The organism is Mesorhizobium sp. WSM1343, assembly GCF_055901535.1.
On the sequence record NZ_CM148370.1, the window covers coordinates 4,788,445 to 4,898,424 of the forward strand.

Annotated in this window: 122 protein-coding genes and 2 tRNA genes (2 of these 124 cut by a window edge); 58 read left to right on the top strand and 66 right to left on the bottom strand. The window is 62.3% G+C overall.

Going from position 1 to position 109,980, the window contains the following annotated elements; all coding sequences use genetic code 11:
• Together ppx and AC0NIL_RS23480 are read right to left on the bottom strand one after the other, a co-directional pair.
• Positions 1-275: the 5' end (the start) of an exopolyphosphatase gene (gene ppx, locus AC0NIL_RS23475; protein ID WP_024505005.1), read on the bottom strand. Its footprint begins 1,261 nt before the window's first position; the window shows 275 of its 1,536 coding nt (coding positions 1-275); the start codon lies at positions 273-275; its stop codon lies off the left edge, out of view.
• Positions 275-2,476 carry an RNA degradosome polyphosphate kinase gene (locus tag AC0NIL_RS23480; protein ID WP_024505006.1) on the bottom strand — a complete coding sequence of 734 codons (2,202 nt, stop codon included), beginning with the start codon at positions 2,474-2,476 and terminating at the stop codon, positions 275-277. Before AC0NIL_RS23480 ends, ppx begins: the two co-directional genes overlap by 1 nt.
• 211 nt (positions 2,477-2,687) lie before the next feature.
• Here AC0NIL_RS23480 and AC0NIL_RS23485 point away from each other — a divergent pair, with 211 nt between their 5' ends.
• Both AC0NIL_RS23485 and AC0NIL_RS23490 read left to right on the top strand, forming a co-directional pair.
• On the top strand, positions 2,688-2,933 hold the full coding sequence (locus AC0NIL_RS23485) for a zinc-finger domain-containing protein (RefSeq protein WP_013532417.1): 246 nt from the start codon (positions 2,688-2,690) through the stop codon (positions 2,931-2,933).
• A gap of 19 nt (positions 2,934-2,952) precedes the next feature.
• Entirely contained in the window at positions 2,953-4,194 is a 1,242-nt protein-coding gene (locus AC0NIL_RS23490) for an FAD-dependent monooxygenase (protein WP_473573742.1), read from the top strand.
• A gap of 74 nt (positions 4,195-4,268) precedes the next feature.
• Here the strand turns inward: AC0NIL_RS23490 and AC0NIL_RS23495 are convergent, their stop codons facing one another.
• From AC0NIL_RS23495 to AC0NIL_RS23525, 7 genes are all read right to left on the bottom strand, one after another.
• Complete coding sequence (locus AC0NIL_RS23495) at positions 4,269-4,937, bottom strand: TIGR02117 family protein (protein WP_275953547.1); 669 nt, start codon at positions 4,935-4,937, stop codon at positions 4,269-4,271.
• 112 nt (positions 4,938-5,049) lie between these two features.
• Positions 5,050-5,799, bottom strand: coding sequence for an amino acid ABC transporter ATP-binding protein (locus AC0NIL_RS23500; RefSeq protein ID WP_031213892.1), 750 nt, complete (start codon positions 5,797-5,799; stop codon positions 5,050-5,052).
• 139 nt (positions 5,800-5,938) lie between these two features.
• Positions 5,939-7,096, bottom strand: coding sequence for an amino acid ABC transporter permease (locus AC0NIL_RS23505; protein WP_013532421.1), 1,158 nt, complete (start codon positions 7,094-7,096; stop codon positions 5,939-5,941).
• 9 nt (positions 7,097-7,105) lie between these two features.
• Positions 7,106-8,293, bottom strand: coding sequence for an amino acid ABC transporter permease (locus AC0NIL_RS23510; protein WP_013532422.1), 1,188 nt, complete (start codon positions 8,291-8,293; stop codon positions 7,106-7,108).
• Positions 8,294-8,356: 63 nt separating this feature from the next.
• Positions 8,357-9,385: an amino acid ABC transporter substrate-binding protein gene (locus AC0NIL_RS23515; RefSeq protein WP_473573743.1), complete on the bottom strand. Its 1,029-nt coding sequence runs from the start codon at positions 9,383-9,385 to the stop codon at positions 8,357-8,359.
• A 442-nt stretch (positions 9,386-9,827) separates the two neighbouring features.
• A complete protein-coding gene (locus AC0NIL_RS23520) occupies positions 9,828-10,703 on the bottom strand; it encodes a DUF2182 domain-containing protein (RefSeq protein ID WP_275953548.1) in 876 nt (291 codons plus the stop codon).
• Positions 10,704-10,712: 9 nt separating this feature from the next.
• The gene (locus AC0NIL_RS23525; protein ID WP_013532425.1) at positions 10,713-11,348 is read right to left on the bottom strand and encodes a DUF1326 domain-containing protein; all 636 of its coding nucleotides are present in this window, start codon (positions 11,346-11,348) and stop codon (positions 10,713-10,715) included.
• A 455-nt stretch (positions 11,349-11,803) separates the two neighbouring features.
• On the opposite strand from AC0NIL_RS23525, the gene AC0NIL_RS23530 reads away from it, so the two are divergent.
• The 5 genes from AC0NIL_RS23530 to AC0NIL_RS23550 all read left to right on the top strand — a co-directional run bounded on the left by AC0NIL_RS23530 (position 11,804) and on the right by AC0NIL_RS23550 (position 15,943).
• The gene (locus AC0NIL_RS23530; RefSeq protein ID WP_275953549.1) at positions 11,804-12,982 is read left to right on the top strand and encodes a cystathionine beta-lyase; all 1,179 of its coding nucleotides are present in this window, start codon (positions 11,804-11,806) and stop codon (positions 12,980-12,982) included.
• 130 nt (positions 12,983-13,112) lie between these two features.
• Entirely contained in the window at positions 13,113-14,174 is a 1,062-nt protein-coding gene (locus AC0NIL_RS23535) for an HPP family protein (protein WP_013532427.1), read from the top strand.
• Between the two features lie 132 nt (positions 14,175-14,306).
• Positions 14,307-14,981: an RNA polymerase sigma factor gene (locus tag AC0NIL_RS23540; RefSeq protein WP_275953550.1), complete on the top strand. Its 675-nt coding sequence runs from the start codon at positions 14,307-14,309 to the stop codon at positions 14,979-14,981.
• 117 nt (positions 14,982-15,098) lie between these two features.
• Positions 15,099-15,623, top strand: a complete 525-nt coding sequence (locus AC0NIL_RS23545) for a DUF4142 domain-containing protein (RefSeq protein ID WP_013532429.1) — start codon at positions 15,099-15,101, stop codon at positions 15,621-15,623.
• A gap of 11 nt (positions 15,624-15,634) precedes the next feature.
• A complete protein-coding gene (locus AC0NIL_RS23550; protein WP_027163334.1) occupies positions 15,635-15,943 on the top strand; it encodes a cupredoxin domain-containing protein in 309 nt (102 codons plus the stop codon).
• A gap of 111 nt (positions 15,944-16,054) precedes the next feature.
• On the opposite strand, the gene AC0NIL_RS23555 is transcribed toward AC0NIL_RS23550, so the two are convergent.
• Positions 16,055-16,885 (bottom strand): crotonase/enoyl-CoA hydratase family protein, encoded by an 831-nt coding sequence (locus tag AC0NIL_RS23555; RefSeq protein ID WP_275953551.1) that lies wholly within the window; start codon positions 16,883-16,885, stop codon positions 16,055-16,057.
• Between the two features lie 88 nt (positions 16,886-16,973).
• On the opposite strand from AC0NIL_RS23555, the gene AC0NIL_RS23560 reads away from it, so the two are divergent.
• Positions 16,974-17,561 (top strand): TetR/AcrR family transcriptional regulator, encoded by a 588-nt coding sequence (locus AC0NIL_RS23560; protein ID WP_275953552.1) that lies wholly within the window; start codon positions 16,974-16,976, stop codon positions 17,559-17,561.
• 80 nt (positions 17,562-17,641) lie between these two features.
• Here AC0NIL_RS23560 and AC0NIL_RS23565 read toward each other — a convergent pair whose 3' ends face one another.
• Both AC0NIL_RS23565 and AC0NIL_RS23570 read right to left on the bottom strand, forming a co-directional pair.
• The gene (locus AC0NIL_RS23565; RefSeq protein ID WP_275953553.1) at positions 17,642-18,868 is read right to left on the bottom strand and encodes an anion transporter; all 1,227 of its coding nucleotides are present in this window, start codon (positions 18,866-18,868) and stop codon (positions 17,642-17,644) included.
• A gap of 152 nt (positions 18,869-19,020) precedes the next feature.
• Complete coding sequence (locus tag AC0NIL_RS23570; RefSeq protein WP_473573744.1) at positions 19,021-19,983, bottom strand: glycosyltransferase family 4 protein; 963 nt, start codon at positions 19,981-19,983, stop codon at positions 19,021-19,023.
• Between the two features lie 374 nt (positions 19,984-20,357).
• Between AC0NIL_RS23570 and AC0NIL_RS23575 the strand changes: the two genes are divergently transcribed.
• The gene (locus AC0NIL_RS23575) at positions 20,358-20,693 is read left to right on the top strand and encodes a glycosyltransferase family 25 protein (protein ID WP_473573745.1); all 336 of its coding nucleotides are present in this window, start codon (positions 20,358-20,360) and stop codon (positions 20,691-20,693) included.
• 17 nt (positions 20,694-20,710) lie between these two features.
• Entirely contained in the window at positions 20,711-21,115 is a 405-nt protein-coding gene (locus AC0NIL_RS23580; protein ID WP_473573746.1) for a hypothetical protein, read from the top strand.
• 66 nt (positions 21,116-21,181) lie between these two features.
• Here the strand turns inward: AC0NIL_RS23580 and AC0NIL_RS23585 are convergent, their stop codons facing one another.
• Positions 21,182-21,970 (bottom strand): GGDEF domain-containing protein, encoded by a 789-nt coding sequence (locus tag AC0NIL_RS23585; protein ID WP_027163337.1) that lies wholly within the window; start codon positions 21,968-21,970, stop codon positions 21,182-21,184.
• Between the two features lie 258 nt (positions 21,971-22,228).
• Positions 22,229-22,450, bottom strand: a complete 222-nt coding sequence (locus AC0NIL_RS23590) for a hypothetical protein (protein WP_013532436.1) — start codon at positions 22,448-22,450, stop codon at positions 22,229-22,231.
• Between the two features lie 179 nt (positions 22,451-22,629).
• On the opposite strand from AC0NIL_RS23590, the gene AC0NIL_RS23595 reads away from it, so the two are divergent.
• From AC0NIL_RS23595 to AC0NIL_RS23675, 17 genes are all read left to right on the top strand, one after another.
• Entirely contained in the window at positions 22,630-22,944 is a 315-nt protein-coding gene (locus AC0NIL_RS23595; RefSeq protein ID WP_337122511.1) for a hypothetical protein, read from the top strand.
• Positions 22,945-23,030: 86 nt separating this feature from the next.
• Complete coding sequence (locus AC0NIL_RS23600) at positions 23,031-23,222, top strand: helix-turn-helix domain-containing protein (RefSeq protein ID WP_474048222.1); 192 nt, start codon at positions 23,031-23,033, stop codon at positions 23,220-23,222.
• A gap of 39 nt (positions 23,223-23,261) precedes the next feature.
• Positions 23,262-23,546 carry a hypothetical protein gene (locus tag AC0NIL_RS23605; protein WP_063171820.1) on the top strand — a complete coding sequence of 95 codons (285 nt, stop codon included), beginning with the start codon at positions 23,262-23,264 and terminating at the stop codon, positions 23,544-23,546.
• 317 nt (positions 23,547-23,863) lie between these two features.
• A complete protein-coding gene (locus tag AC0NIL_RS23610; RefSeq protein WP_473573747.1) occupies positions 23,864-25,150 on the top strand; it encodes a tyrosine-type recombinase/integrase in 1,287 nt (428 codons plus the stop codon).
• Positions 25,151-25,254: 104 nt separating this feature from the next.
• Positions 25,255-25,842, top strand: a complete 588-nt coding sequence (locus tag AC0NIL_RS23615) for a hypothetical protein (RefSeq protein WP_473573748.1) — start codon at positions 25,255-25,257, stop codon at positions 25,840-25,842.
• A gap of 100 nt (positions 25,843-25,942) precedes the next feature.
• Positions 25,943-26,164 carry a helix-turn-helix transcriptional regulator gene (locus AC0NIL_RS23620; protein ID WP_473573749.1) on the top strand — a complete coding sequence of 74 codons (222 nt, stop codon included), beginning with the start codon at positions 25,943-25,945 and terminating at the stop codon, positions 26,162-26,164.
• A complete protein-coding gene (locus AC0NIL_RS23625; protein WP_473573750.1) occupies positions 26,164-26,355 on the top strand; it encodes a hypothetical protein in 192 nt (63 codons plus the stop codon). The genes AC0NIL_RS23620 and AC0NIL_RS23625 overlap by 1 nt, the downstream gene beginning before the upstream one ends.
• Entirely contained in the window at positions 26,356-27,237 is an 882-nt protein-coding gene (locus AC0NIL_RS23630) for a hypothetical protein (protein ID WP_473573751.1), read from the top strand.
• Complete coding sequence (locus AC0NIL_RS23635) at positions 27,234-27,890, top strand: hypothetical protein (protein WP_473573752.1); 657 nt, start codon at positions 27,234-27,236, stop codon at positions 27,888-27,890. Before AC0NIL_RS23630 ends, AC0NIL_RS23635 begins: the two co-directional genes overlap by 4 nt.
• A gap of 4 nt (positions 27,891-27,894) precedes the next feature.
• Positions 27,895-28,299 (top strand): hypothetical protein, encoded by a 405-nt coding sequence (locus tag AC0NIL_RS23640; protein ID WP_473573753.1) that lies wholly within the window; start codon positions 27,895-27,897, stop codon positions 28,297-28,299.
• Positions 28,289-28,774: a hypothetical protein gene (locus AC0NIL_RS23645; RefSeq protein WP_473573754.1), complete on the top strand. Its 486-nt coding sequence runs from the start codon at positions 28,289-28,291 to the stop codon at positions 28,772-28,774. Before AC0NIL_RS23640 ends, AC0NIL_RS23645 begins: the two co-directional genes overlap by 11 nt.
• 7 nt (positions 28,775-28,781) lie before the next feature.
• Entirely contained in the window at positions 28,782-29,918 is a 1,137-nt protein-coding gene (locus AC0NIL_RS23650; protein WP_473573755.1) for an ATP-dependent Clp protease proteolytic subunit, read from the top strand.
• Between the two features lie 187 nt (positions 29,919-30,105).
• Positions 30,106-30,471, top strand: coding sequence for an HNH endonuclease (locus AC0NIL_RS23655; RefSeq protein WP_473573756.1), 366 nt, complete (start codon positions 30,106-30,108; stop codon positions 30,469-30,471).
• An 11-nt stretch (positions 30,472-30,482) separates the two neighbouring features.
• Complete coding sequence (locus AC0NIL_RS23660; RefSeq protein ID WP_473573757.1) at positions 30,483-30,878, top strand: P27 family phage terminase small subunit; 396 nt, start codon at positions 30,483-30,485, stop codon at positions 30,876-30,878.
• Entirely contained in the window at positions 30,847-32,556 is a 1,710-nt protein-coding gene (locus AC0NIL_RS23665) for a terminase large subunit (protein WP_473573758.1), read from the top strand. The genes AC0NIL_RS23660 and AC0NIL_RS23665 overlap by 32 nt, the downstream gene beginning before the upstream one ends.
• Positions 32,557-32,637: 81 nt before the next feature.
• Positions 32,638-33,828, top strand: coding sequence for a phage portal protein (locus AC0NIL_RS23670; RefSeq protein WP_473573759.1), 1,191 nt, complete (start codon positions 32,638-32,640; stop codon positions 33,826-33,828).
• Between the two features lie 178 nt (positions 33,829-34,006).
• A complete protein-coding gene (locus tag AC0NIL_RS23675) occupies positions 34,007-35,326 on the top strand; it encodes a hypothetical protein (protein WP_474048224.1) in 1,320 nt (439 codons plus the stop codon).
• Between the two features lie 14 nt (positions 35,327-35,340).
• Here AC0NIL_RS23675 and AC0NIL_RS23680 read toward each other — a convergent pair whose 3' ends face one another.
• Positions 35,341-35,841, bottom strand: a complete 501-nt coding sequence (locus AC0NIL_RS23680; protein ID WP_473573761.1) for a hypothetical protein — start codon at positions 35,839-35,841, stop codon at positions 35,341-35,343.
• Between the two features lie 136 nt (positions 35,842-35,977).
• On the opposite strand from AC0NIL_RS23680, the gene AC0NIL_RS23685 reads away from it, so the two are divergent.
• The gene (locus tag AC0NIL_RS23685; RefSeq protein WP_473573762.1) at positions 35,978-36,334 is read left to right on the top strand and encodes a hypothetical protein; all 357 of its coding nucleotides are present in this window, start codon (positions 35,978-35,980) and stop codon (positions 36,332-36,334) included.
• Positions 36,335-36,367: 33 nt separating this feature from the next.
• Here the strand turns inward: AC0NIL_RS23685 and AC0NIL_RS23690 are convergent, their stop codons facing one another.
• Positions 36,368-36,844 (bottom strand): hypothetical protein, encoded by a 477-nt coding sequence (locus tag AC0NIL_RS23690; protein ID WP_473573763.1) that lies wholly within the window; start codon positions 36,842-36,844, stop codon positions 36,368-36,370.
• 135 nt (positions 36,845-36,979) lie between these two features.
• The gene (locus tag AC0NIL_RS23695; protein WP_473573764.1) at positions 36,980-37,204 is read right to left on the bottom strand and encodes a hypothetical protein; all 225 of its coding nucleotides are present in this window, start codon (positions 37,202-37,204) and stop codon (positions 36,980-36,982) included.
• A gap of 432 nt (positions 37,205-37,636) precedes the next feature.
• Between AC0NIL_RS23695 and AC0NIL_RS23700 the strand changes: the two genes are divergently transcribed.
• Genes AC0NIL_RS23700 through AC0NIL_RS23710 form a run of 3 tightly spaced genes read left to right on the top strand, consistent with a single transcriptional unit; the run spans position 37,637 to position 38,492 of the window.
• Positions 37,637-37,975: a hypothetical protein gene (locus tag AC0NIL_RS23700; RefSeq protein ID WP_473573765.1), complete on the top strand. Its 339-nt coding sequence runs from the start codon at positions 37,637-37,639 to the stop codon at positions 37,973-37,975.
• Positions 37,972-38,307 (top strand): hypothetical protein, encoded by a 336-nt coding sequence (locus AC0NIL_RS23705; RefSeq protein WP_473573766.1) that lies wholly within the window; start codon positions 37,972-37,974, stop codon positions 38,305-38,307. Before AC0NIL_RS23700 ends, AC0NIL_RS23705 begins: the two co-directional genes overlap by 4 nt.
• A complete protein-coding gene (locus AC0NIL_RS23710) occupies positions 38,304-38,492 on the top strand; it encodes a hypothetical protein (protein ID WP_473573767.1) in 189 nt (62 codons plus the stop codon). The genes AC0NIL_RS23705 and AC0NIL_RS23710 overlap by 4 nt, the downstream gene beginning before the upstream one ends.
• Positions 38,493-38,631: 139 nt before the next feature.
• Here AC0NIL_RS23710 and AC0NIL_RS23715 read toward each other — a convergent pair.
• Together AC0NIL_RS23715 and AC0NIL_RS23720 are read right to left on the bottom strand one after the other, a co-directional pair.
• Positions 38,632-38,708: transfer RNA gene (locus AC0NIL_RS23715), tRNA-Arg, on the bottom strand.
• 47 nt (positions 38,709-38,755) lie between these two features.
• Entirely contained in the window at positions 38,756-39,061 is a 306-nt protein-coding gene (locus tag AC0NIL_RS23720; protein WP_013532440.1) for an ETC complex I subunit, read from the bottom strand.
• 140 nt (positions 39,062-39,201) lie between these two features.
• On the opposite strand from AC0NIL_RS23720, the gene AC0NIL_RS23725 reads away from it, so the two are divergent.
• Positions 39,202-39,278: transfer RNA gene (locus AC0NIL_RS23725), tRNA-Pro, on the top strand.
• A gap of 97 nt (positions 39,279-39,375) precedes the next feature.
• Positions 39,376-39,657, top strand: a complete 282-nt coding sequence (locus tag AC0NIL_RS23730; protein ID WP_013532441.1) for a hypothetical protein — start codon at positions 39,376-39,378, stop codon at positions 39,655-39,657.
• Positions 39,658-39,672: 15 nt separating this feature from the next.
• Here the strand turns inward: AC0NIL_RS23730 and hdaA are convergent, their stop codons facing one another.
• The 3 genes from hdaA to AC0NIL_RS23745 are packed head-to-tail and all read right to left on the bottom strand — an operon-like array spanning position 39,673 to position 42,110.
• Entirely contained in the window at positions 39,673-40,377 is a 705-nt protein-coding gene (hdaA, locus tag AC0NIL_RS23735; RefSeq protein ID WP_013532442.1) for a DnaA regulatory inactivator HdaA, read from the bottom strand.
• Position 40,378: 1 nt separating this feature from the next.
• Positions 40,379-41,581, bottom strand: coding sequence for an AI-2E family transporter (locus AC0NIL_RS23740; RefSeq protein WP_013532443.1), 1,203 nt, complete (start codon positions 41,579-41,581; stop codon positions 40,379-40,381).
• Position 41,582: 1 nt separating this feature from the next.
• A complete protein-coding gene (locus AC0NIL_RS23745; protein ID WP_013532444.1) occupies positions 41,583-42,110 on the bottom strand; it encodes a CDP-alcohol phosphatidyltransferase family protein in 528 nt (175 codons plus the stop codon).
• A gap of 238 nt (positions 42,111-42,348) precedes the next feature.
• Here AC0NIL_RS23745 and purM point away from each other — a divergent pair, with 238 nt between their 5' ends.
• Genes purM through AC0NIL_RS23760 form a run of 3 tightly spaced genes read left to right on the top strand, consistent with a single transcriptional unit; the run spans position 42,349 to position 44,664 of the window.
• Positions 42,349-43,428 carry a phosphoribosylformylglycinamidine cyclo-ligase gene (gene purM, locus AC0NIL_RS23750; RefSeq protein WP_013532445.1) on the top strand — a complete coding sequence of 360 codons (1,080 nt, stop codon included), beginning with the start codon at positions 42,349-42,351 and terminating at the stop codon, positions 43,426-43,428.
• Positions 43,425-44,138 (top strand): phosphoribosylglycinamide formyltransferase, encoded by a 714-nt coding sequence (purN, locus tag AC0NIL_RS23755; protein ID WP_024505064.1) that lies wholly within the window; start codon positions 43,425-43,427, stop codon positions 44,136-44,138. The genes purM and purN overlap by 4 nt, the downstream gene beginning before the upstream one ends.
• 13 nt (positions 44,139-44,151) lie before the next feature.
• Entirely contained in the window at positions 44,152-44,664 is a 513-nt protein-coding gene (locus AC0NIL_RS23760) for a SixA phosphatase family protein (protein WP_063171819.1), read from the top strand.
• A 51-nt stretch (positions 44,665-44,715) separates the two neighbouring features.
• Here the strand turns inward: AC0NIL_RS23760 and AC0NIL_RS23765 are convergent, their stop codons facing one another.
• The 4 genes from AC0NIL_RS23765 to AC0NIL_RS23780 form a co-directional block, all read right to left on the bottom strand.
• Entirely contained in the window at positions 44,716-44,949 is a 234-nt protein-coding gene (locus AC0NIL_RS23765) for a DUF680 domain-containing protein (RefSeq protein ID WP_024504275.1), read from the bottom strand.
• 414 nt (positions 44,950-45,363) lie between these two features.
• Positions 45,364-45,591 carry a DUF680 domain-containing protein gene (locus AC0NIL_RS23770; RefSeq protein ID WP_013532449.1) on the bottom strand — a complete coding sequence of 76 codons (228 nt, stop codon included), beginning with the start codon at positions 45,589-45,591 and terminating at the stop codon, positions 45,364-45,366.
• A 47-nt stretch (positions 45,592-45,638) separates the two neighbouring features.
• Positions 45,639-45,842 carry a DUF680 domain-containing protein gene (locus AC0NIL_RS23775; RefSeq protein ID WP_013532450.1) on the bottom strand — a complete coding sequence of 68 codons (204 nt, stop codon included), beginning with the start codon at positions 45,840-45,842 and terminating at the stop codon, positions 45,639-45,641.
• 47 nt (positions 45,843-45,889) lie between these two features.
• Positions 45,890-46,093 carry a DUF680 domain-containing protein gene (locus tag AC0NIL_RS23780; RefSeq protein WP_013532451.1) on the bottom strand — a complete coding sequence of 68 codons (204 nt, stop codon included), beginning with the start codon at positions 46,091-46,093 and terminating at the stop codon, positions 45,890-45,892.
• A 464-nt stretch (positions 46,094-46,557) separates the two neighbouring features.
• On the opposite strand from AC0NIL_RS23780, the gene AC0NIL_RS23785 reads away from it, so the two are divergent.
• Entirely contained in the window at positions 46,558-47,235 is a 678-nt protein-coding gene (locus tag AC0NIL_RS23785; RefSeq protein ID WP_024504276.1) for a response regulator, read from the top strand.
• A 13-nt stretch (positions 47,236-47,248) separates the two neighbouring features.
• Positions 47,249-48,601, top strand: a complete 1,353-nt coding sequence (locus tag AC0NIL_RS23790) for a sensor histidine kinase (RefSeq protein ID WP_013532453.1) — start codon at positions 47,249-47,251, stop codon at positions 48,599-48,601.
• Positions 48,602-48,629: 28 nt separating this feature from the next.
• Here the strand turns inward: AC0NIL_RS23790 and AC0NIL_RS23795 are convergent, their stop codons facing one another.
• The 9 genes from AC0NIL_RS23795 to AC0NIL_RS23835 all read right to left on the bottom strand — a co-directional run bounded on the left by AC0NIL_RS23795 (position 48,630) and on the right by AC0NIL_RS23835 (position 58,894).
• Positions 48,630-49,508 (bottom strand): ABC transporter permease, encoded by an 879-nt coding sequence (locus tag AC0NIL_RS23795; RefSeq protein WP_013532454.1) that lies wholly within the window; start codon positions 49,506-49,508, stop codon positions 48,630-48,632.
• A gap of 13 nt (positions 49,509-49,521) precedes the next feature.
• A complete protein-coding gene (locus AC0NIL_RS23800; RefSeq protein ID WP_013532455.1) occupies positions 49,522-50,376 on the bottom strand; it encodes an ABC transporter ATP-binding protein in 855 nt (284 codons plus the stop codon).
• Between the two features lie 142 nt (positions 50,377-50,518).
• Complete coding sequence (locus tag AC0NIL_RS23805) at positions 50,519-51,505, bottom strand: ABC transporter substrate-binding protein (RefSeq protein WP_245487233.1); 987 nt, start codon at positions 51,503-51,505, stop codon at positions 50,519-50,521.
• A 203-nt stretch (positions 51,506-51,708) separates the two neighbouring features.
• Positions 51,709-52,488, bottom strand: a complete 780-nt coding sequence (gene dapB / locus AC0NIL_RS23810; protein WP_275953557.1) for a 4-hydroxy-tetrahydrodipicolinate reductase — start codon at positions 52,486-52,488, stop codon at positions 51,709-51,711.
• A gap of 17 nt (positions 52,489-52,505) precedes the next feature.
• Entirely contained in the window at positions 52,506-54,599 is a 2,094-nt protein-coding gene (locus tag AC0NIL_RS23815) for an ATP-dependent helicase (protein WP_275953558.1), read from the bottom strand.
• Between the two features lie 97 nt (positions 54,600-54,696).
• Positions 54,697-54,870, bottom strand: coding sequence for a hypothetical protein (locus AC0NIL_RS23820; protein WP_013532459.1), 174 nt, complete (start codon positions 54,868-54,870; stop codon positions 54,697-54,699).
• Between the two features lie 392 nt (positions 54,871-55,262).
• Complete coding sequence (locus tag AC0NIL_RS23825; RefSeq protein ID WP_473573768.1) at positions 55,263-56,429, bottom strand: M20 aminoacylase family protein; 1,167 nt, start codon at positions 56,427-56,429, stop codon at positions 55,263-55,265.
• Positions 56,430-56,462: 33 nt separating this feature from the next.
• Entirely contained in the window at positions 56,463-57,689 is a 1,227-nt protein-coding gene (locus tag AC0NIL_RS23830; RefSeq protein ID WP_275953560.1) for a Zn-dependent hydrolase, read from the bottom strand.
• Positions 57,686-58,894, bottom strand: a complete 1,209-nt coding sequence (locus AC0NIL_RS23835; protein ID WP_275953561.1) for a diaminopropionate ammonia-lyase — start codon at positions 58,892-58,894, stop codon at positions 57,686-57,688. Before AC0NIL_RS23835 ends, AC0NIL_RS23830 begins: the two co-directional genes overlap by 4 nt.
• A gap of 72 nt (positions 58,895-58,966) precedes the next feature.
• Here AC0NIL_RS23835 and AC0NIL_RS23840 point away from each other — a divergent pair, with 72 nt between their 5' ends.
• Together AC0NIL_RS23840 and AC0NIL_RS23845 are read left to right on the top strand one after the other, a co-directional pair.
• Positions 58,967-59,476, top strand: a complete 510-nt coding sequence (locus AC0NIL_RS23840; RefSeq protein WP_275953562.1) for an Lrp/AsnC family transcriptional regulator — start codon at positions 58,967-58,969, stop codon at positions 59,474-59,476.
• Positions 59,477-59,557: 81 nt separating this feature from the next.
• Positions 59,558-60,700: a flavin-containing monooxygenase gene (locus AC0NIL_RS23845; protein WP_275953563.1), complete on the top strand. Its 1,143-nt coding sequence runs from the start codon at positions 59,558-59,560 to the stop codon at positions 60,698-60,700.
• Between the two features lie 26 nt (positions 60,701-60,726).
• On the opposite strand, the gene AC0NIL_RS23850 is transcribed toward AC0NIL_RS23845, so the two are convergent.
• The 6 genes from AC0NIL_RS23850 to AC0NIL_RS23875 all read right to left on the bottom strand — a co-directional run bounded on the left by AC0NIL_RS23850 (position 60,727) and on the right by AC0NIL_RS23875 (position 67,686).
• Entirely contained in the window at positions 60,727-62,835 is a 2,109-nt protein-coding gene (locus AC0NIL_RS23850; RefSeq protein WP_275953564.1) for a molybdopterin-containing oxidoreductase family protein, read from the bottom strand.
• A gap of 214 nt (positions 62,836-63,049) precedes the next feature.
• Positions 63,050-64,927: an ABC-F family ATP-binding cassette domain-containing protein gene (locus AC0NIL_RS23855; RefSeq protein WP_027162727.1), complete on the bottom strand. Its 1,878-nt coding sequence runs from the start codon at positions 64,925-64,927 to the stop codon at positions 63,050-63,052.
• Positions 64,928-65,051: 124 nt separating this feature from the next.
• On the bottom strand, positions 65,052-65,501 hold the full coding sequence (locus AC0NIL_RS23860; protein WP_013532467.1) for a Ros/MucR family transcriptional regulator: 450 nt from the start codon (positions 65,499-65,501) through the stop codon (positions 65,052-65,054).
• 162 nt (positions 65,502-65,663) lie between these two features.
• A complete protein-coding gene (locus tag AC0NIL_RS23865; RefSeq protein WP_027162726.1) occupies positions 65,664-65,867 on the bottom strand; it encodes a hypothetical protein in 204 nt (67 codons plus the stop codon).
• Positions 65,860-66,807, bottom strand: coding sequence for a DMT family transporter (locus AC0NIL_RS23870; RefSeq protein ID WP_473573769.1), 948 nt, complete (start codon positions 66,805-66,807; stop codon positions 65,860-65,862). The genes AC0NIL_RS23865 and AC0NIL_RS23870 overlap by 8 nt, the downstream gene beginning before the upstream one ends.
• Positions 66,808-66,852: 45 nt before the next feature.
• Entirely contained in the window at positions 66,853-67,686 is an 834-nt protein-coding gene (locus AC0NIL_RS23875) for a hypothetical protein (RefSeq protein ID WP_024504290.1), read from the bottom strand.
• 110 nt (positions 67,687-67,796) lie between these two features.
• Between AC0NIL_RS23875 and AC0NIL_RS23880 the strand changes: the two genes are divergently transcribed.
• Positions 67,797-68,756 (top strand): LysR substrate-binding domain-containing protein, encoded by a 960-nt coding sequence (locus tag AC0NIL_RS23880; RefSeq protein ID WP_013532472.1) that lies wholly within the window; start codon positions 67,797-67,799, stop codon positions 68,754-68,756.
• Positions 68,757-68,853: 97 nt separating this feature from the next.
• Here the strand turns inward: AC0NIL_RS23880 and AC0NIL_RS23885 are convergent, their stop codons facing one another.
• Positions 68,854-69,366 carry a DinB family protein gene (locus tag AC0NIL_RS23885; protein ID WP_013532473.1) on the bottom strand — a complete coding sequence of 171 codons (513 nt, stop codon included), beginning with the start codon at positions 69,364-69,366 and terminating at the stop codon, positions 68,854-68,856.
• Positions 69,367-69,425: 59 nt separating this feature from the next.
• On the opposite strand from AC0NIL_RS23885, the gene AC0NIL_RS23890 reads away from it, so the two are divergent.
• Positions 69,426-70,118, top strand: coding sequence for a glutathione S-transferase family protein (locus tag AC0NIL_RS23890; RefSeq protein WP_013532474.1), 693 nt, complete (start codon positions 69,426-69,428; stop codon positions 70,116-70,118).
• A 17-nt stretch (positions 70,119-70,135) separates the two neighbouring features.
• Here the strand turns inward: AC0NIL_RS23890 and AC0NIL_RS23895 are convergent, their stop codons facing one another.
• Positions 70,136-70,393, bottom strand: a complete 258-nt coding sequence (locus AC0NIL_RS23895; RefSeq protein ID WP_013532475.1) for a DUF2934 domain-containing protein — start codon at positions 70,391-70,393, stop codon at positions 70,136-70,138.
• Between the two features lie 159 nt (positions 70,394-70,552).
• Between AC0NIL_RS23895 and ndk the strand changes: the two genes are divergently transcribed.
• Positions 70,553-70,975, top strand: a complete 423-nt coding sequence (ndk, locus tag AC0NIL_RS23900; RefSeq protein ID WP_013532476.1) for a nucleoside-diphosphate kinase — start codon at positions 70,553-70,555, stop codon at positions 70,973-70,975.
• 68 nt (positions 70,976-71,043) lie between these two features.
• Here ndk and AC0NIL_RS23905 read toward each other — a convergent pair whose 3' ends face one another.
• The 6 genes from AC0NIL_RS23905 to AC0NIL_RS23930 form a co-directional block, all read right to left on the bottom strand.
• On the bottom strand, positions 71,044-71,808 hold the full coding sequence (locus AC0NIL_RS23905) for a YbaY family lipoprotein (protein ID WP_013532477.1): 765 nt from the start codon (positions 71,806-71,808) through the stop codon (positions 71,044-71,046).
• Positions 71,809-71,934: 126 nt separating this feature from the next.
• On the bottom strand, positions 71,935-72,411 hold the full coding sequence (locus AC0NIL_RS23910) for a molybdenum cofactor biosynthesis protein MoaE (protein WP_013532478.1): 477 nt from the start codon (positions 72,409-72,411) through the stop codon (positions 71,935-71,937).
• 1 nt (position 72,412) lies between these two features.
• A complete protein-coding gene (gene moaD, locus AC0NIL_RS23915; RefSeq protein ID WP_013532479.1) occupies positions 72,413-72,670 on the bottom strand; it encodes a molybdopterin converting factor subunit 1 in 258 nt (85 codons plus the stop codon).
• 1 nt (position 72,671) lies between these two features.
• Entirely contained in the window at positions 72,672-73,268 is a 597-nt protein-coding gene (gene pgsA / locus AC0NIL_RS23920) for a CDP-diacylglycerol--glycerol-3-phosphate 3-phosphatidyltransferase (protein ID WP_013532480.1), read from the bottom strand.
• Positions 73,269-73,365: 97 nt separating this feature from the next.
• Positions 73,366-75,429 (bottom strand): excinuclease ABC subunit UvrC, encoded by a 2,064-nt coding sequence (gene uvrC, locus AC0NIL_RS23925; protein WP_473573770.1) that lies wholly within the window; start codon positions 75,427-75,429, stop codon positions 73,366-73,368.
• On the bottom strand, positions 75,426-76,190 hold the full coding sequence (locus tag AC0NIL_RS23930) for an SDR family oxidoreductase (protein WP_275953569.1): 765 nt from the start codon (positions 76,188-76,190) through the stop codon (positions 75,426-75,428). Before AC0NIL_RS23930 ends, uvrC begins: the two co-directional genes overlap by 4 nt.
• A gap of 413 nt (positions 76,191-76,603) precedes the next feature.
• Here AC0NIL_RS23930 and AC0NIL_RS23935 point away from each other — a divergent pair, with 413 nt between their 5' ends.
• Complete coding sequence (locus AC0NIL_RS23935) at positions 76,604-77,266, top strand: outer membrane protein (protein ID WP_013532483.1); 663 nt, start codon at positions 76,604-76,606, stop codon at positions 77,264-77,266.
• Between the two features lie 95 nt (positions 77,267-77,361).
• Here the strand turns inward: AC0NIL_RS23935 and AC0NIL_RS23940 are convergent, their stop codons facing one another.
• The gene (locus tag AC0NIL_RS23940) at positions 77,362-77,958 is read right to left on the bottom strand and encodes a glutathione S-transferase family protein (protein WP_473573771.1); all 597 of its coding nucleotides are present in this window, start codon (positions 77,956-77,958) and stop codon (positions 77,362-77,364) included.
• A 405-nt stretch (positions 77,959-78,363) separates the two neighbouring features.
• Complete coding sequence (locus AC0NIL_RS23945; RefSeq protein ID WP_024504297.1) at positions 78,364-78,828, bottom strand: hypothetical protein; 465 nt, start codon at positions 78,826-78,828, stop codon at positions 78,364-78,366.
• 574 nt (positions 78,829-79,402) lie between these two features.
• Between AC0NIL_RS23945 and AC0NIL_RS23950 the strand changes: the two genes are divergently transcribed.
• Complete coding sequence (locus AC0NIL_RS23950) at positions 79,403-79,714, top strand: transcriptional regulator (protein WP_013532486.1); 312 nt, start codon at positions 79,403-79,405, stop codon at positions 79,712-79,714.
• A 21-nt stretch (positions 79,715-79,735) separates the two neighbouring features.
• On the opposite strand, the gene AC0NIL_RS23955 is transcribed toward AC0NIL_RS23950, so the two are convergent.
• The 7 genes from AC0NIL_RS23955 to AC0NIL_RS23985 form a co-directional block, all read right to left on the bottom strand.
• Positions 79,736-80,350, bottom strand: a complete 615-nt coding sequence (locus tag AC0NIL_RS23955; RefSeq protein WP_275953570.1) for a LysE family translocator — start codon at positions 80,348-80,350, stop codon at positions 79,736-79,738.
• 101 nt (positions 80,351-80,451) lie between these two features.
• A complete protein-coding gene (locus AC0NIL_RS23960) occupies positions 80,452-81,288 on the bottom strand; it encodes an EamA family transporter (protein WP_473573772.1) in 837 nt (278 codons plus the stop codon).
• A complete protein-coding gene (locus tag AC0NIL_RS23965) occupies positions 81,285-81,866 on the bottom strand; it encodes a TetR/AcrR family transcriptional regulator (protein ID WP_024504299.1) in 582 nt (193 codons plus the stop codon). Before AC0NIL_RS23965 ends, AC0NIL_RS23960 begins: the two co-directional genes overlap by 4 nt.
• Positions 81,867-82,000: 134 nt before the next feature.
• Entirely contained in the window at positions 82,001-82,453 is a 453-nt protein-coding gene (locus tag AC0NIL_RS23970) for a hypothetical protein (protein WP_275953571.1), read from the bottom strand.
• Between the two features lie 194 nt (positions 82,454-82,647).
• Entirely contained in the window at positions 82,648-83,502 is an 855-nt protein-coding gene (locus AC0NIL_RS23975; RefSeq protein ID WP_013532491.1) for a 23S rRNA (adenine(2030)-N(6))-methyltransferase RlmJ, read from the bottom strand.
• 62 nt (positions 83,503-83,564) lie between these two features.
• Positions 83,565-84,170 (bottom strand): hypothetical protein, encoded by a 606-nt coding sequence (locus AC0NIL_RS23980; protein ID WP_473573773.1) that lies wholly within the window; start codon positions 84,168-84,170, stop codon positions 83,565-83,567.
• Between the two features lie 215 nt (positions 84,171-84,385).
• Complete coding sequence (locus AC0NIL_RS23985) at positions 84,386-84,514, bottom strand: hypothetical protein (protein WP_255337192.1); 129 nt, start codon at positions 84,512-84,514, stop codon at positions 84,386-84,388.
• Positions 84,515-84,880: 366 nt separating this feature from the next.
• Between AC0NIL_RS23985 and AC0NIL_RS23990 the strand changes: the two genes are divergently transcribed.
• Positions 84,881-85,918, top strand: coding sequence for a UDP-glucuronic acid decarboxylase family protein (locus tag AC0NIL_RS23990; protein WP_024504301.1), 1,038 nt, complete (start codon positions 84,881-84,883; stop codon positions 85,916-85,918).
• Entirely contained in the window at positions 85,915-86,994 is a 1,080-nt protein-coding gene (gene galE / locus AC0NIL_RS23995) for a UDP-glucose 4-epimerase GalE (RefSeq protein WP_063171800.1), read from the top strand. The genes AC0NIL_RS23990 and galE overlap by 4 nt, the downstream gene beginning before the upstream one ends.
• A gap of 678 nt (positions 86,995-87,672) precedes the next feature.
• On the opposite strand, the gene AC0NIL_RS24000 is transcribed toward galE, so the two are convergent.
• Complete coding sequence (locus tag AC0NIL_RS24000; RefSeq protein WP_275953573.1) at positions 87,673-88,275, bottom strand: DUF995 domain-containing protein; 603 nt, start codon at positions 88,273-88,275, stop codon at positions 87,673-87,675.
• 227 nt (positions 88,276-88,502) lie between these two features.
• Between AC0NIL_RS24000 and AC0NIL_RS24005 the strand changes: the two genes are divergently transcribed.
• From AC0NIL_RS24005 to AC0NIL_RS24015, 3 genes are all read left to right on the top strand, one after another.
• Positions 88,503-90,131, top strand: coding sequence for an ArnT family glycosyltransferase (locus tag AC0NIL_RS24005; protein ID WP_473573775.1), 1,629 nt, complete (start codon positions 88,503-88,505; stop codon positions 90,129-90,131).
• A gap of 184 nt (positions 90,132-90,315) precedes the next feature.
• Positions 90,316-91,242 carry a lysylphosphatidylglycerol synthase transmembrane domain-containing protein gene (locus AC0NIL_RS24010; RefSeq protein WP_337122537.1) on the top strand — a complete coding sequence of 309 codons (927 nt, stop codon included), beginning with the start codon at positions 90,316-90,318 and terminating at the stop codon, positions 91,240-91,242.
• Between the two features lie 44 nt (positions 91,243-91,286).
• Entirely contained in the window at positions 91,287-92,288 is a 1,002-nt protein-coding gene (locus AC0NIL_RS24015) for a glycosyltransferase family 2 protein (RefSeq protein ID WP_473573781.1), read from the top strand.
• 165 nt (positions 92,289-92,453) lie between these two features.
• On the opposite strand, the gene AC0NIL_RS24020 is transcribed toward AC0NIL_RS24015, so the two are convergent.
• Together AC0NIL_RS24020 and AC0NIL_RS24025 are read right to left on the bottom strand one after the other, a co-directional pair.
• Positions 92,454-92,861 carry a hypothetical protein gene (locus AC0NIL_RS24020; protein ID WP_013532500.1) on the bottom strand — a complete coding sequence of 136 codons (408 nt, stop codon included), beginning with the start codon at positions 92,859-92,861 and terminating at the stop codon, positions 92,454-92,456.
• A gap of 292 nt (positions 92,862-93,153) precedes the next feature.
• Positions 93,154-94,992: a glycosyltransferase family 2 protein gene (locus AC0NIL_RS24025; RefSeq protein WP_473573782.1), complete on the bottom strand. Its 1,839-nt coding sequence runs from the start codon at positions 94,990-94,992 to the stop codon at positions 93,154-93,156.
• A 643-nt stretch (positions 94,993-95,635) separates the two neighbouring features.
• On the opposite strand from AC0NIL_RS24025, the gene AC0NIL_RS24030 reads away from it, so the two are divergent.
• Both AC0NIL_RS24030 and AC0NIL_RS24035 read left to right on the top strand, forming a co-directional pair.
• On the top strand, positions 95,636-96,559 hold the full coding sequence (locus AC0NIL_RS24030) for a glycoside hydrolase family 26 protein (protein WP_013532502.1): 924 nt from the start codon (positions 95,636-95,638) through the stop codon (positions 96,557-96,559).
• Positions 96,560-96,692: 133 nt separating this feature from the next.
• Positions 96,693-97,178, top strand: coding sequence for a DUF995 domain-containing protein (locus AC0NIL_RS24035; RefSeq protein WP_013532503.1), 486 nt, complete (start codon positions 96,693-96,695; stop codon positions 97,176-97,178).
• A 29-nt stretch (positions 97,179-97,207) separates the two neighbouring features.
• Here the strand turns inward: AC0NIL_RS24035 and AC0NIL_RS24040 are convergent, their stop codons facing one another.
• Together AC0NIL_RS24040 and AC0NIL_RS24045 are read right to left on the bottom strand one after the other, a co-directional pair.
• Positions 97,208-97,657, bottom strand: a complete 450-nt coding sequence (locus AC0NIL_RS24040) for a DNA polymerase III subunit chi (protein ID WP_013532504.1) — start codon at positions 97,655-97,657, stop codon at positions 97,208-97,210.
• A gap of 28 nt (positions 97,658-97,685) precedes the next feature.
• On the bottom strand, positions 97,686-99,197 hold the full coding sequence (locus AC0NIL_RS24045) for a leucyl aminopeptidase (RefSeq protein WP_027162710.1): 1,512 nt from the start codon (positions 99,195-99,197) through the stop codon (positions 97,686-97,688).
• 351 nt (positions 99,198-99,548) lie between these two features.
• Between AC0NIL_RS24045 and lptF the strand changes: the two genes are divergently transcribed.
• The 6 genes from lptF to rsmA all read left to right on the top strand — a co-directional run bounded on the left by lptF (position 99,549) and on the right by rsmA (position 107,180).
• Positions 99,549-100,751, top strand: coding sequence for an LPS export ABC transporter permease LptF (gene lptF / locus AC0NIL_RS24050; RefSeq protein ID WP_473573776.1), 1,203 nt, complete (start codon positions 99,549-99,551; stop codon positions 100,749-100,751).
• Positions 100,748-101,833, top strand: coding sequence for an LPS export ABC transporter permease LptG (gene lptG, locus AC0NIL_RS24055; protein ID WP_174299091.1), 1,086 nt, complete (start codon positions 100,748-100,750; stop codon positions 101,831-101,833). Before lptF ends, lptG begins: the two co-directional genes overlap by 4 nt.
• Positions 101,833-104,271, top strand: coding sequence for an LPS-assembly protein LptD (locus tag AC0NIL_RS24060; RefSeq protein ID WP_024504312.1), 2,439 nt, complete (start codon positions 101,833-101,835; stop codon positions 104,269-104,271). The genes lptG and AC0NIL_RS24060 overlap by 1 nt, the downstream gene beginning before the upstream one ends.
• Before the next feature lie 90 nt (positions 104,272-104,361).
• Positions 104,362-105,300: a peptidylprolyl isomerase gene (locus AC0NIL_RS24065; protein WP_024504313.1), complete on the top strand. Its 939-nt coding sequence runs from the start codon at positions 104,362-104,364 to the stop codon at positions 105,298-105,300.
• Position 105,301: 1 nt separating this feature from the next.
• A complete protein-coding gene (gene pdxA, locus AC0NIL_RS24070; RefSeq protein ID WP_063171794.1) occupies positions 105,302-106,330 on the top strand; it encodes a 4-hydroxythreonine-4-phosphate dehydrogenase PdxA in 1,029 nt (342 codons plus the stop codon).
• A gap of 10 nt (positions 106,331-106,340) precedes the next feature.
• Complete coding sequence (gene rsmA, locus AC0NIL_RS24075) at positions 106,341-107,180, top strand: 16S rRNA (adenine(1518)-N(6)/adenine(1519)-N(6))-dimethyltransferase RsmA (protein ID WP_127370435.1); 840 nt, start codon at positions 106,341-106,343, stop codon at positions 107,178-107,180.
• 49 nt (positions 107,181-107,229) lie between these two features.
• Here rsmA and gmk read toward each other — a convergent pair whose 3' ends face one another.
• From gmk to mltG, 3 genes are all read right to left on the bottom strand, one after another.
• Entirely contained in the window at positions 107,230-107,886 is a 657-nt protein-coding gene (gmk, locus tag AC0NIL_RS24080) for a guanylate kinase (RefSeq protein ID WP_013532512.1), read from the bottom strand.
• A 3-nt stretch (positions 107,887-107,889) separates the two neighbouring features.
• Positions 107,890-108,780, bottom strand: a complete 891-nt coding sequence (locus tag AC0NIL_RS24085; protein ID WP_275953582.1) for a YicC/YloC family endoribonuclease — start codon at positions 108,778-108,780, stop codon at positions 107,890-107,892.
• A 156-nt stretch (positions 108,781-108,936) separates the two neighbouring features.
• A protein-coding gene (gene mltG, locus AC0NIL_RS24090) for an endolytic transglycosylase MltG (RefSeq protein WP_013532514.1) crosses the window boundary here: on the bottom strand, positions 108,937-109,980 show its 3' portion. It continues 222 nt past the right edge of the window; the window shows 1,044 of its 1,266 coding nt (coding positions 223-1,266); its start codon lies beyond the right edge, outside the window — the gene reads right to left on this strand; it ends in the stop codon at positions 108,937-108,939.

Here is a 109,980-nt window from a genome sequence, read left to right on the forward strand (position 1 = left end):
GCGGTCGCCAGCACATACATTTGCTCGGCGCCGGCCTGGTCGGAAAGCGCACGAAAGCGGCGGAACTCTTCCATCGAGCGCGTTACCGCCTCGGGGTCGAGCTTGCCGGTCGAAACGATGCCGCGGCCGAGACCGGCCAGCATCTTTTCGTTGAACAGCATGGTCGGCGAGCGCGCCAGCCCCTCATAGACGACGAGACGGATCGAGTTCGATCCGATGTCGATGATGGACAGCGGTCGGCGGTCCTGCAGCCGGCCCTGAGAATCAGACAGCATCAGCCGGACGCTGCGGCGTTCTTCTTGCGGCGCTTGAACTGCGCGATGCGCTTGGGCGCATGCGACTTCAGCGCGTCACCCCGTCCCGACAGGCTCGGATTGGTCATGAAATATTCCTGCGCGTTGAACGGTTCCTCGCCCTCCTCCAGCACGACGCGCCGGGAGGTTCCATCAGCCAATACGTCGAAACTTTGCTGATTGTCCATAATGTTGCCCAGCATGATCTGGCCAAGGATCTGTTCATGCACAGTTGGATTGGTGATCGGCACCATGGTTTCGACGCGGCGGTCGAGATTGCGCGGCATCAGGTCGGCCGAGGAGATGTAGACGATCGCCTCGTCCGACGGCAGGCCGTAACCGTTGCCGAAACAATAGATGCGGCTGTGCTCGAGAAAACGGCCGACGATCGATTTTACGCGGATGTTTTCCGACAGGCCCGGAACCTGCGGCCGCAGGCAGCAGATGCCGCGCACGACAAGGTCGATCTCGACGCCGGCGCGGCTGGCATCGTAGAGCGCGTCGATGATGATCGGATCGACGAGGGCGTTCATCTTCATCCAGATGCGCGCCGGTTTGCCTTGCACCGCGTAGGCAATCTCGTCGGCAATGTGCTTCAGGATGCGGCTTCTCAGCGTGAACGGAGAGATCGCCAACCGCATTTCGTCCGTCGGCTCGGCATAGCCGGTGATGAAATTGAACAGCTGGGCGACATCGCGGGCAATCGTCGGATCTGTGGTGAAGAAGGACAGGTCGGTGTAGATGCGTGCGGTGACCGGATGGTAGTTGCCGGTGCCGAGGTGCACGTAATTGCGCAGCTTGCCGTCCTCGCGCCGCACCACCAGCGACATTTTCGCATGTGTCTTCAGTTCGAGAAAGCCGAACACCACCTGCACGCCGGCCCGCTCCAGGTCGCGCGCCCAGCGGATGTTGGCTTCCTCGTCGAAACGCGCCTTGAGCTCGACCAGCGCGGTGACCGACTTGCCGGCCTCGGCCGCGTCGACCAGCGCGCGCACGATCGGGCTGTCGTTGGAGGTGCGGTAAAGCGTCTGCTTAATCGCCACCACCTCCGGATCGGCCATTGCCTGGCGCAGGAACTGCACCACCACATCGAAGGATTCGTAGGGGTGATGGACGACGATGTCCTTCTCGCGGATGGCGGCGAAACAATCGCCGCCATGTTCGCGGATGCGCTCGGGAAAACGCGGATTGTAGGGCGTGAATTTCAGGTCGTCGCGGGGAACGGCGACGATCTCGGAAATCTGGCTGAGCGCCAATGGACCGGTCAAGACGCTGATGCGGCTCGACGACACGCCAAGCTCGCCGGCGACGAAATCGCGCAATTCGCCAGGCATCAGCCTGTCGAATTCGATGCGGATCACCGATCCGCGCCGACGCCGCTTCAGCGCCGTTTCGAACAGGCGCACGAGGTCCTCGGACTCCTCCTCGACCTCGATATCGCTGTCACGGATGATGCGGAACGTGCCGGAGCCCTTGACCTCGTAGCCGGGGAAGAGCTTGCCGATATAGAGGCCGACCGCCTCTTCCAGCGGAATGAAGCGGACATGATGCTTGCGGTCCGGCAGACGGATGAAGCGCTTCAGCGCCACCGGCAGGCGCAGCAGCGCGCTCATCTCCTCGCCATTCTTGCGGTGGCGCAATTGCAGCGCCATCGAGAAGCCGAGATTGGGGATGAACGGGAACGGATGCGCCGGGTCGATCGACAGCGGGGTGAGCACCGGGAAAACCTGTTCCTGGAAATGATCTTCCAGCCAGATTTTCTCGTCCTTGGTCAGCGCATCGCGGGTGATGCTCTCGATGCCTTCCTTGTTGAGCAGCACGGTGAGCGCCGAAAGGCTCTTCTGCTGGTCTTCCTGCAGCCGCTCGACCTCACGCAGCAGTTGTTCGAGCTGCTGTTCGGGGGTGCGGCCGTCCGGGCTCTTCAGCGTGATGCCCTCGCGCACCTGGCCGGCAAGACCGGCAACACGGACCATGAAGAACTCGTCGAGATTGGCGGCCGAGATCGACAGGAAGCGGACGCGCTCCAGCAGCGGGTGATTGAGGTTCAGCGATTCCTCGAGAACGCGCCGGTTGAACTGCAGCCAGGAAAACTCGCGGTTGACAAACCGGTCAGGGTTGCCGCCTTCCGGGCGAGCCACCTCGACATCCACGAATTCGTTCTGCACCGGCTTCAGTTCGTTCATGATTCCCGCTCTTCCACACCCGCTCAAGCCGGCTAGCCAGTCACTCTAGCGACCCATGGTCCCTCCCGGAAACCGAAATCGGTTTTCGGGCCATGGGTTAACCGGCTTAACTTATCCTCTGACAGGCTTTTGCGACAGTTTGATTTCATCGAACTTGCAAAGAGGCCTGATATGATCCAGATGCAGACGAGACTGCGTTAAGGAGACGACGATGGCAGGCGGTTCCATTCCCCATTTTCAGAACGATGCGGGCTATCCGGCAATCGACATCGGCGTGAAGGAATTCATGTGCACGGGCGCCAATCCGCCTTTCGACCACCCGCATGTGTTTCTGGACATGGGCGACGACAATGAAAAAGTCTGTCCCTATTGCTCGACGCTCTACCGCTATTCGCCGAAGCTGAAGGCGACGGAAACGCTGCCGGCCGGATGCATCTACATCGAACAGGCCGCCTGAGACTTTCGCGACCAGCCCGATGAACGACACGCGTTCCCGGCAAATTGTCGTCGCCGGGGCCGGTGTCGCCGGATTGACCGCAGCCCTTGCATTCGCCTCGCGCGGCTACCCTGTTCGGGTGTTCGAACAGGCGCAGCGCCTGGAAGCTGCCGGCGCCGGCATCCAGCTCTCTCCAAACGCGACGCGCATCCTTCGCCAGCTCGGCGTGCTCGACCGGCTGCTGCCGGCAGCGGTGCGGCCGCAAGCCGTGGTGTTGAAGAAGGCCGCGACCTTGCGCGAACTGGCGCGCGTGCCGCTGTGGCAAGCCGCCGAAACCCGCTGGCAAGCACCCTATCTCGTCGCGCACAGGGCCGATCTGCAGAGCGCACTGACCGCGCGCGTTGCCGAGGTGCCGCATATCCATCTCACCACCGGCGCCCGCATCGGCGACGTTGCCTCCGGCCCGCATGGCATCACGGCGACGGCCGAGATCGACGGCAAGACCATCGCGGCGGAGGGCTTCCTGCTGGTCGGGGCCGATGGCGTCTGGTCGTCGGTGCGCGCACTTGTCGACTCAGCCAAGGGGTCGGCTTCGCCAAGAAACCATTTCTCCGGCGAACTGGCCTGGCGCGCGACCATCGCAGCTGATAGCGCCGCGGGGCAGAGCTTTGCCGCCATCGGCGCCAGGGACTGCGTCACCACCTTCCTGCATCCCGGCTTCCATATGGTGGCCTATCCCGTCAGCAAGGGTGCGGCCTTCAATCTCGCGGCCTTCACCAGGGGCGACCGCATTGCCGAAGGCTGGTCCGGCAACGCCGACGCCGGGATCCTGACCCGAGCTCTTGCCGGCACCGCGGCAGAACTTGCCCGTCTGGTCGAGCAGGCCGGCCCGTGGACCGCGTGGCCGATCCACACTGTCGACCCGCAACAGCCCTGGACAACACCGAACGGCATGGCGCTGATCGGCGACGCCGCGCATGCGATGACCCCATTCGCGGCGCAAGGTGCGGCCATGGCAATCGAGGATGCGGCGACGCTTGCCGACGCCGTCTATGCCTCCCCCGCGACCCCGCTGGCCGCGCTTGCGGTTTGGGAACAGTCACGGCGGCCGCGTGTCGCGCAGGTCGCCCGACGCGGCGCTGTCAACCGGCTGGCCTGGCATGCCGCAGGGCCGGTGGCGATTGCGCGCAACGTGTTCCTGAAAATGCGCTCGTCGGAAAAACTCGCGGCGGATTTGGACTGGCTCTATGGCTGGCGGGCACCGGAGGCTGACGAAAGCTGAAACCTGCGAAAGGTTGGCGGGACAGAGGGGGGTGTGAAGGAACGCGACACTCGCCAATTCGCGGAATGCCCACGCTAATTATACAGCCGCATCGATAGCCCGAGCGATACAGGCAGCGGGTTCCACCAGCCGGTGCGCAAGCCTGCGGTGCGCAAGGCGGCCGCCGTCCAGGTGTTGCAGCCGACCAGTGCGTTGAAATGGCCGTTGGCTTCGTAGAAGCCGTCGAACCTGGAATAGGCCGCGTCCGGAACGAGGATCGGGCCTTCCGGTCCGCGCTGGAAACTCGCATCGATGAAATCGAGCAACGCCGCGAACCGGTCCTCTGTGATGTCGAACCCCGCGATGTCAGGACGCGGTTCGAGGACGTCACCGGCGACATCGACATGCATGACCGACGCGTCGAGGGTCAGTGCCTTCATCACCGGTACCGCCTTCAGCTCGGACCATGTCGGCGTCTCCAGGTAGAAGGCGCGACCGCCCCAGCCGAAGACGATGTAGCGGACCTCCGGCCTGTCGGCCGGTATGCCGGCGTCGACCAGGAAGTGGAAACGCCGGCGCACGGCATCGTCGACCGGGATGGCGATATCGGTGTGGATCGGATTGTTCAGCACCAGGATGTGGCGCGTCGCTGCGGGCATGGCGGCGGCCGCCGGCCACAGCGGCCGCGGCACGAGGGTGCCCGTCGTCACGGCGAGAGCGACGACAATCAACAGAAGGCCTAGAAAACGTCCCAGTCTCTTCATGAAAAGCGGCTCTGCAAAAGCGCTCCAGCGCGACAGGAACGGTCGCCTGTTATCCCATACGCAAAAGAGCCCGGCAGTGTTTCAGCCGGGCTCCTCGCAAACATCGAAAGGCCTAGTGCAGGATCTGCGACAGGAACAGCTTCGTGCGCTCGTGGCGCGGGTGGTCGAAGAACTCGGCCGGCGTGTTCTGCTCGACGATCTGGCCCTGGTCCATGAAGATCACCCGGTTGGCGACCTTGCGGGCAAAACCCATCTCGTGGGTGACGCACAGCATGGTCATGCCTTCTTCGGCAAGGCCAACCATGGTCTCCAGCACTTCCTTGATCATCTCCGGATCGAGCGCCGAGGTCGGCTCGTCGAACAGCATGATGCGCGGGTTCATGCACAGCGAGCGGGCAATCGCCACACGCTGCTGCTGGCCGCCGGAAAGCTGGCCGGGATATTTGTTGGCCTGTTCCGGGATCTTGACGCGCTTGAGGAAATGCATGGCGATTTCCTCGGCCTGCTTCTTCGGCGTCTTGCGCACCCAGATCGGCGCCAGCGTGCAGTTCTCCAGGATGGTCAGATGCGGGAACAGGTTGAAGTGCTGGAACACCATGCCGACCTCGCGGCGCACCTCGTCGATCTTCTTGAGATCGTTGGTCAATTCCTTACCGTCGACGATGATCTTGCCCTTCTGGTGCTCCTCCAGGCGGTTGATGCAGCGGATCATGGTCGATTTGCCGGAGCCGGAGGGGCCGCAGATGACGATGCGCTCCCCGCGCATCACTTTCAGGTTGATGTCCTTCAGCACATGGAACTCGCCATACCATTTGTGCATGGCGATGATGTCGATGGCGACATCGGTCGTCGAAATCTGCATCTTGGCGGCGTTGACCTTGATCTCTTCTGCGCTGACGGCATTTTCGGTGGCCATGAGAGGGATCCCCTTGTTCTTTTGTTGTTGGTAATGATGCCTGTCGTTACCCCAAAACCGCTATACACTTTTGGGCGACATGCATTCAGCGTTTGTGGCCGGTGTCGAGCCGGCGTTCGGTGTACATTGAATAGCGCGACATGCCGAAGCAGAACAGCCAGAAGACGAAGGCCGCGAAGATCAGGCCAGACCTCGCCGTCTGCGCGGTTGCCCAGTTTGCATCGGAAAAATTCTGTTTGACGATGCCGAGCAGGTCGAACATCGAGATGATGATGACCAGGCTGGTATCCTTGAACATGCCGATGAAGGTGTTGACGATGCCCGGGATGACCAATTTGAGCGCCTGCGGCATGACGATGAAATACATCTTCTGCCAATAGCCGAGACCGAGCGAATCGGCACCTTCATACTGGCCCTTGGGGATCGCCTGCAGGCCGCCGCGCACCACTTCGGCCATATAGGCGGCGGCAAACAGCGACACGCCGATCAAAGCGCGCAGGAACTTGTCGAACGAAACGCCCTCCGGCAGGAACAGCGGCAGCATGACGCTGGCGAAGAACAGCACGGTGATCAGCGGGATGCCGCGCACCGTCTCGATGAAGACGACGCACAGCGTCTTGATGATCGGCATCTTGGAACGGCGGCCGAGCGCCAGCACGATGCCGAGCGGCAGCGACACGGCAATGCCGACGAAGGACAGGCTGAGCGTTACCAAGAGCCCGCCCCAAAGCGAGGTCTCGACATGCGGCAGGCCGAACATGCCGCCGACCAGCAGGACGAAGGCGACGATCGGCAGCACGAAGAACAGCAGAACCGCATTCAGCCCTTTGCGTGGCACCTTCGGCATCAGCATCGGCACCAGCAGCGCCACGAACAGGATGGCGACCAGGATCGGCCGCCAGCGCTCCTCGATGGGATAGCGGCCGAGCATGAACTGGCCGAACTTGGCATTGACGAAAGCCCAGCAGGCGCCGGTCCAGCCATCCGGCTGGATGCCGCCTTGCGCCACCGTGGCGCATACGGTCCGGTCCGGCCCCGTCCACACGGCGTTGATGAACGCCCAATTGATGATTTGCGGCAGGATCATCGCCACCAGGGCGATGCCGACGATTGTCAAAATGGTGTCGCCGGTAGACGCGATCAGGTTCTTGCGCACCCATGCGCCGAGGCCGGTGACGCTGGCGGGCGCCGGCTGCGCCAGCACCATTTCGGTGCGCACCCAGGACATATCATGTTCTTGCATGTCCTTACCTCACCTCTCCACCAGCGCCATCTTGGCGTTGAACCAGTTCATCACAAGCGAGGTCAGAAGGCTGATGGCGAGATAGATCACCATCATGATCACCACGCCCTCGACGGCCTGGCCGGTCTGGTTCAGCACTGTCCCGGCGGTCGCCGTCAGGTCCGGATAGCCGATGGCGATGGCCAGCGACGAGTTCTTGGTCAGGTTGAGATACTGGCTGGTCAGCGGCGGAATGACGATGCGCATGGCCTGCGGCACGACGACCAGCCGCAGGATCGATCCGGAACGCAATCCCAACGCTCCGGCGGCTTCCGTCTGGCCCGCGCTGACACCCCTGATGCCGGCACGCACGATCTCGGCGATGAAGGCGGCGGTATAGCAGGACAGCGCCAGATAAAGCGACAGAAACTCCGGCCGGACCTGAAAGCCGCCGGTCAGGTTGAAAGTCGACTGCTTGGGGTAGTCGAAGCTCAGGGGAAAGCCGCTCAGCGCATAGGCGAGCAGCGGCAGCCCGACGATCAGCGCCGCGGATGTCCAAAACACCGGAAATTGCTGGCCGGTCGCCATCTGCCGTTGCCGCGCCTTGCGCGCGACGAACCACGCCATGGCGATGCCGACGAGCAGGGCGACGAAGATCAGCCATGAACCGTCGCCCCATACGGCGCGTGGAAAATAGAAACCGCGCTGGTTGAGAAAGGAGCCGAACGGCAAATTGATGCTGTCGCGTGGCGCCGGCAGCACGGCCAGCACGCCGGAATACCAGAAGAAGATGACCAGCAGCGGCGGGATGTTGCGGAAGACCTCGACATAGACGGTGCAGATCTTCCTGATCAGCCAGTTCTTCGAGAGCCGGCCGATGCCGATGACGAAGCCGATGATTGTCGCGGTGATGATGCCGACGATGGCGACGATGACCGTGTTGAGGAGGCCGACCAGAATGGCGCGGCCATAGGTCGAATCCGACGAATAGGCGATCGCGCTCTCGCTGATATCGAAGCCGGCGCGGCCCTTGAGGAAGCCGAAGCCTGAAGCGATGCGCAACCGCGTCAGATTGTCGATGACGTTGTGGGCAATCCACCAGACGCCCGCCACCAGCAGCACGACGACCAGCACCTGGAAGAATATGCCCCGGATTTTCGGATCGTTGATGAAGGAGCCGCGGCTGGGCTCCTCGCGAAGTACGTCCTGCGATGCCATTCGACCGTCCCCTGGAAAGAGAAACCGGGAGGCAGATGATCTGCCTCCCGGATCACATTTCGATCAGCGGATCGGCGGCGCGTATTGCAGGCCGCCCTTGGACCACAGCGCGTTGATGCCGCGCGCGATCTTCAGCGGGCTGCCCGAGCCGACATTGCGCTCGAACATTTCGCCATAATTGCCGACGGCCTTGACGATGTTGACCACCCAGTCATTGGAAACGCCGAGATCGGTACCGATCTTGGTGTCCGCTTCCTGGCCGAGAACGCGCTTGATCTCGGGGCTGGCCGAGTTCTTCATCTCATCGACATTGGCCTTGGTGATGCCGAGCTCTTCAGCCTGCAGCAGCGCGAAATAGGTCCATTTGACGATGTGGTACCACTGGTCGTCGCCCTGGCGAACGGCAGGTCCGAGCGGCTCCTTGGAGATGATCTCGGGCAGCACGACATGGTCGGCCGGCGATCCCAGCGTCAGGCGGATGCCATAGAGGCCCGACTGATCGGTGGTGTAGACGTCGCAGCGGCCGGCATCATAGGCGGCGTTGACCTCTTCCAGCTTTTCGAAGACGACGGGATTGTACTCCATCTTGTTGGCCTTGAAGTAGTCGGCGAGGTTCAGCTCGGTGGTGGTGCCGCTCTGCACGCAGACGGCTGCGCCCGAAAGCTGCAATGCCGAATTGACGCCCGGCAGCTTCTTGGCGTTGATCATGAAACCCTGGCCGTCATAATAGGTGACGCCGATGAAATTCAGGCCGAGTGCCGTATCGCGGTTGATGGTCCAGGTGGTGTTGCGCGACAGGATGTCGATCTCGCCCGACTGCAGCGCGGTGAACCGCTCCTTGGCGCTGAGCGGCGTGAACTTGACCTTGGAGCCGTCACCGAAGACGGCGGCCGCGACAGCGCGGCAGAAATCCGCATCGATGCCTTGCCAGTCACCCTTGTCGTCCGGCGCCGAAAAGCCGGCCAGGCCGGTGGAGACGCCGCACTGGATGAAGCCCTTCGCCTTGACGGTGTCGAGCGTGGCCGCCGACGCGGCGGACGCCATCAATCCAAGCGTGGCGGCGCCTAGAATGCCGATAGCAATGTGTTTCATGACCCACAGACCCTTTTCTCTGTTTTTCAGGAGTAAATCCTGATTTTTTTCTCCCGTGTGAACGCGGCTTCATCCCGGCCCATCCCGAAACCCCGCATCGTAACCGACGCGCCGCCTCCCATTCACAAATGTCATCGAAGGCGATAATTCCTGTGAGGTCAAGGGAAATGACCCAAACCCGAAGAGTTTGAAAACCGATTGCCGTAAATGCCTGATTTACAGACAAACACGCCCGCGAATTAGTCAGCAGGGCCAATAAAGGCGGCAAAGCTGATGCAACGCCAACGCGGGGCCGATACCGGCCGCGGCAGCGAAATCCATCCCGGGCAAATACCTCGTGGTTGTTGACCTCCGCGTGGGGCGAACTACCATGTCCCAAGATTGTCTTCTGACGATTTACTGGCGGCTGCAGTCCAATACAGGTCGCAGACGAAGACTGTTCTCAAGAGGCTTGAAAGACGATCCAGGCCCCGATGCCAGCCATCAACGCGCCTGAAACGCGCGGAATCAGCTGCCCGGTCGGCACCGTCTTCTCCAGCAGGACTAGGATGGCGATGCCGGCGATCCACAGCACGTTCATGACGCCACCGACGAACAGCAGGGCCATCAGCGCCCAGCAGCACCCCAGACAGTAGGCGCCGTGATCGATGCCCAGCCGAAGCGCGCCGAGCGGAGCGGAGCGGAATCCGCCATGGCCGGCCAGGAACGCGATCGGGGCCTGACATTGGCGCAGGCAGACGCCCTTCATCGGCGTCCATTGATAGAGACCGGCGGCGATCAGGACGAGGCCGCCGAGGACCGCGCTGCCGGTCGCCATCGAGGGGTCGAGCAAGGCAAGACGGGCGAGAAGCCATTGCGCACCGGTCGCCACGAGGCTGAAGACGACCCAGACGGCGAGGTAGCCGGCAAAAAACCATCCCGTCGAAGCGATGGGCCTGCCATCCGCCCGCGCCTTGCGGCCGACGCCGGCATAGAGCAGCAACATCGGTGCGACCGAAGGCGTCATCATGCCGACCATCATCACCGCCCACATCGTGAAGGTGAAAGCGAAATCGGCCAATGCCCAGGCCCGGATGCCTGGCGCCACGGCGGCGCCCATATCCATGCCGCCCATACCCATGTTCGACCCGTCCATATTCGACATGTCCATTCCGGCCATGTCACCGCCTCCGCTGTCCGGCAAGGCGGAGCCGGGCATGACCATGTCGGTGGCGAGCCACAGCACATAGGCCCAGGCGAGCACGGCAATCACCACGAGCGCGGCCATCACGACCGCACGATCGCGCCGCAGCACCGCCTCGAGGGCCGTGTCGCCCATTGGATCAGGTCAATGCACGATGCCGCTCTGCGTGAGATGCAGATTGGCGAAATGGCTGTGCGTATCGGCCAGCTCGAACTTGATCGGGCCCGTCGCCTTTGTCCAGCCGCGCCCGACCTCGGCGATCGCGTATTCGAAGCCGTGCGGCAGGTCGATGCGCGCCTGGTGGGCAGCGCCGGTGACCGGATTCCGGATCGGCTCGCCACGACCGTCGGTTATACCCTCGACATGCAGCTGACTGGTTCGCGCGTCGACGTCGATGTTGAATTCGATCGGCGCAAAGATCGGGTCGTGGAACTTCTCCAGCGTGGTCGAAAAGACCTGGAATATCGTTGCACCCGGTTCGGTGTCCAGACCGCCCAATATGCGAAGCAGCGCGCCACGTTGGGCTTCCGTCGCCCTCTCGTCGATGATCACCGCGGCTTCGCCCCCGCCCTGGTGTATGGCGCCGGGCCAGCTGAAAATCCCGACGAACCGCAATCCGTCGAGCTTGGTGTCGCCGTGATGGCCGCTTTCGATTTCCATGCCGGCGACCGCCTGGCAGAACCCGTATGTCGGCATGGCGTTGAACTGGCACGGGCAGCCATAGGCGCAGTTGCAGTTGATGAATTCGCGCGCCTTCATGGCCCATTTGACGTCCGGCATGGCATTCCTCCCTTGCCGCGCTCACGCTTGGTGAGCGCGATCCGGATCGTGGAGGACCAGAGGTCAACCGGCAGCAACCATCCGGCAGCATCTGATCGAAGCAATCCGGCGATTAATATTAGCCGACAATCATATACCTTCCGCAGCCGCCCACAATAGCCGATCGGCGGAGATGAGGGCTCCGAACGCAGGTCAATCAAAGACCGCCTTTTCGCGATAGGAATTTTTTCTTGACACCCTGCCCTCAGCTATGATACATTTTTGTCCATGGTGCTGATTTGCGCCGATGACCCGCCGCACAGGCGGGTTTTTCGTTTTGATATCCTGTCCCCGCATCGCTGTTTTTGCCGCGACGAATTGGCATATTCGAAGTCCATCTCCTGGCGGACGGTGGCTGTTGCACGGTCCATGCCGCCGCACTATGGCTAGCGGCTTGTCAAACAAGGCGACGCAGAATGGCGAAAGACGGCGAGCACTTTAGCGGCGGGATGGGCATCAACACGCGGCTTGCCCATTCGGGCAACAATCCGCACGACTATTTCGGCTTCGTCAATCCGCCGGTGGTGCATGCCTCGACCGTGCTTTTTCGCGACGCGGCGTCAATGGCGGCTCGCACCCAGAAATACACTTACGGCACGCGCGGCACGCCGACGACCGATGCGCTCGCCCACGCCATAGACGCGCTGGAAGGTTCGGCAGGCACGATCCTGGTGCCGTCGGGCCTTGCGGCGGTGACGGTACCGCTGCTCGCCTTCGTGTCGGCCGGCGACCATCTGCTGATCGTCGATACCGTCTATCATCCGACCCGCAACTTCGCCGACACGATGCTGAAGCGGCTGGGCGTCGAGGTCGAGTACTACGCCCCCCATGTCGGCGCCGGCATCGCGGCGTTGATCAAGCCCAACACCAAGGTGGTGTTCACGGAATCACCGGCCTCCAACACCTTCGAGGTGCAGGACATCCCAGCCATCGCCAAGGCGGCGCACGCCGCGGGCGCCATCGTCATGATGGACAATACCTGGGCGACGCCACTGTATTTCCGCCCCCTCGACCACGGTGTCGACATCTCGATCCATGCGGCGACCAAATACCCGGCCGGCCATTCCGACGTGCTGCTTGGCACGGTGTCGGCCAAAGAGAGCTGCTGGACGCATCTTTATGAAAGCTTCTGCACGCTTGGCTGCTGCGCCGGGCCCGACGACGTCTACCAGGTGCTGCGCGGCCTGCGCAGCATGGGCGTGCGCCTCGAACACCATCAGCGCAGCACGCTTGCCATCGCCTCCTGGCTCGAAGGCCAGAAGGGCGTGGCGCGCGTGCTCCACCCGGCCCTGCCCAGCCATCCGGATCACGCTCTATGGAAGCGGGATTTCTCCGGCTCCAGCGGCATCTTTTCCATCGTGCTTGCCGGTGGCGGCCAGAAGCAGCAGCACGCCTTTCTCGACGCGCTGCAAATCTTCGGCCTCGGCTATTCCTGGGGCGGTTATGAGAGCCTTGCGGTACCGGTCTGGCTCGGCGACCGCGTTGTCGCGAAGGCCCCCTATGAGGGTCCATTGATCCGCCTGCAGATCGGCCTCGAGGACGTCGACGACCTGAAGGCCGACATTTCGCGCGGTCTGGCCGCAGCGGCTGCGTAGCGGAATTCTATTCCCTCAAATTGCAGTTTCCCGGATCAGTTTGGCTTTCAAATTCAGCGATGCCGCGTCATTGCGGTGCGATCAGCACATTTTCGACTTCCCCTGGAATATCGGCAGAGTTTTCGACCTCATGGCTTTCCGCCTTTTTGTTCCCATTCTTGCCGGCGCGACGCTGCGCGAGCGTCTCGTCGCCTGTATCGGCGCGACGATCGGCATTGCACTCACCGGTGTGATCGCCAGCCTTGTGCTCGGCAACGGCCCGCACGTGCCGCTGCTGGTGGCGCCGATGGGGGCGTCGGCGGTGCTGCTGTTCGCCGTGCCCGCCAGTCCGCTGGCACAGCCATGGTCGATCATCGGCGGCAACACGATATCGGCACTGGTCGGCGTGATCGTGGCGCATTTCATCCACGAAACCGCCCTTGCCAGCGGCATCGCGGTGGCACTGGCCATCGCCGCCATGTCGTTCACGCGCTGCCTGCATCCGCCGGGCGGAGCGGCCGCGCTGACCGCGGTGCTGGGAGGGCCTGCCGTGATCAGCGCCGGCTTCCTGTTTCCATTCGTGCCGGTGGCGCTGAACTCGATCCTGCTGGTGGCGCTCGGCTACGGCTTCCACAGGCTGGCCCGGCGCAATTATCCGCATGTGCCGGTTGCGGCGCCGGCAAACAGCCACGGCACCGGCGATCTGCCGGCGCAGCTGCGCGTGGGCTTTCGGTCGGAAGACATCGATGCCGCGCTTGGCGCACTCGACGAGACGTTCGATATCGATCGCAACGATCTCGACCGGCTGCTGCGGCAGGTCGAATTGCAGGCGATGGTGCGCGCGCACAAGACCCTTCTGTGCGAGGACATCATGTCGCGCGATGTGATCTCGGTCGATGCTCACACCTCCACCGAGGCGGCGCGCCAATTGCTGCTTGACCACAACATCCGCACCTTGCCGGTCGTCAATGCGGAAGCCAGGCTGGCAGGCACGGTGGGGTTGCGCGAACTCACCCAGGCCTCGGGGACGGTTGGATCCGTCTTAACGCCCGCGGCAACAGCCGCCGCCGGCGTCGCCGCCATGGGTCTGCTGCCCGTGCTCACCGACGGCCGCAGCCATGCGGTCATCATCGTCGACGACGACAAGCGGATTCTCGGGCTGATCACCCAGACCGATCTGTTGGCCGCCACGGCGCGCTTGCAGGCTGCCTGACAAGCCTTCGCTCGCACTGTAGTGTAGCGGCCGCCGGACCCGGCAGAAAATCTTCGGGAACCTTTTGCCGGCGACAGCGTCCAATCTCCCAATCGAGATCCTGGTTCGGAGATTGGGTTGAGGAAACTTGCCATGCCTGCTGTGTTGACGGCCGTGCCTTCCGCTGTGCCAGGCGAGATGCAGCTTGTGCACCGCGCGCTGGTGCGCGACGGCGACGCCTTCCGCACCATCATCAAGACACACAATCAGCGGCTTTACCGGATCGCGCGCGGCGTCGTGCGCAATGACAGCGAGGCCGAGGACATCGTGCAGGAGGCCTACGTCAAGGCTTTCGCCCATCTCGATGCGTTTCGCGGCGACTCCTCGCTCGCCACATGGCTATCGCGCATCGTCATCAACGAGGCGCTCGGCCGGCTGCGCAAAAGGCGCAAAACGGTGGCGCTGCCGGAAAATCCGCAAGCCGAGATCATCCGGTTTCCCCTCAATCCCAGCGACGATCCGGAACGGACAATGGCGCAACGGCAGATCCTCCAACTGGTCGAACAGGCCACCGACAGCCTTCCCGACGTCTACCGGACGGTGTTCGTGGCGCGGGTGATCGAGGGACTGAGCATCGAAGAGACCGCCGACCTCCTCGGCGTGCGGCCGCAAACCGTCAAGACAAGGCTGCACCGCGCCCGCGCCCTTGTCCGCAAGGCGCTGGACGACCAGATCGGGCCGGTGCTGCTCGACGCCTTCCCCTTCGCCGGCCGGCGTTGCGAACGACTGACCAGCGCCGTGATGCGACGGCTCGGGCTGGAAAGCTGAGCCTCAGCGGATTTCAGTTCATTTCAGCGGGAACGTTTGCCGCTGACCAGCATCCAATGACCGTCAACCGAAAAACACTGTCCGGGGCGATTTCAGCGTCCCGGCGAAGGAGATGCCATGTCTATCCGACACACTGCTGCGCTCGCCGCCCTGCTGCTGCTCGGCACCGCGCCGTTCGCACAAGCCGCCGACAAGCCGACCGATCCGCAGATCGCCCATATCGCCTACACGGCCGGGGTCATCGACATCGAAGCGGCCAAGCTGGCCATCGACAAATCGAAGAACAAGGAGGTTGTCGATTTCGCCAAGGACATGGTCCGCGATCACGAGGCTGTAAATGTTCAGGCGCTCGACCTGGTCAAGAAGCTCAAGGTCACCCCGGAAGACAACCCCACCAGCAAGGCGCTGACCAAAGCTGCGACGGAGGAGCGGGCCAAGCTCGCCAAACTCCACGGCGCTGCCTTCGACAAGGCCTATGTCGACAATGAGGTCGCCTATCACAAGCAGGTCAACGGCGCGCTCGAAACCCTTTTGATCCCGTCGGCGCAGAATGCCGAGCTGAAAAGCCTGCTGGAAACCGGCCTGAAGATATTCCAGGGCCATGAGCAGCACGCCGAACACGTCGCCGGCATGCTCAAGTAAGGACCGGGAGCATGCAGAACCGCCATCTGTGGATTGCGTTGACGCTCGCCGTCGGGATCGTGCCGGCGCAAGCCGAAACCATCCAGGTCACCATCGACAGGCTGGTGTTCTCTCCGGCCACCGTCGAGGCAAAGGTCGGCGACACGATCGAGTGGGTGAACAAGGATGTGTTCGCCCACACGGCCACCGTGAAAGGCGGCTGGGAAGTGATGATCCCGCCGAAGAAATCCGCAAGCCTGACTTTGAAGACGGCGGGACCGGTCGACTACTTCTGCCGCTTTCACCCCAACATGAAGGGCCGTTTGGTGGTGGCGCCCTGATCCAGCTCCGACGAGTGCATGTCTCCCAAAAGTAACCTCGGTTTTGGGAGAACGACACGCATGAAAACAAAGACCTGAAGCGGGTCGCCTGAGGAATTCCAGCGACCCGCTTCAGGCTCGCCTGGCCTCGTCGGGACGCGCGATATGTGTCCACGAGCCGTCATAGCCCGGCTCGCGGCGTGCAATCCAGGCATTCAGCCCTTCGCGCAGATCAGCGGTCGGGGCCATGCGGGCAAACTGCTCGGCCTCGACCAGCAAACCTTCGGCGATGCTCTGGTTGAGGCCGCGCGCCACTGCCGTGAGGATGCCGGCAATCGCCAGATCGGAGTGCCGCAGGATACGCCTGGCCAGATCAAATGCCGCCGGCATCAACTCGGCATGCGGCACAACCTCGTTGACGAGACCCAGTTCAAGCGCCCGCGGCGGCGCAAACCAGTCGCCGGTCAACAGCAGTTCGAGCGCCCGCTTGCGCCCCGCGAGCCTCGGCAAGCGCTGGGTTCCACCAAAGGTCGGCGGCATTGCGAGGTTGATTTCCGGCTTGGCGAACAAAGCGCGGTCACTGGCGATAGCGAGCGGTGCGGCCTCGGTGATTTCGCAGCCGCCACCAAAGGCAATGCCGTTGACGGCGGCGATGACGGGCTTGCGGTAGGCTTCCAGCCTCGCCGTCAGCCGCTGCCCGCGCATGACGAAATCCCGCATCGCGACACCGACGCCAAGCGCCACGCTGGCCGAGAACTCGTGAATGTCGCCCCCCGCCGAAAACGCCCGCTCCCCTGCTCCGGTCAGAATGACCGCTCGGACGCTGTCATCGACTTCCATGTCGTCAAGGACAGCAAGCAGGCGATCGATCAGGGCATAGTTCAGCGCGTTGAGTTTCTCCGGCCGGTTGAGGGTGAGGATGGCAATCCCATCCCGGGTTTCGCTAAGGACAAGATCTGTCATTTGGCTCTTCCTTCTCCATCATGCTGATGGAAGGAAGACTATGCCCTTTGTCGCTTGTGTATATTCACTAGTCGGTATACATAGGCTTATGCCCGACACGCAGAGCCCTACCCGCAAACGCATTGTCGATGCCGCGACCAGGCTCTTCTATGCAGAAGGAATCGGTCGTGTCAGCGTCGATGCCGTTGCCGAGGAAGCGGGTCTCACCAAGCGCACGCTCTACTACCATTTCAAGAGCAAGGACGACCTGATCGCGGCCTATCTCGACGGCCGCGACCAACCCAATCTGAAGCGGATGGCCGGCTGGTTCGAGGCTGCCGAAGGCGGCGCGGATCGCAAGGTCGAGGCGATCTTCACCAATCTGGCGAGGTCCGCTCGCCATCCGAAATGGAAGGGATGCGGCTTCCTGCGCACGGCCGCCGAACTCGCCTCGATGCCCGGACATCCGGCGGTCAAGGTGGGCGCGCGGCACAAGCTGAATTTCGAAACATGGCTGGCCGGCGCCCTGTCGGGCCACAGCATCGTGGAGCCGCTAACCCTGGCACGCGAGATCGTGCTTTTGATCGACGGCTGCTTTTCGATCATGCTGATCCACCGCAACCCCGATTACATCGAAGCGGCCGGACGCGCCGCGGCGACGCTGGTGCGGGCGCGACTTTCAGGCAGCCAGGTCTAAAGCGCGACGCGCTTTAAGCCTTTGGTTTTATGCATGTCGTTGCCCTAAAACCGGGGCCACTTTTGGGGCAACGACATGCATTAGAAACCGAAAGCCAGCCATGCGGTGCCGGCGGCCAGCGTTATCAGCGTCAAAGGCAAGCCGACCTTGAAAAAAGCGCCGAACGACAGCGTCGTGCCGGCGGCCCGCGCCTGTTCGGCGACGATCAGGTTGGCGACCGAACCCAGCAGCGTGAAATTGCCGGCCAGCGTCGAGCTCATGGCGACGACCAGCCAGGCGCGCTCGGGGCTTTCGAGGCCGGGTATGAAGGGCCGCAGCGCCAGCACGGCCGGAACATTGCTCATGATATTGGAAAGCACCGCAGTGAAGCCGGACAGCCGCCAGACGTCGTCCAGCCCGAGATTCCTGGCCGAAGCGATCATGTCTGGCGAAAGAAGCGTCTTTTCGGCGCCGGCGACGACCACGAACAGACCGGCGAACATGAACAGCAGCGGACCGTCTATCTCGCGGTAGATGCGCTCCGGCTTGATGGCCCGGGTGAGCAAGAGGATGGCGCCGCCGATGAGTGCGGCCTTGGCGACAGGCACGCCGGCGAAGAAGGCAATTGCCAGCCCGATGCAGACCACCACCGCCTTCAGCACCTGCCCCTTGTGCATGCGGCCCCGCGAGACCTCGGGCGTCAATTGGACGGTGCGGGCGAATTCGGCCCGGAAGACAATGCGGATGATGACAACGACCGCGACGAGGCTGAACAGGGCGACCGGAGCCAGCGCTGCCGAAAACGCCGGATAGGAAATGCCCGACAGCGCGCCGATGACCATGTTTTGCGGATTGCCGGTGATGGTTGCGACGCTGCCGCAATTCGACGCGGTGGCGGTGGCGATCAGATAGGGGATCGGGTTGCGCTTGATCACGCGGGTGACGTGAACGACGATCGGCGCCATGACGAGACAGATGGCGTCGTTGACCAGGAAGGCGGACAACACGCCGGTCAGCAGCGTCACCATCACCAAGAGCATGAAGGGCGCATGCGCGTGCTCGATGGCGACGGCGCCAAGGCCACGAAAGGCGCCCGACACTTTTAAATGCGCCACCACGATCATCATGCCGAGCAGAAGCGTGATGGTGTCGAAATTGATCGCCCGGTACGCATCCTCCATGCTGAGCGCGCCGATGGCGATCATCGCGGCCCCGCCGAGAAGCGCGATCCCTGCCCGGTCGAGGCGCAGGCCGGGGATGCGGCCAATGGCGACACCGGCGTAAGTCAGGATCAGGATCAGCAGTGCCGCCGCGCCCATCAATGTCATCGATAAGAAGTCCTGCCCAGTCTGTGGCACGCCGCTGGCTGTCGGCCCCATTCGTCCGCTTTGCGTGCCTGCTTTAGCGCGATGTCGAGATCGATGACAGCGGGCATGTTGTTGCGCCAAGGATGTCCCATGGCCCAAGGGATGACGTGCAGCTAGCGCAGGTAGAAATCCAGCCTCTGTCGCACAGCTTGGGAAGAATAGATCTGCTCGACGGTCTGCCGTGCCTTGAGGCCCACTGCCGCCCGCAGCGCCGGGTCGGCTTTGAGATCGGCCAGGATGCGCGCCGCCTGCTGCGTCGTTTCGAACAAGAAACCGTTTTCGCCATGCCTGATATGGTCGGAATAACCGCCATATGAATGGCAGACCACGGGCAACCCGCAGGCCATCGCCTCGAACACCACGCGACCGAAGGTTTCCATATGCCAACCGGTGCGATAATAAAACACGTCGAGCGTCTGCAGAAACTCTTCGGCGGAAAATTGGCCGGGTGGGAACAGTTCGAGTTGCGGATGCGGCATGAGGCTGTCCTTGAGCCCTATCCCTCCCTGAATCCGCAAGGCTGTACCTTCGGCCAGCAATGTCTCGTAGAGGGGTATGTCATCGGGATGATGTTTGCCCGGCCCATCGCGGCTCAAGCGTCCGACGGTGAAGGGACGATCCGAACCCAGATGCTGTGGTGAAAAACGTTCGATATCGATCGGAGACGGATGCACGGTGCCATCGACTTGGAGCATCCGTCTCTGAAAATCGGAAATCAGCACCAGTTCGGCGTCGGGCCAGTTCAGCATGCGGGGCATGCGTCTCGTCAGCGAGATGATTTTCGGGTGAAAGCTATTGAAGACATAGATCAGCCGGCGCGGCCGCGGGATCAGGTAAGGCCATATCTTGTTGCGCCAATGAGAGCCGAGAAAGACGTAGGTACCGCCATTCGGTACATCCCACTTCGACAGCGAGACGCGGCGAATCGGGAAATTCCGCATCAACTCGCCGGACACGCTGGAGGAGGTTGCCCACAGATGCACCTCGGAATCGACACTCAACAGCCGGTACAGTTCCAGAGCTTCAAGGTCACTGCCACCGAAGGGGTCCTGAAAGCCGTTGAACAAATGGATCATGGTCGCTGCGCTTTGTTAGCCTGGCCGGCTGTTTGCCGATAGTGAAAATCTGGCCGTTGCCGTGCTGCCCACATGGCGCTCGGAGGCGTTACTTGTCGCCGAGCAGAGCTAACGCAACTGTTACAAAATGGCTGTGAACAGAGATATCCACCTTCAGCTGATATTTAGCTGTCCGAGATATCGGTCGCCCATTAAGCAGGTTACGTCAATACGAGGCACTCGGTGAGTGCTAAGTCGTCCATCTATTGCTCAAAAATATCACTGGCAGCCCAAGCTGCGTCGCCTACCCCTTGCGGAGTCTCGCTATTTGGTTAAGCAAGTTATTTCAAGATCCAAGACAGTAATTATTGACAGATAGCCTGTGGGGGGCATCAATGAAATGTATGGTTATTAACCTCGATCGGTCTCCTGATCGACTTGCCCATGTCACGGCTGAATTCGCGAAGGTTGGTGTTTCGTTCGACCGGGTTCCTGCCGTGGACGCGTTGCGTCGACCGGAATTTGCTGCGACTTCACCAAGTTTGACCCCCACGGAAGCGGCTTGTCTTATGAGCCACAAGGTTTGCTGGACCATCATCGCGGATGGTGAAGATGCCTTTGGTGCGATTTTCGAGGATGACGTCCTGTTGTCCGAAGCGGCTGGCCCAATGCTTTCTGATGATGGATGGATTCCGGCCAACGCCGATATCGTCAAGCTGGAACCTACCTAAGGAAAACCGTCATCGCGATGAAGCGCACCTGCGTCAGTCGGGTGTTTTCGGTGGTTAGGCTATATGGGTTCCACGTCGGAGCGGCCGGGTACATCATTTCGAAGCAAGCAGCGCGCGATCTGATCGCCCGAAGTCTCGATGCGCCCGCCGATCACGTTATCTTCGATCCGGCGCTTCCGACATCGTCAAGCAAAGCGATCTACCAACTGTTGCCGGCACTGTGTGTGCAAAATGACCTTATCCGCGAGAAGGCCTTCGGGTTGACCAGCCTTCTTAATGAGGAGCGGCTCGTGAGAGCCAGAGCAAATTCCGCTCCAAAGCGGAGTCCCGCCGAAAAGCTCCTGGTCGAAGCAAGGCGCATAAGTCGACAGATTTTCGATATCTGCCGCTTCAGGCGTGAGAAAACTATCTCTTTAGCGTGATGACGGCAGCCAAAGCACTGCTGCGCGACGGCCTGCACGAGTCAGCGTGCTGTTCCGAGTCACCCGTCAATGCACGGTGGCGACGCCGGGCGCAGGCGCCGGAGACGTTCCGGCCGGATCGAAGCTGACTTGATCGCGTCCGTTCGACTTGGCCGTGTAAAGCCTTCTGTCGGCAGCGGAGAAGATTTCCTCATAGGTGATCGGGCCGGTAAAGCTTGTGCCGCCGATGCTGACGGAAAGCGGACAAGGCCTGCCGCCGGGTGAGAATTCCATCTCCCTGATACGCCGGCGGATGCTTTCGGCAACCACCCAGGATTGCGAGGGATCCACGCCGGGCAGAAACACGCCGAATTCTTCGCCGCCGATGCGGCCGACGATATCGCTGCCACGCAGTTGCCCCTTGATCGCCTGCGCTATCAGTTTGAGGGCCTGATCGCCGCAATCGTGGCCCAGGCGGTCATTGATCGACTTGAAGTGGTCGGCGTCGATGATCAGCAGCGCCCCCGAACGGGTCTGCTCCTGCTTGCGGGTCTGCTCGAGATAGGCTTCGACCAGCATCGAGAAGGCGCCACGGTTCAGCACCGCTGTCAGGCTGTCGGTCGCGGCGAGGACGCTGAGATCGCGCTGCGCGATGGCCAGCTGGCGAATCTTCCACATCAGGAAAAACAGAAACGAGCCGCCCAGCACCAAAGGCAGCATCAGGTCGGTCATCTGCGCCCGCCACACGGCCTCGGGCGAAAGATAGGGAAAATTGAAGGAATCGACGAAGAACGCCACGGCAATGAAGAATGCCGTACCGACTGCCGTGACAGCGATCACCCTGCCCCAGCTCGTCGGCGACAGATCGAGCTTCATCGCGTTCAACTCCGTTAGCCGTCGCTACTATGACGCACCAACCCAAACAAATTGATAAGACTTTCCCTCCAATTCGATGTCGGCGGCGGAATCAAATCCACCGGCCAACCAGCCCCTGCCTATGACTTGCGACAGACGCTTGGGCAGACGCCACAGGACGGCCGCTGGAAAGCAGCCATCCTGTTTCAAAGTGTGAAGGCGTGGGCCAATTGCCGGCCGGGCAAGGGCAAAACGGCGCGCGAAGCCAGATCGCCCGTCTCAGTTGAGCGTCGGTTCACCCAGCGCATCGACGACAAAGGATGCCGCGATCAGGTCGTCGGCATCGAGACGCAGGGAGCCTCCGTCGCCTCCCATGGCTGAAGCCACTTTTTGAAAGGTCTTCATTTCGTATTCCGTGATCCGGGCGTCCTGCATCCTGGCCCTGAGATCGGCAATGCGCCGATCGAGGGCCGAAGATATCCCTATTTCTCGCTTCGACATGGCAACACTCCTCCCCACCCTTGTTTGCCTCCCGCCTGTCCACTTTTATATGAGGGTCCGCGAATACAGCGGGCCGAACGCGCCGTGCGCGGGAAGGTTCCGAAAAGGCCGAGTAACGAAATAATACGCTGGCGCCGAGCCACGCCCGCGGACTTTTCTATATCAGACGCAGCTAATCCTTGACGCCGGCGGATGCCGCCCCAGAATCAGAGCATGGCAATAAAGTCGGCGACGAGGTGGCGGTCATGGCGACGGTGCTGAAGCGCGTCACGAAGGACCGCGTCAGCGTGTCGATCCCCGGTCTTCCGCATTCGGTCATTGATCCGGCAACCAGGCTGACCAGGGGCCAGCAGATGGAATTATCCGGCGACGTTACGCGGATCGACGGCGACAAGGTCACGGTGTCGCTCGGGACAATGGTCACGGTGGATCTGGACAAGGCGGGCCTGGTGCAAAGCCGTGTCCCGCCGAAGCGAAGGACCGTCAGGATGTGAACAAGCGAAGCGCCACCGTCTCAGGGACCCAACCCCTTACACCCCAGCAGTGCAGAGCTGCACGAGCGATCCTGAAGTGGTCGCAGGTGCGACTCGCCGCGAAGTGCGGCCTCAGCGAAGGAACGATTGGCAGTTTTGAGAGCGGGCGAAGGATTCCCAGTCCCGCCAAGCTGGCTGCCATCCGTCGAGGCTTGGAGGCAGCGGGCGTGGTTTTCATCGATCAAAAGACCGCGGTGACAAAGAGCGGTCCGCCTCGCGAAACTATTAGTGGAACATAATTTAGATATCGCTGTTAGGCCGTAAATGGGAGGCGCGCGATGTCACAACATGAAATCGGCATTGTTTCGGACTGGTCGAGATTGGTGGCGGACGATCCTCTGATCGCCGCGGATATAACCCAGCGCCTTTCTGTGCTGCGCGCTTGCAATGACAACGCTGCCACCGCCGCCGACGTCCCGTCGCCCGGCACCGAAACATTTCGGGGTCCCGACATAACCAGCCTCGCAACACCCACCGAGTATCCTCGGCCGATCGTGCTCCTAGCGACGATCTATGCGTCGACGGTCCTGGGGGTAACGCTGCTTCTGGCGGCGGCGGTCTGAGCGCACGAGACCTGATACCGCTCTCTGAAAGCCCGTGTCTCCGGTATAAACCGTAACCTATGTGTCCGGAACGGACCGAAAGGCTTTGGCGATCCCGACAGGATTCGAACCTGTGACCATCGGCTTAGAAGGCCGGTTTTAATCCCCTTCCCCTTTGCTGACACGCTCTTACTTATTCACACCGAAGCCTTGCAAACAAAGGCTTTGACGCTTACCCTCACGCCGATTGTCAAGCCTAACGCATACCGTCACTTACTGCGTTTTGCTGACATGGCGCTGACACGGCCAAGCCTGTGTCAGCAAACGGAGGCGGGAAAATGCCCAAGATCACCAAGCGCATTGTCGACACGACAGACCACGATAAGGACCGGCGATTCTATGTCTGGGATGACCAGATCAAAGGCTTCGGCCTGCTCGTCCTGCCCAGCGGCGTCAAGAGCTACATCTACCAGTACCGCACGCCGGAGGGCAAGGAACGCAGGGCAACGCTCGGCAAGCACGGATCGATAACGCCGGATGAGGCGCGCGACGCGGCGGATGAGATGCGACGGCTGGTCAAAGCCGGGCGCGATCCCCTGGACGAGAAAAGAGAGCGCCGGCTGGCGACAACGGTCAAGGAGGTGCTGGAGGCCTATCTCGAATCCGATGCGTTCAAGGGAAAGGCCGTCGGAACCCGCGCCACCGACAAGGGCAGGATCAATCGCCACCTGATCCCCCTGCTCGGCAAGCAGCATGTCGACGCACTGCGGCCGGGTGACCTCACCAAGGCCTTCAACTCCATTCGGGATGGCAAGACTGCGATAAGGGAAAAGGTCGGCCCACGTGCTCTGGCGAGGGTGCGTGGCGGCGAAGGCGCGGCGAGGAAATCCCTTCGGCTGTTGCGCAGCACATTGGCATGGGCATTACGAGAACGGCTCATTACCAGCAACCCGGCATCCACCTATCAGACCGGCGCCGATGGAACGCGCGAAATCATTCTCGACGATGCCGCAGCCTATGGTCGTCTGTTCAAAACCCTCGACCTGATGGAGGCGGAGAAGCGCGTCAGGCAGCCGGTCGCGGACGCCATTCGCGTCATTGCCCTGACCGGAGCCCGGCGGGGCGAGATTGCCGGTCTGTGCTGGCGGCATGTGGATCTGAAGGCGGGCCTCGCCACTCTTCCCCCTGCGGCCCATAAGACCGGCCGCAAGACAGGTAAGCCGCGCATCATCGGTCTCCCCACCGCAGCACAAGCTTTGATCGCGCGCCAGCCCGCGGGCGAACTCAACGACTTCGTTTTCTCGCCTGCCAAAGGTGACGGCCCGGTTGTGTTGTCGAAGATGTGGAACAAGATCCGCGTCGAGGCCGAATTGCCGGAGGGCATAGGCCTGCATGGCTTGCGACACTCCCTCGCCTCGCACATGGCAATGGCAGGCGCACAGGCCAGCGAGATCATGACCGCGCTCGGCCATCGGGACATGCAGACCTCGGCAAAATACGTCCATTGGGCACAGGAGGCCCGGCAAGCAATCGCGGAGAAAGGGGCGGCGGTAGCCCTGGCCGGCATGGCGGTTTCCACTGACAAGAAACCAGCGGACGTCGTGCCGATGAAAGGCGGTGCGTAAAGATGAGCAACCGCCCCAATCGTGATCGAGTGGTAGCAGAGCTTAGGGCGCTGCAGTTTCAAGATATTCTGGTGGCTAGATCTCGATCTTTTGGATGCCTGCCGTTGGACGAACCGTCCAAAGAGTTATCGCTGGCCGACGCTCATTTGCTGCTGACCGAGGCTGACGTTAGATCGATCGAATGGGGACCGCCCGCGCCTGATGATGTCCGATTTTACCAGCCCGACGTGATCTCTTACTTGCAGGGCGCCGTTGGGGTGCTACTTCGCGACGGCACCCTTGTTGCCTCTGGCATTGAGGCCGGCAAAGAACTAACAGGTAGGCGGGTTGATGTTCCGGCCGACCGATGGGGCTTCCTAGATCCTGATTTTGAACGTGATTCGGCAGCTTGCGACGGTAAAATCGTTCTGCGAGGCATTGTCGTTTCCCGGCGCCCAGCGATCCTCAAAAACCTCGGCGGCGCCAAGCCGAAGGCTGATTGGCCAGCCTACGAAGTCGCCTTCCAAGAGAGAGTAGCGCACATAGGCTTTCCCGATCAGTTGAACGTCGAGAACTGGCAGTCACAAGCTGATGTCGAACGATGGCTGATCACCCTGGCGGAAAACGATACCGGCAAAACGTTCAGCGAGACTATCATTCGCCAGCACGCCAGAAACTTTATGGAGAAGCTCCGCACGCAACAAGGGCAGTAACCCGGTTGTCGCCGGTTCCTGCCCCTTACTGTCCGACTTTTCCGATCACTACACGCATCTTTCCCTCGCAAACTTAACCAGCCCCAGCGAGGGAATAGAAATGAACACTCCAACTTATCGCGACCGTCGGGAGGCTGCCCGCCTTCTGACCGAGCGTGGACTGAAGACGAGCTGGAAGACGCTCCAGAAGTTGGCCACCGTCGGCGGTGGCCCCGAGTATCAGATATTCGGCAATCGCGCCGTCTACACCGACCAAGCGCTCGACGCATATGTCGAGGGCAAGCTATCCGCACCTCGTCGCTCGACGTCGGAGGCCGCATAATGGCCGGCCGCCCTGCAACCGAAGATCACGTCGAGTCCGACAACGTCGAGCGCGGCGTGCTCTTTCTCGCCGACACACCCCGTCATCTGCGCGGGCCAGCGGTTCCCGCGCTTAAGGCCATCGGTCTGACCGCGAAGGAAAGCTGCGAGGCCTTGCGGCTCCACAACTTGAAGATGGCGAGGGCTGGCTGAATGGCCGAGGCCCAGCAAATTCAACCGGGATTGAAAAAGGTTCGGGGCATGGCGCAAGCCTCGCTCGACCTGATCGCCGCGATGCGCAGTATCGCAGAGGAGATGCAGCCGATTACCGGCCGAGGCATCGGCTACAAGCTATTCACGGCCGGGCTGATCCCGTCGATGTCGACCAACGACATGCAGAAGGTCTATCGCCTCCTGCGGATCGCGAGAGAGCAGGGCGACATCCCTTGGGACTGGATCGTTGACGAGACGCGAGAACTGGAGCGGGTTTCGACTTGGGACGATCCCGCGCAGTATGCCAGGGCGGTTGCGCGATCCTACCGCCGCGACTTCTGGAATCAGCAGCCGTATCGGGTCGAGGTCTGGTCCGAGAAGGGAACCGTTCGCGGCGTTCTCAAGCCGGTGCTCGATCACTTCGCCGTCGGCTTCAGGGTCATGCATGGCTTCGCCAGTGCGACCACGGTCAACGACATCGCCACCGACGATGATGGGAGGCCGCTGATTGTCCTCTATGCCGGCGACTTCGACCCCAGTGGCATGTACATGTCAGAGGAAGACCTGCCGCGGCGCCTCGCCGACTACGGTGGTTCCCACGTCCGGTTCCGGCGGATCGCGCTGACCGTGCACCAGGTCAACGGTCTTCCGTGTTTCCCGGCGACCGACAAAAAAAGCGACATGCGCTACCGCTGGTTCATCCGCAACCATTCGCACCATTGCTGGGAACTCGACGCCATGGACCCCCGCGACCTGCGGGAGTGCGTGGAGCGGGAGATCAAAGGCCTGATCGAGCCGGAAGCCTGGGCGCGCTGCGAGACGGTAAACGCGGCCGAGCTGGAATCGCTGCAGACGATCCTGGCAGGCTGGAGAGCGGCATGACCAAAGCCAGCCGCGAACCTCGGCATGTGCGCCTTTACGAGTGGATGATGAACTGTCCAGCGTGGCGATCGCTCGACGTGTACGAGCGCTGCCTCTACGTCGAGTTCAAGGCGCGCTACACTGGTTCGAACAACGGCGACATCGCCTTCAGCGGCGATGAGATGTGTCTCGCTCTAAACTGCAGCAACAGGCCCGCAGATCGTGCGTGCGAGCGCCTGGTTGAGCTTGGCTTCATCAAGGTTTCAAAGAAGGGCCATTTCGATTGGAAGGCTCGAGCGGAGGGCAGAACTAGGGCAAGCACATGGACCCTCACCGAATACCCGATCGACTATCCGGCACACAGTGCCATGCCGGCGACGAAGGAATTCATGAGGTGGCGCGATGTGAATATGCCGCCTCGGAAAGTCGTTGTCAGGAAAAAAACGCGGGGTGACCACGTCACCCGATTGGGGGTACCTCGTCACCCCATTGCCGACGACATGGCAGTACCACGTCACCCGAATGGGGTGACCACGTCACCCGATAGGGCCGGAAAACAGGACACGAATGGGGTGACCACGTCACCTGCATATAGTTTACCACTACACCCTGCCGCCGCTGCGCCCGACATGGGCCCTACCAATGCCTACAGCCAAGCGACCAAAGGCGCGTGAGTTCATGACCGCGCTCGCCGACGACGAACTGATGCGACTCCTGGCCGAGAGCCCGTGGCCGGTTTTCAACATGGCCTCGCCCGAGCACATTCGAGCGCTCGCCGCAAAACGCCAGGCTGAAAAGCGCGAGCGAGACAAGGAAGGCGACGTCGCCGGCGTCCTCGTCTTCATCAACCCCGACGAAGCGTCGTGGTTCGCCGAGCAGAAGCGTTTCCAAATGAGCGACGAGCAAAGCCTCGATCGGCGCCACCTGGGCCGCGCCATCAAGACGTTGATTGCTGAAGCGATGGACGCGTCACGCGTGACTTCGGAAGCGAGGGCATCAGCCGTAGAATCAGATCAGCACGACGCAACCGGCAAAGGACCGACCCATGTTCGGATTGGCAAAGGCAGACCCGATGAAGACTGAACCGACAGCAGCGGATCGGCTGCGTGAGACGATGCGCCTTCCGGCCAAGCCAAACATTTTGAAGCTCAGCGAATCGAACGTGGCGAAGTTGCGCGCCGACCGTGCGGCCCTGAACGCCAGTCTGACGCCGGTGCTCACCAGGCTTCGCGAAAACCCGCTTCCGGGCGTCAAGGCAGAGTTCGCGGCAATCTCCGACGAGCGGGACAGGATCGAACTCGCCTACAGCGCCGCGCTGGTCGAGCGCACCAAGAGGCGGGAAGCTTTCGGTGAGACTGTCCTGGCCGATGCTGCGGCGCCGGCCGCGGAGTACCAGGCCGAGGTGATGCGCCTTCTGGGTGAACTCGAAGATGTCGTCACCGTCGCCCTCGACTATACCGCCTCAGCATCTGTCAACGGCCTGCCTGTCCGGCGCGGGGTCGGTGCCGCTCCTGCGCTCTTGCAAGGCATCCGCCACCTTCGGCAGATCATGGGCTGACACCGACATGTCGAAGATCTTCGCCTATGACCATATCGACGCAGATCCGCGCCTGACGTTCGTCGCGGCTAGTGCTTCGATCCGCTTCGGCGAACACGTCGTTTCCGGAAGTATCTTCCTAGCCACCCGCAACCGCCAAGTGGCGGTCGCGGTCAAGATCGGCGACTGCGTGAATGGCATCGACATTGCTGGCCATGCTCGCCGTGGCGCCCTGGCGGCACAGGCTGCAATCGAGCAACGCAACGGGCTCGACGTGGTGACCGACGTCTGGCTCACGGTCGGCAACGGCAATCGCGCCTGGGTCGATGGGACGCCGCGCGACATGCTCGATGAAGTCGTTCGTTGGTGGCAACTCCCGATCGACCTTGCCGCGATGGTCGACCGCTCGCTGCCGCTGCCGGCAGGCGCCCGCGCGCCCGGCGAGGAGGTATTTCGGATCGACATCGTTGGCGACATCGGTTCGGAAGCGGAAGGGCTCGCCTTTGACGTCGAGCGCGCCCAGGGGCAAACGGTCGCAATCACGATCGACAGTCGCGGCGGCGCCCTCGAACCAAGCCTAAAGCTCTACCAGGCGCTCGCTCGACACGATGCGCTCGTCACCGCCGACATCATCCGGGCCGAGTCCGCCGCGGCCATAGTAGCGCTTGGCGCTGATCTCCGGTCGATCACGGCAGACGGCCGAATGATGCTCCACCGGCCAGCCGCACCGTCGGCCGCCGGCACAAGCAGCGATCTGCGGTCGATGGCACGCCGCCTCGATGGTCTCACCGATCAGATGTCAGGTATAGTGGCGGATGCAACCGGCCACGATGTTGACCTCGCCCGCGAATGGATCGAGGGCGAAACCAGTTTCAGTGCCGGTCAGGCCATCATGGTCGGGCTTGCCCACACCATCTCCCACGACGCAGCGCCACTCATCCCCAAGGCTTCGCGCGCTCGCTTCGCTGCCATCGCCGGTCCGTTCATAGGCTCAACACCACAAGCGCTCCAACGGGCGCCGCTGCTTGAACTCGGCAAGGTGTACGGCAAGGGCGAGACGGTCAGATTCGACAGCAAGTTCTATCGCGCCAAGACGAAGGCATGCGGTGCACTCGGCAGCCTGCAGCCCGACGTCGACCGCGTGCACTGGGAGTTGCTGAGATGATGATCCTGTCCATTCACCAGGTCGAGGGCATCTTAGCGTGCTGCCCTTCCGACGAGAAGCGGGGCGCTTGTTCTAGGCTTGGTCGGCCAGGCGCCCCGCAGATCGGACTGTCATGCTGAAGGCACCACGTCTCTGCGGCTGTGGTCGCATCGTGCCTGCCGGCCAGCGCTGCCAATGCGCGGCGGCAATGGACAAGCATCGGCCATCAGCCAGGCAGCGAGGCTATGACACGAGATGGGAGCACGAGCGTGCGGCCTTCCTGAAGACGTCGCCGACATGCAAGCGCTGCCCTGCACCAGCAACCCATGTCGACCACATCATCCCGCACCGGGGCGACCAGCGCCTCATGTGGGACCGTTCGAACTGGCAACCGCTCTGCCATCCCTGCCATAGCCGGAAGACGGCGACCGAGGACCGAAAGAGGCAGAACGCAACAAACCTTTCCGCGATGGGGGCCGGACCGCCTGGGGCCACAGTTCGAGACACCCGGCATTTTTTCCCTCCGGCTGAAAAGCCAAAACCCGATCCTGACCGAGGGCCGCGAATCGTATGACGGGAGCGGTCTTGACATTGGTCTCGAACACGGAAGGCCCGGTTTCGTTGCGTTCGAAGGCGCCGCGCGGCCTCTCGAGGGCTGCGAGGGCCGAATGGTGCCGGCTCGAGCCGATGTTGCGCGCAAAAGGTACGCTAACGGCTGAAAACGAGCCGCTTCTCGTCACCTATGTCGCCGCGATGGACCTGATTTCACAGTGCGACCGCGAATTGTCCAAAGCCAAAAAGATCATCAAGGGGACGAACGGCATTCCGCGGCCTCATCCGCTGATCGGCGCCCGCAATAAGGCATCGCAGAACGCGCTGCAGTTGGCGAAGCGACTTGGCATCATCGGCAACGGCTCGACGCCAACGCCTGGCATGGGAGGGCACGCCAATGGCGACGCTTACACCAGCCTGGGCATTTGACGACAGCATAATCGCCGATCCCGACGGCCGCGCCGCACGCATGCTGCAGTTCGCCGACCTGTTGCGGCATCCGAAGGAAGTCGGCGCCGATCGCCGGCCGCTTCGCCATCGGTGGCAGCGCCGCATCGTCGAGCGCATCTATGGGCCATCGACCGATGACGGCCGGCGCCAGGTCTCGACAGTGTTTGCTCTCATTCCCCGCGGCGCCCGCAAGACCACGCTCGCCAGCGTGCTTGCTCTGGGGCACACCATAGGGCCGGAACAGCGGCCAGGTGGTCAGGTGATCTCTGCCGCCTCCGATCGCACTCAAGCGCGCCTTGCCTTCGACGAAGCCGTTTCCATGATCCTGCCCGACGAACGGCTGCTCGCCGCGACGAGGATCCGCGACACCAAGAACAGGGTCGAACATCTTCGCTCGCGCTCGTCCTACGTCGCCATCAGCGCGGACGGCGACGCCTCGCACGGCAAGACCCCGTCGTTCGTCCTGGCCGACGAATTGCACGTCTGGCGCGGCTACAGCTTGTGGAATGCGCTCAAAACCGGCGCTTCGAAGGTGCCTGGCTCGCTCACCATCATCATCACCACCGCCGGCGAGAAGCCGATGGGTGTTGCCTGGGATCTGTTCCAGTACGCCAAGCGAGTTGCAGCGCATCCCGAGCGCGACCCGACGTTCCTGCCGATCCTGTTCCAGGCCGATGCTGGCGCCGATTGGGAAGACGAGGCACTGTGGCACCAGGTCAATCCTGGCCTTGCCGAAGGCTTCCCCGACCTCGACGAGCTGCGCAGCGAAGCGCTGATGGCCCGCGAGCTTCCCCGCCTGCGGCAGGCCTTCAAGCAGGTGCACCTCAACCTATGGCAGGATGGCTCGGCCGCCGGCTGGCTCGACATGGCGACATATGACGAGGGCGGCGCCGAGATCGACCCGGATGACCGCGCCGGCGCTGATTGCTGGGTGTCGGTCGACATGGCCAAGACCTACGATCTGGCCGGCATCACCGCGACCTTCCGCGACGCCGACGGCGGCTACACCGCTTTCGCCTATCCGTTCATCACCGAGGCAGCGCTGAAAAAGCGCGCCATGGAAAACCCGGATGTCCCTTGGCAGCAATGGGTCGACGACGGCCACCTCGTCGTCATCCCCGGCGAACTGATCGACGACGATGTGATCGAGGCAAAGCTCATCGACCTCGATGCCGAGTTCAATGTTCGGGAGATGGGATTCGACCAGAAGTTCGCAGCGAAGCTGATGGGCAAGATGCTGGCCGACGGCTTCCCTGTGATCGACGTGCCGCAGCGCCCGCTAATTCTGGGGCCGATGTACACCGAACTGCAACGCGCAATCATCGGCCGGAAATACCGCCACGGCGGGCACCCGGTGGCCCGGTGGTGCTTCTCCAATGCCGTGCCAATCCAGGGCGAAACCGGGCTGCTCTACATGTCGAAAAGCAAGTCGACCGATGCGATCGACCTGGCCGTTACCGCGGCCATGGGTGTAGGCCGCGCCTTCGCCGCAACTGGAGACACGACGTCGATCTATGACCGGCCAGAACTCTGGGATCAGAAGCCTGCGGAGAGCTCCGACGGGATCGACCCGACCATTCTCAACAACCCCGGGCACCCTCGCTGGCAGGAAATGCGCGAGCGCTGGGAATCCATTCACCTCACAGACGAGGACTGAAAACCGATGTGGCCATTTGATCGCCTTTTCGCACAGCGGCAGACTACCGAGCCGCAACAGGTCAAGCATACGACCCTGCTGATGCCAGGACGTGCTGATTCCGGCGTGTTCATCAATGAAGACGCCGCCTTGTCCTGCTCGACGGCTTGGGCATGTGGCTCGCTGATCGCGCGGTCGATCGCAATGCTTCCTGCCCAGGTATTCGCGGCCAAGGGCAAAGAGCCTGAAGACGGCAATCAGCGGCTTCCCGATCATCCGGTCGAGAACCTGCTTCACCGGCAGCCAAACCCTGAAATCTCGGCGTTTTCGTTGCGGGAAACGATGTTCCTATCGGCGCTGTTCAACGGCAATGCTTACGCTGAGATCGAGCGCGACGACTTCGGGAGGCCGGTTGCGCTTTGGCCGATCGCGTCGCATCGCGTCGACATATGCCGGGACCGCGACACCGGCGCGCTCGAATACGATATCAACAACGGCACCGCCGGCAAGGTGACCCTGGCGCCAATGGATGTCTTCCATCTGGCTGGCCCGTCGATCGATGGTCCGATCGGGATGTCGATCATCCAATACGCCAAGAACACTCTCGGCATAGCCGTGGCGCAGGAGCGCTTCGCGGCGAACTTCATGCGCAACCAGGCGGCGCCGAGCGGCATGATCAAGGTGAAGAGCGGCATCAGCCCTGATGGCCTCGCCAAGCTTCGGGCAGAAGTCGAACAGACCATCACCGGCACCCGCAAAGCCGGCAAGGTACTGATTGGTGATGCTGACTGGGAATGGGAGCAGATCGGCGTTTCCCCACAGGACGCAGAGTTTCTGTCGCAGCGCCGTTTCAGCGTCGAGGAGGTCTGCCGGTTCTTTGGCGTGCCTCCGCAACTGATCGGCGACACCTCGAAACAGACCTTCGCGAACTATGAGCAGGCCGGCTTGAACTTCCTCGGTCTAGCGGTGCTGCCGTGGACCGTCCGTTTTGAGCAGGAGGCCAACCGAAAGCTATTTTCGCCGACCCGTGGCAGGGCGCGTCCATTCCTGAAGATCAACACGGCGGCGATCGTCCGTGCCAACATCGAAGCGCAATATCGGGCATTCGCGCTGGGCAGGCAGTGGGGCTGGCTTTCGGTCAACGATATCCGCCGCACGGTCGACATGGAGCCGATCGGACCGGAAGGCGATGTCTATCTGCAGCCGTCGGCAATGGCACCGGTGGCTGATGGCAATCCCGACCAGACCGCGCAACCAGACCAGGGCAGCGTGGCAGCCAGGAGGGCAGCATGACAGCCCGCCAACTACTCGCCGCCGCGCACGCCCGCATGCCTGCCGACGCGGAGATCCAAGCCCTCATCGAGGGGCAGGAACCGCCCCGCGCGCCAGAGCCCGCCGCAACTACCCCTGAACAGATCGCCGATGCCTGGGGAATGGCGAGCAGCATGTTTGGCCTTGGAGCACGCTTATCATGACCCTTCGCTATGTCCGCTCGGGCGCTGCCGGCGCTGCCAATGGCACCAATTGGGCCAATGCTTACCTCACTCTCGCAGCGGCGTTCACGGCGTCCGCTGCCGGCGATACGATCTATGTGTCGGAAGATCACGCAGAGACGCAAGCATCGTTGATGACGATGACAACACCAGGAACGATCGCCAATCCGGTCATTGTCGCCTGCGTCGATCACGCTGGCTCCGTGCCACCGGTTTCGGCTGATCTTAGAAAGACAGCGACGGTCGCCACAACGGGCAACAACGGCATCCGGTTCATCGGACCATGCGCGATTTTCTATGGCATCATTTTCACCGCCGGGAACTCGACGGGCGCCTCCGAAATCACGTTGCCGCTGTCTGGCAGCGCCTACTTCAAACTCATCGGCTGCTCGCTGAGGATCGGTGGCAGCGGCAACTCGACGAAAATCAACCTGGCAAATTCGTCCTCCATCATGGTCGTGCTGGAGGATACGACGGTCTCCTTCGGGAATGCCGCTCAATGGATCGAGATCGGCTGTCATCTGATCTGGAAAAACACAGCTTCGGCCCTGCTCGGGACATCTCCGACCAATCTATTTCGATGGGCAGCAGGCAAAGGCGGACGCCTCGAATGCAACGGGGTCGATCTCAGCGCTGCGGGGGCTGGTACTACGATCGTGTCGAGCACAACCAACAGCAGCATTTGCTCAAGGGCCATACTCACCGACTGCAAGATCAATGCTGCGGCGACGAAATATGCGACACCTGACGTGCCAGGGCAGCTCTCAATCGATTATGTCCGTGTCGGCTCTGGTGGCGTCAACTACAACTCCGATTCGGTTCGTTACAGCGGAACGATGACCGAGGAGACGACGATCGTTCGAACCGGTGGCGCATCGGACGGCACAACACCGCTTGCCTGGAAAATCATCACCACGGCGAATGCAAACTTCCACAATCCGTTCGAGGCGACGCCGATCGCCATCTGGAACGACACCACCGGTTCTGCGATCAATGCGGCGGTGCAGGGCATCTGGGGCGTCGGTGCTGTTCCGAACAACGATGAGATATGGCTCGATGTCGAATACCTTGGCGATGCGTCATCGCCGCTCGGATCATTCGTCAACGATACCAAGGCGGACCTGCTCGCGGCCGGCGCTGGGCAAGCGCCGGGGTCAGGAACGTGGGGTGGCTCTACGACTTCGTTCAAGCTCGATGCATCGTTCACGGCGCAGCAGAAGGGCTGGATACTGGTCCGCGTCAAGGCAGCGAAAGCGTCATCGACATTCTACATCGATCCGAAAGTGACGTTGACTTGAACTTTAGCCAGGATCTAGATCGGCGCCGGGTTGATGCCAGCGCCTTTCAGTTGCGCGCCAATTCTGGCTCGAGTTGCGCAGGAGGCCTTATCGCCAGCGATGCATTTGTTGTTGGCGGCCGACCAGTCCAGAAGGGCCGTGTTCATCCAACTGCCTGGCGCGCGTTGCACGCCGTAAGGAGTGGGTGGCGCTCCGGTAGCAACGGCTGCCGCGGCGGCAGCGCCCTTACCACGGGGAGATCGCTTCCAGCCGCTGATGATCAGGCAGTTCTTCATGTATTGATCTTCGGCGATCGCATTGCCAAGGGCATTGCCTAGGCCGGCACCAGCAACAAATGCCGGCGATCCGATGGCAAGGTATCCTTGGTCTACTGAGCCTTTCCGCATCTCGCACTGTGCGTGCGCGACCTCGAAACTAGGTCCATAGCCAATTTGCATGTAATCAGCTTGATTGCTTGTTTGACAGCCGCACAGCGGCAGGATGGCAGCGAGTGCCATCAACGTTTTTCTTTTCATCCCCCAGCCCTCCCAAGGCCGAAGATGAGCATCTGCTAAAGTGAATAGTTGCGCAAGAGACGACCGCTATTCTGGTAAATTCCGTCGATACATCAGATATACCGGGGTATCATTTCTGCACCGCAAAAGGGCGAGAATGCTCGACAGCGAATTGACCGAGAGACCCGGCAAAGGGTGGACCCCGTGGGCAAAGGGTCCAGGCGATCACGATATTGAGAAAGTCTGGTGGGCAGCCCGCGTATTGCATTTCCCCAAGCTCAACGTCTCGACCTGGTTTGACGGCTCGGAAGTCGTCGGGATCTGGCATTGGGGATTTCGCCGGGAGAAGTGGTGCATGAAGCTCAAGCCGGCTGACTGGCAACCACTGCCAGAGGTCTACAAGCTGGAGCGAGAACGCCAGAAACAGGCCGACCTCGATCTATTCCGGCAACGGGTCGAGAAACGCTGCGTAGAGGCCACAGCGAGGCGTGGGGAGACGCACGGCATTCATTGATGCGGTGCTGCACAGCGGGCAAGTGTGACTGCGTTAGTCCTCGTCGTCATAAGGCAGAAAGGCTGGCCACATTTCGACAACTACCCGACGCAGCGCAGTAGTGAGGGACACGACGCTTCCGTCCCGGCGCCGCACAAAAACATCATCTCCAAAATCTGATTCTATCTCGATTTTCTCCCCCGGAATTTTCACACTCCATAGCGCTCCTGGGGAGCCAACTTCATAGAAGCCTTCCTTGGCATACAGGTGCTTGTAGACCGTGGCCACGCTTTGAATCGTCAGGAAAGCTGGTTCGAGATCGCATAGGTGCTTTATTAGCTCCTTCTTCTTTGGCCATTGCGCGACCCTTGCGGGATTCTCGCGTTTATAAAATGCATAGAAAATATCCGCGAGTTGAAAGGCAGACAGGCAGGCATTGAACCCGCGCCGCGCGTCGTCGGGTTGATCTAGATAATCTTCAAGGTTCGGTTCAACGAACACATGAAAGAACGATCGAGGTGTTGTCTTCATCTCAGTTGCAGCCCCCCATAGCTTCGCCCCCCGCAAGGGCGCGCTTGACGATTTCAGCGTCGGCGGGCCTTCTCGACCTGGAGCAGCATCCATTCCCACGCAAAGCGGATCAACGATGCGATCAACCTCATTGGCCTATTCCTCTTCGTCGCCGAGGTAGGCCAGTACGCGGCCGGAATCCCGATGCTTCTGGCCGCCACGGTTTGAGTAGTGCCAGTCCCCAACTTCCCAGAGGCCCTTTTCCTCCAAGTCGTCCAGCGCTCGCACGTGATCGCCGGGATCGGGAAATTGCGTTCTGAGCAGCCCGTTGACCGCGTCGAGTCCGCCGCTCCGATACGCCTTCAGGTAATCGTCCGCCATGTCGCGTTCCCCGCGTGCCGAAAGGCAGCATCGCGCCGGCCACGCGCAAACGCAAGCCGGCTCCCTTTCGGGAGTGCTTGACGAAATCGGCAAATCAGCGGCTTATCGTCCGTGGGCGTAGAAACCCGGACCGTGATATCTCCGAACGGTCCCTTGGCGGGGACACAACTTTCCTTGGCGGGAAAGTCTCTCGGATGAATGTTTGCAGATTTTGCAAACAATGGACGCGCTTGGCGGCGCGGCTCCAGACCCGACCTTTATGGCCGGGGGGCGCCGTTCTGTCCAGAGCCTTCGGGCTTAAAAGCGTCGCGCCAGTCTCACGGCTGGTTTCTACCCCCCGGCTTCGGCCCGTCGCCGATGATGGCATAATGTGTCCTGGGACACACAATGCCGCCGGCCGTAGAAAGCCGGTTCTGACCGTGGGGACTATCAATGAACACGAAGGCAACAACGATCGACCGGCGGCGCCTGCTGCTGGGCACAGGGGCAACTGCGGCTGGCCTGGGAGCGCTGTCCGTGCTTCCCGCGAACGTTGGCGCAAACTTTGCGTCAACGTCGCCCACACCGGACGAGCGGATCGCCGCCGCTATCGAGGAAATCAAGGCGGCATTCTGGGAGAAGTGGCCCGACGCACCGCTTCGGATCATTGATGTCGACAACATCGCGGACGGGATGGTCATCATCATGTCCCATATCGAGGCCGACAAGCCCGGTGAGGTTCGCCATGAACGGAAAGGACTGGCAAGGCTCTCGGAAGGCGGTGCATCATGAACGCCCACACGCCAGTTCTAAAGCCCTACGGCTGCCCGCAAGGCGTAGACCCACGCACATGGCGCCAATCGGTCGAGACGCGCCTGAACGACCTCCTAGACCGCGCCATGGCCTTGATCACCGCGCTCGACATGATGGAAGTCGACTGCGACCTCGAGGACACGGCCGACGGCGAGCCTTCGCTGCTTTGCCTCGACGATCTCGAGCAAGACAACTGCGACGACGAGGACGGCGGCGATCGTGAAGGCTACTGTGCCGATGACTTCGGCGAGGTGATTATGTGGCCGGATGATCTCGAATCGCAGGAAGTGCTGGTGAGGAGCGGGCTGTGACCGCGCGCAACGCCACGCTCTCAGCAGCGATAGAGCTGAGCAACGACATGATCGTCCTGCCGTTCCACCACGCTTACCGCAACATCTTCGGCATGATGCCTATCCGCACCGACGAGCATTTCGGGCTCGTCTCGCCGTCGTGCTACGATCCGAAGCAATACCCGCCGGGCTCTTGCATTCAATAGTCCGATGCTGCCGGATGGCCCGCTGCCGAAGAAGGTGGCGGGCTCTTCATTTCTGCTGACACCGTGCTGACACGACCAAGACTGCCCTTGCTGCTGGCAGTCGGTTGCAACAATTATCCCATAAGAAACAAGAGGTTATTGGCGATCCCGACAGGATTCGAACCTGTGACCATCGGCTTAGAAGGCCGGTGCTCTATCCAGCTGAGCTACGGGACCGCTGGCCGGCCGTTGGGCCGGCTGGATATTCTGGCGCCGGGCGCCGTTCAATGCGTCCAGGGCGTCCTGCGGTCATAGCGGAAATTCTCCGCATAGGAAATCTGGCGGCGCTTGGTCTCTTTCGGCTCTTCGACGCGGAAAGCGAGCCCTTGCTTTTCGGCGTAGGCGACCGCCTCTTCGCGCGTGTCGAAGCTAAGCCTGATCTGGCTTCTCATGTCTGCCGACGTCGTATAGCCCATCAGCGGGTCGATCTTCTTGCGCGACTCGGGATCGAATTCCAGCACCCAGTAACCGGTCTTGGCCTTGCCGGACTGCATCGCGGTTTTGGCTGGGCTGAAAATGCGCGCGGACATGGCCACCTCGTTGTTGTGCAAGGCAGCATCGCCACCCTTCGCCCGTCATTACTGCGCAATGCGCACGGCGGCAAGGTTTTTGCTCTCGCAGGTTTTTGCACTTGCCATGCACCACCGAAATGAATAGGCAACAGACCGTTCGGAGTGTAGCGCAGCCTGGTAGCGCATCTGGTTTGGGACCAGAGGGTCGGGAGTTCGAATCTCTCCACTCCGACCATCCCCTCACAGCCCAATGCCCGGCGCAGCCATGCGGTTCACTTGCTGCGGCTCCGGCCGTGTGTCCGGCGCCGCGGTTCGGCAAACAGGGGGGTCAGATGCTTGGAATCGATGCCTGGGTGTCGCTTTTCGGACCGGCCTACTTTGCCTACGCCGGCATAACGGTTCCGGTCATGGTGACGTGGGCAATTGCCTGCGCCGCACTGGCGATGTGGAACAACCGTGAAAGCCGCAGACAGGCGAGGCAGGCCCCGGGCGCCGTGGTCTCCCGCTCCTGGCGTGTCAGTATCGGGATGTTTGTGCTGGTCGCCGCCGGCTATATCGCCGCTCACTCTGCCGTCTATCTCGCAGTCCGTCATTTCGCCAGAATGTGGCTCTGAGACCGGCCTCTTAGGCTAGATCTCGAACTCGCCCTGCCCTTCATCCATGGCACTGACGGTTTCGGCTGCCAGCGCCCTGGTGATCGGCGTCTTGCGTTCGAGCGCGGTCCGGTCGAGCCGCTCCACCACGCGCATCGCTGTCGCCAGCGAGCGCTCGATGCGGCGGACCAGATATTGCACGACATGCGGTTCGACCTCGATCTGACGGTCGGCGAAGAGTTTTGTGATGACGCCTGCCAGCAGGAGATCGTCGGGCTCATGAATTTCGACTGTCGCAGCCGCCTTCAGCCGCGAGGCAAGATCAGGCAGGCCAACACCCCAGGCCGAGGGAAAGCGGCGCGCCGTCAGAAGCAGTTGCGAGCCGGCACCACGCACCGCATTGATCAGATGGAACAGGCCTTGTTCGTCAACCGTCCCGGTATCGACATCGTCGATCAGCGCCGGCCGCGCGCCGAGATTGGCGATGCTGTCGCCGATGCGCCTGGCGTCGACCGCCGCCGCATTGGCACGCGCGCGCCAGATCGAGGCCAGATGCGTCTTGCCAGAACCCGCGGGACCGGCCAGCACCACCACCGGCGATGGCCAGTCCGGCCAGCGGTCGACCAGCGCAACCGCCTGGTTGTTGGTGCCGGAGACGACGAGTTCGTCACGCGAATAGCCCGTGCCATGGCCGAGGTCGAGCGGCAACTGGCGCGGCGGGTCGGTTGGCTGGGCAGTCACTTCAGCGACGCGGTTGCGTGCGGTGGCCGCCGCCGCGATCGGCCGGAAGCTGCGGCACAGGTGCCGCGCCGCGACCCTTGTAGAGCGGCGATTCGAGATAGCGGGCTATTGCGAACCGCACCAGCACGGCGACGGCGGCCGAAGCCGGCACCGCGATCAACAAGCCGACGAAGCCGAACAGCGCGCCGAAGGCAAACAGCGAAAACATCAGCCATACCGGGTGCAGGCCGACGCTCTTGCCGACCAGCCGCGGCTGCAGGATGTTGCCCTCGATGAACTGGCCGATGAAGAAGACGACCGCGACCGCGACGATCATCGTCCAGTCCGGCCAGAACTGGACGAAGGCGACGCCCACGGCCAGCACCAGCCCGGTCAGCGAGCCGACATAGGGGATGAAGGAAATCAGCCCGGCGAACAGGCCGATGAGGATGCCGAAGTTCAGTCCGGTCAGCGTCAGCCCGGTGGCATACATGGCGCCCAGCACCAGGCACAGCGTGCCCTGGCCACGCACGAAGCCTGCCGTGGCGGTGTTGATGTCCCGTGCGATGGCGCGCACGGTCTGGACGTTGTCGCGTGGCACCCAGCCGTCGATGACCGCCACCATGCGGTCCCAGTCGAGCAGCATGTAGAAGGCGACCACCGGTGTCACCACGAACAGGCTGACCACAGAAACCAGCGCCATGCCGGAACTCCACAGCGAGGTGAAGACGGTGGTGACAAAACCGAAGCCGGAGGTCAGCAGCGAATTCAGCCCGTCGCGCAAGCTATTGGCGTTGACGCCGAACTTCTGCTCCAGCCATTTCGGATCGAACGAGGTGATCAGGCTTTGCAGCCGGGTCAGATATTCCGGCAATTTGCCGGCGAAATCGGCCATCTGCGTGGCCAGAACCGGAATGAGGATGACAAAGGCCAGGACCAGCACGATGAGGAAGGTGATGAGGATGACCACCGTCGCCATGAAACGCGACAGGCCGAGCCGCTGCAGCCGGTCGGCAACGGGATCGAGGAAATAGGCAAGCACCATGCCGGCGACGAAGGGCAGCAGGATGGCGCTGAAGACATAGAGGAAAAGCGCCAGCAGCGCGGCGCCGGCCAGCCAGAAGAAGATCTGGCGGCGAAAGGTCGCGGACGCGGCGATGTCGGCGGCCGCGGCCTCGATCGCCGCCGCTTCTGTCTCGGATGTCCGGAGTGGAGCCTTCGTCATGTCAGCTCATGTGCCTCAGCCAAGTCACGAGATAGGCTGCGGCCGAAGCCACGGTCAAGACCCCGGACAGCAATATGAGAACCGGCCTCAGCGGGTCGAGATGAACCGACAGGGCAAGCTCACCCAGCACAACCGCCGCCAGCACGATCTGGATGGCGGTGTTGGCCTTCGACACGAAAAGCGGTTTCATCTCGACCGGATGGGCCATGACGGCGGACAGCAGGACCGCGCAGACGATCAACGCGTCGCGCGACACCATGGTGACGACCAGCCACAGCGGCAATTGCCCGATGAGGCCCATGACCACGAACACCGAAACCAGCAGCAGCTTGTCGGCGATCGGATCGAGATAGGCGCCGAGCGTGGACTGCTGATTGAAACGGCGGGCGATGAAGCCATCGACGCCGTCCGAAATGCCGGCGACGAGGAACCCGGCAAAAGCCCAGTCCCAGCGCGCCTGCAGCATCGCCAGCACCACCGCCGGCACCAGGACAAGGCGCAGGATGGTGATCAGGTTGGGGATGGTCAAATGCCTGGCACCTCCTCTTGGTCGGAGATAGATGATGAAGATGGCGGGTGGCAACAAGGGAGGAGCTGCCGATCTCCCCGCACGGGAGCGGCCTTCAGCTTGGCTTTCGCCAATCACGAGCGCCTGTACGTGCGCGCTGTCCACGGTTTTGTAGGCCGAGATGGCCGTTATCCTTGCGGACAGAAACCGTTCATGCGAAGAGCCCGCGACAAGGAAAATTGCTGAACGGGCACCAGAAATGAGCAAGCGCGACGTGAACAAGCGCAAGAACGGGCTCACCTATGCCGAGGCCGGTGTCGATATCGATGCCGGCAATCTCATGGTCGAGAAGATCAAGCCGCTGGTGCGCGCGACGCGCCGGCCGGGCGCCGATGGCGAGATCGGCGGTTTCGGCGGCCTGTTCGACCTCAAGGCGGCCGGGTTTACCGATCCGGTGCTGGTGGCGGCCAATGACGGCGTCGGCACCAAGCTCAAGATCGCCATCGATGCCGGCAAGCACGACACGATCGGCATCGACCTCGTCGCCATGTGCGTCAACGACATCGTCGTGCAAGGTGCTGAACCGCTGTTCTTCCTCGATTATTTCGCCACCGGCAAGCTCGATCCCGACCAGGGTGCCGCGATCGTCGGCGGCATTGCCGAGGGCTGCCGCCAGGCCGGCTGCGCGCTGATCGGCGGCGAGACCGCCGAGATGCCCGGCATGTATCACGGCAACGACTACGACCTCGCCGGCTTTGCGGTGGGTGCCGCCGAACGCGGCCAATTGCTGCCCACCGATGACATTGTCGAAGGCGACGTGCTGCTGGGCCTGGCTTCCTCCGGCCTGCACTCGAACGGCTATTCGCTGGTGCGCCGCATCGTCGCCGTCAGCGGTCTGTCGTGGAGCGATCCGGCACCGTTCAACGACGAGGCCACTCTGGCCGAAGCACTGCTCGAGCCGACCCGCATCTACGTCAAGTCGATTCTCAAGGCGATCCGCAACACGCATGGTATCAAGGCGCTCGCCCACATCACCGGCGGCGGCTTCCCGGAAAACATTCCACGCGTGCTGCCCAAGGATTTTTCGGCCGAGCTCGACCTCGAGGCGATCGACGTTCCTCCCGTGTTTTCGTGGCTGGCCAAGACCGGCGGCGTGGCGCCGGAAGAAATGATGCGCACCTTCAATTGCGGCATCGGCATGATCCTGGCGGTCGCGTCCGGCCAGGCAGCGCAGGTCGCGGCCGTGCTACAGGAAGCCGGCGAGACGGTGACGCCGATCGGCCGCATCGTGCCGCGCCGCGACGCAGGCGTCATCTATCGGGGTTCGATCGGCCTATGAGCGCGCAGAGGAAACGCACCGTTGTCCTGATCTCGGGACGCGGCTCCAACATGACCGCGCTGATTGCCGCGGCCAGCGACCCGTCGTTCCCGGCCGAGATCGTCGGTGTCATTTCCGATAAGGCGGATGCCGCCGGGCTCGGCATCGCCAGGGCGCGCGGTATCGCCACGCAGGTCGTCTCGCGTGCCGACCACGGCAGCAAGCAGGCGCATGACGCCGCCATCGACGCGGCCCTTACCGCCTTCAACGCCGAGATCGTGGCGCTGGCCGGCTATATGCGCATCCTTAGCCCCGGCTTCGTCCAGAAATGGCAGGGCCGCATGATCAATATCCACCCTGCCCTGCTGCCGGCCTTCAAGGGGCTCGACACCCATGCGCGCGCGCTGGCCGCCGGCATCCGCATCCATGGCTGCACCGTGCACTTCGTCACCTCCGAGATGGATGACGGCCCGATCATCGCACAGGCAGCCGTGCCGGTGATGGTCGGCGACACCGCCGATACATTGGCAGCCCGCGTGCTGAAGACCGAACACCGGCTCTATCCGCTGGCGCTGGGGCTGGTCGCCGAAGGCAAGGCGCGCATGGAGGCCGGCCGCACCGTGCTTGCCCACTTTGCCGACGATGCCGACAACGGCACCTCGGTGGTGATGGCCCCGGATCCGCTGCGCGAGGAAGCCGACCTCGAGCATCTGGCGCGCATCACGCCTTGAGCTTAGAGCGGCGATGAAACAGCTTCTCCTGCTTCGTCACGCCAAATCCAGCTGGGACGACCCTGATCTCGATGATTTCGACCGGCCCTTGGCCGAACGCGGAGTGAAGGCAGCCCGGTTGATGGGGCGCGAGCTTGCGGCGCGCGGCTGGCTGCCGGACCTGGCGCTGGTGTCGGCGGCGCTGCGCACCCGCGACACCTGGCGGCTGGTGGCGGCGGAATTGCCCGTCCCGCCCCAGGTCGCATTCCTCAAGGCGCTGTACGATGCTTCAGCGGCGGACATTCTGAGCCAGATTGGTCAAACCGACGCTTCAAGCGGCAGCTTGCTGGTAATTGGCCACAATCCGGGCCTGGAGCAGTTGGCCAGACAGCTTGCCGGGCCGGGGTCGGACGCCAAGGCGATCGCGAGACTTGAGGAAAAATTCCCGACGGCAGCCTTGGCCCGGGTGGTCTTCGAAGGCGATTGGTTCGGCGTATCCCCCGCCCGGCTGACACATTGCTTGCGGCCGAAGGACCTGGGCGGCTAGTGTCCATGGCAGGTGCGGCAGGCCAAGCCCGCCGCACACCCGCCTGAGCCGTCAGTTTCCCCAGTTGCCCTGGCCGGATTCCGGCTGGACCGAATCGGGCATCAGCGTGAGGTCGCGATGCTTGACCTGCCTGTGGGTCGAAGCCGTGTAGCTGTGGTCGACATTGACCGCGTGCGAGGTGACGGCCGGCTGATTGACATTGTCCGAACCATAGTTGTCGCTGCCGGCAAAAGCGGCACCAGTGGCAACGAGGATGGCGGCGGTGGCAAGAGCGATCCTGTTCATTCTATTTACTCCGGTATTCCTGATTCTGTCCGTCTAGTGGCGTGCCCCTGGGGAGGAAATTTCGCGTCGCTCGGACAGCCTCGATCTGGGTTTTTCGTGCGCCGACTTCCAATCACGAAGACGTTCCCTGACGCGCGGAATCGGGACCTCGAACGTCGGCCAAGGGATTGAGCTCACCCTGTTTATCAATTGATCTCAGATGCTTATAAGGAGGGTGCCTGACGCATGGTGCGGCGGTTCATCGAGCCAGCGCTCGCCATGCGTTCACGATTCGTCAACATAAATTGAACCAGCTGGTTCGATTTACGATCGGCGCTCCGACACCGATGCCGTCGGCCGAAATCCTGCTCATGCATAAAAAAACAAGAGCGGCGGGCAAGGCCCACCGCTCTTTGTGGTCGCAGACTTCAGAAATCAACGACCCCAGATGCCCTGGCCCGACTGAGCCGGCACGTTGGCATTGGCATCACCCTGCGTCTTTACGGACTTCGGGATCGAGCCGGTATGCGTGGTGTCGATGTCGGACACGGACTGGTTCGCAACAGGCTGGTTGGCATTGTAAGAGCCGTAGTTGTCGCTGCCGGCAAAAGCGGTGCCCGTGGCAACGAGGATGGCGGCGGCGGTGAGTGCGATCTTGGTCATTTTAGTTACTCCTGAGTTCAATGTTGGGTCGATATCGGCAGTCGCGATTAGCGGCCGAAGAGGTTGCGGTCAGCGCCCTGCGAAGCGGGGGCCTGGACGGTTTGCGTCGACTTGGAGATCGAAGCAGTGGCCGACTGGTCGACGGTGACGGCAGGCTGATTGGCGTTGGCCGAGCCATAATTGTCGCTGCCGGCAAAAGCAGTGCCCGTGGCAACGAGGATGGCGGCAGCGGTAAGAGCGATCTTGGTCATTTTAATTACTCCTGAGTTCAAGTTTGGGTCGATATCGGCAGTCGCGATTAGCGGCCGAAGAGGTTGCGGTCAGCGCCCTGCGAAGCGGGGGCCTGGACGGTCTGCGTCGACTTGGAGACCGAAGCGGTGATCGAATGGTCGACAGCGACGGCAGGCTGATTGGCGTTGGCCGAGCCATAATTGTCGCTGCCGGCAAAAGCAGTGCCCGTGGCAACGAGGATGGCGGCGGCGGTAAGAGCGATCTTGGTCATTTTAATTACTCCAGTATTTGTCATGTCCGTCTAGTGGCGTGCCCTTGGGAGGAATTTCGCGTCGCTCGGACCACCCCGAGATGGGCTCGCCCTGCCGCGGATTCCAATCACGAAGATGTTCCCCCGCGGCTCGAATCCAGGCCTTGAAATTTGACACAGGCCTCGGCGGTCATAATTTAACTGTTTGAAATCAGACAGTTAATCGATAACGCCCATCACCAGGCGCGACCGCTCGCCAGGCCGGCGTTCACCATCTGCTACACAGTGCGTCAACAGAAATCGAACTGAACGGTTCGGTTTGAAACGATTGCGCACCATCTGAACTTCTGGATCTCCTCCATTTGCCTTGCGGTTGGATCGAGATTATCGCTTGTGCACGATCATCAATCGGGCGCGACTTGGCGGCGCCAGTTGAAGAAGTGGGCGGAAATCCGGGTGACCTGCACCCCAGGACAGCGATAGAAATGCGGTTGCTGCTTGTAGAAGACAATCGCGAGCTGGCGGATTGGCTGGGCAAGACCCTGCGTCAGGCGAACTATGTCGTCGACATCGTCCATGATGGCGAGGATGTCGAACACGCGCTCGCCGCCGGTGACCACGCGCTTGTCATCCTCGACCTTGCGCTGCCGCGCATGAGCGGGCTGGAGGTGCTGCGAATGTTGCGGACGCGCGGCAACCGGGTGCCGGTGATCGTGCTGACCGCAAACGCCAGTCTCGACGGCCGGGTCAAGGGCCTCAATGAGGGCGCCGACGACTATCTGGCCAAGCCCTTCCAGATCGAAGAGCTCGAAGCACGAATCCGCGCGCAATTGCGCCGTGCCAATGACCGCACCGCGCCGGTCGTTGCCTGCGGTGATCTCGTCTTCGACACCAACACGCGGCTGTTTTCGCTTGCCGGCGAGGCGCTGGCGCTGACACCGCGCGAACATGCCGTGCTTGAGCAATTGATGGTCAAGGCCGGACGCACGGTGAGCAAGGCGGCATTGTCGGCCGCGATCTACGATTTCGAGACCGACGCCGATCCCAGCGCCATCGAGATCTACGTGCACCGCGTGCGCAAGAAGCTCGAAGGGTCGCGGGTCCAGATCGCCACACTGCGTGGCCTCGGCTACCTCTTGCGACAAGACGATTTGGCGCCGTGACGATCCTGGCGCCATGAGGATCAACAGCCTCCGCCTGCAATTGCTGGCATGGGTGGTGCTGCCGCTTGCCGGGCTCGCGACCATCAACCTGTGGACCAGCCAGCGCAACGCACTGGCGACCGCGGACCTGGTCACCGACCGGATGCTCGTCGGATCGGCGCGGGCGATTGCCGAGCAGGTCGCCATGGTCGACGGCGTGCTCGATGCCACGGTGCCCCCGGCGGCGATCGAGATGTTCGACACCGGCGACCGCGACAGCGTCTACTATCGCGTCGAGACAGCCGGCGGGCGGCTGCTGACCGGATATCCCGACCTGCCCGAAGCGCCGCAGCATGCCAGTGTCGAGGCCGCCTACCGCGATCACCAGCTGCGGCTCCTGACCCTTGGCCATGCGGTGATCGGCGCTGGCAACGACTCGCCAATATCAGTCACCGTGGGCGTCACCCTTGCCGGCCATGACGCCATGGTCAAACAGCTTTGGTTCAGCGCCTTTGCCCAGCAACTGGCGCTGGTGGCGATTGCCGGCGTGTTCGTGCTGCTCGGCTTGCGTCGCGGCCTGGCGCCGTTGATCCGGCTGCGCGATGCGGTACGCTCGCCAAACCGCAGCGACCTTGACCCCGTCGAAGTGCCCGGTGCGCAAAGCGAGATCCGCCCGCTGATCGACGCCCTCAACGCCTACATGGAGCGCGTGCGGGCGCAGATGGCGGCGCAACGCCGCTTCATCGCCAATGCGGCGCACCAGCTGCGCACGCCCCTGGCGCTGCTGTCGACACAGGCAAGCTATGCGCTTCGCGAAAGTGCCGCCGATGCCCGCCAGGAGGCGCTGGTGGCGCTGCAGGCGAGTTCCGGCAAACTGGCGCGGCTGGCCGAACAGCTCTTGACCCTGTCACGCGCCGAGCCAGGCAGCCGGCGGCCGCGCGCCGACCGCATTGACCTGGCGGAAGCCGCCCGGCACGTGCTGGAAACCCTGGCGCCAACGGCCATCGATCGCAAAATAGATCTCGGCCTCGAGGAGGCTGGCCCCGTTCCGGTCATCGGCGACGGCACCATGCTGCGCGAGATGATCGTCAACCTCGTCGACAACGCGCTGCGCTACTCCCGGGCCGAGGGCAGTGTCACGGTGAAGCTGGCGGCCATCGACGGCGAAGCCGTGCTGACGGTCGCCGACGACGGGCCTGGCATTCCGGCGGACGAGCGAGACCATGTCTTCGAGCGCTTCTACCGTATTGCCGGTTCGACCGAGGAAGGCAGCGGGCTGGGACTCGCCATTGTACGCGAGGTCGTCGAAAATGCCGGCGGCCGCGTCACCCTTGGGGATGGCGCGGCCGGCGGTCTGTTGGTTGAGGTCAGGCTGCCGCTGGCCTGACCGGTCAGGCTGCCCCTGGTCTGACCGATCACGTTCCCTGCTCGTTGAACGGCGCCGGCCGCCACTTCACGACATAGTTCTCGAAGCGGGTGATGATGAACTCCACCACCAGCGCCATGACAGCCAGGATGATCATCGCGGCGAACACGCCATTGGCGTTGAAGGCGCCCTGCGCGGTCGAGATCAACAGGCCCATGCCTTGCTTGGCGCCGAGGAACTCGCCGACCACCGCGCCGACCAGCGCGAAGCCGAAGCTGACATGCAGGCTGGCGAGGATCCAGCTCATCGCCGAAGGAATGATGACGGTGCGGGTGATCTGGAACGGCGAGGCGCCAAGGATCTGGGCATTGGCGATCATTGCCCTGTCGGCCTCGCGCACACCCTGGAAGGCGTTGGCGAAAACAACGAAGAACACCATCACCACGGCAAGCGCCACCTTGGACGCCATGCCGAGGCCGAGCGCGATGATGAACACCGAGCCGAGCACGACGCGCGGCACCGAATTGGCGATCTTGATGTAGATCGAAAAGACATCCGCCAACAGCCGATTGCGGCCGAGGATGATGCCGGCGGCGATGCCGCCAAGGGCACCGATGACAAAGCCGAGGAAGGTTTCCTCCAGCGTCACGTAGATCTGCAGCCAGAGTGGGCCTTGAGAGGTGCCTTCGGTGATCCACGACCAGATCTGCTGCCAGATGCCAGAAGGGCTGGCGAAGAAGAACGGGTCGATGATGTTGTAGTCGGCGCCGAGTTCCCACAGGCCAAGGAAGACGACCAGGATCGCCAGGCGCAAGGAGATGACAAGCGCGTGGCGGCGGCGCAGCCTTGCCCTCGCCCGGGCTTCGGCAACGGCGATGGAAGCATCGCGGACGGCGGCCTGGTTGGCGGTCGGAGAGATTGCGGTCATGCTGTTTCTCCTTTCAATGTCCGGTCTGCAAGGTCCGGCTCTGGCCGAGCTGCACTTCCTCGCGCAGATCGTTCCAGATCACCTTGGCAATCTCGACGAAGTTCGGGTCGTAGCGGATGTCGGCCATGACGCGCGGGCGCGGCAGGTCGATGCGGTAGACGCTCTTGACCGTGCCCGGCCCAGCGGTGAGCACATAGACCTTGTCGGCCAGCGCCACCGCCTCCTCTAGGTCGTGGGTGACGAAGACAACCGAGGATTTCTGCTCCGACCACAGATCCAGCAATTCGTCCTGCATGGCGGTGCGCGTCTGCATGTCGAGCGCGCTGAACGGCTCGTCCATCAAAAGGATCTTGGGCTGGTTGATGAAGGTCTGCGCCAGCGCGACGCGCTTGCGCATGCCGCCCGAAAGCTGGTGCGGATAGTGCTTCTCGAAGCGGCCGAGGCCGACGCGGGCGATCCAGTCGCGGGCGCGGTCGTAGGCCTGCGCCTTTGGCGTGCCGCGATAAAGTGGACCGGCGGCGACATTGTCGATGACACTGCGCCAGGGAAACAGCGCATCCGCCTGGAAGACAAAGCCGATGTCCCGGCTGATATCGGTGACCGGCGTGCCCATGACGCGGACATTGCCGGTCGTCGGCCGCAACAGGCCGGTGACCAGGTTGAGCGTCGTCGACTTGCCGCAGCCGGTCGGCCCGACGACGCAGGCGAACTCGCCGCGCGCCACGGTCATCGTGAAATCGCGGATCGCCGTCATCATGTGCCCGTCGGGCGTGACGAAACGCAAGGTCACATCATCGATGGCGATCGCGGCGTCGGCTTGTGGCGCGGCCTGAGACAGCTTCTCGGCCGCCATGGGTTGCACTTGCATGGCGCACTCCTGTCGCAATGGGGCAAGGGAGCCCGCGGCAGTGCCACGGATCTCCAGGTGTTCGGGAGGCCGCGCCGCTGCCTTCTTGATTCAAGCAGCCGGCGCAAGTCCTTGTTATTCAACGAGTGGTAGGCTGGCGCCGCTATTTGGCGGCGTCAACGAATTCGGTCGTGTAGGTCTTCGACAGGTCGATCTGCTTGCCTTGCAGGCTCTTCGAGAATGTCGAGAGAACCTTGAGCACGGTCGGCGGACCATCGGCCGGCATGCGGCCATCCGGCGTGAACATCGCCTTGCCGCCGGCCAGCCCCTGCACGTAAAGGTCCCGGTTGCCGGCATAATAATCCTTCGGCATCTTGTCGGCGATCTCTTCGGCCGAATGCGTGGCGATGAATTTCATCGTCTTGACGAAGGCATTGGCGAGCTTCTGTGCCTCATCCTTGTGGCCTTCCAGCCAGGAGGACTGGACATAGAAGGACGCCGCCGGATAGTCGCCGCCCAGCGCTTCCTTGGTCTTTTCGGGCGTGCGCATGTCGACCAGGATGCTTGCCTCGCCGGTCTTGAGCAGTTTGGCGATGGTCGGCTCGGTGGTCATGCCGGCCTGGATCTGGTCCTGCTTGACGGCGGCGATGAAGGTGTTGCCGGCGCCGACCGGCAGCAGCGTGTAGTCGCCGGGCTTCAGGCCGCTGCGCACGGCAAGATACTGGGTCAGGAAATCGGTCGAGGAGCCGAGACCGGTGACGCCGAGCGTGGCGCCCTTGAAATCGGCGGGCGACTTGATCTCCGGGTGCTTGGCGGAGACCAGCTCGACCTCACCAGGCGCTTGGCTGAACTGGACGATCGACTGGATGTATTTGCCCTTCGACTGCAGGTCGACGGTGTGATCGTAGAAGCCGACAACGCCTTGGACGGCACCGGCCAGCAGTTCATTTTCGGCCTCGACCCCGGCGCGCGAGTTGAGCAGTTCGACATCGAGCCCCTGGTCCTTGAAGTAGCCGAGCTGCTGGGTGAGCACGGCAGGCAGATAGATCTGCTTTTCCATGCCGCCGACGATGATGGTGATTTTGTCGGCAGCCGAAGCCACCGTGGCGCTTGTGGCTGCAATAGCAAGGGTTAGCGCCGCTGTGCGCAGGGCGCACTTCGAGATGAAACCGGTCACGAAACTTCCTCCACTTGGGCGGCGCGCCATCCCGGCTGCGCCGCATTCCTCCTTACCGGCCGCTCCCGCACCGGTCACACGGCGAACGCCGTAATGACTTCATGGCACGCCCAAGCTTTCAGCTGGCTTTCAGTCGTTTTAACGGCCGTTGAAATGGAATCCGTTGTGGCTGCCGGTCACGGAGCGCCGAAACCGAGAACGTCGCGCATGTCGTATTCGCCGGGTTGGCGCCCCGCCACCCAGAGCGCGGCGGCAATAGCACCACGGGCGAACATGATGCGGTCGCCGGCCGCATGCGACAGGGTTACAAGTTCGCCCTCGGTGCAGAAGCTGACGCTGTGCTCTCCGACGATGCTGCCGCCACGCAGCACCGCAAAGCCGATCTCACCGGGAGGCCGCGCGCCAATGGCGCCATCGCGTGCACGCCTTGCGACCGTCTCCAGATCGATGCCGCGTCCGCCGGCTGCGGCATGCCCCAGCATCAACGCCGTTCCCGATGGCGCATCGACCTTGTGGCGATGATGCGCCTCGACAATCTCCACGTCCCAGTCATCGGGGTCGAGTGCCCGCGCCGCCTGCTCGACCAGTCCGACCAGCATGTTGAGTCCGAGTGAAAAGCTGCCGGAGCGCACGATGGCAATCGTTTTCGCGGCGTCGGCGATCGCAGCCGATTGAGAAGCATCGAAGCCCGTAGAGCCTATGACCAGGGCCGGCCCGCCGCGCTCGGCGCAAATCCTGGCCAGGTCGACCGAGGCAGCCGGCGTGGTGAAGTCGATGACCACGTCGGCCACGGCAAGCGCCTCGTCGCGGCTCACCAGCCCTTCGCCGACACTGCCCGGCCGGTGAAAGCGGGCGGCGAGCGCCAGCCGCGCGTCGCCCTGCACGGCGTCCGCCATCTGACGGCCCATGCGGCCCAGCGCACCCGCGAGGGTTATCCTGACCGGTGGTTTCGACATGGAGCGCTATCCCGCGGCTATTTCCACATGCCGCGCATGCGTGCGCCGATGTCGACGCGCACCTCCGGCCGGGCCGCCCTGCCCTGTGCTGCCTGTGCGCTCGGCCACGACACCTGCTGGAATGCGGCAAGGATCGAAGCCGGGATGAAACGGGTGCGCGAGGCATAGAGATGGCGGTCGCCGCGCGCCGCCTGGCCATGTGGAAAGAAACGCTGCGGCATGACCAGGTTGAGATTGTCCTTGGCCCGCGTCATTGCCACGTAGAGCAGCCGGCGCTCCTCCTCGATGTCTTCCTTGCTGCCGACGCCGAGATCGGCCGGGATGCAGCCGTCGACCGTGTTGAGCACGAAGACATTCTTCCATTCCTGGCCCTTGGCCGAATGGATGGTCGACAGGATGAGATAGTCCTCGTCGCGATGCGGCGGCCCAGCCTGGTCGCTGGTGGCGTCCGGCGGATCGAGCGTCAGTTCGGTCAGGAAGCGCTCGCGCGAGGCATAGCCCGAGCCTATCTGCTCGAGTTGCAACAGGTCGGCCCGGCGCGTCGTCGCGTCCTCGTGGATGCGCTCCAGATGCGGCTCGTACCAAAGCCTGATCTGTTCGAGGTCGGCCGGCCATCTGGCGCCGGCGCGCAGGCCGGAATAGAGCGCGACGAAGCCAGGCCAGTCGTCCGCCGCGCGTTGCGGCGGACGCCAGCCGGCCAGCCCCATGGCCTCGTCCAGCGCCGTCGTCATGGTCTCGACGATCTGCGCGGCGGCCGAAGGGCCGATGCCAGGCAAGAGTTGCAATACGCGAAAACCGGCGACACGGTCGCGCGGATTTTCGGCAAAGCGCAGCACCGCCAGCACATCCTTGACGTGAGCGGCATCGAGAAACTTCAGGCCGCCGAATTTGACGAAGGGAATGTTGCGCCGCGTCAGTTCGATCTCCAGCGGCCCGCTGTGATGCGAGGCGCGAAACAGCACCGCCTGGGATTTCAGCGCTGTGCCCGCCTCGCGCTCGGCCAGGATCGCGTCGCAGACGAAATTGGCCTGCTCGATTTCGTCGCGCACGGTCACCAGTTTTGGCCTGTCGCTGGATTTGCGCTCCGACCACAGGTTTTTGGTGAAGCGCTCCGAGGCTTCGCCGATCACCGCATTGGCGGCAGCAAGGATGGTCTCGGTCGAGCGGTAATTGCGCTCCAGCATCACCACGTCGGCGGCTTGCGCGAACTGATTGGGGAAGTCGAGGATGTTGCGAACCTCGGCGGCGCGGAACGAATAGATCGATTGCGCATCGTCGCCGACCACCGTCAGCCCGGCGCCGTCGGGTTTCAGCGCCATGAGGATCGAAGCCTGCAGGCGATTTGTGTCCTGGTATTCGTCGACCAGCACATGGTCGAAACGCCCGCCCAGATGCGCTGCTATCTCGGGCTCCGCCGCCATCTGCGCCCAGTAGAGCAGCAAATCGTCGTAATCGAGCACGTTTTGCGCCTGCTTGGCCTCGACATAACCGGCGAACAATTCTTTCAGCTGCTCCGCCCAGCCGGCGCACCAGGGAAAGGCGGAACCCAACACCTCGTTGAGCGGCGCCTGCGCGTTGACGGCGCGCGAATAGATGGCAAGGCAAGTGCCCTTGGTGGGGAAGCGCGCTTCCGTCTTCGAGAAGCCGAGCTCGTGGCGGACCAGATTCATCAGGTCGGCGGAATCCTCGCGATCATGGATGGTGAAGGCCGGGTCGAGACCGATCTCCAGCGCATAGTCGCGCAACAGCCGCGCGCCGATGCCGTGAAAGGTGCCGGCCCAGGTCAGCGCATCGGTGATGACGGCTGCATCGCGGCCGAGCACCTCGCCGGCAATACGCTCGACGCGCCTGGCCATTTCGGATGCGGCGCGGCGCGAAAACGTCATCAGCAGGATGCGGCGCGGGTCGGCGCCCTTGACGATCAGATGAGCGACGCGATGCGCCAGCGTGTTGGTCTTGCCAGATCCGGCGCCGGCAATGACCAGCAACGGGCCGGCAATCTGACCGGCGCCGTGCTCGACGGCCTGGCGCTGGGCATCGTTCAGCCGCGCGAGATAGGCAGGCTGGACGGTCGGTTCCCGAAAGGTCGAATCAGCGGTGGCGAGGTTCATCGCCCATCAAGCATCGTTTCTGCTTTGTTCGCAACATCGATGCGGGCACACCTAACCCATGCAGGACTGGGGCCGGTCTGAAGAGAAGGGATCGCGGCTAGCGTTGCGGATCGACACCCATGTCGGCCGACTGCCGTCGCAAGGTCTCGCGATCGGGTTGCGACGGCGGCAACAGCAGCGGGTCGACCGTATCGGGCACGTTTTCGACCATCTTCCTGGCGATGCGATAAGTGACATAGGCGAAGGCGCCGGCGACGAGCAGACGGAACATGGTGCAACACTCCTTTGGAGCAGAACCAACCGTAGAAACAGCCTTTGGTTCCCTTGCCAATCGTCCACGCGCGCAGTCGAAGATAGAGGGCGGTTCGCCGGCGCTCCCGATGCATTCTCGAGGCACCGCAAGCGGAACTTGGCCTTTGCGAGGTTCGCGTGCTGCCGCAACCCGCTGTGGCGTCCCGGACGAACTTTTGGAGAAGAAGGCCGGCGCCGCTTGGGAGGAGTGAAGCGCCGGCCAAGCGGATAATTAGGTCCGCCGCACAGGTAAGGCTAGCTGAGTCTTTCCCCTGCGTCATCGTAACATTGTTTTTGTTAACAGCGTATCTGCCCGCGACTCTACCCATATCCGGCTCGCGATACGCATGTTTGACAATCGTGACGCCGCGATCATCTCCCGGCCGCGAGCCTTTGCCTGACCAGCGCGACATGGAAATTCGTGCCGAACAACAGCCCCTCATCGTCGAAGTCGTAGCTGGAATTGTGCAGCGGCGCCGAACCCTCGCCATTGCCGAGGAAGGCGAAGCAGCCCGGCACATGGTCGAGGAAGCGGGCGAAATCCTCGGAGGCGGTCATCGGCTCGCGGGCGACGGCGATGTTGCCGGGTTCGAAGACGCCTCTGGCGGCGGCGAATGCGGCATCGACCAGTTCGGCATCGTTGCGCAGCGGCACGAACTCCCTGCTGTACTTGACCTCGGCGGTGACATTGTAGGCGGCGGCGATGCCCTCGGCGATAATGCGCATCTGCCGCTCGATCTCGGCGCTGACCTCGGGACGGAAGCTGCGCGCATCGCCGAGGATGCGGGCAAGACCGGGCAGAGCGTTGCGGGTGCCGTCGGTGATCAGCTCGGTCACCGAAACCACGGATATGTCGGCCGGACTCAGCCGGCGCGAGACGATGGTCTGCAGATTGGTTACCAGCGCGCAGGCGGCGACCAGCGTTTCGTTGCCCGCATGCGGCCGCGCGGCATGGCCACCGAGCCCTTTGAGCACGATCTCGAAGTTGTCCTCGGCCGACATTATGGGTCCGGCACAGGTCTCGAAATGCCCGATCGGCAGGCCGGGCATGTTGTGCAGGCCAAATATCTCGTCGAAGGGAAAGCGCTGCATCAGCCCATCGTCGAGCATGGCGAGCGCACCCCTGCCCCATTCCTCGGCCGGTTGGAAGACGAAGCGCACGATGCCGTCGAAACCGCCCTCACCGGCCAGCAGCTTTGCCGCGCCGAGCAGCATGGTGGTGTGGCCGTCATGGCCGCAGGCATGCATGATGCCGGGATTGCCGGACCGGTAAGATGCGTCCGATTGTTCTGATATGCGCAGCGCATCCATGTCGGCCCTCAGCGCAATCGCCCGGTTGCCGCTGCCGCGCTTCAGCGTGCCGACAACACCGGTGCCGCCGACGCCTTCGGTGACATCGTCCAACCCAAATTCGCGCAGTTTGGCGGCGACGAAGGCGGCGGTGCGCTTCTCCTCGAAGCCGAATTCCGGGTGTGCATGCAGATCGCGCCGCCAGAAGATCATTTCCTGCTTCAGCGCGTCGCGATCGAGTTCAGACATTCTTCTGCCCCTTCTGCTTCTGCCCCTTCTGACCTACTTTGCCAGTTGCGCGGCCACATCAAGCAGGATGTTGGCGCCGGCAACAAGCTCGGCGTCATCGGTGTGTTCGCGCGGACTGTGACTGATGCCGCCAACGCTCGGCACGAAGATCATCGCCGCAGGCGCGATACACGCCAGCATCTGCGCGTCGTGGCCGGCGCCTGATGTCATGCGCCTGACCCCGAGGCCACGGCGTTTCGCGGCGGCCTCGATTTGTTCGACGATGCGCAGGTCGAAGATCACCGGTTCGAAGCGGGCCAGTTGCTCGACCGAAACCGTCACGTTCTCAGCGGCGGCAAGCTGCTCGAGATGGGCGGCAAGCGCCGCTTCCGCCGCCTGCAGGCGCTGTTCGTCGGGATCGCGCAGATCGACGGTGAAGACCGCGCGCGAAGGGATGACATTGATGGCATTCGGCTCGAAGCGGATCGTGCCGACGGTGGCGACGGTCGGCGCGTTCGAGGCTTTGGTCCGGTCGAGCAGGAAGGTGATGACCCGGGCGGCGGCGTGGCCGGCATCGTTGCGCATCGACATCGGCGTGGTGCCGGCATGGTTGGCGACGCCGTCGATGGTGATGCGCTGCCAGGAGATGCCTTGCAGATTCTCCACCGCGCCGACCGGCAAGCCTTCGCGCTCCAGCACCGGCCCTTGCTCAATATGCAGTTCGAGATAGGCGTGCGGCGTGAGGAAGCCGGGCTCCCGGTCGCCGGCATAGCCGATGCGGGCAAGCTCCTGCCCGAGCACGCTGCCGTCGGTGCCAACGGCCGCCAGCACCGTTTCGGCATCGATGCCGCCGGCGTGGACCAGCGAGCCCATCATGTCGGGTGTGTAGCGTACGCCCTCCTCATTGGTGAAAGCGGCGACCGCGAGCGGGCGCGACGGCGAAAAGCCTGTCGCCTTGAGCGTCTCGATCACTTCCAGCCCGGCAAGCACCCCGTAGCAGCCGTCATAAATGCCGGCATCGATGACGGTGTCGATGTGCGAGCCGATGAGCAGCGGCGCTTGCCCGGTAATTTCCGGGTTTTGCCAGATGCCGAAAATGTTGCCGACCCGGTCGATGGCGACATCGAGCCCGGCCTGCCGAAGCCAGCCGACGAAGAGGTCGCGGCCCTGCCTGTCGGTGTCTGAGGCGGCCAGCCGGGTCAGCCTTCCCTCGCCATCCCGGCCAACAGCGCCGAGTTCGCGGATGCGGCCGAGCAGGCGCTGCGCATCGATGGCGATCATGCCGTTGCCTCGGCTGTCATCTTGCCTTCCAGCACATCGGCCGGGTTCATGCCAACCAGTTCGGCGTAGCGATGCGGGTCGGTGGCGCCTTCGGTGTTGATCACCAGCACCCGCGATTTGCCGTCGAGTTCAAGATCGGCCCGGTTGTCGGCCACCGCCCGGATCAGCCCGGCAAGGCCGACACCACCGCTTTCGCCGGCAACGATCACCGGGTCACCGCCGGCCGGCCAGGCCAGCCGCCGCATCACCGCGATGGCCTCGTCCTCATCCACCGTCATGAAGGCGTCGGCGGCGCGCGCCAGCACCCGCCAGGCGACCGGCGAGGCTTCGTAACATTCAAGCATGGCCATCACCGTCGGCTGGCCGTGCGCGACCTTGACCGGGCGCCCGACCTGGGCGGCTGCAAAAACACAAGCGGCACGCGCCGGCTCGACCACGATGAAGGTCGGCCTGGCGTCACCGAGCACGGTGGCCAGATGACCGGCCAGCGCGGCGGCAATGCCGCCGACACCGGCCTGCACGAAGACGTGGGTCGGCGTCCGAGGGAGTTGGCGCAAGGCTTCGCGTACGATCGCGGTATAGCCCTGCATGACCAGGCCGGGAATGCGCTCATAGCCCGGCCACGAGGTGTCGGAGACCACAGTCCAGTCCTTGTCGGCCGAAACCTGGGCAGCTTGCCTGACCGAATCGTCATAATTGCCGTGGACGCAGATCATCTCGGCGCCATAGCGGGCGATCGCCGCGATGCGCTCCTCGCTGACGCCGGCGTGGACGAAGATCGCCGCCCGCGCGCCGACGAGTTGCGCGCCTTGCGCGACGGAGCGGCCATGGTTGCCGTCGGTCGCACAGGCAAATGTCATCGCCGCGGCGACCGCCCGCACATCAGGCCGATCGAGATCGGCCACATCGAGGAGCCGGCCAAGGCGACTGCCGGCCTCCTCCAGCACCAGGCGGAAGACGGCATAGGCGCCGCCAAGCGCCTTGAAGCTGCCGAGGCCGAGGCGAAAGCCCTCATCCTTGATATGGATGGCGCCCAGTCCGAATTCGCTGGCGAGCGCCGGCAGTGCATGCAGCGGCGTCATCCGGTGATTGTCGCGGTGGCTGAGAAAACGCTCGACCGTGTCGGCTCCGGCCACGCCAAGGGTTTCGGCATCGATCGGATCGAGCGGCCGGCGGTGCGATGCGTTGCGGTTGAGCAGGAACATTGGCCGGTCCCGTTGGTCAGCGAGAACATATTGCAGGAGCAACGCAAAGAGCGCTGTAATATGGTCTCTTAAATGCAAGTTTGTTTCGTCCAGGATATTCCATTGCCTGCATTGCCGTCCTCGCTCGATAGTTTCGATCTCGCCATCCTTGCCATCCTGCAGCGCGACAACACGACGCCGCAGCGGTTGATCGGCGAGGCGGTGAACCTGTCGGCGCCGGCGGTGCAGCGCCGCATCAAGCGCATGGAGCAGACCGGCGTCATTGCCGGCAATGTCGCGGTCGTGGAGCCGTCGGCTGTCGGCCAGCCCATCACCATCTTCGTCGAGGTGGAACTCGAGAGCGAACGCGCCGAACTGATCGACGCGGCCAAGCGGCAGTTCTCGGCGACCCCCGAGGTCCAGCAATGCTATTACGTCACCGGCGAGGCCGACTTCATCCTGGTCATCACAGTGGCCGACATGGGCGCCTATGAGGCGCTGACGCGAAAACTGTTCTTCGACAGCAACAATGTCCGCAAATTCCGCACGTTCGTTGCCATGGACCGGGTCAAGGTAGGGTTGACGGTGCCTTTGCCTGTCTAAATATTTGTCGCGCGGCAGGCCTTTACTTTCCCACCATGTTTTTGACATTCTCGGGCTGTGAATTCTGCCGCGGAGGCGCGCTTGGACGACACCACCCCAGTTGCGATCATCGGTGCCGGGCCGGCGGGCCTGGCCATTGCCGCGTGCCTGCGGCAGAGCGGGCAGGATTTCGTCCTGCTGGAAAAGGAGCAGCAGGCCGCACCCGCCTGGCGACGCCACTATGAGCGCGTCCATTTGCACACGGCCAAGCGCTTTTCCTCGCTGCCCTTCGCGCCCTTTCCCAGGGACTATCCGCGTTATGTGCCGCGCGATCTCTTCGTCGACTATCTCGATGCCTATGCGCAACGTTTCGATCTGCGGCCGCGATTTGGAGAAACAGTGCGGGCGATCACCCGGCGGGGCAGAAGCTGGCTCGTGGATACGACGACCGGCCCCTTGCATGCTTCAAACGTTGTGATTGCATCTGGCAACAACGCAGAGCCGCTGATGCCCGGATTTGCCGGCGCCGATACCTTCAAGGGCCGAAAGCTGCATAGCGCCGACTATCGCAACGCAATGCCTTTCGCCGGTCAGTCGGTGCTGATCGTCGGCATGGGCAATACCGGCGCCGAGATTGCGCTCGATCTGGTGGAAGGCGGTGCGCGGCCGACGATTTCGGTGCGCGGCGGCGTTCATATCGTACCGCGCGAACTGCTTGGCGTGCCCATCCAGATGATCGGCATGGCGGCACGCCTGATGCCGCAGCGCATCAACGATGCCTTGTTTCCCATCATCCTCGATCTGGCGTTGGGCAGGCTCGGGAAATATGGGCTCAGGCGGCCGCAGCAAGGAATGTTGCAGCAGATCGTGCTCTCGTCGCGCATTCCGACGATCGATATTGGCACGGTGCGCAAGATCCGCGAAGGCGCGATCAAGGTCGCACCCGACATTGCCGAGATCACCGAACAGGGCGCCCGTTTTGCCGATGGCAAGCATGGCGAGTTCGATGCGATCATCTTCGCCACCGGCTTCCGGCCCGGCTACGCCAAATTGCTGGAGCCCGGCGTTCAGCCAGTGCGCAGCGGCGTCAATGCGAGGGCTTCAGAGCTTGGCCTCTATCTCATCGGCTTTCACAATCCGGTCACCGGATTGCTGCGCGAAATCTCGATCGAGGCCGAGCAGATCGCCGACGACATCAGTCTTAGGCGAAACCGAAAGAAGGTGGCCGAAGCCCTGCCGGTATAATTTGACGCGAGAGCAACTGAGTTCTCTCACCTTGCCGCGCGCAGCCAGACCTTGTTGTCGTGGAAGGCAGCACCCCCATAGGGCGCCGGCGCGTCGGCGCCGGTCAAAACGTTGATGCCCTCGCCGCGCTCATGGGCGCTGTTTGGCCAGATGCCTTCGGCGATCACCACGCCACGCTTGATGCCGTCGAACAGTTTTGCATGCAGCACGACTTCGCCGCGCTGGTTGCCGACCTCGACACGGTCGCCATCGGCCAGCCCAAGTGCCGCGGCATCGTCGGGATGTAGAAGCAGTTCCGGGCGGCCCTCCCTGGCTTTCGACACCGGTGTTTCCGAGAATGTCGAATTGAGGAAGTTGCGCGCCGGCGACGTCGTCAGCCGGAACGGGTGGGCTTCGTCGGCGACCTCGATCAGGTCGACATGGTCGGGGAATTCCGGCAGCCGCGCCACCGGGCCGAACAGGCCCATGCTTTTGGGCGGCCGGTTGGGCGCCGCCTGCCCGGTCCAGTCGGCGCGGAAGCGGAATTTTCCATCCGCGTGGCCAAATCCGTTGATGAAGTGTGCTGCCTCGAAATCCGGCTGCAGGTCGACCCATTTGTCTTGCTTCAAGCTTTCGAAACTGCCCAGCCCGCGCTTGCCCAGGATGATGTCGATATGCTGCTGCTCGGTCAGGCCGAAACCCGGACGGTCGGCGACACCGAGGCGATCAGCCAATTGCTCGATGACGAAATGGTTGGTGCGCGGTCCCTCCGGCGGCTCGATCAGCTTGGGGCCAAGCGTGATGTGCTGGTTGCCGCCGCCCTTGTAGACATCGTCGTGCTCGAGGAACATCGTGGCCGGCAATACGATGTCGGCAAGCTTGGCCGTGTCGGTCATGAACTGCTCGTGCACGCAAGTGAACAGGTCGTCGCGCAGGAAGCCTTGCGTCACCAGCCGCTGCTCCGGCGCGACATTCACCGGATTGGTGTTCTGGATCAGCATCGCCGTCACCGGCGGGCCACCATAGAGCGCATCGCTGGCACCGGTCAGCACCGGGCCGATGCGCGAATGGTCGAGATAGCGGATCGAGGGATCGCGCATCCTGGTGCCTTCGAGCACATCCTGGTTGAGCTTGAAGATGCCGGAATTGGAATGGAAGGCGCCGCCGCCCTCATATTGCCAGCTGCCGGTGACAGCCGCGATGCACGAGGCGGCATGCATGTTGACGGCGCCATTGCGCTGGCGTGCAAAACCATAGCCGAGGCGGAAATAGGTCTTCTTGGTCGTGCCGACGAGGCGGGCGAAGGCCTCGATCTCGGCAACCGTCAGGCCCGTGATCCCGGCCGCCCACGCCGGCGTGTGCGTCTCGAGATGCGCTTCCAGCCCTCTCGGGTCGTCGGTGTATTTCGAGAGATAGGCGCGGTCGGCCATGCCCTCCTTGAACAGCACATGCATGACCGCGCAGGCCAGCGCGCCGTCGGTGCCCGGCTTCAGCACCAGGCCGAGATCGGCCTGCTTCATCGTCGCGTTTTCGTAGACGTCGATGACGACGATCTTGGCGCCGCGCTCCTTGCGCGCCTTGATGGCGTGGGTCATGACGTTGACTTGGGTCACCACCGCATTGGTGCCCCAGATCACCACGCAATCGGATTTCGCCATCTCGCGCGGGTCCGGCCCGCGCAAGGCGCCGGCCCCCATCATCCAGCCCGTCCAGGCGAGATTGGTGCAGATCGACCCGAAAAAGCCGGAATATTTCTTGGCGTGGCGCAGCCGGTCGATGCCGTCGCGCTGCACCAGCCCCATCGTGCCGGCATAATAGTAGGGCCAGACCGTCTCCGAGCCGTAGCTCTCCTCGGCCGCAATGAACTTTTCGGCGACAAGGTCGAGCGCGGCCTCCCAACTCGCTTCCTTCCAGGTGCCGCCGCCCTTGGTGCCGGCGCGGATCAGCGGCTTCAGCAAACGGTCGGGATGGTGGACGCGGTCGGCATAACGCGCGACCTTGGCGCAGACGACGCCGGCCGTGTAGCTGTTGGACTTGGCGCCATGGACGCGGCCGATCCGATTGCCGTCGAGCAGTTCGACCTCGAGCGCACAGGTCGACGGGCAATCATGCGGACAGGCGGAATGGCCGATTCTGAGCTTGGCGTGCTGGTTCATGGGGCATGTCTAGCGGGTTTCGAATGCGGCGTGTAGGGCCAGATAGGGCCTTCCCTTCTCCCCTTGTTCTTGTGGGAGAAGGTGGATCGGCGCAGCGCCGAGACGGATGAGGGGTGTTCCAGCGGAGTGAGACGTTGGCGTTTCCTGGAACACCCCTCATCTGTCGCCTTCGGCGACACCTTCTCCCGCAGGGGAGAAGGAAGGAACAGTCTCCTTATTCCGCCGTGCCCTCCTCATACTCTGCCGACATGGACAGCCACTTTTCCTCGTGGCCGGCCAGCGTCTGGGCCAGTTGCGAGCGCTCCTTGGCCAGCCGGGTCGCTGTCGAGGGATCCTTTTCGTACACCGCCGGATTGGACAGTTCGTCCTCGATGCCGTCGATGCGCTTGCGGATGCGGTCCATCAGCGCTTCGGTGGCGCGGATTTCCTTGGCCAGCGGCTCGAAGGCGGCGCGGCGTGCCGCCGCATCGCGACGGCGGTCGGCCTTTGATGCCTTGTCGGCCTCGCGCTTGCCGCGGCGGTCGCCGGACACGCCGGTGACCAGCGTCTTGTAGTCTTCCAGATCGCCGTCATAGGGGTTGACCGCGCCGTCCTTGACCAGCCACAGCCGGTCGGCGGTTGCCTCGAGCAGATGGCGATCATGCGAGATCAGGATGACGGCGCCAGGGAATTCGTTCAACGCATGGATCAGCGATTCGCGGCTGTCGATGTCGAGATGGTTGGTCGGTTCGTCGAGGATGAACAGGTTCGGCCCCTCGAAGGCCGACAGGCCCATCAGCAGCCGCGCCTTCTCGCCGCCCGAAAGATCCTTGGCGGCGGTGTTCATCTTCTCGGTGGTGAGGCCGAACTGGGCGACGCGGCCGCGTACCTTCGATTCCGGCGCCTCCGGCATCAACCGGCGGACATGCTCGTAGGCGTTTTCGTCCGGCCGCAGATCGTCGAGCTGATGCTGAGCGAAGATCGCCACCTTCAGCCCGGGCGCCACCGTCATGGTGCCGCTCTCCTGCTTCAACCGGCCGGACAGCAGTTTGGCGAAGGTCGACTTGCCGTTGCCGTTGGCACCGAGCAGCGCGATGCGGTCGTCGGCGTCGATGCGCAGCGTCATCTTCTTAAGGATCGGCTGCCCCTCGGTGTAGCCGACATTGACGTTGTTCAGCGCCACGATCGGCGAGGCCACCGTCTTCACCGGCTCGGGGAAGGAGAACGGCCGCACCGAGTCGTTCACGAGGGCCGCGATCGGCTTCATCTTTTCCAGTGCCTTGATGCGCGACTGTGCCTGTCTCGCCTTGGAGGCCTTGGCGCGGAACCGTTCGACGAAGGATTCCATGTGCTTGCGCGCGGCTTCCTGCTTGACGCGGCCCTTCTCCTGCAATTCCTTCTGTTCGGTGTATTGACGCTCGAACTGGTCGTAGCCGCCGCGCCAGAAGGTCAGCTTCTTCTGGTCGAGGTGAACGATCGAGTTGACGGCGCGGTTGAGCAGGTCGCGGTCGTGCGAGATCAAAAGCACGGTGTGCGGATATTTCGACACGTAGTTTTCCAACCACAGCGTGCCTTCAAGATCGAGATAGTTGGTCGGCTCGTCGAGCAGCAGCAGATCGGGCTCGGCAAACAGCACCGCGGCGAGCGCCACGCGCATGCGCCAGCCGCCGGAAAAGGAGGAGGCCGGACGCCGTTGCGCAGCGTCATCAAAGCCGAGGCCGGCGAGAATGGTGGCGGCGCGGGATTCGGCTGAGTGCGCGTCGATGTCGGCAAGCCGCATATGGATGTCGGCGATGCGGTGCGGATCGGTCGCCGTCTTTTCCTCTTCGAGCAACGCCGTGCGTTCGAGATCGGCCTTGAGCACGATCTCGATCAGCGCATCCTCGGTGCCTGGCGCTTCCTGCGCCACCTGGCCGATGCGGGTGCTCTTCGGCAGGCTGATCGAGCCTGTCTCGGACGGGAAATCGCCGGTAATGGCCTTGAACAGCGTCGTCTTGCCGGTACCGTTGCGGCCGACAAGGCCGGCTTTGGTGCCGGCCGGCAAGGTCAGCGAGGCATGGTCGAGAAGCAGGCGTCCGGCCATGCGGAGCGATAGGTCGTTGATGATCAGCATGGCCGCGCTTTTGCACCGGACATCAACGCTTCGCAAGGCCTTGCGGGCCAGTTGGCCGCACAAGGCCTCGAAACGACGCCCGCGAGGGCGCCGTCAAAGCAGCCGAACGGTGGCTTGCCTGCTCTCAGGCAGTCGCCTTGCGCTTCGTTGCCTTGGCGACAGCGGCCGGCGCTGCTGCCGGCTTGCGGCCCAGTCCCGTCGACTTTGCCAGCGCCGATCGCGTCGCCGAGTAGTTTGGCGCAACCATCGGATAGTCCGGCGGCAAGCCCCATTTGGCCCGATAGTCGTCCGGGCTCAGGCCGTAGTCGGTCCGCAGGTGCCGCTTGAGCGACTTGAACTTCTTTCCGTCCTCAAGGCAGATGATGTAGTCGGGAAATACCGACTTCTTCGGATTGACTGCCGGAACCAGGTTTGGTGTTTCCGCGACAACTGCACCAGCGAGCTTGCGAACCGAAGCACTGACGCTGGCAATCAACTCAGGCAGGCCGGAAGCCGGAAGGGGATTGTTGCCTACATAGGCCGAGACAATATCGGCCGTCAGCTCGATAACGGTCTTATCATCGATATTTGACAATTCTTTCACCTTATTTGCGACAAAATCCTCCACCCCAGCGAAGACTTGTGTCGATGTATCTCTTTAACCGCGTCCCCCAACGGACCGCCAAGTCTCATAAAAGAATGAAGAATCGGCCAAAATAGCATTCATGCGAAATCGACGCCGTGCAAATTAGAAAATCTAATACTTGGAACCAGCAGACTTAGCGGCAGGACTTTCGTCCAATATCTCCAGAATACGCTTCCAGCGGGCGCAGCGCGCGAAATCCTTTTGTTCTATCGCCTTTTCGGCCCTCATCGCGGCGTAAAGCGGTGCCTCGACGCCGAATTCGTCGATCAGCCAATGCGCTTCCTGAATGGCCAGACGCTCATTCTCGTCAAACATGGTTTTCGGCCTCCGAACGTTCCACACCGACCGCGACACAACTGCCGATGACGAGGATGGCTCCGACAATGGCCGTCACCGTCAGCCGTTCGCCGGACAAGGTCAAAAGCAGGGTCGAGGCGATCGGCGTGAGATAGGCGACCACCGCGACCCTGCCGCTGCCTTCAAGCTTCAAGGCGCGCGACCAGAAATAGTAGCCCAAGCCCATCGGACCGGCGCCGAGATAAAGGCCGAGAGCCAGGTCCGCGCCGATGGGCCAGGTGAAACCGTCGCGAGCGCACCACAGAAACGTCAAAGCGACGCCGATCAACGATGAGGGCAGCAACAGGCGATCGGCTGGGGTGGCGACCCGTCCCACCATGATCGAATAGAAGGCCATGCACAGCGCCGACCCGAATGCGGCGAGATATCCGACCAGATCGCCGTCGAACCAGGATTGGTTGCGCCCTCCCGAAATCACCAGTGCGACGCCGATGAAGCCTACCACCGCGGCGAGACCCAACAGTGCCGGACGCCGCGGATTTTCCAAGGCAATGACTGCCGCCGCGACCATCAACGGCCAGGTGTAGGCGACCAGATTGGCCTCGATCACCGGCATCGAAGCGAAGGCGATGTATTGCAGCACCATGGTGCCGACCAGACCGATGAAGCCGACCGCGAGAGAGATGAACGCCGCCCCGGCCGTGACCGGTGCTACTCTTTCCCGGCTCATCAATCGGATGGCCCGGCTCATCAATCGGATGGCGGCGAAGACGAGTGCAGCGCCTGCAAATTGCAGGAACTGGACCTGCGACACCGGATGGCCGGCCAGCAGGGATTTGCCGATCAGGGCATTGGTGGACCACAACGCCACCGCACCGGCAGCGAAGACCAACGCGGATATCGAGCCGGTTCCCTGCCGAAACAATCGGCATGGGATTCTATTTTGCTGTTCGACCATGATCCTGTCCGAAAACCGGTTCCGACTTTTCGGGATCATGGTTCACTACCATGATTCCCTGGCTCCGCCCGGAACCGGAGCATCGACGGCGGCGGGCACGGGATGCTCCGCCTCGAACCGACGGTAGGCCGGGAGCTGGTTGGTCCAGACATCTTCGGCCAGTTCGCTGACCCACTCACGGTCGTGGTCATTGTCGGCGGCGAGATAGAACATTCTGTTGTCGTCGACATAGGGTTTGGCCACCGAGCGCTGGTTGAGCACCAGCGTGACGCGCTCGCCGAACCGGATCGGCGCGGTGCGATGCAGGACGCCCAGGAACTGGCCGAGCGTCGCGTAGTTCATCTTGTGATCGATGCGCATGACACTGTTGCGCGGGATCTCGCGGCCGGATTCGAGAATGGCGCGGCCGGTTTCGGAGTCGTCGCAATAGATTTCGAGGTGGCCGCCGACCAGCGGATTGCTGATCGACAGCGGAATGAGCTCGGTGACCGGAACGCCATCGCAATGCCACTCCACGGCGCCGTCCCTGGGATTCATGAAGGTGACCGTCGAGCCGACGATCGACAGCGGATAGGGCTCCAGCTTGGTGCCCATCATGTCGGACAGCCGCTCCAGGCGCAGCTTGTCATGCAGCAATTCCCTGATCTCGGGGATGAAACGGTCGGCCCCGGTGATGAAGGTCAGATCGAGGTGCTTGTGCACGGCATGGCTGGCCTTGAGCTTCAGGGCAGCCTCCTCGATCGCGGCAAGCAGTGCCGGGTCATAGCCGTGCAGATATTGCGCGACACCGAAACTCGACACTTTCCAGGCGGTTTCATGGCCGATAATGGCTTCGCGGCTCATCGCATAACGCAGTTCGGGAATGGTGTGGGCGTTCACTGTACTTCTCCAGGATGGGGGCAACACTTGGTAAACAGTCGATTAATTCACCCACCCCTGTAAAATTAGGAATGCTGGTGCTAGTGTAAGCCAAGCTTAAGGTCGAAACCGTGCGTCTGCTCAGTCAGGTCAACCTCAATTCGCTGAAAATCGTCGAAAGTGCTGCGCGGCACGGGAATTTCACGCGCGCCGGTGAAGAACAGTTTATTACCGCTTCAGCGGTCAGCCAGCGCGTGAAAAGCCTGGAGGATCAGCTTCGTTTCAAGATTTTCCAGCGCGGCGGCAATGCGGTGTCGTTGACGCCGGAGGGCGAGACCTATGTCTCGCGCGTTCGCGAGGCGCTGGAGCGAATCGTGGCCGCCAGCATGGAAGCGACCGGACAATCGCAGGAGCATGTGCTAAAAATATCGGTGCTGCCGACCTTTGCGGCACGCTGGCTGTTTCCGCGCCTGCCGCTGTTCCAGCAGCAATATCCCGATATCGTGATGCGGGTCTCGACTTCGTACGCGACGCATGAGTTCACGGCCTCGGAATTCGATCTCGAAATCCGTTATGGCGACGGTCACTTTCACGGGCTGCAGTCCGATCTGCTGTTTCGCGAAGACCTGACACCGGTGTGCAGCCGCAAGCTGTTCCACGAAGTCCTCGGCGACAAGCGGCTGTCGAAGGTGACACCGGACGACCTCAAGCACTTCACCCTGCTGCATTCCGACACCTGCACCCAGAATTGGCAGTCCTGGCTTGGTTTCGCCGGCGCCAGCTTCGTGCTCAGCGAGACCAAGAGCATCTATTTCGACTCGTGCATGATGTCCTACGAGGCAGCCAATTCCGGGATGGGCTTTGCGGTGGCCAACCGTGCCTATATGGCCAGCGACATCCGCGCCGAAAGGCTGGTGGCTCCCTTCGCCGTCCATCATCCGAACACGGCTGGCTGGTATTTTGTCTCTCCGCTGAAAGGCCTTGCCGCACGCAAGGTCCAGTTGTTCAAGCAGTGGGTCATGGCGGAAGCGGCCCTGACCCAGTCCCAGTTGGACAACGAAATCAGGGGCGAGGCTTCGACGGCTGCCTGAATCCATCCGGTGCCTACTGATGCAAAGACGATGCTGCAGCACAAAATGCAGCGACGGCCGGCACAACCTTCGGACTGACTACGCAAACGCCACCGGATCAGGCGAAAGCCCTGCCCTCCTCGGTCCGCTGGAAAAGCATCAGGTCCAACCCCAGGCTTGGCCGTCCCAGGATGGTCAAGATCGTATGCGCCTGGCCGCGATGGTGGGTCTGGTGGTTGAAGACATGGTCCAGCGCCGGCGCCAGCCTTTGCGAAACGGTGCGCATGTCCGAGACGGTCATGTAGGTGAACCGGCCCGTCAACGCCTTGTCATTGAGGCCGCCGACCCAATCGATGATCCGCCTGTCCTCGGCTTCACGCGCCGCCCGCAGGCCGGTCAACCCCCGATGCAGGATAGCGTCCAGTGTCGTCGGCGCGTCGCCCTCCCCGGTGAAGCGCTTCATCCAGATGCGGTCGGCAGTCAAAAGGTGGTTGAGCGTGCCCATCATCGAGCCGAAGAAGGCGCCGACATCGCGGTTGAATTCCTCATCATCGAGTTCGGCGGCGGCATCATAGATGCGACCGTTGGCCCATTGATTATAGGCCGCAAACATCATGAAATGCTGTCTCATGGCTTCCCTCGGCTCGCGTCGATGCGGGGCCTACCTAACCCGCACGGGAGCCGCCGCCAATGACCATTCTGCTTTATGATCTCGTCGGACGCGACAGCACACGTCCGTTCAGCCCGCATTGCTGGAAGGTGGCGATGGCGCTTGCCCACAAGGGGCTCGACATATCAACCGTACCGACGCGCTTTCTCGAGGTGCCCGCTGTCGAGGGCGGCGTTTCGAAAACCGTTCCGGTGATCCGCGACGGCGAGACAGTCCTCGCGGATTCTTTCGCCATCGCGCTCTATCTCGATGAAGCCTATCCGGACCGGCCGACGCTGTTTGGCGGTGAAGGCGGCGAGGCGATGGCGCGCTTCATCGAACGCTGGTCGCAAGTGACCATTCATCCCTACGTGACCACCGCGGCCATCATGGACCTTCATGCCATGCAGGACGCGGAAAACGCCGTCTATTTCCGCCAAAGCCGGGAGCAGCGTCTTGGCAAGAGGCTGGAGGAGGTGACGGCCGCCAGGGAGGCCGGGCTCGGCACTTTCAGAGCCTCGCTGGAGCCATTGCGCTCGATGCTCTTCTATCAGCCGTTCATCGGCGGCGCGGCGCCGCTGTTTGGCGACTATATCGTCTTCGGCGCCTTGCAATGGGCGCGCATAGCCTCGCCCTACCAATTGCTCGACGACGGCGACGTGGTGGCGCAGTGGTTCGCCCGCTGCCTCGACCTGCATGGCGGGCTGGGGCGAAAGGTCGCCGCCGCGGCTTGACGCCGTAAAGCAGTAACTTACTTGGCCGCCTTCTTTGGCTTGCCGGCCTTCGTGGCAGCCTTTGCCTCCTTGGGGGCGGCTTTTGGCTTGGCGGCGCCAGCTGCCTTCTTGGTTGGCTTTTTGGCTGCCGACTTGTCCGTGGCGTCCTCCTGGTCGACATCCGCCGCCGCCTGATGCCAATGGCGCTCATGATGTCCAGCCGGCTGGCCCTCTTGCAGCCAGATCTGGTGCGCACGGTTGCGAATGCGTTCCTGACGATCGTCTGTCATGGTCATGTTGTCTCCATACGGCCCGACCTCAGCGCGGCGCCGGCACGCGACTATAGCAAGCAAAGCGTTGCTGTGCAGCCGTCTGATCGGGGGCCCTTGGCAATGGGCCGGGCGGCTTGTATAGAGCCCGCCACTCTCAATTCCATTCTCAGACAAGGACGACCCATGGCGCTCGAACGCACATTTTCCATGATCAAGCCGGACGCAACCCGGCGCAATCTCACCGGCGCCATCACCAGGATGCTGGAAGAGGCAGGCCTGCGTGTCATCGCCTCGCGCCGGGTCTGGATGAGCCGCCGCGAAGCGGAAGGCTTCTATGCCGTCCACAAGGACCGTCCTTTCTTCGGCGAATTGGTTGAATTCATGTCGTCGGCACCGACCGTCGTCCAGGTGCTGGAAGGCGAGAACGCCATTGCCAGGAACCGCGAAGTGATGGGCGCCACGAACCCGGCCAACGCCGCCGAAGGCACCATCCGCAAGGTTCATGCGCTGTCGATCGGCGAAAACTCCGTGCACGGCTCCGACGCACCGGAGACCGCGGCAGAAGAGATCAAGTACTGGTTCTCGGACACCGAGATCGTCGGCTGAGCCGACGATCCAGACCTTGGATTCCGTAAAAAGAAGGCCGGCGTTTCGCCGGCCTTTTTCGTTGGGGGTCAGCTCGCCGCGCTAAAGCGCAGGATCTCGCGGCCATCCTTGCCTGATATGATGAGCTTGCCGGCCTCGACGCGGTATGACGCCGCCTTGGCCAGCGCATCGAACAGCGCCTTTTCCTCGGCCATCACCTCTGGCGCACAGGCCTTGTAGGTCGAACCGATGTCTCCGATCACGATCGTTTGCCCATTGACCTTGGCGGTGGCGAAATAGGTGTTGCAGGGGCCGCTGCCGCCCGCCTTGCCGGCCTCGCTGACCCTGAATGTCGCTTGCGGGGCAGCGATGACGCCGATGCCGTCGACATAGTCGACCAGCCAGAGCTGGTCGAAGACCGAAACCGTCGGCTCGGCGTTCGGGGCGACCATCTTCAGCATGATGGTCTGCGGCACGTCGGTCAGCGGATCGACCTGATGGCGCATATCGGAGATGAACAGGAGCTTGTCGTCGACGGTGATGCGGGCTTGCAACGCGTAAGTCATCTGCGACCGGATGACGGAAGGGTCGAATTTGATCTCGAAGCTGATCGGCACCTGGCCGGTCGGCTTCACTTTCTGCTCGCCGATAATGGTGGCCGGCGCATCGGCCAGCGACACATCGGCAAGTTGCACAGAGAGCACGGCACTGGGCGGCAAGGCAATGCGCTCGCGATAGATCACTTCGCCTCTCACTGCCTTTTCGGCGGCAACAGACTGCTCAGGAACGGCCAATATGCCGACGACCAGAGGCACGAAACCGAAGATGAAGAACTCCGCGATCCTGTCCAGCATGACCATCTCCCTCACCCCGGGCTGCCAATGCCCTGGGCTGCCAATGCCACGGGTTGCCAATGCCCAGGCTGACCAATTCCGCCAATTGGCCAAAGGATTGCGGTCAATGCATGGCTGCGGCGGATCTTATTCGGACGCTTTCCAGCGTTGCGCGGCCGTTGCATCGGCTTCCTTGGCCTCGACCCAGCCACCCTCCGAGCCGTCAGCCCGATGCTCCTTCTTCCAGAAGGGCGCGCGCGATTTGAGATAGTCCATGAGAAAATTCGCCGCCTCGAACGCCGCATGGCGGTGCGCGGAGGCTGCCACCACCAGCACGATGCTCTCGCCGGGCGCGATCTTCCCGTGGCGGTGGATGGCGGTGAGCCCCTGCAACGGCCAACGCTCGACCGCTTCAGCAGCGATGCGGGCGATTTCTGCTTCGGCCATACCGGGATAGTGTTCGAGCTCGAGCGCTGAGAGCGCGCCCTGCTCGTCGCGGCAAAGGCCTGAGAAGCTCACCACGGCGCCGATATCGGCGCGGCCTTGCGTCAGTCTGGCGATTTCGGCCGCGACGTCAAAATCTTGGCGCTGAATGCGCACGACAGGTATGATCCCGCCGGTCATTTCAGCCCCCGGTCATCGGCGGGAACAGCGCGATTTCGCGGGCGCCCGCGATCTTCTCGCGGTGCTCGACATGCTCCTGGTTGATAGCGACACGGATGACGTCAGGATATTGCAGCGCGTGCTCGTAGCCCTCGCCGCGCGATTTCAGCCAGCGCAGGAGATCGGCGACCGTCTCGATGCCAGCCGGCAAGTCGACGTCTTCCTCGGGCATGCCGATGCGCTCGCGCACCCAGGCAAAATAGATGAGCCGGGTCGTCATCTCACTCGTCCATGATGTGCTTGAGGCCGGCGCGGAAATAGTCGTAGCCGGTGTAGAGCGTGACCAACGCCGCGATCCACAGCAGCACCAGCCCGGTCTGGGTGGTCAGCGGAAAGATCTTGTCGCCGGCCGGTCCGGCCAAGAGGAACGCTATGGCGACCATCTGGATGGCGGTCTTCCATTTTGCCAGCTGCGTCACCGGCACCGAGACTTTCAGCGCCGCCAGATATTCGCGCAGGCCCGAGACGAGGATTTCGCGGCACAGGATGATGATCGCCGCCCACAACGACCAGCCGGCAATGCCCGCATGGCGATCGGTGTCCGCAGCCAGCAGCAGCAGGCAGGTGGCGACCAGCAGCTTGTCAGCGATCGGGTCGAGCATCTTGCCGATGTTGGAGGTCTGTTGCCAGGCGCGCGCCAGATAGCCATCCAGATAATCGGTGATCGAGGCGAGCAGGAAGATGATCAGCGCCGACCACCGGGCAAAGTCGCTCGACTTCAGATGTCCTTCGAGAAAAAAGCACAGCACCACCATCGGCACCGCGACGATGCGGGCGTAGGTGAGCATGTTGGGCAGGTTGAACGCGCGCTTGGCCATATCCGGGAAACTCTTTCTGCCTGCCTACTCAAATCAGAAGCGAATGTGGGGGGTCAACAGGCCAGATTCGACAGGCCAGATGAAAGTGCCAGATTTTTCAACTCTCGTGGAAGTGATTGTAGACCAGTTTCGCCACCTGCTCGGAAATCCCGTCGACTTTCCGCAGATCCTCGATGGCCGCGCGGCTGACCGCCTTGGCGGTGCCGAATGCCAGCAGCAATGCCCGCTTGCGGCCGGGACCGATGCCGCTGATCTCATCAAGTGGGCTCTTGACCATTTCCTTCTTGCGGCGAGCCCGATGCGAGCCGATCGCGAAACGGTGAACCTCATCGCGCAGCCGCTGGACGAAATAGAGCACGGGGTCGCGGACCGGTAGGGAAAACGAGTCCCTGCCTTTGACGAAGAACCGCTCGCGACCGGCATCGCGGTCCTGGCCCTTGGCGATGCCGATGGCAACCACGCGGTCCTCGATGCCGAGATCGGCGAGGATCTTGCGCACCGCGGTCATCTGGCCCTGGCCACCGTCGATCAGGATGACATCGGGCCAGGCCGGGAAGCTGCCGGAGATATCGTCCTCCATATCGTCTGCCGAACCGTCGGCTGCATCCCCAGCCGGGACATCGCCATGCTCCTTGAGCAACCGCGAAAACCGCCGTTCCATCACCTCGCGCATCATGCCGAAATCGTCGCCAGGCGTGATCTCGGTCGAGCGGATGTTGAATTTCCGGTACTGGTTCTTCACGAACCCCTCCGGTCCGGCAACGACCATGGCGCCGACGGCATTGGTGCCCATGATGTGCGAATTGTCGTAGACCTCGATGCGCACTGGCGGCTTCGGCAGGCCGAATGTCTCGGCGAAACCGGCAAGCAGGCGTCCCTGGGTGGAGGTTTCAGCCAGCCGGCGTCCGAGCGCTTCGCGGGCATTCTGCAAAGCGTTGTCGGTCAGGTCCTTCTTCTCGCCGCGCTGCGGCACGGAGATCGCGACCTTGCGGCCAGCGCGGGTGGAGAGCGCCTCGGCCAGCAGTTCCTGATCCTCGACGCCATGCGACAGAAGAATGTTCCGCGGCGCCGGCTTGTCGTCATAGAACTGCGCCAGGAACGAGCCCAGCACCTCGGCTGCTTCCAACGCCGGATCGGCCTTGGGGAAATAGGCGCGGTTGCCCCAGTTCTGGCCGGTGCGGAAGAAGAACACCTGGATGCAGACCTGGCCGCCTTCCTGATGGATGGCGAAGACATCGGCTTCGTCGACGGTCGCCGGATTGATGCCCTGGTGGCTCTGCACATGCGACAGGGCCGCCAACCGGTCGCGATAGATCGCGGCGCGCTCGAAATCGAGAGCTTCCGACGCCTGCTGCATGGCGGCCGAGATTTCCGTCTTCACCTTCTGGCTGCGGCCGGACAAGAAGTCCTTCGCCTCATTGACCAGCTCGGCATAGTCCTGGTGCGAGACCTCGCCGGTGCAGGGACCGGCGCAGCGCTTGATCTGATAAAGCAGGCATGGCCGCGTGCGGTTCTCGTAGAACGAGTTGGTGCAACTGCGCAGCAGAAAGGCGCGCTGCAGCGAGTTGATGGTGCGGCCAACGGCACCGGCCGAAGCAAAGGGGCCGAAATAATCGCCTTTGCGCGAGCGCGCGCCGCGATGCTTGTAGATGCCGGGCGAGACATGGTCGCCGGTCAAGAGGATATAGGGAAACGACTTGTCGTCGCGCATCAGGACGTTGAATCGCGGCCGCAAGCGCTTGATAAGATTGGCTTCGAGCAGCAGCGCTTCGATCTCGGTGCGGGTGACGACGAACTCCATCGTCGACGTTTCGCGCACCATGCGGCCGATGCGGGTGGTGTGGAAGCGGCCTTGCGCGTAGTTGGTGACGCGCTTCTTCAGGCTGCGTGCCTTGCCGACATAGAGCACATCGCCGGCAGCGTTCATCATGCGGTAGACGCCGGGCGCGTTGGGCAGCCGCTTGACCAGCGTCTGGATCACCTCGGCGCCGATCATCCCTTCCGCGTCGCCGGCATGCGGCGTCCAGTCGATGGCGGTGAAGGCGACATCGGGACCGACGGTTTCAACGATCTCCTCGACCGCCTCGTCCTCGAGATCGATATCGGGAGGCAGATCGTCGGTGCCGCCGCGCGGCTTGCTTTTGTGGTCTATAGGACTCATTCCGTCATGCCTGTCACATCGGGCGTCTGCCACGCAAGATGCTGGCCGCCATCAAGCGCGATCATCTGGCCGGTGACCGAGCGCGCTTCCCAGAGATAGCGGATTGTGGCGCCGAATTCCGGCAATTCCGGGCCGCGCTTGAGGATCAAGCCATCGACTTGGGCTGCAAAATCGCTGTCGTCCTGACGCGCGTTCTTCAATGTCGGCCCCGGGCCGATGGCATTGACGCGGACGCGGGGACCGAGCGCTTGCGCCATCATCTGGGTGGCTGTCCACAGCGTCGATTTGGACAGTGCATAGGAAAAGTAGCGCGGCGTCGGCCGCCAGACGCGCTGGTCTATCATGTTGACGATCAGGCCCTCCTGCCCTGCCGGTAGTGCCCGGGCGAAATTCTGCGCCAGGAGCGCGGGCGCTTTCACATGGACGGCAAAGTGCCGGTCCCAGGCCCGCCAGTCGAAATCCAGAACCGAATCGTCCTCGAAGAGCGACGCGTTGTTGACCAGCAGCGAGAGCGGCCCGAGCGCTGCTTGCGCCTCGCCGATAAGGTCATCGATGGCGTCCATATCGGTCAGGTCGGCGGCGACCACCGCGGCGCGGCAACCTCCGGCGATGATTTCGGCAGCCAACGCATCGGCCTCGGTGCGCGAGCGGTTGCAATGGATGGCGACGGCAAAACCGTGCGCGGCGAGATCCTCGACGATCGCCCTGCCGATCCGCCTGGCCCCGCCCGTCACCAGCGCCGTGACAGTGGCTTTGCTCATATGGTGTCAATCCTCAATTTCGGCCCGAAAAAGCAGTGCCGGCGAAATATGGCCCGGCATGCGTTAAATGGTGTTCGCACCTTGGGCAGCATTGTGGCGAAACGGCCGTTTGGGCATCTTGGCCCGCCCTGGACTCAGGCGTGCCCGACCGCAATATAGGGTGCTGGAGTCCTTGCACCAAGCGGTGTGCAGCGCAGCACCGGATGGTTCCTGCCATTTCGCTGTTGCGAAGATGCAACGTCAAGGTTCTGCCTCATTTGCGCCGGGGAATGACCCAAGTTCAGGTTCGCTTCAGCCGCATTTTGACACGACATTTGGAACCGACGAACGCCAGATCCGTTTCACCCCCCGGACGGGTCGATGGCGATCGTGAGAAACAAGCCTGTGTCCTGTGGCTTAAGGAGTAAAGAACAATGCAAGCCAATCTCAAATTCGCACGGCCGCTGGCCGTTGCGCTCGGGCTCTTCGCCCTCAGCGGAACTGCCTATGCTGCTGACGTGGTTTCGGAAGAGCCGCCGGCACCTGCGCCGATCGCTGAACTTCCCGTCGCTTCGTGGGCCGGCCCCTACGCCGGTCTCAACGTCGGCTATGGCTTCAGCGGCCATACCAAGGAAAAGGATCTGGGTGTTGACAATGTTGACGTCGGCACCAAGGGCTTCGTCGGCAGCGTCTTCGGCGGCTATCAGTGGCAGCAAGAGAACTTCGTCTACGGCGCTGAAGCCGAACTCGGCTACAACGGCGTCAAGGGCGACGATTCTGGCGTCAATTCCAAGGCCGGCTTCGAGGGTTCGTTGCGAGCCCGTCTCGGCTATGCCGTGACCCCGGAAATCCTGCTCTATGGCACCGGCGGTCTCGCCGGAAGAAGCCTGAAGGTCGAAGACGACGTATACGGTTCGGACCGCGCCACGTTGCTCGGCTGGACCGCCGGTCTCGGCACCGACATCAAGCTGACCGACAATGTCTTCGGTCGTGTCGAGTATCGTTACACCGACTTCGGCAGCAAGAGCTTCGATGGCATCGGCAAGGTCAAGGCCACCGACAACCGCGTCACCTTCGGCGTCGGTATGAAGTTCTAAGTCGTTCAAGCCACGACACGAAAAAGCCGGGCCTCGCGCCCGGCTTTTTTTATGCTCGCGTGATTTCCGGGTAAATCTATTCGGGTAATGGGCGGTCAACCGGGAATGCAGGGCTTCAGTTCTGGAAACTTCTCGTCGAAGCGTGCCGCCCACCGCGTCAGCCGGGCGCGACCCTTCTCCCATTTCCTGGCAAAGCGCAGCGCGAGATAGCCAAGGCAGGCGCGCAGCGCCATCTGGCCGGCGGTGATCTTTTTCGGCAGCTTCGGCGGGTTGGCGTTGAGCAGGTCGAGTGCCGCCGTGATCTTCGCCCACTGGCGATCGAGCCAGGGCTGATAGACCATCTCCTCAGGCCGCGTGCGCCGTTCATAGACCATCGACAGCGCACAGTCGCAAATGCCGTCGGCCAATGCCTCCAGCACTTCCGCCTCGAGCCGCTTGTCGGGATTGCGTGGAAAAAGCGCGCTCTTCGACAAACGGTTGAGATGCTGGGTGATGGCCCGACTGTCATGGATGGAGCGACCGTCGTCGAGCACCAGAACCGGAATCTTGCCGAGCGGGTTGGCGATCATCAAGTCGGCCGGCTTCTCCTCGGTCTTGATCGGCACCAGATCGACAGCGATGCCGGCATAGGCTGCCGCCATTCGTACCTTGGAACTGTAGGGAGAAGACGACGCATAGAGCAGTCTGGGCATGATCCGTTTCCTGTTTTGCAGGCCGGCAGTGTTGACCGATCGGGCGCGATCGGGCAATGGCCAGAAGCGGAAAACCCAGCCGCCAGCGAGCGACGCAGCGGCCAGGGCCGTTTAGCGAGCGCTCCATGAAGACGGTGCTTCATCACCATGGTTGCCGGGATCGCGCGAAGCCGCCAGCCGACTGGCAAGACCGACGAGCCTCGCGCCGATGTTTCATCACCCGCATGAATGACACGAAAAAAGCCCCACCGGACTCCGCCCTATGGCGAAGTCCTGGGAGCTGCGAAAAGATATCCTCCGTCCGCCTCTGTTCTCGCCTTCCGACTGCCTAAACAACGAGCGGGGCGCCCTGTGAGGCACCCGCCCTTGACTGTTTCGGCACCGCCCCCGGCGAGGGAAGCGCGACTACTTCTTGCCGGCCTTCGCGGGCGCTGCCTTCGGCTTGGCCGCAGGTGCCGCTTTCTTCACCGGCGCTGAAGATTTCGCTGCCGCAGCCTTCTTTGCCGGAGCAGCCTTGGCAGCCGGCTTCTTGGCTGGTGCAGCCTTGGCAGCCGGTTTCTTGGCAGGTGCTGCCTTCTTCGCTGCGGGTTTCGCCGCAGCTTTCGCTGCAGGCTTCTTGGCCGGTGCCGCCTTGGCAGCCGGCTTTGCCGCTGCCTTGGCGGGTGCCGCCTTCTTCACTGCCGGTTTCGCCGCAGCTTTCGCTGCCGGCTTCTTGGCCGGTGCTGCTTTTGCCTTGGCCGCCGCGGCCTTCGGCTTGGCAGCGGGTGCTGCTTTCTTCACTGCAGCTGCGACCTTTGCCGTCGCTGCTTTTGCGGGTGCTTTCTTTGCCGGTGCCTTGGACGCCGGCGCTTTGGATGACTGCTTAGCCATGCGATGCCCCTTCCTTTGTGCCGACGGCCGTAATGACCCGGCGCGCTCATGCATATCTGACTCGCGGCTTGCTAGCCAGCGAAGCAATAGACTGATTTTCGCAGCTTAAATTTCGGTTACGATCGGCACATGATCGTGCTGATCGTCGCAGAAATTCACTTCTGATCTTCGACCATTGGCTAGAATGTGTCGCCGACATTCTCCACACCCCGCGGAAGCGCTCCTCTCGTGAAGCTCCGAAGATCAGCGAGCAGCTTTGCGTGTCGATCGTCGGCCGCCGATATCATGACCGCTGCCTCATCGGTGCGATCATCTCGTGCAGGCGGACGATCTATACTGCAATGCGACAGCCGATCGGTGCATCGTCTTGTCAAGCACGAACGCAGATCGGCCTGCTCGTGAATTGACAGATAACTCTACATGGCAGAGTATTCTGTACAGCATGCTGGAGCATTTCAATGTCGATCGCACAGGAGCAAGCGGCGCTGTCGCCGTTCGAGATTGCCAAGACGGTCCGCCACGGCGGCAGCATGGTTGTCGGCGGCCTCCGGCTTGGCTGCGCCGGAGCCAATCGATGAGTGCCGACGAAATCATCCACCAGAGCACTCGGCTCAGGATCATGGCGGCGCTGAGCATGCTGGAAAGGCGGCAAACGCTGGATTTCACCGGGCTGAAAGCCATCGTGGACGTCACCGACGGCAATCTCGGTGCGCATCTCGATACGCTGGCCAGGGCTGGTTATGTCGACATCGAAAAGCTGTTCGTCGGCCGCCGGCCGCAGACGCGCGTCAGGGCGACGACGAGCGGACGGCGCGCGTTCCGCGGCCATGCCGCATTCCTGCGCAAGATCCTCGATCAGGCCGAGGCGGCGGCGCGCAGGAAATAGCGTGATGACTGGGCAATCCGCTCAGCGCGCGGCAACAACGGCAACGCCGGCGCCGATCATCACACCGCCCGCCGCGCGGTTCACCCGGCGTACGATCCTTGGTGTGCGCAACAGGCTGCGGGCGCGACCGGCGAGGACGACATGACCGCCGATCACCACGACCTCGAGGGCCACGATCACCATCATCAGCACACCGAGATGACCTGCGTCGAGCGATGCGCCGACGACGCTAGGCAACAGCGCAATGTAGAACAACGGCATTTTCGGATTGCCAAGATTGAGCGCGATGCCGGTGGCAAAAATCATCAACAGCCCTCGCCGTCCTGAGATGGGCTGCAGTTCGGGAATGACGGGCGCCGCCATCCACAGCCTGATGCCCGTCCAGACCAGATAGGCCGCTCCACCATAGCGAAGCACCGTCATGACGATCGCCATCTTGGCGGCGACGATCGACAGGCCGAAGGCGGCGAGGATCAGGAAGATGAGGATGCCGACCACGGTGCCGGCACCGTAGGCGATGCCCGACGCGGCGCCATTGGAGATTGTGCGCGCGACGATCGTCATGTTGTCCGGACCCGGGCTGGCAGCGAACACGAAGAAGGCGGCCGCAAAGGCAAGCGAGGTCGCGAGATCCATGAAAACTCCCGAGGGTAATGCCGCTCTCGGGAGTCCAGACTAGCCGGTTTACCTGTCGGCGCCATCAGGAAAATCGAGAAACTGCGCGATGCGCATTTCCGTCACGGCTGATAGCCGAGGCAGATGGCGCCGAGCGCGACGATGGCGCAGGCGCCGACCCGCCGCGGCGTCAGCACCTCGCCGAGGAACAGACGTCCGATGAAGGCCGCGAAGACGACGCTGGTTTCGCGGATCGCGGTGATCGGACCGGCCGGTCCGAGCGCGAAGGCCGCGACCACGACACCGTAGGCCAGAAGTGCAAACAGGCCGCCGCCCAGCGCCTTCCAGGTTTCCGGCGCACCCAGGTCGACTGTGAGCCGGCCACGGCAGGCGACGAAGGCCGCCGGCAGCAACGCGCCGTAGATCACCAGCACCCATGCGGTATAGGCACCGGCGTTTCCCGCCGCCCGAACGCCGAGCGCATCGACCGTCGCATAGGCGGCGATGATCGCTCCCGTTGCCAGCGCATAGAGTATCGATGTCGTGGCGGCCCTGCCCCTTCCGAGAGAAAGGCCCATGATGCCGCCCGCGACCAGCGCGACACCGATGGTCTGCGGCAGAGTGAGCTGCTGGTTGGCCAGGAAGAACCCGCCGAGCGTGACGAGCAGCGGCACGCTGCCGCGAACGATCGGATAGACCTGTCCCAGCTCGCCATATCTGTAGGCGGCCACCAGAAACAAACTGTAGCCAACCTGCAGGCAGGCCGAGAGCACAATGTAGGACCAGGCCGGCGCGGCCGGAAGGGCGTGGAAGAAGGCTAAGGGGATGGCGAGCGCCGTACTGGAAAAGCTCATGACGGTGACGGTCCACAACCTGTCGGCCCCCGTGCGCAGGAACGCGTTCCAGGTTGCGTGCAGGATCGCCGCAAACAATGCGAGCCCGATGACCAGCGGGCTCATTGGGACTTACGCGAAGCAGCGACGATGCCCATGGCCGCCTTGCGGGCGTCGCGAATGGCGGCGTCGGCCGGCCCCATCTGCGCCAGCAAGGTCGCACCTTCGATCAGCATAAGCAGTGTCGCCGCCACGCTTTCGGCGCGGCCGCGCGGCATCATCTCTTCGAGGATAGACCGCATGCGCCGCTTGAGGCCGTTCTTCTGCCTGACAACGGCCTTGAAAACCGGATGGCCGGGATCACCGAACTCGGCCAATGCATGAGCGAACAGACAGCCATGGAAATCGGCGCTGCGGAACCAGCGTGCATGCCAGTCAAAGATCCTTCCGATTTTCTGTTCCGGCGGAATGCCCTCCTGGGCGAGCCGGTCGAGCTGGCGGTCGAAACGCATAGCGCGATAGTCGAGCACCTCGACGATCAATTCGTCCTTGCTGGGGAAGTGGCGATACATCGTCATCTTGGCCACATCGGCTTCGGCGATGATCCGGTCGATACCCGTCGCATGGAAACCGGCGCGCTTGAACAGCACATAGGCCGTTTCAACGACGTGCTGGCGCTTATCGGAAACGGGCGATGGTGTCATGGCGCATACCGAGTGGTGAGACAGGTCTGTCTCATATCTATGCGACGGATCGCGCCAGCTGTCAACGCAGCACGAAAAACGCCTGCAGCCGATCAAGCCACAGGCGCGAAAGAGATTGGAAGGGGAAACCGGGTTTAGCGCAGAATGCGGCAGCGGCCGTTGTAGACCATCCAGCGGTCGAAGCCCGAGACGCAGAATTCGACATTGTCGCCGATCGAGGCAAAGCCCTGGCCTTCCTCGATCAGGTACCAGATGGTGCGATCGCGGCCGTCGGACAGGCTGACGGTGGCCCCGCAATAACGGCGACCGATCGGCCAGGTACCGTCGGCCGCCAGATAGCGATGCTGGTGAATGCGCCGGAAATCGGTGATCTGCACATCAGGCAGATGCGGCACGTGATGCACCTGATAGGAAAAGCGGCTGGTGATCTTGTTCAGTACCCAAGGCTGACCGCAGACCCCGCTGTCTTCATCGGAATAGACCGTAAGATCGGCGGCCTGCACGGTCTGGGTGATACCGAGAGGCGCGGCAAGCGGGGTGCAGAGCGAAATCAGGGCGGCAAGAGCGGATTTGGCGAAGCGAGTCATGGCAGCCTCTCAAGGTCGATTGTGCGCACTGTGCGGATTCGCTCGGCGGCGGTCAAGCGGTTGCGTTGACAATGGTTTCCCAGTTTGAAACTGCTTTTTGACCAAAGCCGAATTTACACGGCACCGGAATGGCTCTGGCACGTTCATGCCCGGATCCAAAAGAGCGCGGGTCCCGGGTCGTCAATGAGCCCGCCTCAAGCCTGCTCGCCGGCCAGCCATTCCAACGACCAGTGCGCCGGCCGCCCCACCGCAAGCAGCCTGTGCAGGGCCGGCAGCAGCGTCCGCAGCTCGCCCTCCAGCGTGAACGGCGGATTGACCACCAGCAGACCGCTGCCGTCGAGGCTGGGTTCCGAAGAGGCCGGCCTGATCTCGAATTCGATGTCGAGCAGCTTCGGGATGCCCGATTGCTTCAGCGCCTTGCGGAAAGCGATGATCGCCTTGCGGTCCTTGATCGGATACCAGAGCGCGTAGATGCCGCCTGGCCAGCGCTTGTGCGCCCTTATGAGCCCGTCGACGAGGCGATCGAACTCACCCGCTTCCTCGAATGGCGGATCGATGAGAACAAGGCCGCGCTTCTCCTTCGGCGGCAGATGGGCGCCGAGCGCGAGCCAGCCATCGAGTTCGATGATCCGGGCCTGGAAATCGCCGGCAAAGAACGTCCTCAGCCTCGCGGCATCCTTGGGGTGCAGCTCGATCGCGGTCAGCCTGTCCTGCTTGCGCATGAGATGGCGCGCAATCAACGGCGAGCCCGGGTATTTCTGGATGCCACCCTCAGGGTTGAGCGACCGTATTGTCTCCAGATAAGGCGCGAGCAGTGCTGCCACCGGCGCGGCAAACGGGGCATCGATCAGCCTGCCGATGCCGCCTTGCCACTCACCCGTCTTCTGCGCTTCGGCCGACGACAGATCGTAGCGGCCAATGCCGGCATGGGTGTCGACGACCCGAAACGCCTTGTCCTTCTGCTTCAGATACTCGAGCAAGCGCGTCAGCACGACATGCTTGACGACGTCGGCGAAATTCCCGGCATGGTAAGCGTGGCGGTAGTTCATCGTCTTGTGCCGTTATGCATGTCGTTGTCCCAAAACCGCTGCACACTTTTGGGCGACATGCATCAGCCCCTGCCCCAGCGCGGCGGTGGCGGCTGAGAGTTCGGATTTTCCGGCCGACCGCCTCGAGTGCGCAAGGTCAGCAAAAATCCGATCAGGCCGATCGCCATCAGCGCGAAGCCGACCGGCCGTGCACGGCTGTCGATCTCGCCTGCGCCGGAGCGCAGGATGAGATCGACAGCCCGCATCGGTATGTCGTCGGCATCACCCGGTCCGACGGTGAAGACGTAGGGACCCGGGCTGACGGTCGCGATGACGCCGGCCTCGTCGCGAAAGATCTTGTCGGGCAGTTGCGGGCTGGCCTGGCGAGGATTGTCGGAATGGTTGAACTGCAGCATCGAGGCGAGCACCGTGCGGCCATTGCTGGCGGCGGTCAGCGTCAGCACGGTGCGCTGCTGCGAGACGATGCGCTCGGCTCTTGCGGTCAGGTCGACCAGCACCCGCACCGGCGCATCGCCCCCGGAGAGCGGCACCGTCAGCGGCTTGAAACGGCCTTGCTCATAGACCCGCCAGGTGCCGATCTCGTGCCCGGAGAAATTGCTCATCGCCCAGGGATAGATGACACCGACGCCGGCGCCGACAAGCAGGATCAGGACAAACAGAAAGCGCATTCACATCACCATGGCGTATCGTAACCTTGCCAATAGCGCCCCGACGGCCAAAAGGCGATGGCCAGTTGCGGCAGCCACCCTGGAGGTGGACCGTGCGGGGTGCGAGCGCAACCAGATTGGCGGCGTGGCTGCGCAACAATGCCGATAACGTTCTACCTATGCGCTCAAAAATTAAGCCGTGTATTTCGCGCGCCGCGCTGAATATTGCTGTCGGCTCATTCTTGGCCGTTCTTGCTGTCAGGTTTTGATTCTACCTCAAGGGACAGCTTGCCGCGTCCGGCAACATATTGACGTCGATCGAGCCAATATGCTGATTCATAAACAGGATTTGCCTTGTGCGCCATGCTTCGGTCCGAGAGGCCGTAGCCGCTTTCATGATTAACCATTCGCGAGCGCATTTGGTTAAGGAATTGCTAATTTAGTTGACTATAATTTCCACAGGTATATTTTCGATGCGTTGGGATGTGCAATTTGGGCGAGCAATCGATGGTGACACCGGGCGTGTGATCGCGATTTCGGGGCGCGGAGAATGCTGAGCGGCAGCACGGAGGTTGTGTAGTCGCACCAGCTTCGCGAAAGCCAAGAACAATTGACGCACATCAGTGATGGCGGTTCCGCAGATGCGGAGGTTTGCCACGTTCTCAGGAACGTGGCCGGGCGATGCTTTGTCCCGGCCCGGCGGTAGCGTGTTCGGTGCGTATGAGGAAAGCATGACTAAGCTTGTCAAGGTTCTGAAACTGGAATCCGGCAGCCAAAAGGACGCCAGCCAAAGCCGACGACGCGCCCTTGTCGCCGGAGGAGCGGGATTTTTAGGTTCGCATCTGTGCGAACGTCTTTTGCGGGACGGATACGACGTTGTCGCGCTGGACAATTTCCACACCGGCAAAAGATACAATCTCAATGCCCTTCAGCGCAATCCGAGCTTCAGCTGCATCGAGCACGACATCGTCGATGCACTGCCTTCGGACCTTCAGTGCGACGAGATCTACAATCTCGCCTGCCCAGCCTCTCCGCCGCACTACCAGGCAGATCCGATCCACACCTTCAAGACAAGCGTGCTTGGCTCGCTGAACCTTCTGGAACTCGCGCGACAGAACAAGGCCAAGATATTCCAGGCCTCGACGTCCGAAGTCTATGGCGATCCCTTCGTGCATCCACAGCCCGAGAGCTACTTCGGCAACGTCAACACGCACGGGCCGCGCTCCTGCTACGACGAAGGCAAGCGCTCGGCCGAAACCCTGTTCTTCGATTATTCGAGAACCTATGGTCTCGATATTCGTGTCGCCCGCATTTTCAACACCTACGGTCGCCGCATGCAGCCCGACGATGGACGTGTGGTTTCGAACTTCATCGTCCAGGCGCTGCGCGGCGAGGACCTGACCGTCTATGGCAGCGGCCAGCAGACGCGCTCCTTCTGCTATGCCGACGACCTGATCGAGGGCTTTATCCGGCTGATGAATGCGCCGAACGCGCCCGCCCACCCGGTCAATCTCGGCAACCCTGCCGAATTCACCATCATGGAACTGGCGACGCTGGTCGTCGATTACACCAACGCCCGATCGAAGATCGTGCATCGGCCGCTGCCCGTCGACGATCCCAGGCAACGCAAGCCGGACATCTCCTTTGCCAGGGCCAATCTCGGCTGGGAGCCGAAAATCAGCTTGAGCCAGGGGCTCGCGCGTACCGTCGAGTATTTTGATACCCTGCTCTACGGAAGTCACACCGCCAGAGGAGCTGCTGCTTCATGAGCCGGCCGGCGGTCCTGGTGACGGGTGGAGCCGGCTTCATCGGCAGCCACACCTGCAAGCAGTTGGCCGCCGCCGGCTACATGCCGGTGGTTTTCGACAATCTGAGCCGCGGCAATGAGAGATCCGTCGCCTGGGGGCCGCTTGTCGTCGGCGATATCCGGGATCGGGATGCACTGCGGCGGGCGATGGAAACGCACCGGCCGACGGCCGTGATCCATTTTGCTGCGCTGGCCTATGTCGGAGAGTCCGTTCGCGAGCCGGCCGAATATTATTCGACCAATGTGACAGGCACCATCGCGGTGCTCGACGCCGCACGCGCGAGTTCGATCGAAAACATCATCTTCTCCAGCAGCTGTGCGACCTACGGCGTGCCGGAGGCGTTGCCGGTTCGCGAGACCTCCTCGCAAAATCCGATCAGCCCCTATGGGCGCACCAAGCTGATCGGCGAACAGATCATCGGCGACTATGCGTCCGCGTACGGAATGAAATTTGCGATCCTGCGCTATTTCAACGCTTGTGGCGCCGATCCCGATGGCGAGCTCGGTGAGTGGCATTCGCCGGAAACCCATCTGGTTCCCAGAGTGCTCATGGCCGCATCGGGCATCATCGACGCGATCGAGGTTTTCGGCACCGACTACGACACGTCGGACGGCACTTGCGTAAGGGATTATATCCACGTCACCGATCTGGCCCGCGCCCACCTGAAAGCGCTCATGCATCTCGAGGGTGGCGGGCGAAGCCTTGCGGTCAATCTCGGCACAGGGCGGGGCGTCTCCATCAAGGAGATTGTCAAGGCGGTCGGCCGAATGACGTCGAGGCCGGTTCCGGCAGTGTTCAGGAGCCGACGCCCCGGAGATCCGGCGGAGCTCTACGCCGACCCGGGAAGCGCACGCGAACATCTTGGCTTTGTGCCGGAGCTTTCAGACATCGATACGATTGTCAGGACGGCCGCTCCCTTTTTCGGACTGAAGACCAGGCCCATGAAACTGCCGCCAGTGAGGGCGGCAGCGCCGGTCGTCGCCCGACGGGTCAGAGATAGCGGGGGTGACAGCTCGCGCGCTGGCCAAATCCGCTAGGGCTGCAGATATAAGGCGAGCCGCCCGAGAACGTGCTGCCATCGCCCGGATTGAACGAGATGTTCACCGGCGCCGGCGTGCTGGCTTTGATCCGTTGCGGCGGTGCAAAGGCGTAGGCACTTTCGGTCCCTATTGTGCTTGTCATCTGGATCGGAAGGTCGGCCCGGAGCGAGCGCACGAGAAATCTGGCCTGCACGGGCTGGACCGCGGGCTGACTGCGGACCGGGTGGACGATGGGCCTGATAAGGACCGAACCGGTTTCAGTTGCGTCCATACCTTGACAACCTGCAACCATAGAGCTCAGCGCCACAGCCGCGGCAATAGATACGACATTCTTGCTTGAGCGAAATACGCTCGCGGAATTTCTCATCCTCTGTCCCTTGCTATCAAGTATAAGCCAGGGGCGCATTGCGACATACTATACTTGGGCCGCTTCCACGCCGCATGAGTGACCACTCGCACATCACACGTTATATTAGATATCACTAATTATTAAATTTCATCAAAACCGTATGGCAGGCCATCGTCTTGTCGTCCGGGTGATGCAATTGAATGCGATTAAATGCGATCGGCGCGCCGATCGCGCCTGCCGAGCCACTCAACCATAAGCGATTCGCGGGTTCCACAACAGGCGCACGGGGAGAACAGCCAGGCCATCTCAGCGCGGCCGGAAGCGGCCTACTTTTTGGCATCGACCAGCTTGCGGGTCATTTCGAACTGCGCGCCCTTGGTGTCGCCTGCTTCGAATTTCTTGTATTCGTCGGAAGGATCCTCGGGAGATCGCTTGAAACCGTACCATTCCCCGTCCGGATCCTTGCGTTGCTCGATATTCCGGCCCTGAATGCGGTGGCTGTAGCAGGTGCGGTGCTGCTCGCCGGTGTAACCTTTCGATCGCCAGGCGAGCTCCATGCACATCTTGCCATCCTTGGTCACCAGCCATCTGCCCTCCGCGACAGACGCGGTGTCCTGCCCGGACGTCCAGGCCTGGAGACGTCGATTGTCCTGCGCGAAAAAGGCCGCGCCGTTTTTCCATATCCATGTGCGGTCGGCATAAAGAAGCTGCAGCTCGTAGGCAGTCGGAGCCGGTGCGATGACCGTTTCCGCTGGTCTGCCGTCTTTGGCGGCAGCCGCATGCGCCGTTCCCGAAAGCGCCGTCTGGCCGCAGAGGGCCAGGAGAAACATGAGTTGCATACAAGTTGCGAACCGACAATGTTTGCGTCGACGGTCGACACCATGCGGTGGCAATCCGGTCAGAGCTGTCAGTACAATTGGCGTTCGCATGCCCGTTTTGCCCAAGGTAGCACTATCATCGCTCTGACAGCCGTATGAACTATTTAACAGTCGCGAGAACGGTGATGTCAACCTTTGCGAGCGGACGGACAACAACCGTTCCAGATGTGCGCATCCCGCTGTCGTCAAAATTAAGAAATGTGTCATATGCTCTGCCCAACTCTGACAATCGCACTCAAAAGCAACATCCGCAGACGTGAGGGAGGACGCGGTTTCAAATGGCGGGCGACCCGGAATTGAACCAGGCTGAAGGTCAGCAATACCGGCAGCAGTCGACCGTCCGGGAAACGACTGCTCGCAACACCGTGAGCCCCAACATGGCGGTCTTGCTGGGGATACTGTTCATTGCGATCCTGTTCAGGTTCCACAACATAACCTTGCCGCTGGTCGATGCCTTCAGCTGGCGCGAAACAAGTACCGCGATGATGGCCGACAATTTCCAGCAGCGCAGCTGGAACATCTTCTTCCCCGAGGTCAGCTGGACCGGGCCCGGGCCAAGCTATCAGGGCCGCGAGTTCCAGATCGTCAGCTATCTGACCGCCATACTCTACCAACTCTTTGGCTGGCACGACTGGTTCGGCCGCATGATTGCGGCCCTTTTCGGCTTGGTGACGGTGCTTTCACTGCACAGACTAACGGCGTTATGCTGGGGCGAGACGCACGCCCACGCCGCGGCACTTGCCTATGCGCTGATGCCGGCGGCGATCATGATCGACAGCTCGTTTCTTCCCGACCCCTCGATGCTGGCTCTGGTAACCTTGGGCGTCTGGCTTTTCACGAAATACTGGACGGGAGGCAGCGCGTGGCTGCTCCCCTTCGCCACAGCCAGCTTTTCCCTCGGTGTGCTTGCAAAACCACCGGGTTTGGCTGCTGGAGGCGTCATATTCTATCTGATGGTTTGCTGGCTTTTGCAAAATCGGCGAAAGCATGCGGCCAAAGTATTCATAAGCGGACTGGTCAGCCTGTTCGTCATCGGCGCTTACTACAGCTGGGCCATTTATCTCGGGCGAACCTATCCGCCGTTTCATGTCGCGGGCAGCGGATACATCTGGGATTCTGGATTCTGGGCATTTTTCAACAACGATTTCTATTTCAAATCTGTTTGGAACACGTCGGTCTGGTGGTTTTACGGCTATCCGTTCATGATTTTGATAGCGGTCGGATTCTGGATGCCGCCCCAGCCAGTCGCGGAATCGAAAGAACGCGCTCTTTCGGCCATACCTTTCATATGGCTTGCAGCGGCCTCTGTTGTTTATTTCGCTGCGGCACGTGAGATCACGACCAATCCATGGAACTATCATATATTCCATGTGCCATTTGCGATGTTTTGCGGCCGTGGCGCGGTCGTCCTGGCGACGCTTGGAGCCAAAACCGTTCCGTCTCCTGGGATAATTCTGCGGTCGATTTGCATCGCGGCCGCTATGCTTGTCTGGTCGACTTTTCCCCTCGTCCGGACGATGAAGGCGCCCTTCGCCATGAATGGAAAGTTGCTTGGCGACGAGCTGGCGCGCAGGGCCCAACCTGGCGATCTTGTCGTGGCCATCGCTCCGGAGGTGGGAGATCCTGTCGCAGTCTATTACAGCAGGGCGCGCGGGTGGGTGTTTCCGCCTGGTGGCGGCGACGTGGAGTGGTCCAGGTTCGTCGAGGACGATGCCATCGCGATAGCACAGCTTGAGGAACTTCGCACGCAAGGCGCGGATTGGTTCGGCGTGGCAAAGGATGCCGAAGACAGTCAGAAACGGCCGTTCATCGAGCATCATGACGGGGTGATCGACTATCTCAACAAGATCGGGACCAAGCGGCTGGATTCGGACAACCTCCTGATTTATGAAATCAGCCGGCCTTGATCTGGTCAGGCCGTTGGGCTTATGGGCTGGGGATCAGGCAAACGTTGGAAATCCGGCGACGGTCAGCGACCTTGCCGACCCGCCCTCGCCTGCCCAACGCAGCAAGCTAAGCGAGACAAGCCGGCCAGCAAGCTCAAATATCTCTACGGCTGGCGGAATTCGACGGTTGCGACCGGAGGAATTGTTGAAACGAGCGATTTCGATCATTGTGACGCTGGCCCTGCTGGCCTGGCTCGCCAGCGACTCGCGCTGGCGCATGGTCGGCGACGCCTTTGCCCGCATCACGCCCGGCACCTTCGCCGTGGCGACGATCGCGTTCTTCGCCACCTATGTCTTGCGTGCGCTGCGCGTCTGCGACGAGTTCCGCGACGAGGTGCATGGCCGCTTCGGCGCCTGCCTGCGCGTCATTCTGATCCACAATGCGATGATCAACGTCGTGCCCTTTCGCGGCGGCGAGACGGCCTTTCCCCTGCTCCTGCGCCAGGTCTTCGGCATACCGATCATGCGCGCCAGCGCCTCACTGCTGTGGTTCAGGCTGCAGGACGCCTTCGTCGTCGGCGTGCTGGCCCTGGCGGTGTGGCCGAGCCTGCATCCGGCGATTAGGATTGCGGGCGGAGCCGTCTTGATCGCCGCCGCCTGGTACCTGCCGCGCTGGGCGCGTGCGCCGCATGACTGGGCCGGCCGCGGCAAGATCGTGGCGAAGCTCGGCAAGCTCCGAGATGTGTTCACCGAAGCAACCGGGCGCTCGCGCTATGGCTGGTGGTGGACGATCGCGAACTGGTCGCTGAAGCTCACTGTGCAGGGATGGTTGTTGGCAATGCTGCTGGGGACATCCTTTTCGACCGCCTTTCCAGGCGTCGTTGGGGCCGAAGGAGCCGCCATACTGCCGGTGCAAGGCGTCGCCGGCTTCGGCACCTATGAAGCGGGAGCAGCGGCGGCGCTGCTCACCTCCGGAATCACGATGAAGAATGGCTTGCAGGCGGCGCTGGCGCTGCACCTGTTCATCTTCTGCTCGGCAATCGCCACGGGTGCGATCGCCTGGCTGTTTCCCTCGAAATCGACGCTGCCGGGAAATCCGGCTGTCGGACCTGCAAGGAAGCCATCCCAATGAACGTATTGCCCATCCCTGCTTCGGGACTGCCTGACGGCGCGGTAATGCCGAACCATACGCTGTCCATCGTCGTCCCCATGTACAACGAGGCCGAAAACGTCGAGCCGCTGCTGGCACGGATCCACCAGGCGATGGAACGCTACGACCAGCCCTGGGAGGTCGTGCTGGTCGATGACGGCAGCACCGACGCGACGGTGAGCGAGATCAGGCGCCTTGCAGCCCATTACGGCTCGCATGTGCATGCGGTCGAACTGGTGCGCAACTACAAGCAGACCGCCGCGATGCAGGCCGGCATCGACGCGGCGCGCGGCGACGTCATCGCCACGATCGACGGCGACCTGCAAAATGATCCCTACGACATCCCCCGCATGGTCTATCGCCTGCTGAGCGAGGATCTCGACCTGGTGGTCGGCTGGCGTAAGGACCGCCAGGAAGGTTTTTTCATGCGCAGGCTGCCCTCGCGCATCGCCAACGCGCTGATCGCGCGCGTCACCGGCGTGCGCCTCAAGGATTATGGCTGCAGCCTCAAGGTCTATCGCGGCAACGTCATCCGCAGCGTCAAGCTCTATGGCGAGATGCACCGCTTCATCCCGGCATGGCTGGCCACGGTGACGACCCCCAGACGCATCGCGCAGGAGGTGGTGACGCACCATGCCCGCATCCACGGCCAGTCCAAATACGGCATTTCGCGCACCTTCAGGGTCGTGCTCGATCTGGTGTTCATGTACTTCTTCATGCGCTATCGCACACGGCCGGGACATTTCTTCGGCGGCATCGGCATCGTGCTTGGCGCGCTGGGTTCGCTGATCCTTGCCTACCTGCTTTGCCTGAAGCTGTTTTTCGCCGAAGACATCGGAACACGCCCGATGCTGTTCACCGGCTTCTTCCTGCTCATCGCTGGGGTGCAGATGGTGACGTCGGGCGTGCTGGCGGAAATGCTGGCACGCGTCTATCACGAGGCGAACGGAGCATCGGCCTATGTCGCGCGGCTACGGCCGCCGGGCGGCGACAATGACGGCTGGCACGCCCCGGGCCGACCATCGTGACCTGATCGGAATGCCACGGAGGTCCGCGCCTAACGAACGCATGGCGGTCGGAGGGCAAGAGGCAAAGCGCAACGTCTGCGCAAACCTCTCGCCCTCCACTCGCGCCCCCCCGGCAAAGACCCGGCAGCGGTCAAATCGGCCGCGCTTCAGGTCTGATGTTCTGGTCTAGTAACGCGAACGGCAGCTGGCGCGCTGGCCGAAACCGCTCGGACCACATATCCAGGGCGAATGACCCAGCAGCGGGCCGCCATTGCCCAGACTGTAGGAGACCTTCACCGTCGCCGGCCTGCCGACCCGCTGCGGCCGCACGAAGGCCGCATAGGCCTCCTCCCTCGTACGCGTCACGTTGGTCATCTTGGTGAGCGGTTTGCGGTTGATCAGATGCAGCCGCTTGTCCTTGGCGTAGTGCACCCTCTGGCCGAGCGAATGAACCACGGGCTTGGTGCCGATCGAGCTCGTCTTGGTGGCGTCCATGCTTTGGCAACCGGACATCATCGAGATCAATGCAACCGCGGCAAATGCACAGGCATGTTTCTTGCCGAGCCTTGCCCCTCTTTCCATTATTTTGTTCATCGCTATCCCCTGCCATGAAATACAAGTCGCTGGAGCGCGGAGATATATTGCTCTTATTTGCTTTCCGCACCACGCGAGTGACCCATCGCCACTCACATCATGGGCTGTATATTAGGGGAGACTTATTAAATATCATGCAAACGATATGATGAGCGCGGTCTTTCGGCACTCGACCGGATATTATTAAAATTTGACCTTTTGGGCTCGTGCCTGGCCCTGCTACAGCTTGCCGGCCGGCTATCAAGGCAAATGCGGTTCAGGGGAGTTGTTTGCGCACGGACGCCTGTCGGCGTCAGCGTGGCGGATTCCAGGCGGGATCAAGATGGAATGTGCGGGTTCCGCTCCCGCCGCGCCCGGCTCCGGAAACCGGGTAGGCCACGCTGACGATGCGCATACCGCCTGCCCCCTGCTGGAGCCCATATATGCCTTCCAGGCCGCGGTCACAGAACGCGGCGCCCGGGACGAAGAGCGCAACGCCAGCGAGCGAGGCCTGCAAGGCGAGTTTCGCGGCATTGCAACGCAACGAAATTTTGTTCTCCACGAGGTGCCTGGTGATGATCACGACCACAAGCAATCCGTAGACGAACGCATTGAAGGCAGCGAACCAGTAGAAGCCGGTGGCGTCCGAGGCGCGGTCTACAAGAAGGACCGGCAGCGAAGCTCCCATTGCAAGCACCACATAGGGAACAATAACGCGGGCAGGCAGCAGGTTTTTCGGGCCGCTGCCCTTGGGGGTAACGCGAAAATCGACGAACGACTTGGTCAGATAATCGCGGATCGACGACAGCGTGCCCGCCAGCACCCACGGCCAACGAGCGAAGAATGAGAACAACATTCCCTCCCAACTGATCGTCTTGGCGGTCAGTGGGCGCGACAGCCCGAAGGACTTCAACAGCATCACCAGCACAATCAGCGAAATCGAGTTCGGCGCATAGTATAGAAGGAAGTCAATATACGTCACATTGGCGAAATTCTGACCCGTAAGAAGTGCGTATATCGGCATGATGTACATGAGAAGCGAAAATACGGCGAAAAGCGGATACCAGAGCTGGCGGAACAGGAACTGGAATTTCAGCCGTGGCGATACCTTGGAAAGGTATATGGGCGAGTATTCGAGCATGATCGTCATCAGGCTCCGCGACCACTGGAACTCTTGCGTGACAAGATCGGCAAAGGTCTGCGGGCCGTCGCCATGGGCAATGGCGTCTATGGCATGCACACCGCGCCAACCAGCCGCAATGAACAGCATGGACGTCGAGTGATCTTCGGCCAGTTCCGGGCCAAGGCCGCCGACCTGCTTGAGCGCTGCGGTTCTCACGGCATAGTGCGAGCCGATGCAGAGCGGCGTTCCGTCGCCCGTGTGGCCGGACTGCAAAGGTCCGTGGAACATCCCTTCCGGGAACAGCCGGCCGCGTGCCGACCAGCTTTCAGCGGCATTGTTGTCGCATATGCTCGGCGCCGATACATAGCCAACCGCCGGGTCGGCAAAGGCGACCAGGATTTCCCTGAGATAGGTTGGTGTCGGGACGTGGTCCGCGTCCATCTGAGCGACGAAGTGATAGCGTTCATAACCATAGTGGTCGTAGAAGAAGGCCAGGTTTCCCTCTTTGCAGCGCGTCCGGCGGGGCCACACCTTGCGGTGATAATCTTCCCGCCCGCGCCGCGTCGAAATCATGACGTTATGGGCATCGCACCAGGCAATCGTTTCCTCGGACGGGTCCTCGTCGGCCAGCCAGGTATCATGCGGACAGTCCTGCGCCAGCATTGCCTCGAGGGTTCGCGCAACCACGGAAAACGGCTCTGACGGAGCCTTGGTCACCACCATCGCGACACGCGAATGCTTCGGGATCGTGTGAAGCCTGGACGGCTTTTTCATCGCATGCACGTTCAAGAGAAAATACATCGGCATGAATGTCAGCCATACGAGCGTCAATGTCGCCAGCATGTATGGGATGACGTGTTCGATGTGCCCGGGCTGCAGCCACCAGAACCAGAAAAATCCGAACGTTACCGACCAGCAGGCAAGTCCCAGCTTCCAGATCCGCTTCTGGGCGGCCGACAGCACGGGCACCAGAAAAGGAGGCTTCTCCGCCGCCTTCCCCGGAGCTGCCCCACGCCCCCGTTTCGGCATGGTCTTACTGCCGATGATCCCCACGTCCGCGGAAACACTCATACACTTAACGCCGCCACCCGAGCATCAGCCAAACGACGGCCGATGAGCCTAACCCAGCAGCAGAATCCGCTCAGGCATCCTTAGAGTCAACTAAATTAGCTATTTCTTAACTATGGTTCTTCAGAACTGGTTAAGGATAGTCCGGTGGAACAGTTTCCACCGACCAGCACGTGAACGATGAGCCGCAAATTTTTCAGCGCTGGAGAATTCGCCGATGGGCCAAAGCTGTCCGGCAAGGATCGAACTTTGAGAGCAGCGTTAACCATGTCGCGCGCACATGGTTAAGCAACCGTTAATTGCACTTGACTCTTGGTCGCGACCGGCTCTTAAATTAGCCAGGGATGATATATCGGGATATTGACGCGAATTTGTGAGTATCGCGGCGAACTTTCTCTCGAGCGCCCCCTGTATAGGGCCTTGAGAGATAATTTTTTGGGTGGCTCTGTGTCAGGTTTCGCACATCCGCCAACGGGTCGCTCCGAAATCCCGCAGATTCTGCCAAATAGAGCCGATCGGTTTTGGGTAATCGTGTCGATCAAGCATCGATGCGCACGGGCGAAGCCTTAACTTCCGCAAGAGGTTGGGGCCATGGGAGATCGACATGAAACACTCCACAGTAAAAGCACTTGCAATCGCGCTGGCATTGGGCGGAAGCGCCGCGTTCCCCACGGCAGGAGGCGCTGGCTCAGTAGCCGCGACGGACCCCGTCCAGACGAGCAGCGCCGCCTCGGCGTTCGGATCCTACGATCCCTACGGCGACTTCAGCGCCGACAAGAGCGCCAGCATCGAAGAGCTGTTCCTGCCCTGGGAAGACGTCGATCTGTCGACGCTGCCACTCGCCGACGCCTATGCGCTGCAGCGCGGCCGTTCGCTGCTGATCACGGTTGAGCCGTGGACCTGGTCCAAGGACTGGCGCATCACCCCGCCCGAATTGCGCGACGGCATTTTGAGCGGCAAATATGACGCCAACATGCAGGCGATCTGCGATCTGGTGGGACAGATGAAGAGCCCGGTGACCATTCGCTGGGCGCAGGAAATGGAAGACAAGAACGGCCGCTTCACCTGGGCCAACTGGGCTCCCAAGGACTGGATCTCCGCTTACAAGCGCGAAGTCGACATCTGCCGCAAAGCTGCCCCCGCAGCCAAGTACATGTGGTCGCCCAAAGGCGAAGAGGGTTTGGAAAAATACTACCCCGGCGACGACTATGTCGACGTCATCGGCCTGTCGGTGTTCGGTCTGCAGAAAAAAGATGATGACGAGACCGGCCGCGACCGCACCTTCGCTGAGCTGCTGAAGCCCGGCTATGACCGCGTTGCAGTGTTCAACAAGCCGATCATCGTTGCGGAACTCGGCTATGTCGGGAAGCAGGACTATGTCTCGAAATGGCAGGAAGATTCCCGCAAATCCTACGCGGAGTTCCCGGCGCTGACTTCGGTTGTCTACTTCAACCAGAAGGAAGTGTGGCCGTGGCTGGGTGGCTATGGTCTGCCCGACTGGAGGGTGACCCAGCACGTCCTGCCGTAGACGCATCGTGCTGATCGACCCCGACGCGATCGGGATCGACTTCCAATCTCCTTGTTTGATCGTGATCCATCCCGAACCAGCGGTTCGGGATGAGGATTGAGGCGTGGCGTAAATCAGTCTGTGGAGAAGTTTCGTGAAGCGGGTAGTGGGAAATTATCTTGGAGCGGCATTCGCCTGCTCCGTTCTTGTTCTTGCCTTCCAGGCTCCTGCGACAGCCAAGACGGCGATGAAAATCGCCGAGCAGGCTCAAGAGGCCACAGCGGTTCCTGACGAAGGCGTCTACCAGATCTATCAGAACCATTCGTGGCTGTGGGGCAAGAAGGGCGCCGGCTTCTTTGCCGTCAAGCAGAGACAGTTCGAGTCCTGGACCCACGACAAAGGCAAGTCGGGCTATGGCGACGGCATGTGGTTCATTCCCGGCGGCGGCAAGCTGTGCTGGCGTGCGCAATGGCACGGTTCCTGGGGCGTGAAGGGCTCGATGACCTGCTTCGAGCACCGCCAGGCTGGCAAAGTAATCTACCAGCGCAAGGCTCCGGATGGCGACTGGTATGTTTTCAAGAGATTGAAACACGGCGACTACGTCACCCGGAAACAGAACCGGATCAAGGCAAGACTGTAGGATCGTGTCATCCGCCACAAGCGGCTGGTCTACGCCTTGCGCTCCCAGCGGCGATCTGGCGTCTGTTGCCAGTAGGTGACGTCGTGGCCAGCGCTCTTCATCACCTTCCAGTGTCCTCGCGCCGCCTCGAGCTGGGCGGCATCGTGGCCATCGAACAGGAACACCGCGCGCTCGTAGCCGCCAAGGTCAGGCGGCACCGCGCCGTCGACCAGGAACCTTATCTTGGCGTCGTTGGGATTGCCGTCGCCGGTGGTCAACAGAATCGGCTGTTCGCCGGGATGAGCCTCACGATCGGTTGCGTGCGCCAGGAACGAATCGTCGCGGAAGGTCCAAAGATGCTGGTCGAGCGCATCGCGGCGTTCCTCGGTGCCTGTCTGCACCACGGCGCGCCAGCCACGGTCGACGCTGCGCTCCAGGAGGCCTGGCAGCGCATCCTCCAGCGTCGATTCGGTCAGGTGGTAGAACAGAACGTCGGCCATCGCTTCAGCCTATAGTGATCGAACCCGTTCACTGCTCATAGTTATCGCGCACCAGCCGGTCGAGCAGCCTGACGCCGAAACCGGAACCCCACGACTGGTTGATCTCGTTCGACGGCGCCCCCATCGCCGTGCCGGCTATGTCGAGATGAGCCCATGGCGTGTCCTTGACGAAGCGCTGCAGAAACTGCGCCGCGATGGTGGCGCCGCCAAAACGGCCGCCGATGTTCTTCATGTCGGCGTTCTTGGAATCGATCAGCTTGTCGTATTCGGCGCCGAGCGGCATGCGCCACAGCCGTTCCTGAGTCGCCTGCCCCGCCACCGACAATTTTTCGGCCAGTTCGTCATTGTTGGAAAACAGGCCGGCATAATGTTGGCCGAGCGCCACCATGATGGCGCCGGTCAGCGTCGCCAGATTGACCATGAATTTCGGCTGGAAGCGGTCGTTGCAGTACCACAACGCATCGGCCAGCACGAGGCGGCCCTCGGCGTCGGTATTGAGCACCTCGATGGTCTGGCCCGACATCGAAGTGACGATATCACCGGGACGCTGGGCATGACCGTCGACCGCATTTTCGACCAGTCCGATGATTCCGACGACATTGGCTTTCGCCTTGCGGGCCGCCAGCGCATGCATCAGGCCGGTAACGGCGGCGGCACCGCCCATGTCGCCCTTCATATCCTCCATGCCTGAGGCCGGCTTTATGGAATTGCCGCCGGTGTCGAAAGTGACGCCCTTGCCGACGAAGGCGATCGGGCTGTCCTTCGGCTTGCCGCCGTTCCACTGCATGATCGCCATGCGGGCGCCGCGTGGCGAGCCTTGCGCGACACCGAGCAGCGAGCCCATGCCGAGCTTCTTCATTTCCTTCTCAGCCAATATCTCGACCTTGACGCCGAGTGCCTCGAGTTCCTTGGCGCGGGCAGCGAACTCGACCGGCCCAAGCACGTTTGCCGGTTCGTTGACGAGATCGCGCGCCAGAAGGACGCCGTCGATCACCGCCTCGGCATCGGCGAAGGCCTTCTTCGCAGCGGCCGGATCGGCGGTATGGATGGTCACCTTGACCGGCTTCTTCGGCTCTGCCTTGCCGTCGTCCTTGTCCTTCCTGGTCTTGTACTTGTCGAAGGAATAGCTGCGCAGGAGAATGCCCGCGGCAAGGCTTGCCGCGTCCTTCGCGCTCGGCGAGGCGCCGACCACATCGAGGATCACCGCTACCTCGGTCGCCTTGCGCAGCGACGCGGAAACGGTGCCGCCAAGCTTCAACCACGCATATTCGTCCAGTCCCGACACCTTGCCGGTGCCTATCGCCACCAGTCTGTCGAGCGACGCTCCCTGCGGGGCCAGAACTTCCACCGTGCTGGCGAACTTGCCCGTGAACTCAGCCACGGGAAAAGCCCGCTCCAGTGTCTTGCCGGGATCGCCGGCCTTGGCGACGTCGCTTAGGCCGCCCTCATCCGCCGCGAGCACGAAGACCGTGCCCTTCTTGTTCACCGCGCTCTGGGACCCGGAAAATTTGGCGAAGGCGATCGACGGTCTTTGATTCATCATGTCCTGCTTTCAGGGAATGCGCGACTTTTGGGGAAGCGGTTCGAAACGATGCGCGACATTTGGTCGTTTTCCGGCATTTGGCAAGACTTTGCCGAATTGGCATCCCATATGACCTATGGAATCGATGACGATTCGTCGCGGCACGGCCCCGCTTTTTGCCGCAACTTGTTGTTAACCATCGATGTTCGCCCTTTCTTATCCATTCCCGCCGACACTCCGCCCAGCCGGGGGGCGTGATGTGGGACAGAACCCGGATAGACCATCTGATGAGCCAGTTGTGCAGGCGCTGCCGGACAGCTACCTTGTTCGGCGGCATGATGCCGTTCGAAAAAATCGAGAAAAGCCTTCATGAAGGTCGTTGAACGCTACATCATGCGCCGCGCTTTCGTGGTCTTCATGGCCGCTCTTGTGTGGACGCTGGCGATCGTATGGACGACGCAGGTGCTGGCAAAGATCGATCTGGTCACCGACAGTGGCCAGTCGGCGCTGACCTTCTTCGAAGTCGCCGCCCTCATCCTTCCGTCCATCATCCCGATCGTAGTGCCTTTTGCGCTGGTGGTGGCGGTAGCACAGACACTCAGCGTCATGAATTCGGATTCCGAACTTGCCGTCGTCAACGCCGCGGGGGCCTCGCGCTGGACGATCGTGCGGCCGATCATGTTGCTGGCGCTCGCCGCAGCTGTTTTTTCCTTTGCCGTCGACAACGGCATCGACCCTTACGCACGGCAGAAGAACCGGACCCTGGTGGCGTCGTCACGCGCGGATCTGTTGTCGCTGATCATCCAGGAAGGCACCTTCCGCAAGATCGACGACGGGTTGTTCCTGCAGGTCGGCGAGCGCCTTCCCAACAATCGGCTGGGCGGCATTTTCGTCGCCGATTCGCGCGAAGAAGGCGTCAACCTCGTCTACTACGCCAAGACCGGCAGCATCATCGAACGCGGCGGTGAAAAGGTGCTGATGATGAATGACGGCGTCATCCATCGCAAAACGCTGACCGGCGATCTCTCCGTCATCCGCTTCACCTCCTATGCCTTTGACATGTCGGCCTTCATGGCGGCGGCTTCAGCGGTGACGCTCCTGCCCAAGGACCAGACGACGCAGTACCTGCTCAACCCGAGCGCCAACGACAAGTATTATCAGCAGAGCCCCTACGAATACCGGGCCGAAGTCAACCAGCGGTTCTCGGAATGGACCTATTCCATGGTTTTCGCGCTGATCGCGCTTGCGGTCGCCGGGGATGCGCGCTCGCACCGCGAGGCGCGCGTCAATCCGCTGATCACGGCGATCACGATATCGCTGTTCGTGCGTTGGCTGGGCTTTTTCGCCGCCAGCAAGGCGGATCAGATCCCGCAATATGCCTATATGGTCTATGGTGTGCCGATCGTGGCTTCCGCGGTGGCGATCTGGTTCATCGTCTCGAACCGGACACTGGAACTGCCCGTGACCTGGGCGGACTGGATGACAAACTTCGCCTCGCGCATCGCTGACAGCTGGAATGCTTTCAAATTGCGTTTGTCCAGGCGCGGCACATCAGGGCAAGGGGTCGGCTGATGGGCTGGACACTGGGCCGCTATTTCTTCTTCCGCTACGTGACGATCACCATCTGGTTCTTCATCGGCCTCCTGGCGCTGGTGTTCCTGATCGATTTCACCGAGCTGTCCGGCCGCACCACCGGCCTGCCCGGCTTCACCTACGGCACGGCGGTAGCCATTTCAGGCCTCCGTATGCCGATGATCATGCTGCAGACGGTGCCGTTCGTCGGTCTCTTCTCGGCGATGGCGACGCTGGTGTCGCTGAACCGGCGCTACGAGCTGGTCATCGCGCGTTCCGCCGGTGTTTCCGCCTGGCAGTTCCTCTTGCCCTGCTGTATCGGAGCCTTGCTGTTCGGCGTCCTGTCGGTTGGCGTCATCAATCCGCTCGCCGCGCACGCATTCTCCTGGTCCGAGCAGATCGAAACCCAGCTGCGTTCCGGCAAATCGAATACGGTCTCGGCCGATGCCGCGCCCTGGATCCGGCAGAAAACCAGTTCGGGGGACACCATCATCGGTGCGCGGGCCATCCTGAACCAGGGCCTGGAAATGGCCGATGTCGTATTCTTCATTCTCGACCCGCAAGGCAACATCGTCGAGCGCAAGGATGCTGCCCGTGCCTTCCTGCGCGACGGCTATTGGGAATTGCAGGACGTCAAGACGTTCCAGAACGGTACGATCCAGGCATCGGCAACCGATCGCGTACCGACCAATCTGAAGCCCGAATTCGTGCAAGAGCGGCTGGCGCGCCCGGAAACCATCCCCTTCTACGACCTGCCCGGAAAGATCGAGGTTGCCCGCTCCTTCGGCCTCAAGGCAAATGCCTTTGCCATGCAGTTTGATTCGCTCGTGGCGTTGCCGTTCCTTCTCGTCGCCATGACGCTGATCGCGGCAACGGTTTCAATGCGATTTGCTAGGATGGGGCAGTCGGCGACGATGATTCTGGGTGGCATCATCGCTGGCTTTCTGCTTTATGTCGTTTCGGTTCTGGTGAAGGCATTCGGCGTGGCGGGATTCGTGCCGACTGTCGTAGCCGCCTGGGTACCGGTCATGGTGGCTATGTTCTTCGGGGTGACTTTCCTGCTATACAAGGAAGACGGCTAGTGAGGGAGGCGTTTTTGCCCAGCAACAGGCAGGCCGGTTTGGCGCGCCTCTATGCGGCGACCGCCTTGGCGTGCGTGCTTGCCTACGCCGTTCCGGCACCGGCGCTTGCGCAGGACGTCGGCGACATGGCGACATCGGTTCCATCCGGCTCGCAAATGCTGCTGGCCGCCGATACGCTGGTCTATAACAACGACAATCAGACCGTGACCGCCGTTGGCGGCGTGCAGATCGACTATGGTGGCAATCGCCTTGTCGCCCAGCGGGTCGAGTACAACCGCAACACCAAGCGAATGGTCGCAAGCGGTAACGTCGAAGTCATCAACAGCGACGGTACCAAGATCAATTCGCAGCATATCGACATCACCGATGACTTCGCCGACGGCTTCGTCAACGCGTTGCGGGTCGAAACCATCGACAAGGCCTATTTCGCCGCCGAAAGCGCCGAACGCATGGGCGGCGTGCTGACCACCTTCCACAATGGCGTCTACACCGCCTGCGAGCCGTGCGAGGATAAGCCGGACAAAGCGCCGACCTGGCGCGTCAAGGCCAAGAAGATCATCTGGAACGGCGAGAAGAAGACGGTTCGCTTCGAGAATGCGAATTTCGAGTTCTTCGGTTTTCCGCTTGCCTATCTGCCTGCATTCGAAATTGCTGACCCGACGGTGAAGCGCAAGAGCGGCTTCCTGATCCCGAGCATCATCTACAAGAGCGATCTCGGCGTCGGCGTGAAAGTCCCCTATTATCTTGCATTGGCGCCGACCTACGACCTGACCGTCACCGGCACCGGCTATACCAAGCAGGGTTTCCTCGGTGAGGCCGAGTGGCGTCAGCGCTTCAACAATGGCGAGTACAGCTTGAAGATCGCCGGGATACACCAGCAGAATCCCGACGCTTTCCTCGACACCACTGCCTTCCCCTCCAGCTCTGGCCACAACGTCAATTCGGGCAGCGCCGGCGATCCCAACAAATTCCGCGGCATGATGGGTACCCAGGGGCAGTTCGCCATCAACTCACGCTGGAACTTCGGCTGGGACGTGCTGCTGCAGACCGACAAGAATTTCTCGAACACCTACGGCATCGAAAAGTACAATAGCAGCGTCCACCAGTCGTCGGTCTACTTGACGGGTCTCAACGGCCGCAACTATTTCGACGTGCGCGCCATGCATTTCGATGTGCAGGAAGATACACCTGACGACAACGCCTCTGCACGAAGCGGACAACAGCCCTGGGTGCTGCCGTCGCTCGACTACGCCTATATTCCTGATGCGTCGGTGGCCGGCGGCCAGCTGTCGCTCAATGTCAACGCGCGTGTCATCCGCCGCGACGATGTCGATGAGACCTTCGTCGAGCCCTACAATGCCCTCACTCCCACGCAGCGCGTCCGCGGCATCGAAGGCGAATCGGGCCGTCTCACCGCCGAGGCCGAGTGGAAGCGGAGCTTCGTCACCGATGGCGGGCTGGTGCTGACGCCGTTGCTCGCGCTGCAGGGCGACGTCGACTACCTCAACGCGTCGTCGGCTTCGCTGGACGCGATCGACAGAATGGCGACGCATTTGGGCGAGCAGGACGACATGCGCTCGTCATTTGCCCGTTACATGGCAACCGCCGGGCTTGAGATGCGTTGGCCGGTGCTGTTTTCCATGGCCAGCGGGTCCAGCCATGTCATCGAACCGATGGCACAGGTCTTCATGCGTCCGAACGAGCAATATGTCGGCGGCCTCTCAGTGCCCAACGAAGACGCCCAAAGCATGGTCTTCGACGCGACCACCTTGTTCGAACGCGACAAGTTCTCCGGTTACGACCGCGTCGAAGGCGGTTCGCGCGCCAATGTCGGCTTCCGCTATTCCGGCTCCTACAACAATGGCTGGGGCACCAATGCCATTTTCGGCCAATCCTATCAGATTGGCGGCGAGAACTCGTTCGCCGCGCCGGATTTGGTGAATGTCGGCGCAAACTCCGGCCTCGACACGACCAAGTCCGACTATGTCGGCCTGTTCGGCATCAACAGCCCCAACGGCTTCGCGGCCTCGGTCAGCGGCCGTTTCGACGAACAGAGCTTCGAGATCCGCCGCGCCGAGGTGAAGGCCGCCTATTCCGGCCTGCCTGTGTCGCTGAGCGCCAAATACGCCTTCATCCAGGCCCAGCCGCTGTACGGCTTCACCACCGACCGCCACGAGGTCACGCTTGGTGCATCCACGCATCTGGCCGAAAACTGGCGCGTCTTCGGCACAGGAACCTACGACCTGCAGCAGAGCCTGCTGGTCAAGGATGGCGTCGGCTTCGCCTACAACGATTCCTGCTTCACTTATTTGATGACCTACTCGCAGTCGCGCGATCTGAACACCAGGGAGGTGTCGCAGACCATCGGCTTCAATCTGTCGTTCCGCACCCTCGGCGATTTCGGCTCGTCGACCAGTGCCGTCGACACGATCCAGTAACAATCGGCGACATCGTTTCGCCGCATAGGGCTGGCACGGATTTCGCGCACCTGGAAAGATCAAATTGGGCGGGACCGGGATAGAATTGGGATGCCAACGATGAGGAAATACCTCTTTTCAGCAGGTTTCGCGTTGCTCGTGGCGGCGACGTCCGTGTCGATCACCGTAATGGCGCCGCCGGCTTTCGCCAGCGAGATCAAATACGTCGTCAACGACATTCCTGTCACCACCGGCGACATCGCCCATCGCGCCGCTTTCCTGAAGCTGCAGCGCAAGAAGGGCGATGCCGGCCAGGAAATGATCGACCAGACGCTGCGTATGGCCGAGGCCAAGCGGCTTGGTATCCGCATCAGCGACGCCCAGGTCGATGCCGCGTATCAGCGCTTTGCCTCGAGCAACAAGATGCAGCTCAGCCAGCTCGACGGCGTCATGGAGAAGTCGGGCGTCACCAAGAGCCACTTCAAGGAATTCATCCGCGCCCAGATGGCCTGGAACCAGGCCTTGAGCGCGCGCTACCGTTCCGGCGACGGCACCGGCGCCGTCAGCGAACAGGATCTCGTCAGGAAGATGCTCGAAAAAGGCGGCGCCAAACCGAGCGCCACCGAATACATGCTGCAGCAGGTCATCTTCGTGGTGCCGGCGGCTGAACGCAGCGCGACGCTGGGCAAACGCAAGCGAGAGGCCGACGCCATGCGCGCCCGCTTCAACGGCTGCAACACGACGCGCGAATTCGCCAAGGGCCTGATCGACGTCACCGTTCGCGATCTGGGCCGGGTGCTGGCGCCGCAACTGCCGCCGGACTGGGCCGAGCAGATCAAAGCTACCAAAGTCGGCGGTGCCACCGTCACGCGCGAAACCGAACGCGGCGTCGAATTCATCGGCATCTGCTCGTCGCGCGAAGTGTCCGACGACAAGGTTGCCCAGATGGCGTTCCAGGCCGAAGGCTCCGGCGGCGACAAGGATGCCGACGCGCTCAGCAAGAAATATGTCGACGAGCTGAAGGCAAAAGCCCGCATCGTCAAGCGCTGACGTGGGCAACGCAGTGACTGCGCTCGCGTTGAGCGCCGGCGATCCGTCCGGCATTGGGCCGGAGATCGCCATCGCCGCCTTCATGGCGCGTGAAGCTGCCGCCCTGCCCCCCTTCTACCTGCTCGCCGATCCGGCGCTGATCGCCTCCCGGGCGCGCCTGCTCGGCCTCTCGCTGCCGATCGCCGAAGCCACCCCGGCACAAGCGGCGCAGGTCTTTGCCCGCGCCTTGCCGATCGTTCCGCTGGCTGCAGGCTGCATCGACAGCCCCGGCCAGCCGGATCCGGCCAATGCGGCCGCCACCATCGAGGCCATCGACCGCGCCGTCGCCGATTGCCTTGCCGGCGAAGCCTCGGCCGTGGTCACCTGCCCCATCGCCAAGAAGCCGCTCTACGATGCCGGCTTTCGCTTTCCCGGCCACACCGAATATCTGGCGCATCTGGCGGCTCGGCACAGCGGCGTCGAGGCGATGCCGGTGATGATGCTGGCAGGACCCGACCTGCGCACCGTTCCCGTCACCATCCACATAGCGCTGGCCGAGGTGCCGAAGGCACTGACCACCGAACTGATCGTCGCCACCGCGCGTATCACCGCTGCCGACCTTGCCGGCCGCTTCGGCATCGCCAGGCCACGGCTGGCGATTGCCGGGCTCAATCCACATGCCGGCGAAGGCGGCGCCATGGGCCTCGAGGACGAGCGGATCGTGCGCCCGGCGGTCGACATCCTGCGCGCCGAAGGCATCGACGCTTTCGGCCCTTTGCCGGCCGACACATTGTTCCATGCCCGGGCGCGGGCTGGTTACGACGCGGCCCTTTGCATGTATCACGACCAGGCGCTTATCCCGGCCAAGGCGCTGGCTTTCGACGAGGCGGTCAATGTCACGCTCGGCCTGCCCTTCATCCGCACCTCGCCCGACCACGGCACGGCCTTCGACATCGCCGGCAAGGGTGTGGCGCGGCCCGACAGCCTGATAGCGGCGCTGAAGCTTGCCCGGCGGCTGGCCGACACGAACACCAAGGCGGTTGCCGCATGAGATCTCGGACATGAGCATCGACGGGCTGCCGCCGTTGCGCGAGGTGATCGAGCGTCATGGGCTGCAGGCGAAGAAGGCGCTCGGCCAGAATTTCCTGCTCGACCTCAACCTCACCGGCAAGATCGCCCGCACCGCCGGCGACTTGTCCGATGCAACCGTCATCGAGGTCGGCCCCGGTCCCGGCGGGCTGACCCGCGCCTTGCTTGCCAACGGAGCGCGCCAGGTGATCGCCATAGAGCGCGACGAACGTTGCCTGGCTGCTCTTGCCGAAGTGTCCGACCACTATCCCGGCCGGCTGGAGGTTGTTTCGGGCGATGCGCTGAAGACGGATTTCACGGGCCTTGCCAGTCGAGCGACCGGCAATGGCGGCCCGGTCAAGATCGTGGCCAACCTGCCCTACAACATCGGCACGGAGCTGCTGGTGCGCTGGTTGACCGTCAGCGACTGGCCGCCTTTCTACACCTCGATGACTTTGATGTTCCAGCGCGAGGTGGCCGAGCGCATCGTCGCTCCCGCCGGCAGCGACAGCTATGGCCGGCTGGGGGTCCTTGCCGGCTGGCGGACGGAGGCGAGGATCGCCTTCGACGTACCGCCACAGGCATTCACGCCGCCGCCAAAGGTCACCTCCTCGGTGGTGCATCTTGTGCCGCGCCCGATGCCCCTGCCCACCGAGGTGAAGAAACTCGGCCGCGTCACAGAAGCCGCCTTCGGCCAACGTCGCAAGATGCTGCGGCAAAGCGTTAAGAGCCTCGGCGGCGAGGCCCTGCTCGACCGCGCCGGCATCGATCCGACACGCCGCGCCGAGACGCTCAGCGTCGAGGAGTTTGTAAGGTTGACAAACGCGGTGTAAGAAGCTGCCGATCTGCCCCCCTCGTGGGGGAGATTGGCGCTTCACCGCCTCAACCCGTCTTCTCGTCCAACAGTCCCGAGACGAAATCGAACAGGCCTGGCCGGCGGTCGCGTCTCAGCCGCTCGGCGACGACGATGCCGCGCACTTCGGCGAAGGCGCGGTCGAGGTCATCATTGACGATGACGAAATCATATTCCTTCCAGTGCTCGATCTCGTTGCGGGCGTTTTTCAACCGCGTTTCGATCACCGCTTCCTGGTCTTCGGCGCGGCGCTTCAGCCGTGCCTTCAACTCCTTCATCGATGGCGGCAGGATGAAGATCGAGACGATGTCGGCGCGCATCTTCTCCTTGAGCTGCTGGGCGCCCTGCCAGTCGATGTCGAACAGCATGTCGCGCCCTTCAGACAGCGCCAGTTCGGCAGGCTCGCGCGGTGTCGCATAGCAATTGCCATGCACCTCGGCCCACTCCAGCAGCGCGTCGGAATCACGAAGCCGCTCGAATTCGCGCATCGTCCGGAAATGATAGTGGACGCCTTCGATCTCGCTGCCGCGGCGCGGCCTGGTGGTGACCGAGACCGACAGTTCGAGGCTGGAATCGCTTTCCAGAAGATTGCGCGCGATCGTCGACTTGCCGGCGCCGGACGGCGACGACAGGACGAGCATCAGGCCCCGGCGGCGAATGCGGGACCCCAAATCCTTGGCAACCATCGGCTACTCCAGATTCTGGATCTGTTCACGAAACTGGTCGACCACCGCCTTCAGGTCCAGCCCGATCGCGGTGATGGCGGCGGCATTCGACTTGGAACACAGCGTATTCGATTCGCGGTTAAATTCCTGTGCCAGAAAATCGAGCTTGCGACCGACCGCGCCGCCGCCCACCAGCAGTGCCCGGCCGGATGCGACATGCGTTTTCAGCCGGTCGATCTCTTCGCGAATATCGGCCTTGGTGGCCAGGAACGCGGCCTCCATGTGCAGTCGGGTGGCATCCAAATTGGCGGAAGCGTCCATCAGCAGCCTGACCTGCTCGGCGATGCGTTCCCGGATCACCGCGGTCTCGCGGGATGGATCCACTTCTGCCCGCAGCGTCAGCGCCTCGATTGCGTCGATATGGCCCGACAGCAGCAAAGCCAGCGCGGCCCCTTCGCCCTGCCGAGCCTGTTCGAGCCCGTTCAAGGCCACTTCGAGCGCGGCCATGATCGCGGCATCGAGCGCGGCCCTCGCCTCCTCGGTTTCGACAGTTTCGGGAATGTCGAGCACGCCGCGCAGTGACAGCAGTCCATCCGAGGTCGCCGCAGCAACGCCGAACTGCTCCTGCAGCCGCTTGGCGAGCCCGGCCAGGTCCTTCAGGAAGGCTTCGTTGACGACCGGCTGCGCCTGCGCGCCGACGGCACGGCCGATGGTCAGCGTCGCCTGAAAATTGCCGCGTGCGAAACGTTTCTGAAGTATCTGCCGGACAGCCGGTTCCAACCGCTCGAAGCCTTGCGGCAGCCGCAGCCGTACTTCGACGCTCTTGCCGTTGACGGACTTGACCTCCCAGGCGATCGAAGTGCCTTCGTGCTCGGCGACGGCACGTGCAAAACCGGTCATGCTCTGCAAATTCATATCGCCCACACGTCCCTGGCACATTGCCCCGAACCGGCTTTCCGGACAGAGCAAGTGCGGCTTGAAAATGACTGCGCCGCAGGCGCGTCGAAATCGGACGCGCGGCGCTCTTGCAAATGTCAGGGCGTCGCCTGTCGGGCAACGCCTTTCTTCATTCTACTGGGCAGCGCCCGCGTCACCGCCGCTGTCGTCGGCACCGTCAGCAGGCCCACTGTCGGCCGGCCCACCGTCCGCCGGCTTGACGGCATCGCTGTCGCCGCCGCCGGTCGTCTTGGCGGCTTTGGCGACGTCATCCGCCTGCTTCTTCTGCAGAGCGCGATAGCGGGCGACATTCTCGTTGTGCTCGTCCAGCGTCGCGGCAAAGACGTGCCCACCGGTGCCGTCGGCGACGAAATAGAGGTCGTCGGTCTTCGATGGGTTGGCCACCGCCTCCAGCGCTGCACGACCCGGATTGGCGATCGGCGTCGGCGGCAAGCCGTTGATCACATAGGTGTTGTAGGGGGTCTGTTTCTGGATATCCGACTGGTAGATCGGCCGGTCCGCCGGCTTTCCCTTGCCGCCGAACAGCCCGTAGATGATGGTCGGATCGGATTGCAGGCGCATGCCCTTGGCAAGCCGGTTCAGGAAGACGGCGGCAACCCGTGAACGCTCGTCACCCTTGCCCGTCTCTTTCTCGACAATCGAAGCCAGCGTGACGAACTCCTCGACGTTGGCCAGCGGCAGGTCCGGCGCGCGCCGCTGCCAGACATCGTCAACCAGCTTCTTCTGATCCGCAAGCAGCTTGTCGACCATCTGCTGGCGTGTCGCGCCGCGCGTGAAGCGCAGCGTGTCGGTGGCGAGGCTGCCCTCCGGCGGCGTGGTTGCCGGCATGTCGCCGCTCAAGGCAGTCTCCTCGGCGATGCGCTGCAATGCCTGGTCGACAGTCAGTCCTTCAGGGATGGTCAGCGAATACATCACCGACTTGCCGCTCTTCAGAAGCTCCATGATATCGCGCATGGAAGCCCTGGGCTTGATCTCGTACTCGCCGGCTTTCAGCGCCGAATCATTGCCGAAGGCGCGCACGCCAAGGCGGAATACCCGGGCATCGCTGATCAGCCCGCGGCGTTCGAGCTGGTCGGCGATATCCTGGACGCCGGTGTTCGGCTTGACCAGGAAGGTATCGCCATTAGCGGAGGGTCCGGGCTCGGTGAATTCCTGCTT

Bases quoted from the DNA above. Each gene is read 5' to 3' on its own strand.
- AC0NIL_RS23480 (WP_024505006.1), bottom strand. From the start codon at position 2,476: ATGAACGAACTGAAGCCGGTGCAGAACGAATTCGTGGATGTCGAGGTG.
- AC0NIL_RS23485 (WP_013532417.1), top strand. From the start codon at position 2,688: ATGGCAGGCGGTTCCATTCCCCATTTTCAGAACGATGCGGGCTATCCG.
- AC0NIL_RS23490 (WP_473573742.1), top strand. From the start codon at position 2,953: ATGAACGACACGCGTTCCCGGCAAATTGTCGTCGCCGGGGCCGGTGTC.
- AC0NIL_RS23495 (WP_275953547.1), bottom strand. From the start codon at position 4,937: ATGAAGAGACTGGGACGTTTTCTAGGCCTTCTGTTGATTGTCGTCGCT.
- AC0NIL_RS23500 (WP_031213892.1), bottom strand. From the start codon at position 5,799: ATGCAGATTTCGACGACCGATGTCGCCATCGACATCATCGCCATGCAC.
- AC0NIL_RS23505 (WP_013532421.1), bottom strand. From the start codon at position 7,096: ATGCAAGAACATGATATGTCCTGGGTGCGCACCGAAATGGTGCTGGCG.
- AC0NIL_RS23510 (WP_013532422.1), bottom strand. From the start codon at position 8,293: ATGGCATCGCAGGACGTACTTCGCGAGGAGCCCAGCCGCGGCTCCTTC.
- AC0NIL_RS23515 (WP_473573743.1), bottom strand. From the start codon at position 9,385: ATGAAACACATTGCTATCGGCATTCTAGGCGCCGCCACGCTTGGATTG.
- AC0NIL_RS23520 (WP_275953548.1), bottom strand. From the start codon at position 10,703: ATGGGCGACACGGCCCTCGAGGCGGTGCTGCGGCGCGATCGTGCGGTC.
- AC0NIL_RS23525 (WP_013532425.1), bottom strand. From the start codon at position 11,348: ATGCCGGACGTCAAATGGGCCATGAAGGCGCGCGAATTCATCAACTGC.
- AC0NIL_RS23530 (WP_275953549.1), top strand. From the start codon at position 11,804: ATGGCGAAAGACGGCGAGCACTTTAGCGGCGGGATGGGCATCAACACG.
- AC0NIL_RS23535 (WP_013532427.1), top strand. From the start codon at position 13,113: ATGGCTTTCCGCCTTTTTGTTCCCATTCTTGCCGGCGCGACGCTGCGC.
- AC0NIL_RS23540 (WP_275953550.1), top strand. From the start codon at position 14,307: ATGCCTGCTGTGTTGACGGCCGTGCCTTCCGCTGTGCCAGGCGAGATG.
- AC0NIL_RS23545 (WP_013532429.1), top strand. From the start codon at position 15,099: ATGTCTATCCGACACACTGCTGCGCTCGCCGCCCTGCTGCTGCTCGGC.
- AC0NIL_RS23550 (WP_027163334.1), top strand. From the start codon at position 15,635: ATGCAGAACCGCCATCTGTGGATTGCGTTGACGCTCGCCGTCGGGATC.
- AC0NIL_RS23555 (WP_275953551.1), bottom strand. From the start codon at position 16,885: ATGACAGATCTTGTCCTTAGCGAAACCCGGGATGGGATTGCCATCCTC.
- AC0NIL_RS23560 (WP_275953552.1), top strand. From the start codon at position 16,974: ATGCCCGACACGCAGAGCCCTACCCGCAAACGCATTGTCGATGCCGCG.
- AC0NIL_RS23565 (WP_275953553.1), bottom strand. From the start codon at position 18,868: ATGACATTGATGGGCGCGGCGGCACTGCTGATCCTGATCCTGACTTAC.
- AC0NIL_RS23570 (WP_473573744.1), bottom strand. From the start codon at position 19,983: ATGATCCATTTGTTCAACGGCTTTCAGGACCCCTTCGGTGGCAGTGAC.
- AC0NIL_RS23575 (WP_473573745.1), top strand. From the start codon at position 20,358: ATGAAATGTATGGTTATTAACCTCGATCGGTCTCCTGATCGACTTGCC.
- AC0NIL_RS23580 (WP_473573746.1), top strand. From the start codon at position 20,711: ATGAAGCGCACCTGCGTCAGTCGGGTGTTTTCGGTGGTTAGGCTATAT.
- AC0NIL_RS23585 (WP_027163337.1), bottom strand. From the start codon at position 21,970: ATGAAGCTCGATCTGTCGCCGACGAGCTGGGGCAGGGTGATCGCTGTC.
- AC0NIL_RS23590 (WP_013532436.1), bottom strand. From the start codon at position 22,450: ATGTCGAAGCGAGAAATAGGGATATCTTCGGCCCTCGATCGGCGCATT.
- AC0NIL_RS23605 (WP_063171820.1), top strand. From the start codon at position 23,262: ATGTCACAACATGAAATCGGCATTGTTTCGGACTGGTCGAGATTGGTG.
- AC0NIL_RS23610 (WP_473573747.1), top strand. From the start codon at position 23,864: ATGCCCAAGATCACCAAGCGCATTGTCGACACGACAGACCACGATAAG.
- AC0NIL_RS23620 (WP_473573749.1), top strand. From the start codon at position 25,943: ATGAACACTCCAACTTATCGCGACCGTCGGGAGGCTGCCCGCCTTCTG.
- AC0NIL_RS23625 (WP_473573750.1), top strand. From the start codon at position 26,164: ATGGCCGGCCGCCCTGCAACCGAAGATCACGTCGAGTCCGACAACGTC.
- AC0NIL_RS23630 (WP_473573751.1), top strand. From the start codon at position 26,356: ATGGCCGAGGCCCAGCAAATTCAACCGGGATTGAAAAAGGTTCGGGGC.
- AC0NIL_RS23635 (WP_473573752.1), top strand. From the start codon at position 27,234: ATGACCAAAGCCAGCCGCGAACCTCGGCATGTGCGCCTTTACGAGTGG.
- AC0NIL_RS23640 (WP_473573753.1), top strand. From the start codon at position 27,895: ATGACCGCGCTCGCCGACGACGAACTGATGCGACTCCTGGCCGAGAGC.
- AC0NIL_RS23645 (WP_473573754.1), top strand. From the start codon at position 28,289: ATGAAGACTGAACCGACAGCAGCGGATCGGCTGCGTGAGACGATGCGC.
- AC0NIL_RS23650 (WP_473573755.1), top strand. From the start codon at position 28,782: ATGTCGAAGATCTTCGCCTATGACCATATCGACGCAGATCCGCGCCTG.
- AC0NIL_RS23655 (WP_473573756.1), top strand. From the start codon at position 30,106: ATGGACAAGCATCGGCCATCAGCCAGGCAGCGAGGCTATGACACGAGA.
- AC0NIL_RS23665 (WP_473573758.1), top strand. From the start codon at position 30,847: ATGGCGACGCTTACACCAGCCTGGGCATTTGACGACAGCATAATCGCC.
- AC0NIL_RS23670 (WP_473573759.1), top strand. From the start codon at position 32,638: ATGCCAGGACGTGCTGATTCCGGCGTGTTCATCAATGAAGACGCCGCC.
- AC0NIL_RS23675 (WP_474048224.1), top strand. From the start codon at position 34,007: ATGACCCTTCGCTATGTCCGCTCGGGCGCTGCCGGCGCTGCCAATGGC.
- AC0NIL_RS23680 (WP_473573761.1), bottom strand. From the start codon at position 35,841: ATGAAAAGAAAAACGTTGATGGCACTCGCTGCCATCCTGCCGCTGTGC.
- AC0NIL_RS23685 (WP_473573762.1), top strand. From the start codon at position 35,978: ATGCTCGACAGCGAATTGACCGAGAGACCCGGCAAAGGGTGGACCCCG.
- AC0NIL_RS23690 (WP_473573763.1), bottom strand. From the start codon at position 36,844: ATGAAGACAACACCTCGATCGTTCTTTCATGTGTTCGTTGAACCGAAC.
- AC0NIL_RS23695 (WP_473573764.1), bottom strand. From the start codon at position 37,204: ATGGCGGACGATTACCTGAAGGCGTATCGGAGCGGCGGACTCGACGCG.
- AC0NIL_RS23700 (WP_473573765.1), top strand. From the start codon at position 37,637: ATGAACACGAAGGCAACAACGATCGACCGGCGGCGCCTGCTGCTGGGC.
- AC0NIL_RS23705 (WP_473573766.1), top strand. From the start codon at position 37,972: ATGAACGCCCACACGCCAGTTCTAAAGCCCTACGGCTGCCCGCAAGGC.
- AC0NIL_RS23720 (WP_013532440.1), bottom strand. From the start codon at position 39,061: ATGTCCGCGCGCATTTTCAGCCCAGCCAAAACCGCGATGCAGTCCGGC.
- AC0NIL_RS23730 (WP_013532441.1), top strand. From the start codon at position 39,376: ATGCTTGGAATCGATGCCTGGGTGTCGCTTTTCGGACCGGCCTACTTT.
- AC0NIL_RS23740 (WP_013532443.1), bottom strand. From the start codon at position 41,581: ATGACGAAGGCTCCACTCCGGACATCCGAGACAGAAGCGGCGGCGATC.
- purM (WP_013532445.1), top strand. From the start codon at position 42,349: ATGAGCAAGCGCGACGTGAACAAGCGCAAGAACGGGCTCACCTATGCC.
- purN (WP_024505064.1), top strand. From the start codon at position 43,425: ATGAGCGCGCAGAGGAAACGCACCGTTGTCCTGATCTCGGGACGCGGC.
- AC0NIL_RS23760 (WP_063171819.1), top strand. From the start codon at position 44,152: ATGAAACAGCTTCTCCTGCTTCGTCACGCCAAATCCAGCTGGGACGAC.
- AC0NIL_RS23765 (WP_024504275.1), bottom strand. From the start codon at position 44,949: ATGAACAGGATCGCTCTTGCCACCGCCGCCATCCTCGTTGCCACTGGT.
- AC0NIL_RS23770 (WP_013532449.1), bottom strand. From the start codon at position 45,591: ATGACCAAGATCGCACTCACCGCCGCCGCCATCCTCGTTGCCACGGGC.
- AC0NIL_RS23775 (WP_013532450.1), bottom strand. From the start codon at position 45,842: ATGACCAAGATCGCTCTTACCGCTGCCGCCATCCTCGTTGCCACGGGC.
- AC0NIL_RS23780 (WP_013532451.1), bottom strand. From the start codon at position 46,093: ATGACCAAGATCGCTCTTACCGCCGCCGCCATCCTCGTTGCCACGGGC.
- AC0NIL_RS23785 (WP_024504276.1), top strand. From the start codon at position 46,558: ATGCGGTTGCTGCTTGTAGAAGACAATCGCGAGCTGGCGGATTGGCTG.
- AC0NIL_RS23790 (WP_013532453.1), top strand. From the start codon at position 47,249: ATGAGGATCAACAGCCTCCGCCTGCAATTGCTGGCATGGGTGGTGCTG.
- AC0NIL_RS23795 (WP_013532454.1), bottom strand. From the start codon at position 49,508: ATGACCGCAATCTCTCCGACCGCCAACCAGGCCGCCGTCCGCGATGCT.
- AC0NIL_RS23800 (WP_013532455.1), bottom strand. From the start codon at position 50,376: ATGCAAGTGCAACCCATGGCGGCCGAGAAGCTGTCTCAGGCCGCGCCA.
- dapB (WP_275953557.1), bottom strand. From the start codon at position 52,488: ATGTCGAAACCACCGGTCAGGATAACCCTCGCGGGTGCGCTGGGCCGC.
- AC0NIL_RS23815 (WP_275953558.1), bottom strand. From the start codon at position 54,599: ATGAACCTCGCCACCGCTGATTCGACCTTTCGGGAACCGACCGTCCAG.
- AC0NIL_RS23820 (WP_013532459.1), bottom strand. From the start codon at position 54,870: ATGTTCCGTCTGCTCGTCGCCGGCGCCTTCGCCTATGTCACTTATCGC.
- AC0NIL_RS23825 (WP_473573768.1), bottom strand. From the start codon at position 56,429: ATGTCTGAACTCGATCGCGACGCGCTGAAGCAGGAAATGATCTTCTGG.
- AC0NIL_RS23830 (WP_275953560.1), bottom strand. From the start codon at position 57,689: ATGATCGCCATCGATGCGCAGCGCCTGCTCGGCCGCATCCGCGAACTC.
- AC0NIL_RS23835 (WP_275953561.1), bottom strand. From the start codon at position 58,894: ATGTTCCTGCTCAACCGCAACGCATCGCACCGCCGGCCGCTCGATCCG.
- AC0NIL_RS23840 (WP_275953562.1), top strand. From the start codon at position 58,967: ATGCAAGTTTGTTTCGTCCAGGATATTCCATTGCCTGCATTGCCGTCC.
- AC0NIL_RS23850 (WP_275953564.1), bottom strand. From the start codon at position 62,835: ATGAACCAGCACGCCAAGCTCAGAATCGGCCATTCCGCCTGTCCGCAT.
- AC0NIL_RS23855 (WP_027162727.1), bottom strand. From the start codon at position 64,927: ATGCTGATCATCAACGACCTATCGCTCCGCATGGCCGGACGCCTGCTT.
- AC0NIL_RS23865 (WP_027162726.1), bottom strand. From the start codon at position 65,867: ATGTTTGACGAGAATGAGCGTCTGGCCATTCAGGAAGCGCATTGGCTG.
- AC0NIL_RS23870 (WP_473573769.1), bottom strand. From the start codon at position 66,807: ATGGTCGAACAGCAAAATAGAATCCCATGCCGATTGTTTCGGCAGGGA.
- AC0NIL_RS23885 (WP_013532473.1), bottom strand. From the start codon at position 69,366: ATGAGACAGCATTTCATGATGTTTGCGGCCTATAATCAATGGGCCAAC.
- AC0NIL_RS23890 (WP_013532474.1), top strand. From the start codon at position 69,426: ATGACCATTCTGCTTTATGATCTCGTCGGACGCGACAGCACACGTCCG.
- AC0NIL_RS23895 (WP_013532475.1), bottom strand. From the start codon at position 70,393: ATGACCATGACAGACGATCGTCAGGAACGCATTCGCAACCGTGCGCAC.
- ndk (WP_013532476.1), top strand. From the start codon at position 70,553: ATGGCGCTCGAACGCACATTTTCCATGATCAAGCCGGACGCAACCCGG.
- AC0NIL_RS23905 (WP_013532477.1), bottom strand. From the start codon at position 71,808: ATGCTGGACAGGATCGCGGAGTTCTTCATCTTCGGTTTCGTGCCTCTG.
- AC0NIL_RS23910 (WP_013532478.1), bottom strand. From the start codon at position 72,411: ATGACCGGCGGGATCATACCTGTCGTGCGCATTCAGCGCCAAGATTTT.
- moaD (WP_013532479.1), bottom strand. From the start codon at position 72,670: ATGACGACCCGGCTCATCTATTTTGCCTGGGTGCGCGAGCGCATCGGC.
- pgsA (WP_013532480.1), bottom strand. From the start codon at position 73,268: ATGGCCAAGCGCGCGTTCAACCTGCCCAACATGCTCACCTACGCCCGC.
- uvrC (WP_473573770.1), bottom strand. From the start codon at position 75,429: ATGAGTCCTATAGACCACAAAAGCAAGCCGCGCGGCGGCACCGACGAT.
- AC0NIL_RS23930 (WP_275953569.1), bottom strand. From the start codon at position 76,190: ATGAGCAAAGCCACTGTCACGGCGCTGGTGACGGGCGGGGCCAGGCGG.
- AC0NIL_RS23935 (WP_013532483.1), top strand. From the start codon at position 76,604: ATGCAAGCCAATCTCAAATTCGCACGGCCGCTGGCCGTTGCGCTCGGG.
- AC0NIL_RS23940 (WP_473573771.1), bottom strand. From the start codon at position 77,958: ATGCCCAGACTGCTCTATGCGTCGTCTTCTCCCTACAGTTCCAAGGTA.
- AC0NIL_RS23945 (WP_024504297.1), bottom strand. From the start codon at position 78,828: ATGGCTAAGCAGTCATCCAAAGCGCCGGCGTCCAAGGCACCGGCAAAG.
- AC0NIL_RS23950 (WP_013532486.1), top strand. From the start codon at position 79,403: ATGAGTGCCGACGAAATCATCCACCAGAGCACTCGGCTCAGGATCATG.
- AC0NIL_RS23955 (WP_275953570.1), bottom strand. From the start codon at position 80,350: ATGGATCTCGCGACCTCGCTTGCCTTTGCGGCCGCCTTCTTCGTGTTC.
- AC0NIL_RS23960 (WP_473573772.1), bottom strand. From the start codon at position 81,288: ATGAGCCCGCTGGTCATCGGGCTCGCATTGTTTGCGGCGATCCTGCAC.
- AC0NIL_RS23965 (WP_024504299.1), bottom strand. From the start codon at position 81,866: ATGACACCATCGCCCGTTTCCGATAAGCGCCAGCACGTCGTTGAAACG.
- AC0NIL_RS23970 (WP_275953571.1), bottom strand. From the start codon at position 82,453: ATGACTCGCTTCGCCAAATCCGCTCTTGCCGCCCTGATTTCGCTCTGC.
- AC0NIL_RS23975 (WP_013532491.1), bottom strand. From the start codon at position 83,502: ATGAACTACCGCCACGCTTACCATGCCGGGAATTTCGCCGACGTCGTC.
- AC0NIL_RS23980 (WP_473573773.1), bottom strand. From the start codon at position 84,170: ATGCGCTTTCTGTTTGTCCTGATCCTGCTTGTCGGCGCCGGCGTCGGT.
- AC0NIL_RS23985 (WP_255337192.1), bottom strand. From the start codon at position 84,514: ATGGCGCACAAGGCAAATCCTGTTTATGAATCAGCATATTGGCTCGAT.
- AC0NIL_RS23990 (WP_024504301.1), top strand. From the start codon at position 84,881: ATGACTAAGCTTGTCAAGGTTCTGAAACTGGAATCCGGCAGCCAAAAG.
- galE (WP_063171800.1), top strand. From the start codon at position 85,915: ATGAGCCGGCCGGCGGTCCTGGTGACGGGTGGAGCCGGCTTCATCGGC.
- AC0NIL_RS24000 (WP_275953573.1), bottom strand. From the start codon at position 88,275: ATGCGAACGCCAATTGTACTGACAGCTCTGACCGGATTGCCACCGCAT.
- AC0NIL_RS24005 (WP_473573775.1), top strand. From the start codon at position 88,503: ATGGCGGGCGACCCGGAATTGAACCAGGCTGAAGGTCAGCAATACCGG.
- AC0NIL_RS24015 (WP_473573781.1), top strand. From the start codon at position 91,287: ATGCCGAACCATACGCTGTCCATCGTCGTCCCCATGTACAACGAGGCC.
- AC0NIL_RS24020 (WP_013532500.1), bottom strand. From the start codon at position 92,861: ATGAACAAAATAATGGAAAGAGGGGCAAGGCTCGGCAAGAAACATGCC.
- AC0NIL_RS24025 (WP_473573782.1), bottom strand. From the start codon at position 94,992: ATGCCGAAACGGGGGCGTGGGGCAGCTCCGGGGAAGGCGGCGGAGAAG.
- AC0NIL_RS24030 (WP_013532502.1), top strand. From the start codon at position 95,636: ATGAAACACTCCACAGTAAAAGCACTTGCAATCGCGCTGGCATTGGGC.
- AC0NIL_RS24040 (WP_013532504.1), bottom strand. From the start codon at position 97,657: ATGGCCGACGTTCTGTTCTACCACCTGACCGAATCGACGCTGGAGGAT.
- AC0NIL_RS24045 (WP_027162710.1), bottom strand. From the start codon at position 99,197: ATGAATCAAAGACCGTCGATCGCCTTCGCCAAATTTTCCGGGTCCCAG.
- lptF (WP_473573776.1), top strand. From the start codon at position 99,549: ATGAAGGTCGTTGAACGCTACATCATGCGCCGCGCTTTCGTGGTCTTC.
- AC0NIL_RS24065 (WP_024504313.1), top strand. From the start codon at position 104,362: ATGCCAACGATGAGGAAATACCTCTTTTCAGCAGGTTTCGCGTTGCTC.
- rsmA (WP_127370435.1), top strand. From the start codon at position 106,341: ATGAGCATCGACGGGCTGCCGCCGTTGCGCGAGGTGATCGAGCGTCAT.
- gmk (WP_013532512.1), bottom strand. From the start codon at position 107,886: ATGGTTGCCAAGGATTTGGGGTCCCGCATTCGCCGCCGGGGCCTGATG.
- AC0NIL_RS24085 (WP_275953582.1), bottom strand. From the start codon at position 108,780: ATGAATTTGCAGAGCATGACCGGTTTTGCACGTGCCGTCGCCGAGCAC.